This is a genomic window from Qipengyuania nanhaisediminis, from assembly GCF_900115585.1.
Classification (GTDB): domain Bacteria; phylum Pseudomonadota; class Alphaproteobacteria; order Sphingomonadales; family Sphingomonadaceae; genus Qipengyuania; species Qipengyuania nanhaisediminis.
Genome location: NZ_FOWZ01000004.1, coordinates 225,846 through 333,567, shown reverse-complemented (window position 1 = coordinate 333,567; position 107,722 = coordinate 225,846). Strand labels below are relative to the sequence as shown.

Genomic DNA, 107,722 nt, shown 5'->3' with positions numbered 1-107,722 from the left:
ACATATCCGTAGGCGGTGACGTTAAAGTCGATCAGCGCCTGAACACCTTCGGGTGCAGTCGGATAGTCTTCCAGAAACTCGCGCTTGTCCCTGTCCGGACCTTCGAGCATGGCAGCTTCGATGTCGGCTTCTGCCAATGCAGCGATAAGATAGCTTTCGAAGTTTGCTTCGGGCGTGTGGTTCACGCTTTCCAGCGCTTCGTTGACGCGGCTCTTGCGCGAGCCCTGAACGCCAGCGTCGATAAGTGCGCCAAGCAGGCCGAAGTTGCCCATGGTCGAGGCCGCTTCATATGCGACTGCATCGTCGCCGAGCGTGTCATCGACGATGGCGACGGATGTCACCGGTACGGTAGGCGCGGTATAAGGCGTACCGACATACGGGTTAGCGCATGCGGCAAGGCTAAGCAGCCCGAGGGCTGCGACAGATTTTTTCATTGATTACGTACCCCTCAAATCACCCGGCAGATAATTCCGTCCGGGCGCGTCCGTGAAAGACGACGCGAGGTATATATACGATGGATAGAGGGTCAATCCTGCAAAGCCGCAAAGTCGATACTGCCCGCTGACTGTGGCGACCTCGCCACGACCACTATTACCTATGTTTAAGCGGAGGCCGAACCGCTCCTATGCTTAGATATGATTAGCGCGCTCTGCTTTGACGTACTTGCCGCGCAGGAGGGTTTCGAACTCCTCCCAGGCCGCAGCAGCGTCGAACGCCGCTTGCGCCACCGGCTGCCTGGATTGTTGTGCCTGAACAGCCGCGCCGGACGCTGCGCCGACAAGTGCGATAGCGCCAAGCGCGGCTTTCACGCGCATCAGAATTCGACCGGGCCGTCCATTTCCTTCACCTGCCAGGGCAGGCCATGTTCATTGAGCATGTCCATGAACGGATCGGGATCCATTTCTTCCATGTTGAAGACGCCGTCGCCGTCCCACTTGCCGGTGACCATCATGGCCGATCCGATCATCGCGGGTACGCCAGTGGTATAGGAGACCGCCTGGTTGCCGGTTTCCTCATAAGCCGCCTCGTGACTGCAGATATTGTTGATGTAGAACGTCTTTTCGCCCGAGCCGTCGAGCGCTTCGCCCGTCGCGATGACGCCGATATTGGTGTTGCCCTTGGTCGTTTCCCCCAGGGTTTCGGGCTTGGGCAGGACGGCGGCGAGGAATTGCAGCGGGATGATGTCCTTGCCCTGATAACGGACCGGATCGATCCGCGTCATGCCGACGTTCTGGAGGACGGTCAGGTGCTTGATGTACTCATCGCCAAAGGTCATCCAGAAACGCGCCCGTTCCAGTTCAGGATTGAACTTGGCGAGGCTTTCAAGCTCCTCGTGGTACATCATGTACATGTTCTTGGGGCCCACGCCCTCGAAGTCGAATTCGACCTTCTTGCCCATTGCCGGGGTTTCGACGAATTCGCCGTTTTCCCAATGGCGCGCAGGCGCGGTGACTTCACGGATGTTGATTTCCGGATTGAAATTGGTGGCAAACGCCTGACCATGGTCGCCGCCATTGCAGTCGAGAATGTCGAGCTGGCGGATCGTCTTCAGCTTGTGCTTCTTCAGCCACATGGTGAAAACGCTCGTCACGCCCGGATCGAAGCCCGATCCCAGCAGCGCCATGATCCCCGCCTCCTTGAAGCGATCGTGATAGGCCCACTGCCAGTGATACTCGAACTTGGCTTCGTCCTTGGGTTCGTAATTGGCCGTGTCGAGGTAATCGACGCCAGCTTCGAGGCAAGCATCCATGATCGGCAGATCCTGATACGGAAGCGCGAGATTTACGACCAGGCTCGGCTGCACCTGCTTGATCAGGCGGACCATCGCCGGGACTTCTTCCGCGTCGATCTCATAAGTGCTGATGCCGACGCCGGTGCGCTCTTTCACGCTGGCTGCGATGGTGTCGCACTTGCTCTTGGTGCGGCTGGCGAGATGGATATCGGTGAAGATATCCTTGTTCATCGCCATCTTGTGAACGCACACGCTGCTGACGCCGCCTGCGCCGATGACCAGAACTGTCGACATGGGAAAACCTCTTAGCTGAATTCGATTCTTGCCTGCCCCCTAGCGAAATGCGCTATCGCAGCCAAATGATCCGAGACGATATGCGCAAACCGACGAGACAGGGCGTCATCGATGCCGCCGCATCGATCGCCGAAATCCTGCCGCCGAGCCCGCTGCTTCCCGTCGAGATTGGCGGTGTCGCGGTACATGTGAAAGCCGAGAGCCTCCAACCGGTGGGCGCCTTCAAGATTCGCGGCGGCTGGTGGCGACTTGCGAACCTGAGCGAGGAAGAGAAGGCACGCGGCGTCATCGCCGTATCCTCGGGTAATCACGCGCAGGGTGTCGCCTGGGCGGCACGCCGGCTCGGGATCGAGGCTGCCATCGTCATGCCGCGCAATGCGCCGCGAGTGAAGCTGGAAGCGACGCGCGCCCTTGGTGCAGAGATAGTGCTCTACGAACGTCCCGGCGAGGATCGCGACGAGGTCGCGGCCAAGCTGGTTGCGGAACGCGGCGGGACGCTGGTCCACGCTTTCGGCGATCCCTGGGTGATCGAAGGACAGGGAAGCGCAGGTATAGAGATCGAGGAGCAGCTTGGCCGGGCCCCGTCACGTCTGATCGTGTGCTGCGGTGGCGGCGGACTGGCAGCCGGCCTCGCCCTCGCCTGCCCTGAAAGCGCGATCCACGTAGTCGAGCCGCACGGGTGGGACATGGTCGGACAAGCGCTGGAGGCAGGCGAAGTGGTGCGTGTAGCCGATGATCCGCCTTCCACCATTTGCGACGCATTGCAGCCCGATGCGACAAAGCCGATCAACCTCGACGTGCTGCAAGGGCGCGCCGAGCCCGGAGTAACCGTGACCGACGAGGAAGTGCGAGAGGCGCAGCGCTTTGCCTTTTCGAAGCTCAACCTCGTCGTGGAACCCGGTGGCGCGGCAGCGCTCGCGGCGGCGCTCGCCGGCAAGGTTAAGCTGGACGAGGACACTGTCATCATGATCACCGGCGGCAACACAGACGCCGACAGCTTCGCCCAAACGCTACGCGGAGTTTGACAATCGGCGCGGCCCGCATCACCCATGCGGGCACAAAGGGAGGGAGTTCTTTCAATGCAGGCTCAAATGCTGGCACCGGCAGCGGTGCTGATCGCTTGGTCGCTTATCATGTTGCTGTGGATGGCGTTCACCCGCTTTCCGGCCATGAAGAAGAGCGGCATGGACCTCGGCAACGCCAAGCCGGGCGGCCGCGGACAGGACCTGGAAGGCGTATTGCCGGACAAGGTGCAGTGGAAATCCCACAACTACGCGCACCTGATGGAACAGCCGACCATCTTTTACCCGGCCGTCCTCATCATCGCCTTGCTGGGCGGCACCGGCGTCGATGCGCTGGTGGCGTGGATATATGTCGGCCTTCGCATCATCCATTCGGTCTGGCAGGCAACCGTGAACACGGTCTCGGTCCGCTTCCCGCTGTTCGTGCTCGCCACGATCGCGCTCGGCTATCTCGCCTCGCGGGCTGTCGCGCTTACCATGTTCGCCGTTTAAGGAGAGACCGGATGGATATCGCACACTCGCCCATCCTCCAGCCCGTAGTGGCGCTGGCGATCTGGACGATGATCATGTGGTTTTGGATGTATGGCACCCGCATTCCCGCGATGAGCCGCAATCCCAAGATCGATGCCGCCAATCTGGTTGGCTCTACGGGAGCGAGCCTGCGGGCCGAACTACCGGAAAAAGTCAGCTGGAAGGCCGACAATTACAATCACCTGCACGAAGCGCCGACCGTGTTCTACGCCATCGCGCTGGTGCTGGCGATCACCGGCTACGGTGACGGCATGAACGCGCTGCTGGCCTGGATTTATGTCGGACTCAGGGTCATGCATTCGCTGGTCCAGTCGACCAGCAACCGCGTGCTCGTGCGTTTCGTGCTATTCGCTCTGTCGAGCATCGTGCTGATGGCGATGATCTTCCACGCGGCGATCATCACTTTCGACATCCACCTGTAACGGCGAATGCGGCGGGGTAATCCTACTCCGCCGCTTCGCGTTCCGCCACTTCGAGGGTCGCTAGGAACCGCTCGGCGTCGAGCGCGGCCATGCAGCCCGTGCCGGCTGCAGTCACCGCCTGGCGATAAGTGTGATCCATCACATCGCCAGCCGCGAACACACCCGGGATAGAGGTCTTGGGCGTACCGGCTTCGACCAGCAGGTAGCCGCTGTCGTCCATGGGCAGCTTGCCCTTGAACAGTTCGGTCGAAGGCGCATGGCCGATCGCGACGAATGCGCCGTCGCAGCCGAAATCGCTGTCTTCACCGGTCTGCGTGTCGCGCAGGCGCACGTGCGAAAGCGCGCCATTGTCACCCGCCTCGAAGCTTTCGACAGTCTTGTTCCACAGCACCGAAATTTTGGGGTGGTTCAGCAGACGATCCTGCAGGATCTTTTCCGCGCGCAATTCGTCACGGCGGTGAATTAGCGTCACATCGTCGGAATGATTGGTGAGGTAGAGGGCCTCTTCGACAGCGGTGTTGCCGCCACCGATGACGGCGACTTTCTTACCGCGATAGAAGAACCCGTCGCAGGTCGCACAGGCCGAAACGCCCTTGCCGCCCAATTCCTGTTCACCCGGAACGCCGAGCCATTTGGCCTGTGCCCCGGTGGCGATCACCAAGACGTCGCCGATATATTCGTCGCCGCTGTCGCCCACGGCACGGAAGGGGGAGCCGTTTTCGAGATCGACCTCGACGATCGTATCCCACATCATGCGCGTGCCGACATGTTCGGCCTGCGCCTTCATTTCTTCCATCAGCCAGGGGCCCTGCACCACGTCACGAAAGCCGGGATAATTCTCGACATCGGTCGTGATCGTCAGCTGACCGCCGGGCTGGAGGCCCTGCACCACGATCGGCTCCATCATCGCACGCGCGCCGTAGATGGCTGCGGAATAGCCGGCCGGGCCGGAACCGATGATGAGCATTTTGGTGCGATGGGTAGCCATGAAACTGTCTCTAAATCGTCTGAATTGAAGCGAAGGCGCTATATGGGGATTGGTCGGGCGAGAGTCACGCCAGATAGGCGCTGCGCAGCCTCTCGCGAAGGAGTTCATCCACACCTAAGGCATCCTCGATGTAGCGATCGAGCGATCCGTGGTCTGCCTCCACCTCTTTCCAAAATGTCGCGAGGTAGTCTTCCTGCACGCCGAGCAGTGCCTTGACCGCATTATCGTCGAGCTTGCGACCCAGCCGTGCCTCTATCCCCGGCACCGACTGCGCGGCCAGCACATCCATGCTTGGTGCATCGTTGGTCCGAAGGAATTCCGCCATCTGCCGATCGCGGTCGACGCCCAGAATGTGCAGCAAGAGCATGGCCGCGACACCGGTGCGATCCTTTCCGGCAAAGCAATGGACGAGGCTGGCCCCTTCCCTGTCCGCCAGGATGTTGAGATAGCGGCCGAACATCTCGGTCATCGCCGGATTGCGCGGCATGCGGGTGTAGACTGCCATCATGCGCTTGCGCGCGAACTCGGCCGTGGTCGTTTCGGCATCCACATCCATATGCGGCGGGCTGGAGCTGGTTTCGCCCTCGTAGAAAACCACTTCGCCGTCGAAGCCTTCGACACGCCGGCAGGGATTGCGCTCTCGCTCGCTTTCGCCGCGCAGGTCGATCACCGTGCGGATGTGCAGCCTGTCGATCGCTTCGAGGTCCTCGTCGCTGGCATCGACATGCTGGCCCGAACGCCACAGCAGGCCGGTCTTCACGCGCGCGCCGTCGGCAGTCTCCCACCCTCCGTAGTCGCGGAAATTATGGATGCCGTCGGTTTCGATGAAAGGATCGCGAATCATGTTTCGCGGTGTGGCAGGCACGCCCCCATCCCGCAATGCGCGCTACGGGCGAACGCGTATAGGCGCGAGTACCGCGGGTTCCTACTGCTGCTTTATTGCACCGAACAAACAGGCAGCGATCGAAGGACAGCGGGAATGGCAAAAATTATCATCGCAGACGATGACGAGATCATCGCGGACATGGCCAGCAATATATTGTTCGAAGCAGGGCATGTGTGCGGCTGGGTGCCCGACGGCGAGAAAGCGCTGGACCTGCTGCGATGGCGCCGGCCCGATCTCCTGCTGCTGGATCACGACATGCCAGGCATGACAGGCGCACAAGTGCTTCGCTCACTGCGCAGTTCTGCAGAAAATTACGATCTTCCCGTAATCATGTTCACTGGCTTGTCGGGTGCTGGAGACGAAAGTCACGCCTATTACAACGGCGCGCAGGCGTTCATCCGCAAACCGTTCAACGCCAAAATGCTGTTGCACGAGGTCAATCTGGTCCTGAAGGCGCGCGCCGAGCGGCCGCAGCATCGCAGCTTGATAGAGCATCTGGAGCAGAAGGCCGGTCGGTGGCGGGACTCACCCGAAAAGCGGGTGATGCTTTAAATCTCGCCTAACGCGCGTCTAGGTCGCGAAGGAAGTTGTTCGTCCAGTCCTGAACATTGTCGTCGCGCACAGTGGAAATCAGCGCATCGTAGCGCCTGCGTCGTTCCTCAAGCGGCATATCGAGTGCAGTCGCAATTGCGTGAGATAGATCGTCCGGGCTGTGCGGATTGACGAGCAGCGCTTCCTGCATCTGCGCTGCCGCACCGGCAAACCTCGACAGGATCAGTACGCCCGGGTCTTCGGGATCCTGCGCGGCCAGATACTCTTTCGCCACCAGGTTCATCCCATCCCTCAAAGGCGTGACGAGGCCGATCTTCGCGGCCCGGAAGAACCCGAATAGCTCGGCATGATTGTAACCGCGGTTCACGTAGCGCACAGGGACGAGGTCCACCTCGCTACGCGCGCCGTTGATCTGGCCAGCCTTCTGCTCGAGCAGGGTGCGGATCTGCTGGTAGCTTTCGACATCTTCTCGGCTCGGCGGCGCAATCTGGATGAACACAAGGTCGCGGACACGCTGAGGGAAGCGGTCGAAGAAACGACTGATGCCATCGAGGCGTTCGGGCAATCCCTTGGAATAATCGAGCCGGTCGACGCCGATCATGGCCGTGCGTCGGCGTGTCGAGCTGAGCAAGCGCTGTTCGGCCTGCCGCGCGTCACCCGTGTTTGCGAGGCTTGTGAAATGATCCCAATCGATCCCGATGGGGTAGGCCCGCGCGATCGTCGTCCAACCATCCAGCGTGATCGAGCCGGTGGCATCGTCGACCTCGGCGCCCAGTTCGGTGCGGCAGTAGTGGAGGAAGCTGTCCAGCCATTCCTGCGTCTGGAAACCAAGCAGGTCGTAGTGCAGCATCGTGCGCACCAGCCGCTCATGATAGGGTAGCGACACGAACAGGCGCGTCGGCGGCCACGGAATATGCAGGAAGAAGCCGATCCGGTTCTTGACCCCGCGAGACCGAAGCCTCTCCCCAAGGGGGATCAGGTGGTAGTCGTGGACCCAGACGATATCATCATCTTCGATCAGAGGGTGCAGCGTTTCCGCGAACCGTTCGTTGACGCGCTCGTACCCCTTGCCGGTCTCGCGCTCGTACTCGGCAAGGTCGAGACGGTAGTGGAACAGCGGCCATAGCGTCGAATTGGCATAGCCGTTGTAATATTCATCGACGTCGCGTTTCGAGAGGTCGATCGTGGCGGTAGTTACGCCATCGGTCGTTTGCGTGGAAATTTCGCCTGAATGCTCTTCCGTCTCTTCGCCGGACCAGCCGAACCAGACCCCGCTGCGATCCTTGAGCGCTGCATTCAATGCCCCGGCGAGACCACCTTGGGCTCCTGCCGCACCGCGCGCCTTGGGCACTGCCACCCGGTTGGAGACAACCACAAGACGCGCATCTTCGCTCACCTGACGTCACTCCATGGTTTCGACAACAATCCGGCTGAATTGATTATTCCAACCAGCGAGTAGGTCTGGGGGAAGTTCCCCCAAAGTTCGCCGGTCTCGTAATCGAGATCCTCGCTCAGCAGTCCCGAACGCGTCGTGTGGCTGAGCATGGCGCAGAACAGGTCGCGCGCCTCGCCGCTGCGACCTGTCAGGTGCAGCGCCTCGATCAGCCAGAATGTGCACACGTTGAAGGCGGTCTCCGGTGCGCCGAAATCGTCTTCGGCCGCATAGCGCAGCATATGGTCGCCGCGACGCAAGTCGCGCTCCACCGCCTCGAAGGTTTTCAGGAAGCGTTCGTCATCGGGCGCAAGATAGCGCAATTCCACCATCTGCAGCAGGCTCGCATCGAGATAGTCGCTTTCGAAGCTGGCGCCGTAATGTCCGCCCTCCTCGCTCCACGCGTTCTCTTCGATCTTGGCGCGGATCGCCTCGGCGCGGTCCTTCCAGTAACGAACCCTGTCGCCCTTGCCGAGGCGCGCGGCGACATTGGCGAGGCGGTCGCAAGCCGCCCAGCACATCACGGCGGAATAGGTATGGACCTCTTGCCGCGTGCGGAATTCCCAAAGGCCCGCATCGGGCTTGTCGTGCTTGGCCCAGGCGGCCTCGCCCACTTCCTCTAGATGGGCGAAGTCCGTTTCGTCCGCCATTCGTAGCAGTCGGGTATCGAAGAAGGCCTGCGCAGTGGGCATGACGATCTGGCCATAACAATCGAACTGGACCTGTTTATAGGCCGCGTTGCCGACGCGAACCGGGCCCATTCCGCGATAGCCCGCGAGGTTTTCCGCAAAGCTTTCGTGCAGTTCCGCCTCGCCCATCACCGAGTAGAGCGGCTGGATCTGCCCTCCCCGCGCCTGGTCGATGATGTTGCGCAAGTAGGCGAGATATTTCTCCAGGACATCCAGCGCTCCGAGGCGGTTGAGCGCCTGGACGGTGTAATAGCTGTCCCGAATCCAGCAGTAGCGATAGTCCCAATTGCGCTCGCTCCCCGCAGCTTCGGGGATCGAGGTTGTCAGGGCCGCGACGATGGCACCCGTTTCCTCGTGCTGGCACAGCTTGAGCGTGATCGCCGCGCGGATAGTCTCTTCCTGCCATTCAAGCGGGATGTGCAGGCCACGCACCCAGTGCTGCCAGTATTTGCGCGTATTCGCTTCCATCCGCCGGATTTCGCTGCGGATATTGCCGACAAAAGGTTCGTCAGGGCCGAGGAAGAAATGCTGGTCCGCCTCCACCCGATAGCTGCGTCCTTCGAGCACATAGCCGACGGGTGCATCGGTCGACAGACGCATGGTCTGGTCGCCGAGCCGGTAGCGAACGTGGTTGGTGCCGTTGGTGGTCGTCGCCTCGGCGCTGCCATAGCCGTGGAGCGGCGCAAGCCGTACACGAAGGCGCGGCGCGCCGGCGACGGGCCGGACGATGCGGGTGAAGGCGACCGGGCGGTACATCCTGCCCGACCCTTCGTATCGCGGCGCGAAATCGGTGATCTCCACCGCGCTGCCGTCTTCCGCTTCAAGTCGGGTGACAAGGATGGGGGTATTGCGCTTGTAATGCTGGCTGGATGATACCTGCCCTTCAAGCTCAAAACGCCAGACGCCCTGGTCCTGCCTGTCGCCATTCAACAGCGAGCAGAAAACCGGGTCGCCATCGACCCGCGGGACGCAGCCCCAGACGAAGCCAGCACGCTCGTCAACAAGGGCGCTGACCTGGCAATTGCCGATGGGAGAAAGTTCAAGAGAGCTTTGTGTCACAGTTCCAGCCATTGATGCACGGCGCCCACGCCGCTCAGGTGATAACGGGCGTTGTCGCTATCGCGCTCTCCCACGGCAATGCCAAAACCTCCGCATTCGTTTGCAGCGGCCATGCCGTCTTCATCGGTCGTGTCGTCACCCACGAACACCGGCAGCGAGCCTGCGAAGAGGTCTTCGGACAGGAATGCACGCACAGCCCCGCCCTTGTCGGCGCCCGGCCGCACGATTTCCGCAATGGACTTGCCGGTAGCGAGATGGAGGTCGTGCGCCTCGGCAACCGAGCGGGCAAAAGCGACGGCGCGCTCCTCCTTCTCCGGAGCGCCGCGGAAGTGGATCGCACCGCCGTGGCTCTTTGCCTCGTAGAGCAGGCCGTGCTCGGCCGCGAACTCGCGCAACTCGCCGACCACCGCGTCGGGCAGGCCTTCAGGGGCGCGGCCCAAGCGCGAACCGTCGGCAAACAGGCGCGATACGCCGTGCGACCCTGCCCGGCACACCGTGATATCGTCGAGATGGCTTTCCAGATCGTCGAGCGCGCGACCGGTAACGAGCGCCAGCCTGCCGTCGAGCGTGTCGCGCAACCGGTGAAGCCTGTCGACCATGTCTTGCGGGACGTCGATGGCGCCGGGTTCGGGTGCAAGTTCGACCAGCGTCCCGTCGAAATCGATAAACAGGGCGAGACGTTCCTGCGCCAGCAGGTCGTGAAACTCGGGAGGAGGCGGTAGCGAGAGGGGGCTGGCCATCGCCCCCGTGCTTAGCGTTTGGTGCCGCCGCGTCAAACGCTCACTGTTGGGGAAAGGCGGAACCGGGCGTCAGGATGAGGTCGCCGTTCTCTACGCGCCAGCCTTCGAGGCGGGAAAGGAAGTTCATCCCCAGGACGTTGGTATTGCCCAGATTAGGGGCGATGACGGCATCGAGACCCTCGGCCCTGATATTGCCGAAGGACAGGCTTTCCACCGTGGTCAGATCTGCAGTGACCGTGCCATTGGCCGTGCCCAGCATGACCGGCAATCCGCCCGGTCTCGGCTCAAGTCCTGCGGCAGCCGCAGACCTCGTGGAAAATGCCGTCAGCGTCGCGCCGGTATCCACCATCAGGCGGGTCGGCACGCCATTCACATTCGCCCGCAGCCAGTAATGACCGTCAGCCGCCATCGGGATGACCGTTTCCGCGCCCACGATCGTCTGCTCGGGCAGGCCGATCTCCGTCATCGCATCGAGCCGCGGATCGAAGCGGGCCACTTGCAGGAAGACGGTCACGAGAATGCCGACCAGCGCCAGCGTGCTGACGGAACGAACCAGCCTGCCGCCTGCAACCTTGCGGCGTAGCATCATCGAACCGATCCAGCCTGCGACCAGTGCGACAATCGTGCCGACAAGCAGTCCCGATCGCGGGATTGCGCGGATCAGTTCCGCTATTGCCGAGAGGATCGCTTCGCCTTCCATGGAACCGATATAGGGACGCTATCCCTCATCGTCCATAAACGCAGTGCCAAGTGTCACGGCGCGTTGCGATGCTCGCTTGCTTCGGCGAGTATGACGGAAAAGCGCCCCTGGTCATCGGTCCACCGCGCCATTGGCGTCCAGCCCCCTGCCAGCAACAGCAGGTTCGAGCTGCGGGGACTGAATTTGTGGCTGTTTTCGGTGTGAATCGTCTCACCGGCAGTCATGACGAAATGCTCGTCGCAGACCTCGAATTCGAGATCGCGGGTCGCTTCAAGGTGCATCTCGATCCGCGAATAGGCATCGTTCCAGATCGCACGGTGAACGAGGGCATCGACGGGGATGGTGCCTTCCAGTTCGCGATTGATCCGGCGAGCGAGATTGAGATTGAATTCGGCCGTAACTCCCTTGGCATCGTCATACGCAGCCTCGAGGACTGCGGTTTCCTTCACCAGGTCCATTCCGATCAGAAGGAGCGGGCGTTCGCCTTCGGTCCCGCCAAGCGTTGCTCGCATCGAGCGCAACAGGTCGACCGCAGTGCGCGCGACCATGTTGCCGATCGTCGATCCCGGGAAAAAGCCGAGTTTCCGCATCGGTTCCACCTCTTCCGGCAAAGTCACCGGCTTCATGAAGTCGGCCTCGACGGGATAGACCGGCAAACCGGGGAATTTTTCCGAAAGCGCGGCAGATGATTGGCGCAGGAAATCGCCCGAAATATCGAGTGGGACGTATGCCGCAGGGTCGATCGCCTTGAGCAGTAGCGGCGTTTTGACGGAACTGCCGGACCCGAATTCGACCACCGCCCGATCGCTGCCGATCATGTCCCGAAACTCGGGCCCGCGTGCTTCGAGTATCTGCGTTTCCGCGCGGGTCGGGTAATATTCCTCCAGCGTCGTAATATCTTCGAACAATTGCGATCCGGCATCATCGTAGAGCCAGCGCGCAGGGATCGCCTTTTGCGACTGTCGCAAGCCTGCCAGCACGTCGCTGCGGAACGCCTTGTCGACCCCGTCGTCGTCGCGGTCGACCAGCGCTATCCCTTGTGATGCAGTCATACGTCCCTCGCGAGCCTCAGGCCGGTAAATTGCCAGCGCTGGTGCGGATAAAAGAAATTGCGATAGCTGGCGCGCGAATGTCCGCGCACCGTGGCGCAGCTTGCCCCCTTGAGGACGAACTGGCCGCTCATGAATTTGCCATTGTATTCGCCAACCGCGCCTTCGGCCGGCTGGAAACGCGGATAGGGCAAGTAAGCCGATCGCGTGAATTGCCAGCAGTCCCCGAAGAGGCCCTCGCCTCCGACCGGCAAGGGCGGTGCAGCTTGATCGAGCTGGTTGCCGCCGCACGGATCGTGCGCGGCAAGCTCGCCCTCCTGCCCCCTGGTGATGGCTTCCCATTCGAACTCGGTAGGCAGGCGCATGCCGGCCCATGTGGCAAAGGCGTCGGCCTCGAAATAAGAAATGTGTGTCACGGGAGCATTCGGATCCCAGACCTGCGATCCGCAGTGGGTGAACGCTTCGTCCCCATTCCAGTAAAGCGGCGCCGCAATGCCGTTTTCCTTCACCCATGCCCAACCGTCGGACAGCCAGAGCGACGCGGTTTCATATCCCCCGTCGGCGATGAACTCGGCCCATTCGCCGTTCGTTACGAGACTGGAGGAAAGCTCGAAAGGTTCGAGGAGGACGCGGTGATCCGGGCCTTCATTGTCGAAAGCGAAGCCCTGTTCCTGATGGCCGATCCGCGCGATCCCACCGGGATGCGAATGCCACTCTTGCTCAAGCGTATTCGAATTAGCTTTCGGCTCTTCCTGCCACATCGCCACGCCGAGCGGGTTCTGGAATAGAGCGTGCTTGATATCGGTCAGCAGCAATTCCTGGTGCTGCTGTTCATGCGCGATTCCCAGTTCGATCAGGGGGCGCAGTTCTTCCCGTTCGAAGAGGGGCTGCATCGCCTCATCGACTTTCGCGCGCCAGTCGATGATTTCGGCCATGGTGGGACGAGAGAGCATGCCGCGCGAGAAGCGGTGAATACGCTCTCCCTCGGCCTCGTAGTAGGAATTGAAAACGAACGGCCAATTGTCGTCGAACAGGCTGTATCCCTCGAGATGGTCGCGCAGGAGAAACGTCTCCCAGAACCACGTCGTATGCGCGAGGTGCCACTTGGCGGGCGAAGCATCTTCCATCGACTGGAGGGTCGCGTCCGCTTCGGAAAGCGGTTCGACCAGCGCTTCGCTGAGCGAACGGGTCGCTGCGAAATCGTTAGCCAGCCCTGCAGGGCTAATGTCTTGTCGTGCCGCGCGAGAAGTAATCGGCGCGCTCCCCCAAATGGTTCAGTGTTCCCAATAGCTCAAATCACTGCCGGTTCCGGCAATCGCCGCCATCATGACGAAAAATCATCCGGCACGAAAGGGGGCAAACCATGATTTTTCAAGAGGCTAACCTTTGATTGTTTAGGCCCCGTTACGCTGCATCGGCCACGCGGTTCCGCCCTTTGCGCTTAGCCTCGTATAGCGCCGCATCCGCCCGCGCGAACAAGGTCAATGCTCCCTCGCCCGGTACAAGCGTCGCGTACCCCGCACTGATCGTGATTTCAGGGATGGGTGCGGAATGCGTGCCCGCCTCGATCGCCCAGCGCAAACGTTCCGCAGCATCAAAGGCAGCTTTCGCGTCGCAATCGGGCAAAAGCCACAGAAACTCCTCGCCGCCGACCCTGCCCACATGGTCGGCCCCGCGCGCCTGGCGCACGACGATTTCGGAAAGATGGCTGAGGACGCGATCTCCCACGGTGTGTCCATGGCGATCGTTGATCTGCTTGAAATGATCGATGTCGAAGATGACGATCGAATAATCGCTTTGCGACCGCTGGGCTTCTATGATGGAGCGATCCAGCGATGCCATGATCGCGCGCCTGCTGGCTAATCCGGTCAGGGCGTCCGTATTCGCTTCCTTTTGCGCTTCGGCCGCGAGTTCGAGAGCACGCTTCTTTTCCTCCTCGACTTGCCGGACGACGGCGTAGTCCTCCGTGACGTCTCTCACGACCATGAATACCCGTTCGCGTTCACCGTCAGGACCGAAATCATTGCGCGCACGCGCTCTCAACACCCGTTCTTCTCCCGTGCGCAGGACGACGTCGAACTCCACGACATAAGGCATGGGATCGATGGCGTGAGCACCCAGCGTTGTGCGCAGCTGGGACAGGCCGTCCGGCATGAGACGGGCAAGCAATTGGTGCGTCGGAGCCGTATCCCTGGGCAAGCCCGCGATATGGCACATTTCTTCCGACCAGATATGGCGTTCTTCGGGCAGCTCGACGCACCACCGGCCGATGCCAGCCAGGCCTTCCGCCACTTCAAGGTGGGCCACATTCCGCGCCAGTTGGCGGTTGCGCGATGCAAGCCGCCTGGACCGGCGTGAATTGCGGAACAGCAGCAAGCCGAGCCCCAACCCTGCCAACGCAAGCGCAATCACCGAAGAGACAAGCGCCGCCGCGACGGCAGCGCAAAACGCGACCGCCGCCGCGATTGCCAGGGGTAAATCAGTCCTGCCGATATGAGCGCCTGTATCCAAGCAATGCCTCCTGCCGCTGCGGCAGAAATGGCATGTGGATACGAAGTCCCGGTCAGGAAGGGACTAAGGGAAGCTACCTAGATAGCGGCGCTAGGCCGCGTCGGCTCTCACCTGCTCGTGCTCGGCATTGAGCGTCTCTGCGATCAGGAAAGCCAGTTCCAGCGACTGCGCGGCGTTGAGGCGCGGGTCGCAATGCGTGTGGTACCGATCCTTCAACGCTTCGTCGGTGATAGCGACAGCGCCGCCGACGCACTCTGTCACATCCTGGCCGGTCATCTCGACGTGGATGCCACCCGGATGGGTGCCCTCGGCACGGTGCACTGCGAAGAAGCCCTTCACTTCGGTCAGGATACGATCAAAGGGCCGCGTCTTGTAGCCACTGTCCGATTTCACGACATTGCCGTGCATCGGGTCGCAGCTCCAGACCACCGGATGCCCTTCGGCCTTCACTGCGCGAACGAGGCGCGGAAGGCCGTCCTCGACCTTGTCGTGACCGAAACGGCTAATCAGCGTGATGCGGCCGGGCTCGCGCGCAGGATTAAGCGTGTCGAGCAGCTTCAGCAGAGCATCCGTTTCGAGACTTGGTCCGCACTTCATGCCCAACGGATTGCCGATACCGCGCGCGAATTCGATGTGCGCGCTGCCTTCGAACCGGGTGCGGTCCCCGATCCAGACCATATGGGCGCTGGTGTCGTACCAGTCGCCCGTCAGGCTATCCTGGCGCGTCAGCGCCTGCTCGTAAGGCAGGAGCAGCGCTTCGTGGCTGGTGTAGAAGCTCGTTCCCTGCAATTGCGGAACCGTTGCCGGATCGACACCGCACGCTTCCATGAAGTCGAGCGCTTCACCAATGCGGTCAGCAAGATTGCCGAACTTGTCGGCCCACGGGCTGCGGCCCATGAAATCGAGCGTCCACTGGTGGACCTGGCGCAGGTTCGCATAGCCGCCGCCTGCGAAGGCACGCAGTAGGTTCAGCGTTGACGACGCCTGGTAGTAGGCGCGCACCATGCGCTGCGGATCGTTGGTCCGGCTTTCGGGATTGAAGTCGATCCCGTTGATATTGTCTCCGAAGTAGCTCGGCAGAGTCATGTCACCCTGCGTTTCGGTATCCGAGCTGCGCGGCTTGGCGAACTGACCCGCCATGCGCCCGACCTTCACGACGGGCTTCTTGCTGGCGAAGGTCATGACGACGGCCATCTGCAGCAGCACGCGGAAGGTATCGCGGATGTTGTTGGGATGGAATTCTGCAAAGCTTTCGGCGCAATCGCCGCCCTGGAGCAGAAAGGCCTTGCCCTCTGCCACCTCGGCAAGATCGGCCTTCAGCGCGCGCGCTTCACCAGCAAAGACGAGAGGCGGATGGCTCGACAGCGCGGTAGTCGCTTCCTCCAGCGCAGCGGCGTCTTCATAGCGCGGCAGGTGCCGTGCTTCGAAGTCCTGCCAGCTATCGGGTGCCCATTCGCGTGCCATTACAATTCCATTCTTCCATCAAATACGGTCGTCCACGCAACCGCATCCGCCCTTTTCGCGCAAGCAGCATAAACTTGGCCAGCGCAAAAGCGCGATTGCCGTGATCGGGTCTTAGCGACCCGTCGCAGCGGCTCCTGATGCGGTAGTTGCGGTAGCCAGTTCCTGCCCTTCGGGTATCACTGCCATTCGCCAGCCCGGCGTCCCGGCAAAGTATTCCTGGGCCAGAGCCAGCATAGCTTCGGGCGTGGTGCTGGAGTAGTCGTTCAGCAAACCGCGCAAGGCCATCATGCGACGCGGGTCGATAGTCGAATTCTCCAGCTCGAGCAGGAAGAAGTAGTTACCGCTCGAAATCCGCTCGTAATAATTGCGGAGCGGCTCGGTCGCGCGGGCAAGCTCGTCCTCGCTCGGTGGCGTGACGGTCAGTTCGTTCGCAATGCGATCCGCCTCGCGGAAGAAGGTCGGGACGTCGGTCGGGCGCAGCTGCGCCAGCGCCGTTACTGTGCCGCCGGTTTCCACGTCTGTCGGCCAATCAAGGCGAACCACGGGCGCATAGCTAGCCCCTGCACGTTCGCGCATTGCATCGCGAAGTCGGTTGTTGAACACCTCCGTCAGGATTGCGAGCTGGCGCGACTTGCGTATTTCCTCAGGGCCTGCACCCACCGGCCAAGCGATTACGGCTGCGGCCTGGTCGGCCTCTCCCGAATGATTGCGCACGAGCGTTTCGCCGGGAGTTGCGAAGCCGAATTGGCCCGAAGCGACATCGGCAGGCAGCGGCGCGCGCGCCGGCAGGGCGCCGAACGTGCGCCGCAGGGTCTCGATGGCGGCTTCCTTGTCATAGTCTCCGAAGATCAGGACTTCGATGGGCCCCTGCTGCAGGGCAGGCGTCCAGGTATCCCTGAATTCCGCCAGAGAAACCGCGTCGAGCATTTCAGGTGTCGGCGTAAGGAAGCGACGGTCCTGCCCATACAGGTAATATTCGAGATCACGATTGATGATACCGGCAGGGCTTGCTCCATAGCTCTGGTAAGCGAGCCGGGCAGCGGCTTTCGCGCGTTCCAGCGGGGCAGCGTCCCAGCGTGGCATGCCCAGCTTGGCAGCGAACAGGTAAAGCTGGTCGGCAAGGTCCTGTCTGCGGGTCTGCGCATTAAAAGAGAACGCGCCTTCGCCGATCGCGAAGTCGAAGCCCATCTTGCGACCCGTTGCCAGGCGGTCGAGCTCTTCCTGGCCAAGTTCGCCGAGGCCCGACTGGATCAGGGCGCCCTCACCCAGCTGGATGATTGCGGCCTCGTCTTCGTCGAACGCGCGCAAGCCGCCGCCGAAGCGAACTTTTACCGCGACACGGCCGGGTTCGTGATTGTTGGCCAGCAACAGCGCCTTGACGCCATTGGCAAACTCGACCCGCTCTACATCGCCGATGGAATGAGGAGCCCTCGCGACAACCGTTCCGGGCTCTCCGACAGGAGGGAGATCCTCGAAAGAGATACTCTGCGCAGCAAGACGGGCGTCTCCGCTGGCATCAACCTTTGCCGACAATGCAGCCGCGAGGCTTTCCTCTGTGGCCTCATCGGCAGCAGGGGTGATGTACGTCGCACGAACGACACTGCCGCTGAAAAGCTTGCGAGTTTCCTCCAGCACGTTTTCCGGCGTTGCCTTTTCGCGCATCGAGTTGAAAACCATCAGGAAGGTTTCGGGCGCGGCAATGGCTTCCCGGATATCGACCGCATTGACGAGGTCGTCGGCATAACCGGATCCGGCAAGGACAGAGCGCTGCTCAACCAGGTTTGCATAGCCGACTTCCATTTCCTGGAGCTCGCGCTCCATTTCTTCGCGCGTCGGCGGATTGGCGAGTGCGTCGGCAATAACCGAGCGAACATCGGCAAGCGCCTGCTCCCAATCTTCCGTCAGCGGAGCGAACTGGACCAGTGTCGCGTGTGTCGAGCGGCTGATCTTGGCCTCGTTCGCTTGGGCATAGAGGAAGCTTCCGCCGGACCGCGCACGCGCTTCCAGGCGGCGATTGATCAGCTGGAGGGCAAGCTGTTCGCGCAGGCGGCCTTCATTGTAGACGATTGTGTCCAGGACCTGTCGCCAGGGCTTGAAATAGCCATAAGTGAAAGCACGCGGCAGCGAAGGTTCCACGATTACCGCTACGTCGCCTACGGGATTGGCACCGCTCGCGCCTGCCGGGGGTAGCGGATCACCGAAATCCGGAGCCGGGGCAGGATCGCCCGCGACCGCCCAATCGGAGAAATACTTCTCGATGAGGCTGGCAAACAGAACCGGATCCAGATCGCCAACGACGGAAATCACCGTATTCTCGGGGCGATACCAACGGTCGTAGAAGGCCTGCACCGAAGCGCCGGTTGCACCGCGAAGGCTCTCGTCAGTGCCGATAGTAATGCGCTCGGCCAGCCGCTGACCAGCGAAGAGCGTCTGCAAGGACGCTTCGGAAACGCGCTCGTTCACGCCGCCACGTTCGCGCTTCTCTGCCAAAACGATCGGCACTTCGGTAGCGACATTGGAATCCGACAGGACAGGCGCGCGAACCATGCCGGACAGCAGCTTCATGCTCTCTTCCAGCTTCGCAGGGTCTACATTCGGGAGGTCCAGTTTGTAGACCGTATGCGTGGGGCTGGTTTCGGCATTGGTATCGCTGCCGAAAGTCGCGCCAAGTCGCTGCCAGGTCGGAATAGCCTCGGAGATGCCGAGATATTTGCTCTCGCGGAACAGCAGGTGTTCCAGCAAGTGAGCATAGCCGAGCTCGTTATCTTCTTCGTAAAGCGAACCCGCATCGATCCTGACCCGGATCGACACCTGGCCCGGCGGCACGCCGTTCTCGCGCACGCCATAGCGCAGTCCGTTCTCAAGCTCCCCGAACAGCCATTCCTCGTCGCGCGGGACGTCGCTGCCTTCGTAAATCCAGGGAACTTCCCCTTCCGCCTGGAGCGAGGACGGTACGGGCATGTCCTGCGCCGCCAGCGGCTGAACCGCGAGCAAGGAGAGTGGAAGGCAAAGCGCGATACGCCGGAAGGCGCGCGGAAAATCAGTCATGACCCATGTATAGGTACGCCGCTGGTGAAGGACCAGTGAACACGAACAAATGATAGCTTCGCTTGCCGCTGTGGGTCGGCATCACTACATGGCCCGCATGTTCATCGAAACCGAAACCACGCCGAATCCTTCCAGCCTAAAGTTCCTGCCGGGCCGCCCGGTCATGGGGCAGGGAACCCGCGAATTTGCTTCACCCGAGGCAGCTGAAGCCAGCCCTCTGGCACAGGCGATTTTCGATACGGGAGAAGTGGTGAACGTGTTCTTCGGCGGCGAATTCGTCACCGTCACGGCCGCGCCGGGCGCGAGCTGGACCGACCTCAAACCGCAGGTCCTCTCGATCCTTCTCGATCACTTCGTGTCCGAGGCCCCACTCTTCGCCGCAGGGACGGCAGGCGGCATTTCTGTGCCGGCCGAGGACGAAGACCTGCTTGTCGAGGAAAACGAAGCCGACGCCGATATCGTTGCCCAGATCAACGAATTGCTGGAAACCCGGGTGCGACCGGCAGTTGCGGGCGATGGCGGCGACATCCAGTATCGCGGGTTCCGGGACGGAGTAGTCTATCTTCAGCTTCAGGGCGCTTGCGCCGGTTGCCCTTCATCCACCGCTACGCTGAAGCATGGGATCGAAGGTCTGCTGAAACATTATGTCCCGGAGGTCGTTGAGGTTCGCGCAGCCTGAACTCCAATTTCGACACGCGAGTATCCGATGACCAAGCAGTTTCACGACACCACCCTTTCCGCCGACGCCCTTGACCAGGTATTCCGCGAGGCACGCAGCTATAATGGCTGGCTCGACAAGGAAGTGTCGGACGACCAGATCCACGCGATCTACGAATTGCTGAAGATGGCGCCGACATCGGCGAACATGCAGCCTTCGCGCATAATCTGGGTGAAATCGGAAAAGGCAAAGAAGAAGCTCGCCGATTGTGCTTCTGAAGGAAACACCGACAAGATCCTGACCGCTCCGGTCACTGCGATCATCGGATACGATATCGACTTCCACGAAGAACTTCCTTGGCTTTTCCCGCATACCGACGCGAAGAGTTGGTTCGAAGGTGACGAAGAAGGTCGCAAGGAGGGGGCGTTCCGCAATTCCTCCCTGCAGGGTGCTTACCTCATGATTGCAGCACGCGCGATCGGCCTCGATTGCGGCCCGATGTCGGGCTTCGATGCCGACGCGGTCGACAAGGCCTTCTTCGGGGACAATCCGAGACACAAGACCAACTTCATCTGCGCGATCGGTTACGGCGATGCGACCACGATTTTCGACCGCAGCCCGCGACCGGACTTCGACAAGTTCAATACGATCGCCTGACTTGAAGCGGGCGCGTGGCTGGGGCACTGCGCTTCAATGCGATTGCTTGCGATAGAGACAGCCACGGAAGCCTGCTCGGTCGCGCTCTTCGACGAAGGGCGCCCGATAGGGGGATTTCACGAAACCATCGGTCGTGGGCATGCCGAAAAGCTGGTCCCGATGATCGCACGTCTCAAGAACCGCGGGCGAGCCGACATGGTTTGCGTTTCGCTCGGTCCCGGCAGCTTTACCGGAGTGCGGATCGGCCTCGCCACGGCGCGCGCCTTGGCGATCGCGTGGAATGTGCCGGTTCGCGGCTATCCAACGCTTGCCCTCGTAGCCGCAATAGCGCGCAACCAGGGTGCGAGCGACGTCACCGTGTGCATGAACGGCGGCCATGGCGAATGGTTCGTCCAGGATTTCGGGTCCGACGGATTGCCCTTGTGCGAGCTTTCTTCCCTGACTCCGGAACACGCGGCACAGCGGGCGGCCCGCGCAACCATTGCCGGTTCGCGCGCAGGAGATCTGGCCACGATGATCGGTCATCCGGACGACAGGGTAGTGACCGCCCTCCCCGATGCTTCTTGCTTCGGTGCGCTTCCTGAAGCCTTGCTCACCGACCAGCTCTCACCCTTGTATGGACGCGGGCCAGACGCCAAACTACCGACGCGATGAACGATCTGGACAAGGCCATGGCGGTCATGGATGCCGCGTTCGATCCCTATTGGCGAGAGGCGTGGACCCGTCGACAGGTAGAAGATTCCCTGGCCCTTTCCTCCGGTTTCATGATCCTGATGGATGACGCTGGGCAGTATCCCTCTGAGGTTAGGCCCGCCGCGGGATTCGTATTGGCCCGCAAAGTCCTCGACGAAGTAGAATTACTGCTCATCGGGGTGCGACCTGAATACAGGGGGCGTGGCCTTGGCGGCAAATTGATTGCCGAGTTCTTACAGAAATCGGCGCGAATGGGAGCCGCCAACGTCTTTCTGGAAGTGAGAGCAAACAACCCGGCCGAGAAGGTCTACCGATCCGCCGGGTTTGAGCCGATAGGCAGGCGCAAAGACTATTACCGCACCACGGATGGCACGAAAATCGATGCTGTCACCTTCGGCAGAGCGCTCTAATCGGCTGCTTTTCAGCGGAATCTTGTATACACGCGACAAAAGTGGCGGTTTTGTACAATTTTGAGTAGACACCCCTTTGTCTTGGTTATAGCCCCAAGAAAAGGGAGTTTTTGCACTATGGATCAATTCGAAACCGATATGTCCGAAACGCTTATTACGTTGACGTCGGACATTGTTGCTGCCCACGTCAGCAATAACAGCGTTGCCGTAGACGACGTGCCCACGCTGATTTCGAATGTCTATGCTGCGCTTTCCGGCCTCGATGGCGGCACTGCCACTGAAGAAGTTCGCCCGGATCCGGCCGTCTCCATTCGCTCTTCGATCAAGAAAGACCACATCGTCTGCCTCGACTGCGGCAAAAAGATGAAGATGCTCAAGCGGCACCTTTCGACTGAGCACGGCATGACGCCGGACGAGTATCGCCAGCGTTGGGACCTTTCTTCCGACTATCCGATGGTTGCGCCCGATTACGCTGATACCCGTCGCGACTTGGCCAAGAAAATCGGTCTGGGCCGCAAGCCCGGTCAGAAGCGCGGTCGTCGTAAAGCGGCGTAATCCGCACTGCCTTCTTGAGAACAACGCCCCGGCCCGATAAGGGTGCGGGGCGTTTTCAGTCGGGGAGCCCCATTGCACCAGAAGATCGATCTAGAGCAGCTTTGTGCTGACAAGGGACTGCGCATTACCGAGCAGCGTCGCGTTATCGCGAAAGTGCTGTCGGAAAGCGACGATCATCCCGACGTGGAAATGCTGCACGAACGCGCCAACAAGATCGATCCGGGCATCTCCATTGCCACGGTCTATCGTACCGTTCGCCTGTTCGAAGAAGCCGGCATTCTCGACCGGCACGATTTCGGTGACGGCCGCGCTCGCTACGAAGCGGCGCCCGAAGCGCACCACGATCACCTGATCGACGTCGAAAGCGGGAAAGTCGTCGAGTTCGTCGATCCGGAACTCGAAGCCTTGCAGAAGCAGATCGCCGAAAAACTGGGCTATCGTCTCGTCGACCATCGCATGGAGCTTTATGGCGTCCGCCTCGACCGCGAAAGCTGAGCGCCGCCTGGAGCGTTACTCCAAGAAGCGGCTGGCGGCAGCGCGCGGCGAGAAGGTTCCCCTGACACCGATCGGATGGGTCCGCTTCATCCTCCGTCTAATCGGCATCGTCCTGCTTCTGCTGTTCTTCGTGCCGTTACACTATGCCTTCCGCATTTTTGCTTACGGTTCGCCCTTCCCGATGCTTTTCCTGCGCTACACGGCGCGGGTAGTCGGAGCCCGGGTCGAAGTGGTCGGCACCCCCCTTCGCCGCGATGTCTTCTTTATCGCAAACCACGTATCGTGGATCGACATCCTCGCCATGGCAGGAGCCAGCGGCACGGCTTTCGTTGCGAAGTACGAGTTGAGCCAGGTTCCCGTCATCGGCTGGCTGTGCAGCCTCAACCGGACGGTATTCGTCAAACGCGAACATCGCATGGGTGTTGCTGAACAGATCAATGCGCTGAAGGAAGCCTTGGCAGACAACTGGTCCGTCACCGTTTTCCCGGAAGGGACCGTTACCGACGGGCATTCGCTATTGCCCTTCAAGTCGAGCATGATTTCCGTTCTCGAACCGCCTCCACCGGGCGTAATGGTCCAGCCGGTTGTCGTTGATTACGGAACGAATTCGGAGGAAATCGGCTGGATCGGGGAAGAGAGCGGCTTGCACAACGCCATGCGCATCATGGCACGGCGCGGGACATTCAAGTTACGCCTCCACTATCTCGAACCTTTCAGTCCGGAAGATTACCACGGTCGCAAGGCTATTGCGGCCAAGGCACGTGAGGAGATCGAGGAGCGTCTTGTCGCGAACCTCGGAGGGCCGCTGCGCGACTACCAGCACGTGGTCGACGCAGTGCGCTACAAGCCGCCGCAGGCCGAAGCGGAAAGCTAGAGCTCGGCCTTGACCAACCAGTCGTGGAACAGCCGCACGGGCCGTTCTTCCAAAGCTGTGGGCTTGCAGACGAACCAGTAGCTATAGGGGCTTTCGACCTCGACCCCGTAGAGATCGGTCAGGCGATCATCCGCTGCGCGGCGCAAGTGATCGTCATGCATGATCGCAATGCCAAGGCCCTGTGCAGCGGCCTCGAGCATTAGCTGGCCGGAATCGAAATGGTCGATCGCCGCCGGCTCGATATCCCTGAGGCCCAGTTCGTCTTTCCAGGCGACGAAGCTTTCGGGCAAACCGTTGTGGATCAGGAAGGTCTGGCGGCTGAGCAATTCCGGATCCGGCTTGTCACCCAGCTTCGCAGCCAGTTCCTTGCTCGCGATCGCGTGCACCATGTTGAAGTCGAGCCGCACGGCGTGGAGGCCGCTGGCAGGCCCGCGCGACAGGATAATTGCCGCATCCAGCGTGTCACCCACCCGGTCTTCGAGATGGGGGCCGGTGTCGATATCGATATGGAGCAGCGGATGGCGCGCGCGCAGTTCCGCCAGGCGCGGGAAGAGCCTCTGGCTTCCGAACAGGGGCAACACGCCCAGGTGCAACCGCAGGACCGAAAGATTGTCGGACTGACTCTCCACCGCCCTCGCCAGGGCTTCCAGCTGGGGATTGACCGCTTCGTAGAAAGCATGGCCGTCGTCGGTCAGCTGCATCGCCTGCCGCGCCCGCGTGAACAGCTTCTTGCCCACGAAATCCTCGAGATTCCCGATACGCCGTGACAGCGCCGAAGGGCTTAGGCCCAATTCATCCGCTGCAGCGCGAGCAGAGCCCAGCCGCACAGTGCGAACGAATGCCTCGAGGGCACGCAAGGGAGGAAGTCTGCGGACAGCCATACTGGGTGCGGCCTATTGTGCCGCAGCGACGCTGTCGAGGACCAATGTGCAACTTAATGCAACAAAGCGATCAATCATCCTTGGCGGCATTTGAGGGCGGCTCATGCAGGCGCATGCGTTTGACGTGCGTTTCGTCACCATCAAGAATTTCAATCCGCCAGCCGCTTTCGTGTTCCAAAACCTTTCCGACCGGCGGGACCTGCTCTGCCAGCACGAATGCCAGGCCGCCGAGCGTATCGACCGCCTCTTCGACTTCGGCGAGGCGGGGATCCACTTTCTGCGCCACATCATCGAGTTCGGCACGGGCGTCGCAGTCCCACATCCCTTCACCGATCGACACGATCCATTCTTCCGGCAGTTCGTCGTGCTCGTCTTCGATTTCCCCGACGATCTCCTCGACGAGGTCTTCGATGGTGATGAGCCCGTCCGTGCCGGAAAATTCGTCGATGACGACTGCCAGGTGCATGCGCTGCGCACGCATATCCGCCAGCACGTCGAGCGCGTTGCGCGTCTGCGGGACATAGAGCGGTTGCCGCATCAGAACGGTCCAGTCGGCCGGCGGCTCCTTCTTCTCCGCCAGGAAGGGGAACACGTCCTTGATGTGAATCATGCCGATCACGTCGTCGAGCTGGCCGCGATAGACCGGCATGCGCGAATGGCCGTGCTCCGAGAAAGTCTCGACCAACTCGTCCCAGCTCGCGTCGGCGGACATGGCCACGATTTCGCCGCGCGGCACCGCGACGTCGTCGGCGTCGTGCTCGCTGAAATGCAGCAAGTTGCGCAGCATCTGGCGTTCTACGCCGGACAGGTCGCCCTTGGCATCGTCTTCGGCCGAAGAATCGCCATTCTCGCCTTCGTGTTCGTCGATAGCCTCTTCGAGCTGCGCGCGCAGGGAGCGCTCGCCGCTATCGGGGTCGAACAGTTTACGGATCGCGGGCCACAGCCCGCTGCTACTCTCCGCGTCTCCGGCGGGGGTGGAAGAATTGGCCATGGGCCGGGTGCGTACTCCTATTTGTCGCGGTCCCCATATGGGTCCGCTATACCCAATTTTGCAAGCGCTTCGATCTCGAGTTTTTCCATGGCAGCGGCTTGCTCGTCGGAATCGACGTGGTCGTGCCCTGCAAGATGCAGGAAACCGTGGATCAGCACGTGGGCTGTGTGGTCCCTCAGGCTGACGCCTTTCTCACCCGCCTCACGCTCGCACGTCCCGAATGCCAGTGCGATATCGCCAAGCATTTCGGGCGGCCCCTCCTCGCCCAGTTCGAGCAAGTCCTGACGCTCCAGCATCGGGAAAGACAGAACGTTGGTGGGCTTGTCCTTGCCTCGCCATTCCTTGTTGAGTGTGTGAACTTCATCGTCGGTAGTGAACAGGATGCTGGTTATCAGGCGGCCAGACGCAAGGGCTGGCTCGACCGAAGCCGCGGCATCGTGCACATTTTCCGACAAGGCTGCCCAATCGGTTTCACTTGGCCAGCCGTCAATTTCCAGATCCAGTTGCACCTAAGCCGCCGGCCCTTCGTAAGCCTCGACGATGCGCCCCACGATCGGATGGCGGACGACGTCCGCCGCCGTAAAGCGGATGGTGCCGAAACCATCGACGCCTTCCAGCTTGCCCACTGCATCGGCTAGACCGCTCATGCCGTCACCGCCGGGAATGTCGACCTGCCGCGGGTCGCCGCAAATGACCATGCGGCTGTTCTGGCCGAAGCGTGTGAGGAACATCTTCATCTGCTCGCGCGTGGTGTTCTGCGCTTCGTCGAGAATGACGAAGGCGTCCGCCAGCGTGCGGCCGCGCATGAAGGCGATGGGCGCGATCTCGATCTCTCCCGACGCCAACCGCCGCTCCACCTGTTCCGGCGGCATGCAGTCGTAAAGCGCGTCGTAGAGCGGGCGCAGATAGGGATCGACCTTGTCCTTCATGTCACCCGGCAGGAAGCCGAGCTTCTCGCCCGCCTCCACTGCAGGGCGCGACAGGATCAGGCGCTGCACGCTGCCATTGATGAGCTGCGCCACAGCCTGCGCAACAGCCAGATAGGTCTTGCCGGTACCCGCCGGGCCGAGCGCGAAGATGATATCGTCGCGCGTCAGCGAGCGCATGTAAGTCGCCTGCATTGCGCTGCGCGGGACGATGGTCTTGCGCCGCGTGCGGATCATGATCGGCGGGCCCTTGGGCTCTGCATCCATGATGCCGTCCAGCGTCGGTTCGTTCGACATGGAAATGAGGGATTCGATCGCTCCGGCGTCGAGTTCCTGTCCCTGCGAAAGGCGATCGTACATCTCGTTCAGGACGTCACGGGCGCGGGCCACGCTGTCTTCGGGACCTTCGATATGCAGATCATTGCCGCGTGCCGCGATGAAAACGCCGAGGCGGTTTTCGACCTGGACCAGATTGGCGTCGAATTGCCCGAACAGTGCGCCCAACAGGCTCTGGTTATCGAAGCTGATGTCGATCTGTGCGCGGCGAACTTCACGCTGCGGACTGGGCGGCGGTGTGAAAGCCTGATGGGCCTTCGGTGCGGGTTTACGAGCCATGCGCTCCTTTCGTTTCCGAGTCGGAATCTAGGCTTCCCTCCGCGAGGTGCAAGTGGCCCGGTCTCATGACCGTGGAAAGTAAGCGGCTTGTAATAAACGCCGACCGCGATCAGACTTCCGCCCCGACTCGCAGCATCGGGAGTAAGCAAATGCTTCGCCAGACCATCGCCGCCATCTCGATTTGGACCCTCGCAGCATGCTCCCCAGCGGACGCACCGCCCGATCCGGCAGAGAGCGAAGCTGCGGATGAAATGGCGACCCAAGCGGAAGCGCCCGACCCGGAAGACGACATCCGTCATTTCCTGCTGCAGGAATATCCCGATGCAGGGGCCATGCGGTATGCGCTGGCATGGAGCGATCTCGATGCCGACGGAGAGGACGAGGCGATCGTCTATCTGGCCGCCCCCTATTTCTGCGGTTCGGGCGGATGCCCGACGCTCGTCCTGACCCCTGCGGGGCCGATGTGGCGAAAGGTCGGCGACATCAGCGTCTCGCGCACGCCCGTGACCGTGCTGGATAGCAGCACGAATGGCTGGAAGGACATCACCGTCGCGGTTTCCGGCGGCGGCGGTGCGTCCGGCAATGCACTCTTGAAGTTCGACGGAGAGGCTTACCCGTCCAACCCCACGGTCGCCCCGGCCGAGATGACGGAGACCACCGGTACGGTCGTGATCACGGAAGAACCCGAGTTTACCGACCTTGAGCCGGTCGAAGCCTCAGGCGGCTGACAGAGCCGTTTCGCGAAGCGTGCCGGCGAGAGAGTTCGGACCTGCTTCCACGAGTTCGATTTCGACCAGATCGCCGATCTGCGCATCGCCTTCGAACCACACGCTCTGGAGCCAAGGCGACTTGCCCAGCCACTGCCCGAGATGCTTGCCCTTGCGCTCCACGAGGACTTCACAAATTCTCCCTACGCTCGCCTCGTTGAAGGCGAGCTGGTCGCGGTTGAGTGCGTCCTGCAGGCGGCGCAGGCGCTCGTCCATGACGTCCTTCGAAACCTGACCGTCCATCGTGGCGGCGGGGGTGCCGGGACGCGGCGAATACTTGAAGCTGAAGGCCTGCGCGTATTTGACCTCGTCCACCAGCGCGAGAGTTTCCTCGAACTCGGCATCGGTCTCGCCGGGGAAGCCGACGATGAAGTCGCCCGATAGCGCGAGGTCGGGCCGCGCAGCGCGAAAGCGGTCCAGCAGCTTGAGGTAGCTTTCCGCCGTGTGACTGCGATTCATGGCCTTGAGGACACGGTCGCTGCCTGCCTGCACCGGCAGGTGGAGGAAGGGCATGAGCTTGTCGATCTCGCCATGCGCGGCGATCAAATCGTCGTCCATGTCGGCGGGATGGCTGGTGGTGTATCGGATGCGTGCAAGGCCATCGACCTTCGCAAGGTCGCGGATCAGGCCCGCGAGGCCGACCTGGTGGCCCTTCCCGTCCTCGCCCGACCAAGCCGACACGTTCTGGCCCAGCAGCGTGATTTCCTTCGCGCCCGCATCGACCAGCTTCTTCGCTTCGGTCACGAGGTCTGCATAAGGGCGACTGATTTCCGCGCCGCGCGTATAGGGAACAACACAATAGGTGCAGAACTTGTCGCAGCCTTCCTGCACGGTGAGAAAGCTCGCCGGATTGGTGCGGCGGCGCTCTGGCAGCGCGGCAAACTTGGCGATGGCGGGCATATCGGTATCGGTCGCCCGTTCGCCCTTCACTGCCTTTTCCAGCATTTCGGGCAGGCGGTGATAGGCCTGCGGGCCGACGACCATGCTGACCGCCGGAGAGCGCCTCATGATCTCTTCGCCCTCGGCCTGAGCGACGCAGCCCGCCACCGCGATCATCGGGGCCTTGGTCTGCGTCTTGCCCTTGGTCAGACGGCCGATGTCCGAATAGACCTTCTCCGCCGCCTTTTCGCGGATGTGGCAGGTGTTGAGTACGACGAGGTCGGCATCCTCGCCTTCGGGCGCAGGCATGATGCCCTGCTCGCCCAGCATTTCGGCCATACGCTCGCCGTCATAGACGTTCATCTGGCAGCCGAAGCTCTTGACCCTGTAGGTCTTGGGGGAATTGGTCGGTTTCATGGGAATGGGCGCTTTAGCCGCTGTGGAGCGCCTGTTCAATCTCTCGCGAGTGTTGCTGCGCGTTGAAGGTCCTTCTCGCGACCAAACTGGTGGAGAATGGACACGAGCTCATCCGCTTGCGGCACGAAGAGCTCGCAATCCGCGAGAGTAACGGAGCGGCGAGTTCGAGGGTTCACATCGAGCCACCTCCCCTCCACCTGGACCTTGAGGCCCGTCATGAATTCCACATCGAGCGCAGGTTCCGACCACCTTCCGAACATCGCCGAACTGAACATCGGCTTGTTCGCGTCCGGATCATTCTTGAGAGGCAGCTTGTGGTAGAGGTGCTCTAGGTCGGAATGTGAGACGATCACATCTATGTCGGCGATCCGTCCGGGCTCTCCGCCCAAAAGTTGCACGGCCGCGCTGCCGATAATCCACCAGGGGTCTCGCGCGTCGCCGATTGCGTCGGCCAACCGCGCGAGACTTTCCTGAAACGGTTCAGCCAACAGTCGCCTTCACGATCTTGCCCGGGTTTGCCGGCGGCTCGCCCTTGGGCAGTGCGTCGATGTGTTCCATGCCGCTCTCGACCTGGCCCCAGACGGTGTACTGGCCGTCGAGGAATTCGGCATCGTCGAAGCAAATGAAGAACTGGCTGTTGGCGCTGTCGGGCACCTGGGTGCGGGCCATCGAGCAAGTGCCGCGGGTGTGCGGTTCGCTGTTGAATTCGGCCTTGAGGTCGGGCTTGTCGCTGCCGCCCATGCCGGTGCCGGTCGGATCGCCGCCCTGCGCCATGAAGCCGGGGATCACGCGGTGGAAGACCACGCCGTCGTAGAAGCCTTCGCCTGCCAGCGTCGTGATGCGCTCTACGTGCCCGGGCGCGAGGTCGGGACGCAGCTTGATCACCACGTCCTTGTTTTCGCCGTCGCCGGTGTCGAGGGTGAAGGTCAGCTTGTCGGCCATTGGTATTGTCTCCTGTAAATCGGTTGGCGCCTACATAGGCGTTCACAGCCTCATGTCACCCTCTGCTTGCTTTATGAGGCCCACTGCCTAGAGGTTGCGCCCAATGGCGGAGCACGAGCGCCCCCTTGACGATGACGACGTGATCCTGGCCGGCGAGGAGCAGGAGGAAGGCGCACGTCCGGACGACCGCATCGACGACGAGCGCATGGACGAGGAGAACACGCTCAAGCGCGAGTTCGTCTCCTCGGTCGAGGACGCGCTGGAAGCGGGCGAGACCGGTGCGGTCTACGACCTCGTCGAACCGCTTCACCCCGCCGACGTCGCCGACCTTCTCGAACTGTTCGACAAGGACGACCGCGCCACCCTTGCCGCGGCCATCACCGACCTGATGACCAGCGAAGTCGTTGCCGAGCTCAACGATTACGTCCGCGAAGAGATGATGGAAGCGCTGCCCGCCGATGCGGTGGCGCAGATCGCGGAACAGCTGGAAACCGACGATGCCGTCCAGCTGATCGAGGATCTGGACGAAGACGACCAGCGCGCCATCCTCGCCGAGCTGGAACCGGAAGACCGGATCGCCATCCAGTCGGCCCTGTCCTATCCCGAAGAGACCGCGGGCCGCCTGATGAACCGCGAGTTTGTGGCGGTTCCTGAGCACATCACCGTCGGCGACCTGATCGATTACCTGCGCGACGGGCGCGAATTGCCGGAGGACTTCTTCGAGGTCTTCATCGTCGACCAGCGCCACCACCCCGTCGGCACCTGCAACCTCTCCTGGATCCTGCGCACGCCGCGCAGCATCGCGCTGGGCGATGTGATGAAGCGCGACCAGACGCTGATCCCGGCCATGCTCGACCAGGAAGAGGTCGCGCTGATGTTCCAGAAGTACGGCCTCATCTCCGCCGCCGTGGTGGACGAGGACGGGCGCCTGGTCGGCCAGATGACGGTCGACGACATCGTCCACATTATCGCCGAGGAAGCGGGCGAGGACGCCCTGCTGATGTCGGGTGCGGGCGAAGGCGACATCAACGAGCCGATCCGCGAGGCATACTCCAGCCGCGTGCGCTGGCTGGTCGCCAACCTCGGCACCGCGCTGATCGCATCGCTCATCATCGCCGCGTTCGGTGCCGCTATCGAGAAGCTGGTCGCCCTCGCCGTACTGATGCCCATCGTCGCCAGCATCGGCGGCAATGCGGGCACGCAGACCATGGCCGTGACCGTGCGCGCCATCGCGATGAACCAGCTGACGCGCAGCAATACGCGGCGCATCCTGACGCGCGAGTTGCGGGTTGCCCTGCTCAACGGGGTTACCATCGCGGTACTTATCGGCGCGGCGACAGCGGTCATCTTCACGCCCCTGCTGGGCGCGGTCATTGCGCTCGCCATGATCATCAACGTGGTGACCGCAGGGCTTGCCGGCGTGCTGGTCCCGGTCGCGTTCGACCGGCTCGACCAGGACCCTGCAGTGGCGTCCAGCGTCTTCGTGACCATGATCACGGATTCGATGGGCTTCTTCGCCTTTCTCGGCCTTGCCGTGGCGTTGCAGGTCGTCTGATCTCCTACAGAGTGGAACGGGTGGAACACGGTCCTGGGAGAAAAAATCCTCGGGGCCCAAACCACCCCCGAAGTGGCGCGATTGCGTGCATGAGGGGCGAAGAGCGCTGTCCATGACGCATGCCTGCACCAGCTGCCCGATTGTAGGAAAGCCTGTTCCCGGCATTGCGCATCGGCCCGTGCAGACTACATCGGTCCCATGCCGCTAAACCTGACCAAGATCGCTTTCGGTGCGCAAAGCTATGGCGACATCGAAAGCTGGTATGCGCAGCGGCGCAGCCCGAACCTGACCACCCGCTATCGCCCGACGAAGTGGGAACAGTGCATCGGCGGATCACTCTACTGGATCCACCAGCACTCTATCGTGGCGCGCAGCGAAATCCTCGGCTTCAGCGAAACGAAAGACGGTCGCTGGTCGATCGATCTCAAGCCCGAGCTGGTGCGCGTCATGCCCCGCCCCAAGCGCGCCCATCAGGGCTGGCGCTATCTCAAGGGCGATCCGCCGCGCGATCTCGAGGATGGCGAGGACATCGGCGACGCTCTGCCGGGTAAACTCGCCGGCAAGCTGGAGCGCCTCGGCCTGATCTAGCCCGGTTTCCCAAAGACTTAGACAAGCCTTTCCGGAACCGGCTGCAATCCGCGCCGTTGTGACGTCACCGACTGATTAAACATGGCGCGCCGTCGGTCTGCGCTATCGGAGAGTGACTATGAAGAAATTCCTGACAATGCTCGCGTTCGGAAGCTCGGCCATCCTTCTTTCGGCCTGCAACACGATCGACGGCATCGGCGAAGACGTCGAATCCGCAACCGATTGTGCCGACGGCGTAGAAGGCAACTGCTGAGCCGCACCAAGCCGATCGGCTTACGAAAGAGGCGCTGCCCCAAGCGGGCGGCGCCTTTTTCTTTGCCGATTGCTTTTGCCTGCCCTCGCCCTCGGGAAAGCGGGCGCACGGTGCGATGAAATGCGGAACATTGCAAAGGACTTGCCCGTTGGTTTGGCAAAGGAGACATTCACATGCCCGAACGCCAATCCATGCACCCCGACAATGACCTCATCGACGAGATCACGAAGTACGACACCCCGTCGCAGCAGAGCCGGTCCGGCGGCGAAGTGAACCGCCAGGTCGGCACCCGCGGCGAACTCAATCGCGCCTTCGATCCCGATAACCGCGAGCCGGAAGTCGGTTCGGATAATCCGGCACAGGACGCGCAAAAGGGCGAGAAGACCCTTCATGCGATGCAGGACAGCCGTTCCAGCTGACGCTGTAATCAGGCTGACAGAAACGCCCTGCAGATTCGCTCTGTGGGGCGTTTCTCTGTGAACACCTGGATCGCGCCGTTTGACCGCGCGAAGGCTTTGCTTCACCCAGTTTGTAGGGGCGCCCCGATTGATTTCGGTTCAGGGGGACGTGGCATCAGCAGCGAGAAATCTCACAGAGGCGCAAACTTGCTGCGCTTCATCGTCCCGTCGGCCATCGGCGCGGCATTTTTTCTCTTCCCGGTCCCACAAGATGGTGGGGTCAAGGTCCCGATGGCCATCCTCACGGACTGGGTTTTAGCCGTTGCGGCACCGGTCCTCCCTATCGCAGTCGTTATCCTGTGCATCGTTTCGGCATTGGCAACCATTGCCTACGCCATGACGCAACCCGGCCCTTCGGAGAGCGCCACAGAACAAATTCTTCGTCCTGGGATCGCGTGGACGCTCTTGCGCGTGGCAGGCGCGGTCAGTGCTGTGGTGATCTTCTGGGAGATCGGACCGGTATGGATATGGGGCGAAGATACGGGCGTGACGGTACTCAACGACCTCTTCGTTCCTGCGCTCGTGACCATCGGTATTGCCTGCATCATTCTGCCGTTCATCACCGAATTCGGACTGATGGATTTCTTCGGTGTCCTTGTGGAACGTCCGTTCAAGGCGCTATTCAAAGTACCCGGGCGCAGCGCAATCGATGCGATAGCGTCATGGCTTGGCGGAAGTTCGGTTGGCGTCATCGTGACGATCCAGCAGTACGAATCTGGTCAGTATTCCGCCCGCGAAGCAGCGATCATCGCCACCAACTTTTCCATCGTGTCGATCGCGTTCTGCTACGTGATCGTCGCATTCCTGCAATTGGAAGATTACTTTCTGCCGTTCTATGGCGTCCTGACGCTTACCGGCATTGTCTGCGCCATCATCATGGCGCGCATCCCGCCGCTTAGCAGAAAAGCCGACAGCTATCTGATCGACGGCTTTTCCATGGACCGCGAAGTGACGCAGGCGCCGTCCTTTGCAATCGCACTGGACGCAGCTGTGAGCAAGGCTTCGAGCGCCCCGCCCTCTTCCAAAATTGCCAAGGGTGTCGCGGCTAACATCCTCGACATCTGGCTGGGTCTTATTCCGGCCGGGATGTTCATCGCGTTGGTGGGGACGATAATCGTCCAATATACCGACTTTTTCGTCATTCTGAGCCAGCCCTTCGTGTGGCTGCTGACCGCCTTGCAGGTAGCCTATCCGGCCGAAGCAGCACCGGCCATGATCGTCGGATTTGTCGACCTGTTCCTGCCTGCCATCGCCGCTGCTGAAATACCCTCCATGTCGACGCGCTTCGTGGTCGCCGTGGTCTCAGTCGGACAACTGATCTTCATGTCCGAGGTCGGCATACTGATGCTGAAATCGTCGCTGCCGCTGAACCTTGTCGATCTCGTTGTGATCTTCCTGCTGCGGACCTTGATTTTGTTACCGATGGCAGTCTTGAGCGCCGCGCTGATCTTCTGACGATTCTCAGAACGCTGCGTTTATTTCTGTTTCAAGCGCGCAGATTGGGGATCTGCGGCCTTTTCTGCTATGATTGCACCGATCCAGAGTCGCACAAAAACGAAGGTCGCTTCCATTTATCGAAGAGGAGGCAATCGTCATGCGTGCTGTCAATATTCTGGCATTCGGCGTCGCTGCTGCAGGTCTTGCAGTCGCCGCAACGGGTGCACCACCATCTGGCAAAGGCGGAAAAGGCGGCGACGATTCCGGCCCCGCCTACGAAGTCCCGACAACCGTATTCGTAGAGCGACAACGACGGACACCACCAAGGTTGGTCGTGGCCGGCAATGACAGTTCCAAAAGTCAGCCGGTCTATCAATATGAAAACTATGCAGCCTACCTGCACGATGCCGTACTGGTATCGGAAGGGCACGGACGCGCGCTGATAACCGACCGCTCCGACAACCCCCTGCCGATGATCTTGGTAGAATTCTGGTTCGACACGGATGGAAAGATCACCGACACAAATCATGTGCCGCTGGTTTCGCGGCCCGACTGGGGTTGTGAGGCCCTGTCTTCCGATGGCACGCGCGCACTCTATTACGACAGGGATGCAAGCGAGGTACGTGTGATCGACCTGGCCGATGGTGATATCACGACCCTTGTCGTGTCGGATCCATCCCAATCCTTCGGCTCTTCATGCGATTACAAATCCGACGATCCGCTCAATCTCAACGGAGTTTTGCATGCCGTGGTCAGGGATTCGAGCGGCGCGCGCATAGATCGTATCGATATGGCGGCAGGTTCAACGAGCACGGTGTACGGACCGACCTCAGCCGATCTGCGCGATTTTTCGATCCACTACGAGGGTTCGAACATCGCTCTGGTGGCCATTTCCGAAGATTATACGATCAGGTTCGGTTCGAACTTCTCGCAAGCCGGAGCAGCGCCGGTCTCGATCGAGAGCGGCACCGAGGCGGACTTCTATTGCGAAGGGACGCGGCTGCTGTTCAAGGGACGGATTAGGAACAAGCGCTACACACTGGTGTATGACACGACTACCGAGGGAACGGCCACCTATGACGACGATTCCGAGTGGACCCCGAGAACACTCTGCTAGCGGTTCGGGCGTTCACCCAGCCGCTGCCGTCTTTTCCGCCACCCTTCTCAGCGCGTTGACGTAAGACTCCGGCGGCTGTGCACCGGGCACCATGAAGCGACCCTCCAAGATCATCGCGGGCACGCCGCTGATGTTCATGTCCCATGCGGCGCGTTCTTCGGCGCGTGTCTTGTGGGCGACCTGCTCGTCGTCGAGCGCGGCTGACGCGGCGTCGCGGTCGAGCCCGACACTTTCCGCCACATCCAGCAGCACTTCGCGCTCGCCGATCCGCTGGCGGGCATTGAAATGCGCCTTGAACAGCGCGAGCTTGAGTTCGGTCTGCTTTGCCGCGCCGTGCTCCTCGCCCGTCCAGGTCAGCAGCTTGTGCGCCTCGAACGTGTTCCACATCATCGCATCGGGCGCAGGGTCCGGCCCCTCGTAATCGAGCGATACGCCAGCCGCATCGGCAGCCTGCCGCATCTGGCCCTGAACTTCCTTCGACTGCTCGATCGTGCGCCCGTACTTGCGCGCGATATGCGTGGTGCGCTCCTCGCCCTCTTCCGGCATATCGGGATTGAGCTCGAATGCGTGCCAGCGCACGTCCGCCTCGATCTCGCCCTCCAGTTGCTCCAGCGCTTGCGAAAGGTTCCCCCAGCCGACGAGGCACCAGGGGCACATCACGTCGGACCAGATATCGATCGTCATCTTGCGGGGTTGGGTCATGTGTGAATCCACCAATCCATAAGGTGATGGGCGATGGCATGGGGCGGCGGTGCGCGGAACGGACCGTCGCCTGCCAGCGAGGCTTTCACCTCGTCGCGCGAGTACCAGTTGATTTCCGCCATCTCGGTCTCGTCGATGGTCAGTGCGTCGTCATCGGCATGGCTGTGGCAGCCGATCATCAGCTGGCTGGGAAACGGCCACGGCTGGCTGGCGACATAGGTTACGTCGCGCACGCGTACGCCGCTTTCCTCGAAGACCTCGCGCGCGACGCCTTCCTCGATGCTTTCGCCCGGTTCGACAAAGCCTGCTAGTGCCGAAAAGCTGCCTTCCGGCCAGCCCAGTCCGCGGCCGAGCATCAGCTTGCCGTCACATTCGACCAGCATGATCGTGACCGGGTCCGTGCGCGGGAAATGGCTTGCCCCGCAGGCCGTGCAATCGCGCTGCCAGCCGCCCTTGGCCAGCTTCGTATCGCCACCGCACTGGGCGCAGAACCGGTGGCGTGCGTGCCAGTCGACGATGCTGCGTGCGCCGCCGTAGAGCGCGAGGTCGTCGGGCTGCAGATTGGCCATCAGCGACCAGAGCTGCGGGTTCGCCATGCGCGGACTTGCATCGCCGCGCGGCGGGACGGCGGCAAAGCAGGCCTTGCCCTCGTCGAGACCGAGGAACACTAGCTCCGCATCCTCCGGTGCATCCGCCAGCGTGCCCCAGGAAAGGCGCCCGGCATCGTCCATCGACGGCATCAGCCCGTCGAGCGCGAGCAGCCGCGCCTTCCAGTTCATGTAGCCGGCCAGCCGCTCCGGATCGGCGCGGACGTGGTCGGCGCGATCCAGGCGCGAGCCGGTAAAGGAAAGCACGCCGCTTACGCGCCCATCATGGCTGCAAGGTCGGCCTGTACGGCATTGGGGAAGCCTTCGTGGATCGGATAGGCCTCGGACGGCATGTACTGGGTGTAGATGCTTGCCCGCAGCTTCGCCGGGTAATTGACGAAAGCCACCGTTCCGGCAGCGCCGCCCCAGCCGAACGAGCCGTCAGTGACGCGGCCGCCCGCGCCGAAGCCCTGCCCCTCGACCCAGGTGCCCTTCGTGACGGCGGTTTCCGGCAGCAGGTTCGAGGTGCCGAGCTTGACCGCAGCCTCGCTCATCACGCGCTTGCCGTCGATTTCGCCATAGCCGAGCAGCATCTTGAGGAAGCGGTCGTAATCGCGCGGACTGGAAACCAGCCCTGCCCCGCCGAACGGGAATGCCGGATCGTCGAGATAGATCGACGCGCCTGCGGGATCCAGCGGCAGCGGCGTACCGCCCATGATGCCGTAATTGGTAGTGAGGCGCGGCACTTCGCTCTTCGGAACGCGGAAGAACGTGCTGTTCATGCCGGCGGGCTCGAAAATCTGGGTGCGCAGATATTCGTCGAAGCTCATGCCGCTGGCGACTTCGATCACGCGACCTAGGAGGTCGAGGCTGACCGAATAGCTCCACTTGCTGCCCGGCTGCAGGACCAGCGGAAGCTGGGCGAGATTGTTGGCGAACTTGTCGAGGCCGCGGATCGCTTCCTCGCGGCCGAGGCCCGGGATCGGCAGGCGCGTCACCTGGCCGGGCACGACGCCGTATTTCACATATTGTTCGCGGATCGGGCCCTTCTGGATGATCGAATAGCCAAGACCCGCCGTATGCGTCAGCAGGTGGCGGATCGTGATCGGGCGCTCTGCCGGGACGAGATCGGTGACCGAGCCGTCATAGGTCTTCTGCACCATCATCTTGGAGAATGCGGGCAGCGTTTCGGCGAGCGGCTGGTCGAGGCCGAGCTTGCCCTCATCGATGAGCATCATGGTCGCCATGCCGGTGACCGGCTTCGTCATCGAATAGATGCGATAGAGGCTGTCCATGCCGGCAGGCGTTGCGCCGCCGATCGCCAGCGTGCCTTGCGCAATGAGCAGGGGATCACGGTCACCCCAGCCCAGCGCGGCCGCCATGTTGGCGACCTTGCCTTCGGACACGTATTTGTCGACCAGCTTGGAGACCATAGGCCAGTCCGCCGCCTTGCTGTGCGCCAGCGCCATGCTGCCGCCAGGCAGGCCCGACATGGCTGCACCGGCGGTCAACCAAGCCCCGCCCCTCAGCAGCGAACGGCGCGAAAGCTGGGCATCGTCGAAATTGCGGTAGGCCATGGGAATCCTCTCGAAGTTCTTTTCGCGCCTTTTGTGCGGAAGCGATGCTGAACGGTCAATTGCGAATTGAAACTCTTGAATTGCGTCAGTGTCCTACCCATATAGGACACATGCTGAACCTTCTTTCATTCCTGTTTGGAATCGTCTCGCTCGTCATCGTCATCCCGGCCACCATCCCCTTGCTGGGTTGGGCCAACTGGCTGGCACTGCCGCTGATCGTAATCGGCATCATCGTCGGCCAGCTCTCGTCGAGCAATTCGGGCCGCAACTTCAACATTATCGTGCTGCTGATCGCGGCCCTGCGCCTGACGCTGGGCGGCGGCATCATCTAGGCAAGCGCCAGCCGCGCTGCCTTTGCAAATAGCGTCGGCAACCCGGCTTCGTCGAGCCTGTCGAGCGGCCACCATTCCCCTTCTTCCAGAGGGTCGGAGGTCGCTTGCGTCTCGCACACCGCCAGTTCCAGCGCGAAATGCGTGAAGGTGTGCCGGACGAGCCCCAGATCGTGCCACGGGCCGCCGGTCGGAGCATTCTTGTGACCGTCGCCCTTCGCCGACCATCCGTCATCGGGAAGCGCGCGCATCCCGGCCAGCATTCCCGTTCCCTCACGCCTTACGAGCCAGACGTGATCTTCTCTCGTGATCCAGAAAGTCTGCCCCTGCCGCACCGGCTTGGCCTTCTTCGGTGCCTTGACCGGATAGCGCGCCGGGTCGCCGTTTTTCCGGCCCTCACACGACACCGATAATGGACACAGCAGGCACTTCGGATCGCGCGACGTGCAGATAGTCGCACCGAGATCCATCATCGCCTGGGCGAAATCACCCGCACGCAGTTCAGGTGTGATCTCGTCGGTGCGTTCGCGAATGACCTTGCGGGACGACGGCAACGGCTCCTCGATCGCGAAGAGCCGTGACACCACTCTCTCGACATTAGCATCCACGACTACTGCGCGCTGCCCGAACGCGATCGCGGCGACGGCGGCAGCCGTGTAGGCGCCGAGGCCGGGCAGATCGCGCAACTCTTTCTCGGAGCTCGGGAAGCCGCCCATAGCGGCGACGGCGCGCGATGCCTTCACGAGGTTTCTCGCACGGGAATAATAGCCAAGCCCTGCCCACGCCGCCATGACGTCTTCTTCCGGAGCGGCGGCCAAATCTTCGACGGTCGGCCAGCGCTCGGTGAAAGCTTGGAAATAGGGCTTCACCGCGGCAACCGTAGTCTGTTGCAACATCACTTCGGAAAGCCAGACCCGATAGGGGTCGGTCGGCGGCGCACCAGGCCGCGCTCGCCACGGCAGGTCGCGGGCGTGCGTGTCATACCATGCGAGAAGTGTGTCGGAGATGCTGGCGGCCACGCGAAGCCTATGGCATGAGCGCGGGCCTAATGGAAAGCGACAAGCCCAAATCCCCGAACAAGCCGGTCCAGCCGAAGAAACCGTCCGGCAAGGGCAAGGCGGGAAAGCCGTACGAACGGCCGCGGGGCGGCCAGGCCAAGGCTATCTCCGACCTCATGCCGCAGATCGGGCGGCCCGCTTTCCGGCGCTTCGGCTTCGTCCAATCGTCTATCGTGAGCCGCTGGCCGGAGATTGTCGGCGATACGCATTCGCAGGTCTGCACGCCCGAAATGATCCGTTTCCCGCCGGGCGAGAAATCTGAAGGCATTCTCGAACTGGTCGTCAAACCTGCCCATGCCCCGCTGATCCAGCAAGTGCTGCCCGAGATCATCGAGCGGGTGAACCGGTTCTTCGGGTACAAGGCGGTGGCGCGAATCAAGCTTCGGCAAGGTGCGGTTAAGCCTCCGGAGGCGAAGCAGAAGGCGAAAGCCCCACCTTCGCTCAAGCCGATACCGATGGAACTCGGCGACAGTTTGCGCGATATCGGGGATCCGGAATTGCGCGCCGTGCTGGAATCGCTGGCGCGCGGGCTCGGATCGCAGGATGAAGACGGAACACAGTGACGTGAAACCCTTTGCAAAATTCGCCGTGAGCGCCGTTGTCGCCGCGGCCTCGTTTATCTCCCTCCCCGCAACCGGCCAGGATCTTCCGACCAACAAGCCGCGCGGAAACTGGAATACCGTCATCAACGAAGTCGACGGCGGCCACGTCCTCGGCAATCCGGACGCCGAAGCGCGGCTGGTCGAGTTCATGAGCTACACCTGCTCGCACTGCGCCGAATTCACGAAGACCGGGGAAAGCGCGATCAAGCTACTCTACGTGCCGAGCGGCAAGGTGTCCTACGAAGTGCGGCACCTGATCCGCGATCCGGTCGATCTGACGGCTGCCCTTGCGGCGCAATGCGGCGCGCCTGACAAGTTCTTCGCCAACCACACTGCCTTGCTGATGAAGTACCCAGACTGGATGGCGAAAGCCCGAAGCATGACGCAGGCGCAAATGGCGCGGTGGAATTTCGGCAGCTTCGCCGCCCGCTCGCAAGCGATTGCCAGCGACCTTGACTTCTACGAGATCATGGAAACCCGCGGATATTCGCGCATCCAGCTGGACGACTGCCTCAAGGATGAAACCAGGGCACGGGCCATTGCAGCACAGAGCCAGGCAGATGCCGCAAAGTACGGGCTACGCGGTACGCCGACCTTCATCATGGGCGGCAAGACGCTCGATGCGCATGACTGGCCCCGCCTCCAGCCCTATCTCGACGCCCTGTACGACAAGTAATTCCGCAACTTCGCAGTTGCATTTGTCGGGGATAGCTCTGTGGACACCGCCTCTACGGCGCTTCACCCGGCACAAACCCTGGCTTAGCCTACCTGCCCACCAGAGAGGATTCCGATGAAAACCAGTTTGCGCCTAGCCGTTCTCGCACCATTCGCCCTTACGCTTGCAGCGTGCGGCGATACAACGGACGAGGCCGGCACCGGTTCGCTCGAAGGTGAAGCGATTGCCGCAATCCCCGCTCCCGAGGGCACGAGCTGGCTCGAAGTAGCCAGCAAGACCGACAATGGCGGCTTCGTGATCGGCAATCCCGATGCGCCGCTGAAGCTGGTGGAATTCGCCAGCCACACCTGCGGCGCCTGCGCCTACTTCGCGGAAAACGGCTCGGCACCCCTGCAGCAGGATTATGTCGACACCGGCGTGGTGAGCTATGAAATCCGCCCGCTGCTGCGCGATCCAATCGATGTGACGATCTCGACCCTGGCCCAATGCGGCGCTCCGGAAAGCTTCCACGCCCTGTCGGACCAGGCATGGGCCTCGCTCGCTTCCTTCTACGAGAACCTGGAAGCCAATCCGTCTGCCTACGAAGCGGCAATGCAGGCAGCGCCCGAACAGCGCTTCCTCCTGCTTGCTCAGGCCGCAGGACTGGTCGACTTCTTTGCCGCACGCGGTCTCTCCGCCGACCAGGCCCGCACCTGCCTGACCAACGCCGAGGGAATCGAGGCCATCGCGACCGCATCGCGCACGGCAGCGGAGGAACTCAATGTAACCGGCACGCCCACCTTCTTCCTCAACGGCCAGCGGCTCGACGGGAACCAGTGGGCGCAGGTCGAACCAATCCTACAACGCGCCGGCGCCAGGTAAAGCCGGGGCTAGAGGGGGGAAACGGCGACGATGCTCATAAAACAGCTCAGACTGAGCGGTTTCAAGAGCTTCGTCGAGCCGTCCACCCTGCGCATCGAACCCGGCCTGACCGGCGTGGTCGGCCCGAACGGGTGCGGTAAATCCAACCTCCTCGAAGCGATCCGCTGGGTGATGGGCGAAAACTCGCCCAAGTCGATGCGCTCGGGCGGGATGGAAGACGTCATCTTCGCCGGCACCGTCACGCGCCCGCCGCGCGACTTTGCCGAAGTCCAGCTTTCCGCCGAAAGCGATGATGGCGACGAGCTCGAGGTCATCCGCCGCATCGAACGCGGGGCTGGCAGCGCGTATCGCGTCAACGGCAAGGACGTGCGCGCCAAGGACGTCGCCCTCACCTTCGCCGATGCCGCTACCGGTGCGCACTCCCCTGCCCTCGTCAGCCAGGGCAAGATCGCGCAGGTCATTGCGGCAAAGCCCGTCGAACGCCGCCAGATGCTGGAAGAAGCGGCCGGGATTGCCGGCCTCCATGTCCGCCGCAAGGATGCGGAGAGCAAGCTGCGCTCCACCGAAACCAACCTCGCGCGGCTCGAAGACCTGATGGCCGGGCTCGACAGCCAGATCGCCTCGCTACGGCGGCAGGCAAAGCAGGCGGAACGCTACAAGAAACTCTCCGACCAGATCAAAACCGCAGAGGCGCGGCTGGTGTTCGCCCGCTGGCGCGATGCTGCCGCTGCTGCGGAGGAGGCCAAGAAGGCCGCTGCCGCAGCCGACGCGCGGGTGACAGAAGCGCAGAAGGCTGCCGATGAAGCGCAAAAGGCACAGCGCGCGGCTGCCGAGGCTTTGGCCGAAGCGCGGGAGGAACAGGCCGACCGCCGCGACGATGCGAGTGCGCACGGCCACCGCATGGCCGCCCTCACCAGCCAGCTCGAGGCTGCCGAACAGCGCCTTGCCGACCTCGACCGCCAGAAACAGCGGCTTGAAGAAGATCGCGGCGATGCCGACCGCATGACCAAGGATGCGGCAGAGGCGCTCGCGCGACTGGAGAAGGAACTCGCGAACAGCGAGAGGGACCTCGCCGCCAACGAAGATCGCCGCCCGTCTCTCGTCGCGCAGAGCGAAGATGCCGAACGCGCCAGCCGCACCGCGGAACTCGCCCTTGCCAAGGCCACCGCCGACAATGCGGGTGTCGAGGCCGAATGGCGCGTTGTCGAAGCCGAAATCTCTCAGGCCCGCATGCGTCTCGAACGGGTCGAGGCGGAAGGCCGCCGCATGGCCGAGCAGCGCCAGGCTCTTGCCGGAGAAGATGTCGATGGCGCGCTTGAAAGCGCCAAGGCCGCCGCCGAAGAGGCTGCCAGATCCTTGGCAGACAGGCGTGCGGCGATCGAAACCATGCAGGCCCGGAAGAGCGAGCTGCAGGCGGCGCGCGACGAAGCATCGAGCGCGCTCTCTTCCGCCAAGGCCGAACTGTCCGGCATCCAGCGCGAACACGATGCGCTCCTCCGCGACCGCGAAGCACGCGAGCGCGCAGCCGCCAAGCGATCGGGCCGCAAGCAGGCCATCGACGGCGTGCGCGCGGCCAAGGGCTATGAACGGGCGGCAGCAGCCGCTCTTGGCCGCGATGGCAAGGCGCTGCTTGGCCTGCCGGACGAAGGGGCGGAAGGGCGCTATTGGACCGGCGCGGACGCCCCGCAAGCGGTAGCAGACAGCCTCGCTGACCACCTCGACCAGTGTCCCGACGAATTGCGCGCGCGGCTCGCGCTCGTCCATGTCGCGGATGGCGACGACGGGCGCACGCTCGCCCCCGGCGAAAGCCTCGTCACGCGTGATGGCCACCTCCGCAGGTGGGACGGCCTTGTCGTTCGAGGCGAAGGCGCAGCAGAGGCAGCCCGGCTGGAAGCGGACAATCGCTTTGCCGAGCTGGCGCAGCAGCTGCCCGCACTGCAATCGGCGGTTTCGACCGCGCAGGATGATGAAGCCCGCGCGAGCGAAGAATTGGGTACACTGCAACGGGACCTGATAGCCGCCGATCGCGAACTCGCCGCGACTGCCGATGCAGAGCGGCAAGCGCTGCGCGCGCTCGACCAGGCGGAGGCTGCACGCGAACGCATTGCCGCTCGGCTGGAAGAGCTGGAACGCGCCGAAAGCGAACACAGCGAATTACTAGCCGCTGCACAGTCGGAGCTGGAGGCAGCGCAGGCCAAGCAAGCCGCGCTTCCGGATCCCGAAGCCGGTCGCGCCTCACTCGATGCTGCGCGGGCGAAAAACGAGGCCGCGCGCTCCACCCTGCAGGCGCGCGCGGCCGAGCTTGCCGCGCATGACCAGTCGCTGGCCGTTGCACGCGAACGCACGGCCGCGCAGCGCAGCGACATGGCCAACTGGCAGGCTCGTTCGGGTGAAGCCACACGCCGCCTTTCGGACATGGCCCGCCGGTTCGAAGAGATTGAGGAAGAGCGCGCGGTCTTCGCCGCCAAGCCCGAAGGGCTGATGCGCGAGATCGAACAGGGCGACCAGGTCCGCGAACGGCTCGGCACCGAATTGGCCAAAGCGGAAGCCGCCGTCGCCGAGGCGAACGAGCGCGCAGCCGAGGCCGACCGCGCCTTTGCTTCCGCCAACGAGGCGCTGGCGGCTGCCCGCGAGAACCGTGCCGGCCTGTCCGAACGGGCAGAGAACCAGGATGGTCGCAGGATCGAGATGGCACGCATTTCGGGCGAACGCTTCCAGTCGCCCCCGCCCCTCCTGCCGGCGAAGTTCGAGTTCGAGGAAACCGAGGTCAAGTCGGCGGACCAGGAAGGCGAGGAGATGGACCGCCTCACCGCGAGCCGCGAACGGATCGGGCCGGTGAACCTCGTCGCGGCCGAAGAGCTCGAAAAGATCGAGAGCGAGCACGGTTCGAACGCGGCCGAGCAGGAAGAGCTGCGTGAAGCCGTCAATCGCCTGCGCGGTTCCATCGGCAGCCTCAATCGCGAAGGGCGCGAGCGGCTACGCGAGGCGTTCGAGCAGGTGAATGACCATTTTAAGCGTCTTTTCACGCGCCTGTTCGAAGGCGGGGAAGCGCATCTTGCGCTGATCGACAGCGACGATCCGCTCGAAGCGGGTCTCGAGATTTTCGCCCAGCCGCCGGGCAAGCGGCTCCAGTCGCTCACCCTGCTATCCGGCGGGGAACAGGCGCTGACCGCCACCGCGCTAATTTTCGCGCTGTTCCTGACCAATCCCGCCCCGATCTGCGTGCTCGACGAGGTCGACGCTCCGCTCGACGATGCCAATATCGACCGCTTCTGCGACCTGCTCGACGCGATGGTGCGCGAAACGAACACGCGTTACCTGATCGTCACGCACAACGCCGTGACGATGAGCCGGATGCACCGCCTTTTCGGTGTCACTATGATCGAGAAAGGCATCAGCCGCCTCGTCAGCGTCGACCTCGGCGGAGCGGAAGAACTTCTGGCCGCAGAATAGTGTGTCGGATATCCCCGCTGCGTGATGCCGCGGGGGGATCGAGAATGGTGCAACGGACAGGTGATGGCAGTGCGGGCGATGTCGACTACGGCGACATCGGAGGAACCTATGCCCAATTCCGCCAGCCGGACCCGATAATCGAAGCGCAAATCCACCGCGCGCTTGGCGATGCAAAGACCGTCTTGAATGTCGGCGCAGGAGCCGGGTCCTACAAGCCGACCGATCGACAGGTCACGGCGGTCGAACCGTCGCGTTCCATGCGGGCACAGCGTCCTGCACATCTGGTCGAAGCGATCGATGCCACGGCGGAGGACCTACCCTTTCCCGACAAATCCTTCGATGCCTCAATGGCGAGCGTTACCGTCCACCAGTGGAGCGATCTCGAGAAAGGCCTGTCGGAAATGCGAAGGGTCACGATCGGCCCGGTCGTCCTGCTGGTGTGCGATCCGGAACTGATGCACGATTACTGGCTGAGCGATTACATTCCCGAAGTGCGCGCCGTCGAAGCAGGGCGCTTCCCGCAGATTTCGAGGATTGTGGATGCCTTGGGAGGCAAGGTCGAAGTCGAGCCGGTCCCCGTCCCTCTCGAGTGCAGCGACGGTTTCAACGAAGCCTATTACGGGCGGCCCGAACGCTTCCTCGATCCTGCCGCACGACTCGCCTGCTCAAGCTGGAGCCTGGTGAGCGAAGAGGCGGTCGACCGGTTCGTCACAGCCCTTTCCCGCGATCTGGAAAGCGGTGATTGGGACCGGAAATACGGACACTTGCGGCAGCAGGCTTTCTTCGACGGCCCGCTGCGGCTGGTTATCGGAAGGTCTGGTTGACGTTAGGCTGCCGCTTCCAGGGCGGCCCGCAATTCGTCACGAACCGCCTTCAGGCGCGGGAGGAAAGAGGTTGCGCCTGCGCCGCGATCGGATGCCCCGGCTTCCTGCGCCGCAGTCTGCTGGTCCGGCACGCCGCGCAGCGCCGCTTTTGCACCCTTCAGCGTATAGCCTTCCTCGTTCACAAGCCCGTTGATCCGTTCGACCAGCACAACGTCTTCGGCGCGGTAATAGCGGCGCCCGCCACTGCGTTTCAGGGGCTTGAGACTGGGGAACTGCTGCTCCCAATAGCGCAGGACATGGGTCTTGATGCCCGTCGCGCGCGCTACTTCACCGATGGTGCGCAGCGCACCTTCTTCCTTGTGATCGTCGAATTCGGCCATGCGATCCCCTTAGCAGTTAGCCGTTGGCGACGCGATCCTTCAGCAGCTGGCTTGCCCGGAAAGTCATGACGCGGCGCGGCGTGATCGGCACTTCTACGCCGGTTTTTGGGTTACGGCCAATACGCTCTTTCTTGTCGCGAAGGACGAAGCTGCCGAAACCGGAAATCTTGACGTTTTCACCCTGGATCAGGGCCTGCGACATCTTGTCGAGCACCTGTTCCACCAGATCTAGCGACTCGGCCCTGCTGAGCCCCATCTTCCGATTGATAGTTTCTGCCAGATCGGCGCGGGTGAGGGTTCCTACCGAGCGCATCATGTCCATTTCTCTCTCCCCAGACGCGACCCTGGGTCCGATTTAGAAATGGCAACATACTGTATTCGGTAGTGTTTTACAACCGAATGTGTCCTTTGTTTATATGCTCACATCCGGGCGAGCGAAGCGCCCCAGGTGAAGCCGCCGCCCATGGCCTCGAACATGACCAGATCGCCCTGCTTGATACGCCCGTCGCGGCGCGCGACATCGAATGCCAGGGGAACCGAAGCAGCCGATGTATTGGCGTGCTTGTCTACCGTCACGATCACCTTTTCGGCCGGCAAATTCAACTTGCGGGCTGTCGCATCGAGGATGCGGGCATTGGCCTGATGCGGCACGACCCAGTCGATATCCTCTGCAGAAATGCCCGTGTTTCCAATCACTTCGCGCAGGACATCGGCAAGATTGACCACGGCGTGACGGAAGACTTCTCGACCCTTCATCCGTAGTTTGCCGACTTCGCCGGTGGTCGAAGGACCGCCATCGACATAGAGCAGTTCGCAATGCGCACCGTCGGCATGCAGCTTGGTCGAAAGGATGCCCGGGCCGTCTTCGGCGACATCCCGTGTTTCGAGGACCACGGCCCCGGCACCATCGCCGAAAAGGACGCAGGTCGTGCGGTCTTCCCAGTCGAGAATGCGGCTGAAAGTCTCTGCACCGATCACCAGCGCCTTGGTTGCCATGCCGGTGCGCAGCATCGAGTCGGCGGTGGCCAGAGCGTAGAGGAAGCCCGAGCACACGGCCTGCACGTCGAAGGCCACGCCCCCGCCGCAGCCCAGTGCATGCTGAACCTGTGTGGCGGTTGCCGGGAAGGTATGATCGGGTGTCGCGGTTGCCAGAACAATCAGGCCGATCTCGCTCGCATCGACGCCTGCGTTTTCAAGGGCGTTGCGGGCGGCTTGGGTCGCCAGGGTAGACGTCGTCTCGCCCTCGCCCGCGATATAGCGCTGGCGAATGCCGGTGCGTTCCACGATCCATTCGTCGCTGGTGTCTACGCGCTCGGCCATTTCGGCATTGGTCACACAGTTGGCGGGAAGCGCGCTGCCGCTGCCGGTGATGACCGAACGGATCATTTCGCGGCGAATCCTTCGCTGCCCACCTCGCCAAGATCCTTGCGGATGCGGTTGAGGATGTCGTCTTCGAGCAAGCGTGCGGCGACTTCCACGGCATTGGCAACGCCGGTGGCGTCCGCGCTGCCGTGACTTTTCACGACCACGCCGTTGAGGCCGAGGAAGACCGCGCCGTTATGGTTGTTCGGGTCGAGGTGGTGCTTGAGCAATTCGGTCGCCGGACGCGACACGAGGAAGCCGACCTTTGAGCGGATCGAGCTGGTGAAAGCGCGGCGCAGCAGGTCGGTCACGAAACGCGCCGTACCCTCGATCGCCTTCAGCGCGATATTACCGGAAAACCCGTCGCACACGACCACGTCGCATTCGCCGCGATTGATCTTGTCCGCTTCGACATAGCCTTCGAACTCCATGTCGAGACCGGTGGCCCCGCGCAGGATTTCGGCTGCGTTCTGGATGTCCTCGGTGCCCTTCGTCTCTTCGGTGCCGATATTCAGCAGGCGGGTACGCGGGCGTTCGCGACCGGTCACGATGCGCGAATAGGCCGCGCCCATGATGGCAAACTGGACGAGGTTGCGCGCGTCGCATTCGCGGTTCGCGCCAAGGTCGAGCATGATGACGTCGTTATCGCCAAGCGTCGGCAAAAGCGCTGCAAGGGCGGGCCGGTCGAGGCCGGGCATAGTGCGCAGGGCAAGCTTGCTTATTGCCATCAGCGCGCCCGTATTGCCGGCAGAGACAGCAGCGCCGGCCTCGCCGCGCTTTACCGCGTCTACGGCCAGGCCCATGCTGGTGTTCTTTGCACGGCGCAGGGCTTTGGAGGGCTTTTCGTCGCCCTCGATCACATCGTCGCAATGCAGGATTTCGGAAGCGCCCGACATTCCCGGATGATCGGCCAGCGCTTTCTTGATGCGCTCTTCATCGCCGACCAGCAGGAACTTGAATCGATCGTGGCGGCGCCGCGCCATCGCGGCACCGTCGATCATGGTGCGCACGCCTTCGTCGCCGCCCATCGCGTCAATAGCGATACGCGGCAAACTCATGACGATCTCCGGCTTACGGTGACGGTCTTAGAGACCGACGGCGATGACTTCGCGCCCGTTGTAGAAACCGCAGTGCGGGCAAAGATTGTGCGGACGCTTGAGTTCACCGCAGTTCGAGCACTCGTGATGAGCTTCGACCTTGAGCGAATCGTGCGCACGACGGTTGCCGCGGCGGTGGGGCGATACTTTCCTCTTGGGGACGGCCATGGCGGCACCTGTTCCTCAAACAATTACAATCAATTTCGGTGGCCGCCCTAGTGGAAGGTCCGGCAACGCACAAGTGCGCTTAAACCCGAAACTTCCCGACCATGACGGTGAAGGCGCGCGCTATAGCGATTTTTCGCCTCAGTGCAAGCGCTGTGCGTTAGTCATGCCTGCACATTGCATGGTCCGGCCCTTGCCTATAGCCCGAGATGGGGTTCGCGAGAGAAATCACAAGGGAGGGATCGTATGGGCCTGTTTCTACCCGTCACTCTGACGGCGGCGGCTGCCGCAGCGCTTATCAACCTGTGGCTGGCGGTGCGCGTCGGCCAGATGCGCGGCGCGACCAAGACAATTCACGGCGACGACGGGGGTGGCCCGCTGACCCGCCGCATGCGCGCGCAGCTTAACTTCGTGGAGAACACGCCGTTCGTGCTCGTCCTCATCGCTGCGATCGAGATCAGCGGCAAGGGCGCGCCGTGGCTCGCATGGGTTGCCGGCATCTACATGCTGGGCCGCGTCGCGCACGGCATGGGCATGGACGCCGAAACCGGCACCAAGCCGCGCATGATCGGCACGCTCATCACTATGCTGACCTTGCTGGGACTCGCAGTGATGGCCACTCTGATCGCGATGCGCGTGATCTAGGGACTTGGCGGGCCGGGCGCGCGTCCGGTCCGCTTCTTACGCTAGCGCCGCGTCGCTGACGAAGGCGTTGGTCTTGCGCTCCTGACCGAAAGTGCTGGTCGGGCCGTGGCCCGGGATGAACGTCACGTCGTCGCCCAGCGGCCAGAGTTTCTTCGTGATCGCGTCGATAAGGTCCTGATGGTTGCCCATCGGGAAATCGGTGCGTCCGATGCTGCCCTGGAACAGGACGTCGCCCACGATGGCGAACTTGCTCGGCCGGTTGAAGAAGACCACGTGGCCGGGCGTGTGGCCGGGGCAATGGATGACTTCGAGTTCGAGTTCGCCTACGGTCACGGTGTCCCCGTCCTCAAGCCAGCGATCCGGTTCGAAAACCTGGCTGTTCATGCCGTAGCGCGCGCCGTCTTCCTCCAGCCGGCTGATCCAGAAGCGGTCGGCCTCCTGCGGCCCTTCGATCGGCAGTCCGAGCTCCTTGGCAAGCACGCCCGCTTCGCCGCAATGGTCCATATGGCCGTGCGTGATCAGGATCTTTTCCAATTCCACCCCGGTCTTGGCGACCGCGGCCTTGAGCTTGTCGAGATCCCCGCCCGGATCGATCAGGGCACCCTTGTTCGTCTTGGTGCACCAGATCAGTGAGCAATTCTGCTTGAGCGGCGTTACCGGTACGATACCGGCTTTCATCGGGGGCTGGTTGGGCGCGTCAGTCATGACGGCGAGATGGCTGTAGCGGACACCGAATGCAAGTCAGAGCACCTGCCAGTCGCTCAAACCCTGCCTCCCTTCCAAACCACACGCCCGATTACCTCGACCTCGTCGCGGGCGAGTTCGATAGGTGCATAGGCGTCATTCGCGCTGATCAGGGTGATGCGCCCAGGCGCGCTGGCCTGCACCTGTTTGACGTGCAGCACGTCGCCGATGCGCACGACATGGATGCCCTCGCCCGCGCGCTTGTTGCGGTCGACGAAAATCTCGTCGCCGCTGCGAAGGGTCGGCTCCATGCTGTCGCCTTCCACGCGGATCGCGGAAAGATCGGCGCCCTCCAGACCCATCTCTCGTAGCCAGCGGCGCGAAAAGCGGAAGCTATCGAAGGATATTTCCTCTGCCGAAACCGCGCCAGGTCCCGCCGAAGCGTCGAGAGCAAGTCGGGGTACGGCCAGAAAGTCGTCCGATTCGCGCGGCCGCGCAAGGTCCGGATCCGCCCCCAACTCCACTTCGCCGACACCGAAGAATTCCGCCAGCTTGCGCCGGTCCTGTTCCTCCAGCCTGCGCGGGCTGCCCTTGCGCACGAATTGCTGCAAGTAACTGGGATTACGCCCCAACATCGACGAAAGGGCCGACAGGCTTGCCCGGTTCGATTCCGCCAGTTCGACCAGTCGCGCCCGGTCCGCGCTGAGTTTTTCAGCCATCCTTAACTCCTTGCCAACTCTCGTGATTGGCACAAATCCGCGCTTCCCGAAGAACTCGCGAGAGAAAATTCCTATAGCATAGGATTTTTCCTAGACAAGTAGGATTTCGGCTGGAACGAATAGGGAACACGACGAACGATTCGTCAATCCGGACAGCCAAAGGGGAGCACCGCACATGCTGATTCGATCCATCGAGAAGTTCCTTCGCACCCACGAGATGCCGCCGACGAAGTTTGGCCGGCTTGCGGCACACGATCCCCGCTTCGTCCTGGACCTCAGGATTGGACGCGAACCGCGGAGCGGGACCGAAGCGCGCATTCGCGGTTTCATGATGGGTTTCGAGGCCGGGCGCGGAGAAGCTTGTTCACAGGAGGCGACGCATGTCGGTTGAATGCAAACCTCCCCGCACGAAACCCGTGCGTCCGCGCCGCAGTTCGGGCGACCGCCTGCGAGACGTCCTGATCGCGCTTGGCGAGCACCAGGGGCAAGTCCTGACGCACACGGAGAAAGCGTGGGCGAGCATTACCTTCGCAGGCACACGGCACAGCCTCTCCATCCTCTTTGCTGGCGAGGATGCGGTGGAAGCGGGCGAGCGGTTCATCGCCGCCCTGCCCGATCATGAATTCATGCTCGCCGGACAGCTGGTTGCCGATGCCGGGGTGAGCGAGGTCGACCACCGCATCATGCCCGACCCGCGACTGGTGGTTCAGTGCGAGCTGCTCCTGCTCGAAGACGCCTGATCAGTAACCGGCGGCAAGGTCCATCTGCGGAGCGACCGGTTCGCCCTTGTGCCACCGTTCGAGATTCTCGACGAACCTGTCGGCGCTGCGCTGGAACATCTTGGTCTGCGCGCGGCCCGACAGGTGCATCGTGACCTGCGCATTTTCGAGATCCCACAGCGGATGATCTTCGGGCAGCGGCTCGGGATCGGTCACGTCGAGCAAGGCGGCTTCGATTTTCTTTGCCTGCAATGCCTCGACCAGCGCATCTTGTTCCACCACGTCGCCGCGCGCGATGTTCACGAGCACGGCATTGGGGCGCATGGCCGCGAGTTCCGATGCGCCGATCATGCCCTTGGTTTCGTCGGTGGACGGCACTGCCAGGATTACCCAATCGAACTCGCCAAGCTTCTCGCGCCATTCGCCGGGGCGCAGGTTCCCTTCCCCGCCCGAGCGGCGAACGGGCACCACCGTCATGTCGAACGCCTCGAGCCGGGTCTTGATAAGCCCGCCGATCGCGCCGAGACCAACCAGGAGCACGCGCTCCCCCGAAAGCTCGCGCTTGCCGGGGCTGTCGAGCAGCCAGTCGTGCCGCTCCTGCGCACGCACCACCTCGCGGTACCCCTTGGCATGGGCGAGCATCAGCATGACAACATATTCGGCGATGGTGATGGCGTTGATGCCGACGCCGTTCGTAACCGTGACCCCGCGCTCCTGCAGGAGGTCCAGCGGCATGAAATCCAGGCCGGCGTAGATCGAGTTCAGCCATTTGAGATTGGTCGCGGCCTTCGCGATCTCGATCATCGGCTCCTTGTCGTTGAGGTCGAACCAGCCGATCTCGGCCTCGGGCGCCATTTCCAGCGCCTGTTCCTTGGTCATGAACCATAGCGGCTCGACCCAATCGGGCAGGCGCGGCTCCACCAACGGGCGAATCAGGGCGGACATCACGGCTTTTGTCATCGGGGGACTCTCCTCTTGCCGATAAGTCCCTAACCGCAACTTAGCCCAGCTTCCACTCCCAGCCGAGCGGATCGCCGTCCATCACCTCGACACCCTTGGCGGCGAGGCTGGCGCGGATGGCATCGGAAGTCGCATAATCCTTCGCAACCTTGGCTTCTTTGCGGCGGATGAGTTCCGCTTCGATTTCGGCTTCGGTGATTTCGGCCGAGGCGGGACGGATGCGAAGGTCTTCGCGAGAGAGATCGAACAGGTCGAGACCGAGCACGCGGTCCATATCCTCGATCACGGCGCGCTTCACCCCGCCGTCGACCTTCTTGACTGCCAACGCTTCTTCAAGCGCCACCAGCGCGACGGAGGTGTTGAGATCATCGGAGATCGCGCTCGCAAATTTCTCACGCATCGGTGCGAACTTCTGGTGCGAGGGGTCGCCAGCCGCTTCGTCCTTCAGCCGCTCCACAGCCATCACGATCCGTTTGAGGCGGGTGAGCGCCGCGCCCAGCCCTTCCCAGCTGAACTCCAGTTCGCTGCGGTAATGCGCCTGCAGGCACATCATGCGGTAGGCGAGCGGGTGGTAGCCCTTGTCAACCAGCAGTTGCAGGCGCAGGAACTCGCCCGAGCTCTTCGACATCTTGCCGCTGCGCTCGACGAGGAAGTTGTTGTGCATCCAGATGCGCGCGCCGCTGTTCTCGGCATTGTCGAGACCGTTCGTGCAGCAATAGGCCTGGTTCTGCGCGATCTCGTTCGGGTGGTGGATCTCTCGGTGGTCGATCCCGCCGGTGTGAATGTCGAAGGGGAAGCCAAGCAGTGCCTCACCCATAACCGAGCATTCGAGGTGCCAGCCGGGCGCGCCCTTGCCCCAGGGGCTGTCCCATTCCATCTGCCGCGTCTCGCCCTCGGGTGTCTTCCGCCAGATGGCGAAGTCGGCGGCATTTCGCTTGCCCTCCACGGCGTTGATCCGGCCTTCGCCTTCCTCCGTAACCGCACGGGCGAGGCGGCCGTAATCGTCGACGGTCGAGACATCGAAATAGAGGCCGCTGTCGAGTTCGTAGCAGTGCTTGTCCGCGATCCGCTTGCCCCACTCGATCATCGGCTCGACATATTCGGTGGCGCGCGGGTGCTGCTTGCCGGTGATGTTCAGCCGGGCAAGGTCGCGCTCGAAATCTTCCTGGTAGAATTTGGCGATATCCCAGGCGGACTTGCCTGCCTTGGCCGCCATCTTCTCCATCTTGTCCTCGCCCTCGTCCGCATCGGAGGTGAGGTGGCCGACATCGGTGATGTTGATCACATGGGTGAGGTCATAGCCCTTCCAGCGCAGCACGCGGCCCAGCGTGTCGGAGAACACGTAGGCGCGCATATTGCCGATGTGCTGGTAATTGTAGACCGTCGGGCCACAGGAATAGACGCGCGCCTCGCCCGGGTGGACGGGGGTGAAAGTCTCGATCTCGCGGGTGAGCGAGTTGAACAGCTTGAGCGGCGTTTCGGTCATGCGCAGGCCATTAGGTCGCGGCGCGCTTACTGCCAACCCTCCCAGCGCACGGATTCTTCCAGCGGCGCACGTTTCACATCGAACCGGTTCACCGGAGCATCCGGATCGCGATACCCGATAGCCATGCCGCAGAAGAAGATGTGGTCTTCGGGAATGTCGACCATCTCGCGCACCTGCGGACTGTAGGCGGCCCATGCTTCCTGCGCGCAGCTATCGAGCCCTTCCTCGCGCAGCAGCAGCATGATGGTCTGCAGCCACATGCCGATATCGCTCCACTGCGGCGGGCCCATGTATTTGGGCGTGTGGACCAGCATCAGCACCGGCGCACCGAAGGCGCGGAAGTTGTTGGCGAACCACATGAGGCGCTTGGCCTTGTCCTCGCGGCTGATATCGAGCGCCGCGTACATATCCTCGCCCACGCCGAAGCGGCGCTCCTCGTAGGCCCCGTCGAGGTCCTTGGGATAGATATCGTATTCGGGCTTCAGCGCCGCGCGCCCCTTGGGAAATTCCTGCGCCACCCGGTCGAACAGCGCCTGCATCGGCTCGCCGGTGAGGATGACGGCATTCCACGGCTGGACATTGCCGCCCGACGGTGATCGCTGCGCCTTTTCGAGAATGCGGGCGAGCGTTTCGCGGTCGACCGGCTGGTCGGTGAAAGCGCGGACGGAGCGGCGGGACTGGACGGCTTCGGTGGGGGTCATGAGAAAAATGCCGCGATCATGAGAACAACGCCGCTGGCTATGCCGATCATGCTGAGAACCCTTACGTTCTTCGCGGTCGCGTGAGCCGGTGGAGGATATGCCTCCAATTGCCGGCGCTCCTCGAAGTAAGCTTCGTCAGCGCCTTCTTTCAATTCGCGAAGCCGCCCCTGCCAACCCTCGACGCTATGGACATCCTTTTCCGGTCGGCGGAAGCCCGACAGGGAGCCGAAGATCATCAGAATCCCGAGGAAAAACAGGCTCCAATCCATCTATTTTTCCACCTCGAACAATCCCGCAAGCTGCTCGATAATCGTGCCGCCGAGCTGTTCCACGTCCATGATTGTCACCGAGCGCTTGTAGTAGCGGGTCACGTCATGGCCGATGCCGATGGCGGCGAGCTGGACGGGGCTCTGCTTCTCGATCCACTCGATCACCTTCCTGAGGTGCCCTTCGAGATAACCCGCCTGGTTGACGCTCAGCGTGCTGTCGTCGACCGGCGCACCGTCGCTGATGACCATGAGGATGCGGCGGTCTTCGGGACGGGCCAGCAGGCGATTGTGCGCCCAGAGCAGCGCCTCGCCGTCGATGTTTTCCTTCAGCAGCCCCTCGCGCATCATCAGGCCGAGATTGCGGCGCGCGCGGCGCCAGGGCTCATCGGCCTTCTTGTAGATGATGTGCCTGAGGTCGTTGAGGCGCCCCGGATCGGCAGGGCGGCCATCAGCGAGCCATGCCTCGCGGCTCTGTCCGCCTTTCCACGCACGGGTGGTGAAGCCGAGGATTTCGGTCTTCACGCCGCAGCGTTCGAGCGTGCGCGCCATGATGTCGGCGCTGATTGCGGCAATGGAAATAGGCCGCCCGCGCATCGAGCCCGAATTGTCGATCAGAAGGGTGACGACGGTGTCCTTGAACTCGGTATCGCGCTCCATCTTATAGGACAGCGCATGGCCGGGGCTGACGACCACGCGGGTGAGGCGAGCGGCATCGAGCAAGCCTTCTTCCTGGTCGAAATCCCAGCTGCGATTCTGTTGCGCCATAAGGCGGCGCTGGAGGCGGTTCGCAAGGCGGGTAACGATGCCCTGCAAGCCCGCAAGCTGGCTGTCGAGATAGGCGCGGAGGCGATCCAGTTCCTCGTGATCGCACAGCTCGGGCGCCTCGATCACCTCGTCGAACTTGTCGGTATAGGCGCGGTAGTCGAAATCTTCGGGCAGATCGGTCCACGGGCGGTTCGGGCGGACGGGCTGCATGCCCTCGCCCTCTTCGTCCGAGGGATCACCGTCGGACATTTCCTGTTCGCCCTCGACGTCCTGGTCGGCATCGCCATCGGCCTCGCCGTCGGTGACTTCGCCGCGCGCGTCGGTTTCCTGCGGCTGGGCCTCGCCCTCGTCTTCCTCGTCGGTATCCTGGTCTTCTTCGGGCGTATCGCCCTCGTCCTCGTCACCGTCCTCGCGGCCCTCGTCTTCGGGCATATCGGGCAGAGTGAGTTCGAGATGCCGGAGCATTTCGATGGTCAGGTCCTGGAAGGCGCGCTGGTCGTCGAGTGCACCAGCAAGATCGTCCATATCGCTGCCGATCTTCGACAGGATATCCTTGCGCACCATGTCGACGCCTGCTTTCGCGCGTTCGGGGATCGCTTCGCCCGTCAGCGCCTCGCGCAGCATCAGCGAGAGCGCGGTCGGCAGCGGCACTTCGTTTGCCGCATCGGCGCGCGCGATCGGATCGCTCGCCGTGCGGAGTTCGACCGCGGCGTCCAGATTGTCGCGAATGCCGGAATAACGCGTGCTGCCGATCGCCTCGTAGCGCACCTGCTCGATCGCATCGTAGCACGCGCGGGCAATCGGTTCGGGAGGCGCGCCGCGATTGTGCAGCGCTTCGTTATGATGGCGCAGGCGCAGCGCGAAGCTATCGGCGAAGCCGCGTGCCTCGGTCGCCTGGTCCTTGGGCAAGGTGCGACCGGGAAGCGGAACGCGGAAGTTCTTGCCCGACTGGCTCGGACTGTCCGCGCTCCACGCAACCTCGACCTCCGGCTCCTGCGCCAGGGCGCGGGCGGTGCCGGTCAATGCCTGCTTGAAGCGGTCGAGGGGTGTCTGGTCGGTCACGTAGGCCTAGTTAGGACGTCGGGATGCTTTGGCCAGTCTTTTCCCAGTCCTTGATGAAGCCTTCCAGCCCCTTGTCGGTCAGGACGTGCTTGAACAGGCCCTTGATCACGGCAGGCGGCATGGTGGCGACATCGGCACCGATCCGCGCGCTCTGCAGTACGTGGACGGGGTTGCGGATCGAAGCGACGAGGATTTCGGTGTCGAAGCCATAGTTGGAATAGATCTGCGCGATATCGGCGATCAGTTCCATGCCGTCGAAGCCGTTGTCGTCATGACGGCCCACGAAGGGCGATACGAAGGTCGCGCCGGCCTTCGCCGCGAGCAGCGCCTGGTTTGCCGAGAAGCACAGCGTCACATTGACCATGGTGCCGTCGCTGGTCAGCTTCTTGCAGGTCTTGAGCCCGTCGATCGTCAGCGGAACCTTGATGCAGACATTGTCCGCGATCCGGCGCAGGGTTTCCGCTTCCTTCATCATGGTTTCGTGGTCGAGCGCGACGACTTCGGCGCTGACCGGACCATCGGTTAGGCCGCAGATTTCCTTGGTCACTTCCATGAAATCGCGACCCGACTTGGCAATCAGCGAGGGATTGGTCGTCACCCCGTCGAGCAGGCCGGTGTCGGCCATTTCCTTGATGTCGGCGATGTCGGCAGTGTCGACGAAGAATTTCATGGGAGTGCGCTCCGCAAAAAGGCGAGAAAAGGTGTTACCCGCTGCAAGGCGATTGCGGGCTATGAGTCAAGGCTTGGCCGCCGCGGCTCACGCGTTGCCCACCACGAAACAGGCCGCTGCGACCAGCGCGCCGGTCCAGCGGTTGGCGCGGAAACGGTCGAGCGGGTTGTCAGGATCTTCGCCATCGAGGGTGGCGACTTGCCATGCGAGGTGCGCGGCAGCGGGTAGCAAGGCCAGCAGCGCAATCCAGTCGGCCCGGTAGAGCCAGAATGCGAGTGCCCAAAGGGCAACGGCCCCGGCATAAAACAGCGTCACTCCCCCGCGCACCCTGCCACCCAGGCGCAGCGCGGACGAGCGGATGCCGACAAGCGCGTCGTCTTCACGGTCCTGCATGGCGTAGATCGTATCGTATCCGATCACCCACAGCGCGGCGCCTGCATACATGGCAGCGAGCGCGTCGAGATTGTCCGCGCGGAAATGGGTGAAGCCGACCAGCAGCCCCCAGGTGAAGACCATGCCGAGCCACGCCTGCGGCCACCAGGTGATCCGTTTCATGAAGGGATAGGCCGCGACCAGCGCGAGGCTTGCCAGCGCGACCATCTGCGCCAGCGGCTCCAGTTGCAACAGGACGACAAGCCCGACGAGGCTCAGCGTGACCAGCCAGCCCCATGCAAGTTTCTTCGACACACGCCCGCTCGCCACCGGGCGGCTGGCGGTGCGCGCCACTTGCCGGTCGAGCTTGGCATCGACGATGTCGTTGTAGACGCAGCCCGCGCCGCGCATGGCGATGCTGCCGAGCAGCAGCCACCCGAGCAGCGCGAACTGCCAGCCTGCGCCTGCCAGCCACACGCCCCATGCGCAGGGCCAGAACAGCAGCCACCAGCCGATTGGCCGGTCGAACCGCGCCAGCATCGCAAGATCGCGCGGCAATTGCGGCAGGAGCTCGACCAGACCGCGATGTTCGCTGTCGGGGACGATCTGCTGGGTTGCGGGGCTGTCGTTCATCGCTTGCTTCCTAATGCGCGAGACGCCAACAGGCTAGCCATGCCTGCAACACCCGCCTGGCCGCCCAAGAGCGCTCCCCGCCTGTTTGTCGAAACCGAGCTTTCGAACCATACGACCGTTCAGATAGAGGGCAATCAGGCGCACTACCTGACCAAGGTCATGCGGGTATCCCCCGGCGATGCGGTGATCCTGTGCGACGACGTGACCGGGGAATGGGCCGCCGAAGTGGTCGAAGCGGGCAAGCGTCATGTGACCCTGCAGCCGACCCATCACCAGCGCCCCCGCGAGCCGGTACCGGATTTCTGGCTGTGCCCTGCGCTGCTGAAGAAAGACCGCTTCGACCTGGTGCTCGAAAAAGCGACCGAGCTCGGCGTCGACCGGATCGCGCCGGTCGTCACGCGGCGCTGCGTTGCAGACAAGCTCAACCTCGATCGCGCATCCGCCATCGTCACCGAAGCAGCCGAACAATGTGCCCGCACCGCCCTGCCCAAGGTGGCAGAGCCGGTGAAGCTCGACGCCCTCCTGCGCGACTGGCCCGAAGACCGCCTCCTGTTCTTCGCCGACGAGGAAGGCGGCGAACCGGTGGCCGACGCCTTCTGCTATGCGGACGGTCCGGCAGCGCTGCTCACCGGGCCCGAAGGCGGCTTCGACGATGCGGAGCGAGAGGCGATCCGCGCCCACCCCAATGCCCGCCCGATCGGTCTCGGTCCGCGCATCTTGCGCGGCGAAACCGCTGCCATTGCAGGAATAGCCGTGTGGATGGCAGAGGCAGGCGACTGGATCGACGAGGAATAATTCCTTTGCGCAGCGGGATTGGGTTTTCTAACGCCACCCAATGAGCACGCGCGACACCTCCGCCAAGGAAGACCCGATCATCGAATCGCGCGACCAATTGGTCGCCCCGATGCAGGCTGGCGAAAAGCCCAAGGCCGACTGGCGCATTGGGACCGAGCACGAAAAGCTGGTGTTCCGCCGCGACGATTTCCGCGCGCCTTCCTATGACGAACCCGGCGGCATTCGCGATATCCTGATGTCCTTGCGCCAGTTCGGCTGGGAGCCGGTGGAGGAAGGCGGCAAGGTCATCGCCATGCGCGGCGAAGATGGCACAGTCAGCCTCGAACCCGCAGGCCAGCTTGAGCTATCCGGCGCGCCGCTGGAAAACCTGCACCAGACCTGCGCCGAAACCGGACGGCACCTCGACCAGGTGAAGCGCGTAGGCGAAGATTGCGGTGTGGGCTTCCTCGGCCTCGGCATGTGGCCGGACAAGACCCGCGAACAGCTGCCGATCATGCCCAAGGGCCGCTACGAGATCATGATGCGCCACATGCCGCGCGTCGGCAGCCTCGGCCTCGACATGATGCTGCGAACCTGCACGATCCAGGTGAACCTCGACTATTCCTCCGAAGCGGACATGGTGCAGAAATTCCGCACCGGTCTTGCGCTCCAGCCGCTGGCAACGGCCCTGTTTGCCAATTCGCCTTTCACGGAAGGGAAACCTAACGGTTACCTGTCCTATCGCAGCCACATCTGGTCCGACACCGATCCGCATCGCACCGGCATGCTGCCCTTCGTGTTCGAGGACGGCTTCGGCTACGAACGCTGGGTCGACTACATGCTCGACGTGCCGATGTATTTCGTCTTCCGCGACGGAAAATACCTCGATGCTGCGGGCCTTAGCTTCCGCGATTTTCTCGAAGGCAAGCTGTCCATCCTGCCGGGTGAAAAGCCGACGCAGAGCGACTGGTGGGATCACCTTTCCACCGCCTTCCCCGAAGTGCGTCTGAAAAGCTTCCTCGAGATGCGCGGGGCGGATGGCGGCCCGTGGAGCCGCATCTGCGCCCTTCCCGCGTTCTGGGTCGGCCTGCTCTACGACCAGGGCGCGCTCGATGCGGCGTGGGACCTCGTCAAGGACTGGACGATGGAAGAGCGCGAAAACCTGCGGAACGCGGTGCCGAAGCTTGCGCTCGATGCGCCGATCCCCGGTGGCGGAAAGCTGCGCGACATGGCGAAAGAGGTGCTCGCCGTGGCCCGATCGGGCCTTGCTGCACGCGGCAGGCTGAATACTTCGGGCGACAACGAAACCGGCTTCCTCGAAACGCTCGACGAGATTGTCGCCAGCGGCAAGGTGCCGGCCCAGGTCCTGCTCGATCGCTATCACAGCGAATGGGGCGGCGACATAAAGCGGGTCTACAAGTACAGCTTCTGAGAGAGGATACGGCGATGATCCAGATTAACGGCACAATCCGATTGGCCGAAGGTATCGACAGCAGCACGCTGGACGCCATCATCACCATGGTCCGCGCAAGCCGCGCCGAGGACGGCTGCCTCGATTACACTTTCGCGCGCGACCTCGCCGATCCCAACACGCTCGTCCTGTTCGAGCGGTGGCGCGACAAGGCGGCGCTCGATGCGCATGGCAAATCGGCGCACATGGCGGCGTTCCAGGAAGTCATGGCGAATAATCCGCCCGTCTCGCGCGACCTGCGGATTTACGAAACCGACGACGGCCAGCCGCTCGGCTGACCTACTCGGCGGGCTGTGCGGATGCCGCAGGGCGCGGCGTGAATTTCGCGAATAGCCTCGTAAGCGGCGCGGTGATCAGGCCGTTGCGCCCCATCCACGCATAATAGTCGCGGTACTTCTGGTCCTCGGCCAGCAGGTGCGCTTCTTCCGTGCGCGCACGCCAATAGTAGATGCCGTTCACGCACAGCAGGAAGAAAGTGTTGCGGATCGCATCCACCGGGCTCTGGTTGACGACGAGGAACGGCATCACGCTGCACCACCAGAACAGGTTCTTGGACAGGTATGCGGGATGCCGGGTGAAGCGGTACGGGCCATTGGTCAGGACACCGCGGTAAGTGAGGTTGGAAAACCGGATACCGAAGGCGAAGGTCGCCCACGCATAGATCGCAGTCAGGAAGACCAGCAATCCGGCCCACAGCCACAGGATTACCTCGTTTCCGGCCAGCCAGTAATGCCACTGCTCGACATTGTGTTCGTAGCTCATGACCTGCCCGTTGCCGAGGATGCCCCACACGAACGGCGGATAGCAGATCAGGGCCGCCAGCCAGCCGCCGAGGAAGGGGTTGCCCGACCGGATATGCGCATCCAGCGGACGCAGGGTCACGATATACCCGACCGCGCCCACCATCACATCGATCAAGAACAGCAGGTTGATCAGCACTACCGCGAAGACCACGGGATTGGAGAGAAACTCGTATAGGTCGGCGTTCACCACATTGGCGAAATTGACGGGCACGATCGAAATCATGAAAGCGCCGAAGAACGCCTTGATGATCCACGCACGCCAGTGCTTCAGCACCTCTGCGCGGTCCCAGTCGTCGCGCATGAACAGCATGGCGCCGAAATGCCATGCATGGTCGCGCGGGTTCTTCATCACGCGGTCGAGCCACAGGACATAGGGCACCGACAGCACCACCATCGCAGCGCCCATCACCGCCAGCACCTTTAGCGCGTAGATGTAGTTACCGGCCCAGTACCAGCGACACAGGCAATAAAGCGCGACCAGGATCGCCCAGGTCGCCCACAGCCCCGCGATCTTGGTCAGCGAGGTCTCGAGATCGGGCTTGCGGCGTTTCGCGAGCGACCAGTCGATCCCGGTCGAGGGGCGTAGGTGCACCTTGTCGACGAAGATCGACCACGCAACCATGGGCACGGTGATGAAGACCAAGCCCGCGATCGCCGCATTGGGCCCAACCATCGGTTCACGAGGACCCGGCAGGTCCCAGAATTCGGCAATTCCAGCCCAATCGCGCGCGATCCACACCCACAAGAGCAAAGCAGCAAGCCCCACCAGCCCGACGGCTGGCGAGACATCGCTTGCTGGACGCGTGTCCGGGACAGGTGCGTTCGTGGCCATTGCCGCACCCTATAGCGCGGCAATGGTAAACGGCACGAAAACTATCGCGTGCTTAGCGGAACGCGGTGATCGTACCGCTGTCGTCGAGGACGTAGAGCGTTTCGTTTGCGACCACCGGCGGCAGGCTGATCGCCTCGTCCAGTTCGGTGAACATGGTGGCAGAACCTTCACCGGTGCTGATGCGCCAGATTTCGCCATTGGAATTCACCGCCCACAGCTGGCCGCCGGCAAGAACCGGACCCTGCCAGAAGATCGGGTTCTTCTTCTTTTCCTCGTTCTCGTAACGCGGCATTTGCGTCAGCCAGCGGACCTTGCCGCTGCTGCGCTGGATCGAGATCAGGCGCGCATCGTCGGTCAGGGCGAAGATCCACTCGCCGGCGATCGCCGGGGTCGAAATGCCGGCGACGTTGAGTTCCCACAGGCGCTGGCCCGTGACGAGCTCGTAGGCGGCCATGCGGCCACCCTGGCCAAGCGCGTAGACGCGGCCATTGTCGATGATGGGATCGGCGTCGATGTCCGACAACGCACCGACCTGCGTGGAGATCGAGGTACGCGCCAGCGCGTCCGCCCACAGGCTGCGCCCGTTTTCATAGCGATAGGCGATCAGTTCGCCCGAAGTGTATCCGGCCACCACCGTGCCCTGCCCTGCGGCGGGCGCCGCCACGCCGAACACGCCGGCCATGGTCGTCGAACCCGATTCGTCCCACTGCAGGCTGCCGTCCGCCGCGTTGAGCGCGTAAAGCAGATTGTCCTGCGTCATCACGAAGACGTTATCGAAGGCGAGGGTCGGAGAACCGCGCAGCGGACCGCCCGGCTTCACCTTCCACTGTTCGGCACCGGTCTGCGCGTCGAGAGCGAAGACATTGCCCGCACCATCCGTGCCGTAGACCTTGCCAGCGCTGTAGCTGACGCCGCCGCCGAAGGCCGAGGGGCGCGTGTCGTCGCTCAATTGCGACTGGTAGGTCCACTGACGCGCGCCGCTTCGCGCGTCGAAAGCAGATACGCGGCCATCGGTGCCCATGGCGAACAGCTTGCCGCCGCCGATGACGGGCGCAGCACCCAGGCGCTGGCGATTGTCTGCTCCGGCGACATCCACGCCAAATGCGCGGGTCGGCGTCTGCGAAAGGGCGAGGTGACCGTAGCTCTTGCTGGCGGTGCCGCCTGCCTGGCCCCATTCCGCATTGGCCTGCGCCGGGGGCAGGACCACCGAAACGCCGGCCAGCGAGGGATCGACCTTCGCGCCTGTCTCGATACGCGAAAGGATCGGTTCACGGTCGCCTAGGGTCGGGGTGGTCTTCTTGTCGTCGGATCCCCCGAACAGGCCGCCGCTGCAGGCACCCAGGCCCAGGGCCATGGTTGCGGCAATCATGCCGCGCGTGATCGATTTGACTTTGGTCTGGCTCATCTTGGGTCCGTCTATGATCAATTATTCGCTGGTTGCGTCGGATTGATTGTCGACACGCTGGCTGTCGAGCAGTTCCTCGACATCGTCCACGGCATCGACGCCGAGCACGCCAGCCATGTTGAGCACGCGTGCACGGGTACCTTCCGGCGTCGCATCGTCGCGGGCAATCTGCCCGAACAACGCACCGGCTTCCGCGCGCTTGCCCTGCTTGAGGTAGGCATGTGCCACGAGTTCGCCGGCAGTCGCAAAGAACGGCTCGCCCGGCGTCGCCAGCGGCTGGAGCTTGGCGACGACCTCAGCCGGGGCCATCGAGTCGAATTGCACGGTGACCTGTCGGATCAGCGCGATGTCCCGCAGCGTTTCCGGCGCACCTTCGTTGGCGGCGACTTCCCCGAACAGCTTGGCCGCTTCTTCGGCATTGCCCTCTTCCGCCAACAGGCCAGCGCGCAACATCTTGGCGCTGATTGCCGGAGTGCCTTCGCCTTCCACGCCGTCGAGCCGTTCAAGGGCGGCCGCCGTATTGCCCGCTTCGAGCTGGTCGAGTGCGACCACGAGCGCTTCCGATTGGCTTTCGGTGGCTGCTTCGTTGCGATTGTCCCACCACAGGTAACCGCCGAATGCCGCAAGTCCGACGATCAGGACGCCGAGCAGCGGCTTGCCATAGGTCCCCATGAAGCTTTCCATGTCGCCCTGGCGGACGGCATCGTCGACCTCGCGCAGCAGGGCTTCCTGTTCGGCAGCCTCGGCGCGGGATTTCTTTTCTTCGCGGGTGAGTTCGGTCTTGGGTTTGCGGGCCACTGCGGCTCGGTCTCCGTTAAAGGCAAATCTGTGGCCGGGTCTTTAGGCATAGCGCGATAAGAGGGCAATGCCTGTCCATCCGGGGAGCAAGCCTGTCCCCCGACGGGTGAACGCGCGATGAAACGTCGCGTCTTGTCCTAGAACTCCCGGCGCATGGCGCTGGAATAGAGGCGGCGATAGGTCGCAACCATCTTGTCACGGTCAAACTCGGCACGCGCCTTGGCCTGGTTGGCGGCACCGATCCGCTCTGCGCGGGCGAAATCGCGGGCCATGTCGCGCAAATAGGCCGATAGCGCGCCCTCGTCGCCCGCTGGTGTAATGAACTCGCGGTTCTCTTCTGCCACGATGTCCTTGATATCGCCGACATCGGGCGCGACGACAGGAAGGCCAGCCGCCATCGCTTCGACCACGGACAGGGGAAACTGTTCTGAATCGCTCGACAGGGCGAAAATATCGAACAGCCCGATGACTCGCGCCGGGTCCTTGACCGCGCCGGTCAGGTGGACACGGTCATGCAATTCCAGCCGGTCGATCTCGGCCTCGATCGCATCGCGTTCGCTTCCTTCGCCGATAATGACCAAGTGCCAGTCATCCTCCATCGAAGCGAATGCCCGGACCAGCCGGGGCAGGTTCTTCACTGTCCTCAGGCCCGCCAGGGTGCCGACCCAATGCTCTCCCTTGTGCTTGATCAGGCGCAGGGTGTCGGGCTTGGGCCGCATGGCGAAAGCCTTGGTGTCGATGCCGTTCGGGATCCGCTTCACACGACCGAGCGGTTGCTGCCATTCGACGAGTGCGATCTCCTCCAGCGTCTCTGACGGCACAACGAGGCCCGAGGACTTGCCGAGCGCGACCCGGCGATACCAGGTGCGGCTGCGCTTTCGTTTTTTCAGTTCGCTTTCATCGAAGCCGTCTTCGTGATGGATCAGCGGCGGCAGGTCGAGCGCTTCGGAAAACATCGTGTGCGCCATCACCGCGTCCATCGCGCCCCAATTATAGGTGAGCACGAGGTCGTATGGTTTCATGGCCTTGGCGATCTTCATCAGTCGCCCGGGCAGCGGCGTGCCCTTGAGGCTTGGGAAATCCGGCGGCAGCGTGACGCGAATACCCTTGGCGATCCCATCCGCCGCGTCCAGGCGGTCGGGTTCCGCCGACACGATCGTGTGGGCCAGCCTGCTCCCGAAAGCGTTGATCAGCTCAACCGTCCGGCGCTCCTTGCCGCCCGCAGCGAAAGTCGATTGCAGGTGCAGGACACGCGGCACGCCGCCGCCGGATTTCGCGCTCATTTGACGCTGGCGAGAAGGGAATCGATGGCCGTGCGCACTTCCGGCTCATCCAGAGTGGGTGCATGTCCGGCATCTTCCACGACGACGACATCGGCATTGGGCGCGCGCTTCTGCATTTCGGCGAAGGCATCGGCGCTCAGCAGCGCGGATAGTCCGCCGCGCACCAGCAGCAGCGGATTGCTCGCCAGCGCCTCGAAGCCAGGCCACAGGTCGGGCGGGACCGCATTTTCGTCGGCATCGTTGAACGGATCCGCAATCTTCATGTCGTAATCGAAAGCGATGCGGCCATTGCTGCACACGGTCATCCCGCGCTTGGCCATCGCGATCCAGTCTTCCGTATCGAACGACGGATGCGATTCCCCGTGCACTTCCTCCAGCGCGCGCGCTGCGTGCATCCAGGTCGGGAAGCTGCGGCCCTGCCCCAGATAAGTGCGAATCTTGTCGATGCCCGCCGGATCGACCACTGGGCCGATATCGTTGAGCAATGCGGCTGCGATGCGGTGCGGCATGGCCTGCGCAATCAGCATGGTCATGAGCCCGCCCATCGACGTGCCGATCGAAACAAACTTCTCGATGCCTTCCTGTTCGAGCAGCGCCAGGACGTCGCCGATATAATTCGGCACGGCATAGGTCGCGCTATCTTCGGCGTAGTCGCTTTTTCCGCGCCCGCGCATGTCGGGCACGATCACCCGCCAGCCCTGCTCGGCGATATGCGCCGCGACGCCTTCGAAATCCTTGCTGTTGCGGGTCAGGCCGTGAAGGCACAGCACCGGAGGGCGATCGTTCGCCTCTCCATAATCGCGGAAATAGAGGGTCAGGCCCTCGGCGCTTTGCCAGCTACGCTCGCTGTATTCAGTGCTCATAGAAAGCGCGGTAGCGCCTAGCGCGGCAAATTTCGAGCCATGACTTGCGTGCAGTGTCCCGGGACCACATCTCCAAGGCGATGCCAGACGCCCCACAACCTGCCGCCTACCGTCCCGACACGCCTATCCTGGCCCTCGCCGACTGGCTTGGCGATCCGGTCGAAGCGGCCGATTTTCCAGAAACGAGATTGCAGTTTCGCAACGATCGCTGGGCGGCAGCGGTTGGCCTAGCGGACCTAGACGACGATAAATGGGCACGTCATTTCGGGCGCTTCGCCCCCTTGCCCGACAACCTGCCCCAGCCGCTGGCCCTGCGCTACCACGGGCACCAGTTCCGTGTGTACAATCCCGAACTTGGCGACGGGCGCGGCTTCCTGTTCGCCCAGCTGCGCGACGGGCAGGACAGGCTGCTCGATCTCGGCACCAAGGGATCGGGCCAGACCCCGTGGAGCCGCGCCGGCGACGGCCGCCTGACCCTGAAGGGCGCGGTGCGAGAAATCCTTGCCACTGAAATGCTCGAAGCACTGGGCGTGAATACGTCGAAGACCTTCAGCGTGGTCGAGACCGGAGAGCAACTCCAGCGCAATGACGAACCCTCGCCCACCCGCTCGGCGGTCATGACGCGGTTGAGCCACGGGCACATTCGCATTGGCACTTTCCAGCGCCTGCTAGCCCTGGAAGAGAAAGAGCACATGGAAGAGCTGGTCGCGTACTGCCTGGCGCAGTTTCCCGGCCCTCCTCCGCCAGAGGACGCGCCCGGACGCGACGAACCAGCCGTGCGCCTGATGCACCAGGTGGTCGAGCGGCTGGCCGATCTGGCCGCCGCCTGGATGGTCGCAGGCTTCGTCCACGGCGTGCTCAACACCGACAACATGAACGTCACGGGCGAGAGTTTCGACTACGGCCCCTGGCGCTTCCTGCCGCAATGGAAGCCGGGCTTCACCGCGGCCTATTTCGACCACTCCGGCCTTTATGCCTTCGGTCGCCAGCCCGAGGCTTTGCACTGGAATTGCGGTCAGTTGGCGATTGCGCTGAGGCTGGTCTGCGACGCCCCGCCCCTGATCGCGGCGATGGAGCGCTTCGGTCCGCTCTACATGGATGCGGTCGCGCGGCGCTGGTGCTGGCGTCTTGGCGTCGTGCCCAAGGGCGGTGACGACGACGCGCGACTGGTCGGCACTTGCGAAGCCTTGATGGCCGAGAGCGAGGCGCAGCCGGATGAATTCTTTTTCCGGCACCGGGGTGGCAGGAATGCGCAAGACGATCTCGCTCCCGCGCTGGCTGGCTACGAGCCCGTCGCGGATACGCATGAATACTGGTCGGGCGAAGCGCCGCAGTCGATGCTGATCGAGGAGGTCGAAGCCATCTGGGCCGCGATCGACCGAAGCGACGACTGGTCACCGCTCCATGCGAAGATCGACGCACTTCGCCGCATGGGCCGTGCCCATGGTCCGGCACCCGCCCTGCCCGACGAGCGCTAGGGCAGCACACTTGATTTGACGCGCAGGCGCGCCTGTCACATAGGCGGCGCGAGAAGCTCGCTTGAGCGAGAGGAAGGGACGATACGTGTCGCAAGCCGAAATGATTTCCACCGAACCGGCCACCGGCAAACTGCTCTGGAAGGGCGAAGCCGGGAATGTCGAGCAGGCTATCGACGTAGCGCTTAAGGCCAAGACGGACTGGGCTCGCCAGCCCGTCGGCCAGCGTATCGAACTGGTCCGCCGCTTCGCCAACGAAGTGCGCAAGCAGGCCGATCCCTTCGCCGAGCTTATCGCACGCGAGACGGGCAAGCCCCTGTGGGAAGCCAAGACCGAAGTGCAGGCCGTTATCGGCAAGGTCGAAATCTCGGTCACGGCCTATGCCGAACGCACCGGCCAGAAGAAGCTCGACAGCGCGCTGCAGGGTACGGCAGCCCTGCGTCACAAGCCGCATGGCGTGATGGCTGTCCTCGGCCCCTACAATTTCCCCGCCCACCTTCCCAACGGCCACATCGTCCCGGCACTCATCGCGGGCAATGTCGTCATCTTCAAGCCGAGCGAGAAGACCCCGGCCGTAGGCGAATTCCTGGTCAAATGCTTCAACGCCTCGGACATTCCGGAAGGCGTGGTCCAATGCCTCCACGGCGGTGCCGAGGAAGGCAAGGCGCTGGTCGAACACGCCATGGTCGACGGCGTCCTGTTCACCGGATCGGCGCGCGCAGGCATTGCGATCAACCGCAAGCTGGCCAGCAACCCGGCCAAGATCGTCGCACTGGAAATGGGCGGCAACAACCCCATCGTCATGCTCGATACCCCCAAGATCGACGATGCCGCGGCGACAATCATCCAGTCGGCCTTCACCACGGCCGGCCAGCGTTGCACGGCGGCGCGCCGCCTGATCGTGGTCGACAGCATTTACGACAAGATCGTGCCTGCGGTGAAGCAGCTGGCGGAAAAGCTGATCGTCGGCGAACCCTTTGCCGATCCGCAGCCCTTCATGGGCAGCGTCATCGACAACCAGACGGCGGATCTGCTGTCCGAAAGCTTCGTTGCGCTCATCAGCCGTGGCGGCAAGCCGGTGATGCATATGAAGCGTCCCGACGAACAGCTACCTTTCCTTTCGCCATCGATCATCGACGCCACCGAAATGAGCGATCGCCCGGATATCGAGCTCTTCGGACCCTTGCTGCAGGTCATCCGCGTCAAGGATTTCGACGCAGCAATGGCAGAAGCCAACAACACGCGCTACGGCCTCTCCGCCTCGCTGATGGGCGGCAAGCCCGAAGATTTCGAGCGGTTCTGGTTCGAAGCGCGCGCGGGCATCCTCAACTGGAACCGCCCGACCAACGGTGCGTCGTCTGCCGCCCCGTTCGGCGGTGTGGGCCTGTCGGGCAACCATCGTCCGGCCGCCTTCTATGCAGCGGATTACTGCGCCTATCCGGTCGCCAGCACCGAAATGGACCAGCCGCGTGCCAGCATCGGGATCGGCCTCAAGGAAGGCTGATCCCGGCCGGGCTCAGCGTTTGCTGGTGACCAGGTCGATTTCGGTGACCTTGCCCGGCAAGTCGCGGGCATAGATGACCATCGCACTCTGCCCGTCGATGGCGGACAGCACGTTCTCGCCGCCCTTGAGGGCGTGTTCGACCGTGTAACCGGCATCGGCTGCGCGGGTCGCATAGAACGCCAGCACATCGCTCTTCGGAACGCCGGTGCGGAAGGTGACGGCACGAACGGCGCAATTACCCTCGTCACTGCCAGCCGCCTCGATCGTGTTGCCGCGCGGATAGATCGGGAATTCGGCAGGGAGCTTAGCCGACCATGAGGCCGAGTAGCTGACCTTCTCAAAGCAATTGGTATTGCCCGGTCCCTGCAGCGCGCGTGCCGTCTGGACCATGGCGGGCGTGTCCGCTGCCCCTTCGCCAAGGCGTTTGGCCGTCGGGAGCGCGTCCATGTTGGCGCTGCCGCCGACCATCTGGACCGCGCGGCTGCGCGCGTCCTCGATCGCCCTCTCGGAGGTGTCGATCTTGGGGATGTTCTGGTTGCCCGTGCCGGACAATGCGGCGCCTTCTTCGCTGCTGTTCGCAAGGTCGGGATCGGTCGCGAGATTTTCGTTGAGCGCACCCTCGCTGGCGGCATTCATGTCGTCGCCGTCCTCGGCATCTCCATTGCCGCCCGAACAGGCGGCGAGCATCGCGATGGGGGCAGCAAGGGCAATCAGGCGCAGCTTCATTTCTGGCATCTCCGGCACATTTCCGGTCCGATATGCCTTTCCCGCGCCGAATTGACCATACGCTGCACGCAGATGGCTCAATGCGGGACAATGTCTCGCCCACGCATAAAGGGCGCCGCCCGCCCCTCTGGTGAGGGTGCGGACGACGCCCGACACGACCCGAAGGTCGCGCTATCAGCCGCGGGTGGGCACGGCCTCAAGCTCTTGTTCGATTATCCGCAGCGGGTGCTCGACCGGTCGATCGAGCGACCGAGCAGCGCGCCTGCGGCACCGCCGATGATTGCACCGAGGGTACGGTCACCGCCGCGACCGGCCACTTCATGGCCGATCAGTGCGCCTACGCCTGCACCGATCAGGAGGCCGGTCGTGCCGTTCTCGCGCTCGCAATAGTAACGTCCGTCGCGGCCGCGCCAGATGCGAGTGTCGCGATAGACCGGCTGTCCGTAATCGCGGTCGTAGCCCATGTAATAGGGGCGCGGTGCGCGATAACCGCGATAGTCGTCATGATGTCCGCGATGGCCGCGCTTCCAGTTCTTGTGCTTGCGCTTCTTGCCATGCTCGTAAGTCATGTCGCCGGCGATCGATGCCGCGACGCTATGCGCCTGCGGTGCGGCATGGGCCGGTACTGCGGCAGATGCCGGAGCAGCGAGGGTGAGGCCGGTGGCCGCGAGGGCCAGCGAAGCAGTCTTGAGAAGGGTAGCCATAGTTCAAATCCTTGGTCGTATTCGACTCGGGGTGCGTCGATGGCGTTCAGAATTACGCCTCGCTTCCTGAATGAATTGCAACATCGCCGTCAGTTTTGTTCAGTTTCGACGAGTTGAGGCTTAACGAGCGACGAATTGATGCTTGCAGCCGGATTGAACCGCGCCTAGGCGGCAGCGGTTCATGGACACGACAGAATCCGACCAGCGCCGTTCGGGCCTTACCTCCGCGCTGGGTGCCTATGTGATATGGGGATTCCTGCCGCTGTACCTGCTGCTCGTCAGAGAGGTTCCGGCCTTCGAATTCGTCGGCTGGCGAATCTTGTGGACGCTCCCGCTGTGCCTCGTGATCGTGGCTGTGAGGAAGCAGCTGCCGCAATTGCGGGCTGCCCTTGCGACGCCGAAAGTCATGATGCTCTTGCTGACCAGCGCCACGCTGATCGCGATCAACTGGGTCGTCTATGTCTGGGCTATCCAGCAAGGCAATGTCTACGCGGCCAGCCTGGGCTATTACATCAATCCGCTCGTCAATGTGCTGCTCGGCACGCTTCTCCTGGGAGAGCGCTTGAGCCGCGCGCAGTGGGCGGCGGTCGCCTTGGCGGGGATCGGCGTTTCCATGCTGCTGGCCGGAGCGCTGACCACGCTATGGATCAGCCTTACCCTGGCGCTGAGTTTTGGCACCTACGGCCTAATCCGCAAGCAGGTGGACGTGGGCGCCCTGCCCGGTCTCACCATCGAATCCCTCTTGCTGAGCCTGCCCGCAGCAGGTGTCGCGATCTACTATGCCGGATTGCCCGCGGGGTCCTCTTTCACACAATCCTTCGGGCTCGGCGCGGCGATCATGCTGGGCGGCGCGCTGACCGCATTCCCGCTCCTGCTGTTCGCCATCGCTGCGCGCAAACTGCCCTATTCCACGCTGGGCTTCATCCAGTTCCTCGCGCCCAGCATCGTCTTCGTACTGGGCCTCACGGTATTCGGCGAAGAGCTAAAATGGGCGCAGGCCGCTTGCTTCGCCTGCATCTGGATAGCAGCGGCAATATTCGTCTGGGACCTTTGGAGCCGCTCTAGGACGCCAGTCGCCAGCTAAGCGTTTCGCCGGCATGGAAGGGGACGATACGCGCCTCTCCGCCATCGACTTCGTCCGGGACTTCGACAGACACCTTTTCCAGCGTGACCGTCTCTTCATTGACGGGGAGGGAATAGAAAGCCGGACCATTCAGGCTGGCAAAGGCTTCGAACCGGTCGAGCGCGTGCTCTTCGTCGAAAACCGTGACATAGCTTTCCAGCGCGAAAGGCGCGTTGAATATTCCCGCACAGCCGCAATCCGATTCCTTCGCATGGCGATGGTGCGGCGCGCTGTCGGTCCCGAGGAAATACTTGGCGGAACCGCCGGTTGCAGCCTTGCGCAAGGCAAGCCGATGCTCTTCCCGCTTGGCTACCGGCAGGCAGAACATATGCGGCCTGATACCGCCGACCAGAATGGCGTTGCGGTTAATGTGGAGGTGCTGCGGCGTAATCGTCGCCGCGATGTTCGGGCCCGATCCATCCACGAACTCGACCGCCTGCCGCGTAGTGATGTGTTCGAAGATGACCTTGAGTTCCGGAAGGCGCTGCACCAGCGGGGCAAGGACCCGGTCGATAAAAACAGCTTCACGGTCGAAGATATCGATTTCGGCGTGAGTGACTTCGCCGTGGACGCACAGCGGCATCCCGATTTCCGCCATCTTCTCGAGGACGTGCTCGATATTGGCCACGTCGGTCACGCCGTGGGCCGAATTGGTAGTGGCACCTGCCGGGTAGAGCTTGGCAGCGGTCAGCACGCCTTCGACATAGCCCGTAGCCAGATCCGCCGGGACGGTTTCGTCCGTGAGATAGGCGGTCATAAGCGGCGTAAAGTCGACACCTGCGGGAACCGCCGCATTGATCCGGTCGCGGTATTCTCTCGCCAGCGCGCTGGTGGTGACCGGCGGCGAGAGGTTGGGCATGACGATCGCGCGTGCGAACTGGCGCGCGGTATGCGGCACGACCGCTTCCATGGTGGCACCGTCGCGGAAATGAAGGTGCCAGTCGTCAGGGCGGCGGATGGTGAGAGTCTGGGGCATGATCGCGCTTCCCTTAGCCCTGCTTTTGCTGATCTGCCAGCCATGCCCGCGCATCCTCTTCACCTTGCTCCCATGTCCGGGTGACCTTGTCGGCATTGGCGAAGTCGATCTTGTCGGCAGCGACTTCACGGCTCGGCTGTACGTATGTCTTGCGCTCCTCATCGGGGAAGCGGGCATAGCGGCTCGAAAGCAGCGTCAGCGTGCGGCCTTCGTCCGGCTGGGGCGGCGGCGCCTTGTCCAGCATCCCGCCATCGAGCACGCGATCCCCTTCCCACTGCGGGACATCGAAAACGGGAGGGATGGTAGCCGCCGCGCAGATAAGATCGGCAAGAGCACCGTCGCGGGCCGCCTGGCGCGCATCGACGCATAAGGACGTGAGGCCTGCACGGCGCGGCCATTCCAGCTGCGGTGTAGAGCGCACCGCCTGATCCAGCTTGTAGAGAATGCCGTAGACGACCGCCGCTGCCATGGGCGGAAGGCCGGCGGGCGGACAGGAGAGATAGACCTGGAACTGCGGACCTTCCGCTATCCGCTCTATCGCTTCGGCATCCAGCGTGGTTTCGACCACGGCGCGGTAAATTTCCTCATGGGGAGTGAAGTTCGATCGCTTGCGCGCATAGTTGGCCTCGTTGATCCGGAACGCCTCGGTCATGAGCATCAGGAGGTCGCGTTCCCGGCCGCTGATCCAGGTCGCTGCGCTCAAGGCTCCACCCGAGACGCCGCTAACCCTCGCGGGATCAAGCGCCAGCGCATCGCCCGCTTCGGCCAGGAAACCGCCATGCCAGAAGCAGCGAATACCGCCTCCGGAAAAGACCAATTGTTCGAATTCGAAGTCCACGACATTGCCTATGGCCAGCATCGGCCTATCTGTCACGCATGACAGCAAGCCGCCTTTTCGACCGCGCCGTGATCCGCCTTGCCCCGACCGACGGAGAGGAGGACGTCGCAGCGTTCCTCCAGGGCTTGCTGACCAATGACGTGTCGGGCGCCTTGCCGGTATACGCAGCGCTCCTGACGCCTCAGGGCAAGATGCTGTTCGACATGTTCGTCTGGCCGGCAGCCGACGGCGAGATCCTGCTCGATTGCGAGAAAGACCAAGCGGAAAGCCTTGCCAAGCGTCTTTCCCTCTATCGCCTGCGCCGCAAGATCGACATCGGTGTCGATGAAAGCCTTGGCGTCCATTGGCAGAAAGAGCCGGGAGACGGCGGCGCGGCCGACCCGCGGCTGGCGTCACTGGGTCAACGCTGGCTGGCACCCGTATCAGACGAGGACGAGCCCGCCGACGACGCGTATCTTGCGCACCGGCTCGGCCTGGGTGTGCCCGAAGGATATGGCGAGATGGGCGACATCCTGTGGCTGGAAACCAATGCCGTGGAACTGCACGGCGTGGCTTTCGACAAGGGATGCTACATCGGCCAGGAAAACACCGCCCGGATGAATTGGCGCAGCAAGGTCAACCGCCGCCTGATGGTGGTCCCGCTCGCCGCATCCGATGAAAAGCGGCGCAAGGCAGCCTATGCCGAACTCGGGCTGGCGGTCGACCATCTGCGCGTCGCAGACGTCGACCCTGCGACTGCCCCCGTCTGGCTTGAGCATGCCTTCGTCGAAGATTGATGGTTACACTTGTAGTCGCTCGTTAGCCTCGCCCCGTTCCGAATTGCGATGGACCGAGAGAGTTCGATGATTAGATCTTTGGCTTGCCTCGCGGCGATGGCTCTAACCCCCCTGACGGCGAACGCTCAGGAAATGGCCGATGTGCCGATTGACGCCGGTATGCGTGCAGACGTCGTTAAAGCCTTGGGTGACGCACTAGAGAAGAACTACGTCTTCCCGGACAAGGGGACTGAAACCGGCCAAACTCTGGAAAGGCTTCTCGACAGCGGCAAATATGACCGCTTCGAAACCGCCAACGCTTTTGCTGAGGCGCTGCGCAGCGACCTGCGCGAAGCAGGCGACGACCGCCATCTGCAGCTGCGTTACGATCCGGAATTCGTGCCGCAGGGCGACCATACCGACGGACCTCCGAGTGCCGAGGAAGTCGCCGAAACCTATCGTCAGATGGCTCTTCATGGTTTCGGCGTCGCCCGGACCGCCATGCTGCCGGGCAATATCGGTTATATCGACCTGCGTTTCTTCGGCCCTCCCGAAGCGGTCGCCGGTGCCTACGAATCCGCCATTCAACTCGTATCCGGTAGCCAGGCGTTGATTATCGACCTGCGCTCCAATGGCGGCGGAGATCCGGCTGCGGTGGCGCAATTCGCCAGCCACCTCTTTGCCAAAGGCGATGTCCGGCACCTCAACAGCATTTACGACCGGACCGAGGACCGGACGCGCGAATTCTGGACCGACCAGAGTGTCGAAACGCGCTACACGGGGCTGGTCTATGTCCTGACTTCGAGCCGGACGTTTTCGGGCGGAGAGGAGCTGGCCTACGATATCCAGACGCAGAAACGCGGGACGCTGTTTGGCGAAACCACGGGCGGCGGGGCCAATCCCGGCGGGCCTGTAGCGCTGGCGCATGGCTTTACCGCCTTCATTCCCACCGGCCGTGCGATCAATCCGGTAACCGGCACGAATTGGGAGCATGTCGGTGTGAAGCCCGAAGTCAGCGTCCCCGCCGAAGAGGCCCTGAGCACGGCATTCAGCGCTGCGATCGAGGCCTTGCGTACCCAAGCCGAGGGAGAGCGGAGCCAGCTGCTTGGCCGGATTGGCGAGCAACTGGCGAATGGGGAGCTGCTCCTACCGCAATGGAAGGACCCGCGCCGGCGCGACTAGCCAGCGTCGCTTGCAGTTTCCAGGCTGCGGACCAGCATCCGTTCGGCACGGTCCCGTGCCGCAGTCGAAGGCAATCCCAAGGAGCGGGAAAGGGCGGTGCCGATCAGGGCATCGCCCATCGCCATCAGCACGAGCGCCAGTGTTTCTTCGTGGACGTGCGTCGCATCGCCATGATCGGCCTCGTAAGGGGCAATCTCGTCTACCAGATTGTGGATCGTCTCGACGATCGGGGTCAGCGCGTCCTCGTTGCCGGTCAGGATCATCCAGCTGGCGAGCGCGCCTGCGCCCTCCTTGTCGAATGCGTCGAAGGCCAGGTCCACGACTTCGCGCGGGCTGCCAAGGCCTGCCCTGCTTGCGCGGACGGCATCGGCGATGGTGGAACACACCGTTTCCGCCAGATGGGCAGCAAGCGCCTTCTGCAGACCGGCTGCAGAGCCGAAATGGTGCAGCAGGTTCGCATGCGTGCGGCCGATCCGCGCGGCGACAGCCTTGAGCGTCACCGATTGCGGTCCGGTTTCAATCAGCAGGGCGCGCGCAGCCTCGAGGGCAGCGAGGCGCGATTCTTCGGGCGAAAGTCGTTTGCGGGTGGCCATTGGGTCATACCGGTAAACCATTGTGGCGGACAGGGGAAGCCGCCCGCGAACCTTATTGACATCTATGTCAGTAGGCACTACTTACACTGATGTAAGTTAACCACGGAGCAGGACATGAACGCCCCCCTCCCCATCGATACCGCGACTGCCAAGACCGCGCCGACGCCGGCCGATCTGACCATCACTGTGCGTGACGAGCGCTTCAACCGCGGAACCAACCCGCGCCGCTGGTGGGCCGGAGAACCCTTCGGCACGGCATGGCACAATGCGCTGTCGGCCACCTTCCCGCGCGGTGAGGCTTTCTTCATCGAGGCGGTCAAGGCTCACCGCGAGGGTGCAGACCCAAAGCTCGAGGCCGAAATCCGCGCTTTCGTGAAGCAGGAAATCAATCACACCCGGGAACACATCGCGTTCAACAAGCTGGCCGAAAACGCCGGATACGACATCAAGGCGATCGACCAGCGCGTTGCCGAACTGCTTGCCCTGACCAAGGACCGTCCGGCCATCGCCAACCTCGCCGTCACCATGGCGCTGGAACATTATACGGCAATGATGGCGGCGGAATTCCTCGCCAACCCCGCCCATTTCAAGGACGCCGATCCGGAAGTGCGCGACATGTGGCGCTGGCACGCGGCCGAGGAAATCGAACATAAGGGCGTCGCCTACGACACTTGGAACCATGCGACCAAGGACTGGACGCCGTTCCGCCGCTGGAAGGTGCGCAGCCTCGTCATGTTGACCGTCACTGCCCGCTTCTTCAAGAACCGCTGGGTCGATTCGCTCAACCTGCTGGAGCAGGACGGTATCACCGGCTGGAAGGCCAAGTGGGGTCTGTTCAAGTACCTCACCGTGTCGCCCGGCGTCGTGCGCCGCATCTTCCCGGCGTGGCTGAGCTATTTCAAGCCCGGCTTCCACCCATGGGATCACGACGATCGCGAATTGATCGGACTGTACGAGGGCGAATTCGAAGACGCCCTTCTCCCGGCCGAATAACCCGAGCCATCGGGTCGAAAGAAAGGCCCCGCGAGCGATCGCGGGGCCTTTTTGGTGTCAGGCCGCTTGGAGCGTGTCGCCTTCGTCAGCTGCGAGTTCGAGCCGGTACATGACGCAATCGACGTCCTCGCCCCTACCGCAGCTGTGGCGCGGCGCAGTCTGCCCGGTCGGACGGAAGCCGAGCTTTCTCAGCACCTTGCCCGAAGCGGGATTGTCGACGAAGTGGCCAGCGGTAATCCGATCGTGGCCGAGCAGTTTCGCGACTTCCAGCGCACCGCGCGCTGCCTCGGTAGCGTATCCCCGGCCCCAGAAGGGGCGAGCGATCCAGTAGCCAAGTTCAACCTCGTCGCCGCTTGCATCGATGCCGATGCAGCCGATGAGGTCGGAGCCATTGTCACCGGGCTTGGTAATCAGGAAGACCGGATAATGCGGGTCCTGCTTTCGCATGACGAATTCGCGGGCATGTTGGGGGAGATACGGCCACGGCGCGCGGGCAAGATTGCGGACGACACCCTGGTCGGCGATCCCGCCAAACAGTGCCTCGGCATCTTCGGGCCATGCAGGCCGCAACAGCAGCCTCTCGGTGATATGGAACATGCGTTTACTCCCCGTCAGGTCCACGCTCCGGGCTCCTAGGCCGGACGCGTGACAATTGCGTGATGGCGAAAGGCAATTTTCGCCCATGCGGTTTTGAAGAGGGAGAAACGACAAGAGGGAGACGGGTCGGCCCCATCTCCCTCTTCGTCTGCCGGATCGTTAGCCCGGCTGGGACCGTCCCGTGTGGACGATCCCGTTATCGGATTGTCCGGTTATTCTGCGGCTTCTGCCATTTGGTCGACCGATACGTATTTGCGGCCGAGCTTGCCCGAGTGGAATCGGACGACGCCGTCGGTAAGCGCGAACAGCGTGTGGTCCTTGCCCATGCCGACGTTGACGGCCGGGTAGAACTTCGTGCCGCGCTGACGCACGATAATGTTGCCGGCGACGACGTTTTCGCTGCCGAACTTCTTCACACCAAGACGACGACCGGCTGAGTCGCGACCGTTACGCGATGAACCGCCTGCTTTTTTATGTGCCATGGTCCGGGTTCCTTACTTCTTGGATTCGGTCTTCTTGGCTGCTGCCTTCTTGGCAGGAGCCTTCTTGGCGGGAGCCGCCTTGGTAGCAGCAGCCTTCTTGGGCGCTGCCTTCTTGGCCTTGGGCGCAGCCTTCTCTTCGGAAGAGTCCTTCGTCGGAGCAGCCTTCTTTTCTTCGGCCTTCTTCGGCGCAGCCTTCTTGGCGCCGCCGGTGCCCACGTCGGTGATGCGCAGCAGCGTCATCATCTGGCGGTGCCCGTTCTTGCGACGATAGTTGTGGCGGCGACGCTTCTTGAAAACGACGACCTTCTCGCTCTTCGCCTGGGCGATGATTTCAGCCGAAACGGTTACCTTGCCGGCATCCGAAAGCGTGTCGCCTTCGCCTGCAAGCAGGACGTCACCCAGCGTGATGGTATCACCGGCTTCGCCAGCCAGCTTCTCAACCGCGATCTTGTCTCCGGCGGCAACCCGGTATTGCTTGCCGCCCGTGCGCACTACTGCGAACATGGTCGTTATCTCTCGTTCAAATTGCTGTGCCGCATCCTTGCGAATCTACGGCGCACCCGTCGACCCACCTAGGGCGGGCCCGGAAAGAAGCGTGCCGTTAGGCGAATCCCGCCATCAAGTCAACGCTGGCATCCGGCATTTTTTGCCTTTCACGCTGGCGCGCGTCCTGCCGCATGCTATGTGAGCGCGATGCTGCGAATTGCAAGTTTCTCTACCGTTCTCATTCTCACCCTCAGCGGCTGTGCCGCCTCAAGCGGGGATTATCCATCCCTGGCTATCAGGGATGTGGAGCGGGGCGAAGGCAGTTTCGCCTCGCCCGAGCGCAAGTCGATCGAGGTTCCCGAAGTGGAAACCGATCTTGAAGGGGATCTCGACGTCGTGCTGCCGGCACTCGTCGCCGCTGCAGAAGAGGCACACGCAGAATTCATGCGGCTTGCGCCCACGGCCCAGCGTACGGTCGCTGCGGCAGCGGGCACTGCGACAGGTTCGCCAGCCTGGGCCAGCGCACAGGTAGCGCTCGCCGAGCTCGAATCGGCACGCAGCGTGGCGGCGGTGCCGCTTGGCGATATCGATACGCTTTACACTGCGCGCCGTGTGGCTGCGGAGGACGTGACCGCGATAGAGAGCGCTCGCGGCCGTATCGTGGAGCTGATCAGCGAAGAAGACCGCACGCTCGCGCAGCTACGCGAACGTGCGGACTAGAACGGCAGGTTGAAAACGCGGGAGGCCAACTAGGCCAGCGCCTCCCGCGCTCCCCTCTCCTATCGCACGATCGATGCGATGGTGACTGCGATGATGCCCCAGCTGAAGACGATTGCCGGCAGGATCAGGACCTGGACGGCCGCATCGCGCATCGGGAGGCGCCCGGTGTGCGTGGCGATACCTTGCGAGCGGAACCGGCTCCAGTTCATCTGCTTCGACTTCGTTTCGGGTGCGAGGCGCGTCCAGATCATCGGGACACCGAAACCGGCTACGATGAAGAATGCGAAAATGGCCATCGGGATGGCGAGTCCTGCCGTCGGAAGGCCCGTCGCCATAACGGCCAGGAAACCGAGATAGAGGCCGACGGTCGCGACATAGAGGCCTTTCGGCAGTTCGAAGGTCCGGTCGACCTCGTGATGCTTGACGGGGGCTTCGACGATGCGGGCCTGTTCGGCAACGAGTTCGCGGCTGAAGTGCTTAACCATTGTGCGTCTCCTGTGTTGGAGACTTGATGCCGCTCACGGCCGACCGATTCCTTGATCGAGATCAATTCGGCGAGATTATTTCCAGCGCGCGAGGTCGCGCCGGTCTTGGTCACGCGGTTCGATCCAGTGCCAGCCATCGTCGCGGCGCTCCCGCTTCCAGAACCAGGATGCGGATTTGAGGTGGTCCATGAGGAAATCCACCGCATCGAAGGCCTCGCGGCGGTGGGCGGCTGCTGCGGCCACCAGCACAATCGGCTGCCCCGGCGTCATGACGCCCACGCGGTGCCAGGCCAATACTCCGGCAAGAGCGAACTTTTCAGACGCAGCTTGCGCAAGCTCTTCCATCCCCGGAATTGTGAGCGGCTCGTAGTGGGTGAGCTCCAGCGCCTTTACGTCGTCGTCGCTGCGGACCTTGCCAATGAAGGACGCAGTGCCGCCCGCGTCGGGATAGGATGCGTTGAAGGCTGCCAGCGCTTCGCCGATGGACATCCCGCGATCAAGCAGCCGCACGTCACGCGGTGTCGACAGGGAAAGCCTAGCCACCGCTCACCGGCGGGAGGAGTGCAACCTCGTCTCCGTCCTCTGCCATTAGTGCAGTCTTGTCGGCCAGGACGCGGCCCTCGCACGCGATGTTGACGCGTTCTTCGCGGAGTTGCGCGGCGACTTGAGGGCTCACGGTTTGCAGCAGGCGATCCCAATCGAGCGTGCCCTCGACCAGCATGTCGTCCTGCCCTGCCAGATCCCGTAAAGGTCCGAGAAAAAGGATCCGGACGCTCACTTTGCAGCCTCGAGATAATGCCCGGTCACGCCCGGTGCTTTGCCAAGATAGTCTACGATTCCGTCGAGCGCAGCGCCCTCGCCTGCCGCGACGTTGACGCGGAGCGGCGTATACTTGCGCGCCAGCATGGCTGCGGCGGCGCGGCGCCATTCGGTGTGGGTATGGTCGGCTGAGGGCATCGTCACGACGACGTCCTGCCCGCCAGACAGCGCCCGCTCGATCGGATCGAGCCAGTTCTGGTGAAACAGGCCCGCCGCGGCGAGCGGTTCTTCCGGCAGGCCCTCGACCTCGATCCGCTTCATCAGCGACGCTCGCGGTGCAGCGTGATCCCGATCTTTTCGCCCGCTTCGGCAATCGCCAGCTTGACGATCTTTACCGTCACAGCCTCGACGCGCTTGTCCTGCAGGAACAGCGTTTCGCAAACATGGTCGGCGACCGCCTCGATCAGCTTGAAGTGAACGCCCTCGGGCAAAGCTTCCGAAGCGGCGAACTTGAGATCCATGTAGTTCTTGGAATCATCGAGCGAGGTATCCGCATCGTAATGTGGCAGCGGCTTCATCCGGACCTGGATCGTGAAGCGCAGCGGCTGCGGCTTGCCCGTTTCCTCCGAATAGATACCGGTGAGGACGTCATGTTCGAAGTCTGCAACTTCGAGGATCAGCGAATCGTTCATGGGTCCCCCTAACCCGGATTGGACCAGCGTGCGAAAATCGCCGTGGGCAAATGCCGTCCGTCCTCGCCGGTTTCGCGCACCGCCAGATCGCCATGCTCTATCTTGCCCGGGAGATCGGCAAACACCTCTTCGAGCAGCCCGCCGAGCGCGAGGCTGCTCATCCGCACGGCATAAACGGTCAGGAACAGGAAACGGCTGTTTTCATCGAGCAGCTTGCGGCAATCGGAAACCAGTTCCGGCAGGCCCTCATCCAGGCGCCACGTCTCATTCTTGGGACCGCGGCCGAACTTCGGCGGATCGAGGATGATGCCGTCGTAGCGATTGCCCCGCCGGACCTCGCGCGCGGCGAATTTCATCGCATCGTCGACCAGCCAGCGGATCGGGCGATCCTCCATGCCGGAGAGCGCAGCGTTCTCCCGCGCCTGCGCGACCGACTTCTTGCTGGCATCGACATGCGTCACCCGCCCGTGGCGGCTCAGAGCAAGCGACCCGACGCCGGTATAACCGAACAGATTCATGGTCTCCGCATCGGTGCGCCCGTCGAGTTGCTCACGCATCCAGTCCCACACCGGTGCCATGTCGGGGAAGAACTGCAGGTGCCGGAACGGCGTCGGCTGAGCGGTAAAGCGGACCTCGTCGTAACCGAGGGTCCAGCCCGCTTCCGGCAGGCTGCCGTCGAGATGCCAGCGACCGCCGCCGTCCTCGTCGGCGCCGGGAATGAACTCCCCATCGGCCTGCCAGTCGTCGCTGCGCGGCGACCACATGGCCTGCGGTTCAGGACGGATGAAGCTGTAATCGCCGAAGCTCTCAAGCTTGCGGCCATGTCCACTGTCGAGCAGGCGATAGGCGTCCCAGCCCTCGCCGACCATCAGCATCGGATCGCGCACGAGTTCGGCCATCAGGCCGCGTGCTCCATGATGTGGGCGCGCACCGCCTCATAGGTGCCGGGCAGTTCGACATAGCTTTCCTCGCGCGCGAAGAGATCGCCGACGCGCGGGGGAAGTTGGGGACGCAGGCCGGTTGCCCGTTCGACGGCGTCGGGGAACTTGGCCGGATGAGCCGTCGCCAGCGTCACCACAGGTACCGTGGGATCGATCCCGGCGGTGCGGGCGGCGTGGAGGCCGATGGCGGTATGCGGGTCGAGCATTTCGTCGCACTGCTCGAACGCCCAGCGCATGGCCTGTGCCATGTCATCGGCATCCGCACGTGCGCTCGCAAACAATGCGGCTGCGCCCTCGCGCTGGGCGTTGGTCAGGCGCATGGCCTTTTCCGCATCGAAACCGGCCATCTGCTCGGCCATGGCAAGACCATCGCGCCCGCCGACGTCGAACAGGAGGCGCTCGAAGTTGGAGCTGACCTGTATGTCCATGCTGGGCGCTGCGGTCGCGGTGACGGTGCCGGTCGAATAGTCGCCGTCCGCCAGCGCGCGATGCAGGATGTCGTTCACATTGGTGGCGACGAGCAGCTTTTCGATGGGCAGCCCCATCCGCGCCGCCACATGACCTGCAAAGACGTCGCCGAAATTGCCGGTCGGCACGCTGAAAGCAACCTTGCGTTCGGGCCCGCCCAATTGCAGCGCAGAGATGAAGTAATAGACCACCTGCGCCATCAGCCTGGCCCAGTTGATCGAATTGACCGCACCGATCCGATGCTTTGCCGTGACGTCAGCATCCGCGAAGATGCGCTTCACCATCGCCTGCGCATCATCGAAGCTGCCATCGATGGCGATATTGTGGACGTTGGGCGCGCGCACCGTGGTCATCTGGCGGCGCTGGACGTCGCTGACCCGGCCCTTGGGGTGCAGCATGAAAATCTCGACATTGTCGAGACCCGCAACGGCATCGATGGCCGCACTGCCGGTATCGCCGCTGGTCGCACCGACGATCGTCAGGCTGCCCTCTTCGCGGGCGAGGAACTCTTCGAACAGCAGGCCCAGCATCTGCAGCGCCACATCCTTGAACGCGAGCGTGGGACCATGGAACAGCTCAAGCACCCAATGCTGCTCGTCCAGCTGCACCAGCGGTGTCACGGCCTTGTGAGCGAAGCGACCATAGGCCTTGGCCGTTAGCTCGCGCAGACGCTCGGGCGTCAGGCAGTCGCCGACGAAGGGCTCCATCACACGAGCGGCGACTTCGGCGTAAGGCAGACCGCGCATGTCCGCGATCTGGTCCTGAGTGAACTGCGGCCATTCTTCAGGCACGTAAAGGCCGCCGTCGCTGGCGAGGCCGGCCAGTGTGACGCCTGCAAAATCGAGCGTCGGAGCGCTGCCGCGGGTGGAGACGTATTTCATCGTGAGAAGGCGGTTAGCGAGGTGCCGCGCACCGGGCAAGCAAGCGGCTCTTTAATCGTCTTTAGCCCGCGTGCCACGCCGACGCAGGGCGAGGATGTAGATCACCAGAGCCGTAAGCGCGAAAAAGAACCACTGGCCTGCATAGGCGAGGTGGTTGTTGGGGAGGTTGCGCGGATCGGGGCTGGCGAGAGGTTCGAGGCCTGCCAGGCCTTCTGCAGACACCACACGTCCGCCTGGGGCGATCGTGCCGCGCACTTCGCCGCCTTCCCATTCGACCGGCTGAGGGCTGCGCGAAAAACCGAGATCGACGATAATGGTCCGGCCATCTGCCAGGAAGCAGCTCGCCCTGTGCGCCATGCCTTTTGCACCGCGGCTATTGGTGCCAGCCACAGTCGTGGTGTTCGTCACATCCTCGCAGGAAACTGTGGTCCTGCGGTAAAGCACATCCTCGATGCCTGCCGCATCGTCCGGGTAGGCGACTTCAGACGACATGCGCAGCGATTGCTCGGCCTGCGCGATGAGCGCTTCCTTCTCGTCCATCCGGCCCAACTGCCAGAAGCCGAGCGCGATCATCACGGCAATGGCTGCGGCCACAATGATCGTGGGGATGACGGGAATGCGGGTGGTCATGATGTTACTGTCTCGATCGAAAGCGAAAGGGGCAGCCGCGGCAATGCCGGGCTGCCCCTTTCAATATCCGGCAAGCCGGAAGGCATTAGTGGAATTCGGCTCCCCAGCCGCCCCAGACGTAGACGACGGCGAAGAGGAACAGCCACACGACGTCGACGAAGTGCCAGTACCACGCAGCCGCTTCGAAACCGAAGTGCTGGCGGGGCGTGAAGTGGCCCTTGTAGGTACGCACGAGGCAGACGATCAGGAAGATCGTGCCGACGAGCACGTGGAAGCCGTGGAAGCCGGTCGCCATGTAGAAGGCCGAGCTGTAGGTGTTGCCGCCGAACGCGAACGGAGCGACGCCGTACTCGTACGCCTGGATCATGGTAAAGACGGCGCCCAGGATGATCGTGAGCCACAGCCCCTTCTTCAGGCCATCGCGATCACCGTGGATCAGCGAGTGGTGCGCCCAGGTTACCGTGGTGCCCGAGCAAAGCAGGATCATGGTGTTGAGCAGCGGAAGGCTGAAGGGATTGATGACCTCTTCGATCGCCGCCGGAGGCCAGACGCCGCCCACCACTTCGGAGATTTCCGAGGGGAACAGGGCGAAATCGAACCAGCTCCAGAACCAGCCGACGAAGAACATCACTTCCGAAGCGATGAACAGGATCATGCCGTAACGCATGTGCAGCTGGACGACCGGCGTGTGATCGCCGCGCTCTGCTTCCTTCACGATATTGCTGAACCACGCGAAGAACGTGGCGATCAGGCCGGCGATGCCGAGACCGAGCACGAGGTGCGCGCTGGCCATTTCGTGCATGTAGAGCACCATGCCGCTGGTGAAGGTAAGCGCCGACAAAGAGCCGATCAGCGGCCAGATGTCGGGTTCGAGGATATGATATTCGTGATTGACGTTGCCAGCCATTATACTCGCGTCCTGTATTCGCGTTATCGCGCTGCCCTTAAAGCGCCATGGCGCGCGGGTCTAGGGTCTACTCTGCAGAATCTATCGCGCGGTGGAAAGTATAGGAAAGCGTGATCTGCTCGACACCTTCCATGTTGGGATCGTCCAGCGCCTTGGGATCGACGAAATACAGCACCGGCATGCGGACTTCCTCACCGGGCTGGAGCGTCTGCTCGGTAAAGCAGAAGCACTGGATCTTGTTGAAATATGCGCCCGCCTGCACCGGCATGACGTTGAACGTCGCCGTGCCGGTGATCGGCTGGTCGGAGTTGTTCTTCGCGACGTAGATAGCCATGTCGCGCTGGCCGATGGTCACGGTATCGGTCGGTTGTTCCGGCCTGAAGCTCCATCCGAGACCGGGTGCGACCGACCCGTCGAAACGTATCGAAATCTGCTTCCCGCCGGCGGCCTGGCCCATGCGTTCGGCGAGATTCGCTTCGCTTTCGGTGGCGCGCTGTGTCGTTCCGCCGAAGCCTGTGACCTGGCAGAACAGTTCGTAAAGCGGCACCGCAGCATAACCGAGGCCGAGCATGGCGGCAGCGCCGAGCAGGGCCAGCATCGCGGTACGGGTCTTGCGAGTCTCCAGCGTTGCGGCAGTCACCTTATCCTCACATCCTCACGATCGTGATCATGTAGAAAAGCACGGCAAGAAAAAGAAGGATCCCGCCAAGGACGAGATTCCGGCTTTTCTGGCGGCGCTTGAATTCGGCTTCTTCTTCGGGGGTCATAGGGCGGCTCCGTATTGGGCGGCGATGCGATCCACGACCAGCACCGCGAAAAGGGCGAAGAGGTACAGAACGCTATACCCGAAAAGGCGCTTTTCCGGGAGCATCTTGTCGCCTTCTGCCGGCTCGCGAAAGGCGACCGGGAACGACAGCGCAAGGAACACGAGAGAGAGGACGGAGGCCGAAATCCCGTAGATCGCGCCGGTTCCGCCGATCAGCCATGGCGCAATGGCGATGGGCAGCAGGATAACGGAATAAGCCAGGATCTGGCGACGCGTCGATTTGGCCCCCTTCACCACCGGCATCATCGGAATGCCGACCTTCGCATAATCGCTCTGCACGAACAGCGCGAGCGCCCAGAAATGCGGCGGCGTCCAGGTGAAGATAATCGCGAAAAGCAGCACCGGCATCAGGGTGATGTCGCCGGTGACGGCCACCCAACCGATCAACGGCGGGAAGGCCCCTGCCCCGCCTCCGATGACGATATTCTGCGGCGTGCGCGGCTTCAGCCAGATGGTGTAGATCACCGCATAATAGACGATGGACAGCGCCAGGATGGCCGCCGACAGCCAGTTTACCGCCAGGCCCATGATGACCACGGAGGCGGCGGATATCAGGATGCCGAAGTCGCGGGCGTCGGTCCGCTGCATCTTGCCGGTCGGCAGGGGACGCTGCGAAGTGCGCTTCATCTCCGCGTCGATATCCGCTTCCCACCACTGGTTGAGAGCGGCCGCTCCGCCCGCGCCGAGCGCGATACACAGGATGGCGGTGAAACCGATCACCGGATTAATCGTCCCGGGCGCAGCCAGCAGGCCGCACAGGCCCGTGAAGATGACGAGGCTCATCACGCGCGGCTTGGTCAGCGCGTAAAAGTCGCGCCAGTCCGCCGGGAGCTGGGTTGTGGGGGCTGCTTCGGTCATGGGATTCGCTGGCGCCGCCTATACCCTGTTAGGAGGCGCTGTCCAAGCCGTCTCGGGAAGGCGGATCGCCTCCTGCGCCCTCATAGCCTTGCGAGCCATTCGAGCAGGATGCGATTGACCTCCTCCGGCCGTTCCTGCTGCGTCCAGTGGCCGACATTGTCGAGGATGTGGCCTTCGATTTTCGGAGCGAAGAATTTCATCATGCCGACGGGATCTGTCACGGCGCCGAACAGGAAGGTCGCCGGGTCGCGCGTACCGCCGATGAAGAGCGCAGGCTGTTCGATGCGCTTACCCTTCCAGCCCTGCAACCATTCGAAATCCCGCTCGTGATTGCGATATCGGTTGAGCGGACCGCGAAAGCCTGATGACTTGAACTCGGCCTCGTAGAAATCGAGGTCATCGTCGGTAAGCCAGGGGACGGGTTCCGGATCGGGAAGCCCTTCGAGGAAGGTCGCGCCATAGGGCTTGTCCCAATAGCTGCCCGGGGGCACGTCGCCGCTGATCGAGTACATCATCCGGTGCACCCAGTCGCGCGGGTCCTTCTCGGCTTCCGCTTCGGCCACGCCCTCGGCCTGGAAGTACTCCTGGTAGAAATACTTTCCCTGCGAGGTGAAGTGCTCGTGAAACACCTCGGTAAAGGGGCGCTGGGGTACTCCTGCAAACGGTACCGACAGCCCGGCGACGGCGCGGAAGTGTTCCGGATGGGTGAGCGCGGTGTTCCACACGATGGGCGCGCCCCAATCGTGCCCGATCAGGATCGCGGGCTGGCTCGGCTGCAAGGCCATTTTCAGGCCCACCAAATCCCCTACGATACGTTCGAGCGCGTAGGCTTCGATCGGATGCGGCTTGTCCGATCCCCCATAGCCGCGCACATCGATCGCACAGGCTGTAAAGCCTGCCTCCGCGATCGGTCCGATCTGATGCCGCCAGCTGTACCAGCTTTCCGGAAAACCGTGCACCATGATGACGAGAGGACCTTCGCCCTCGAGCGCACATCGCAGGCTCAGCTCTCCGACGTCGATCATCCGCATTTCAGGCATTCGGGCTTTTCCTTCGCGCAAAACAAAACGGCCGATCCCTCATGGGACCGGCCGCTTCGTCATGTCCAGCTATAGCTACGATCAGGCCGTTGCAGGCTTGGCGTCGCCAATGTGGTCGTGGTGGTCGTGATGCTCTTCGATCACCGGAAGTTCGCTGAACTGGTGGAACGGCGGCGGGCTCGACAGGCTCCATTCGAGCGTCGTCGCGCCTTCGCCCCAATAGTTCGCTTCGGCCTTCTTGCCGGCCACGAAGGCATAAACGATGTTCACGAAGAACAGGACCATCGATGCTGCCATGATCATGTAGCCGAAGGTGCTGATCTCGTTCCAGTAGGTGTAGGCGTCCGCATAGTCCGGATAGCGGCGCGGCATGCCCTGCCAGCCCAGGAAGTGCTGCGGGAAGAAGATCACGTTCACGCCGATGAAGAAGCCCCAGAAGTGGAGATGCGAAAGCAGTTCGGAGTGCATCCGGCCGCTCATCTTCGGGAACCAGTAGTAGAAACCGGCGAACATCGAGAACACGGCGCCCATCGACAGCACGTAGTGGAAGTGGGCAACCACGAAGTAGGTGTCGTGCACCACGTCGTCCACGCCGCCATTGGCGAGATAGACGCCGGTCACGCCGCCCACGGTGAATAGGAAGATGAAGCCCAGCGCCCAGACCATCGGCGACTTGAACTCGATCGAGCCGCCCCACATCGTGGCGATCCAGCTGAAGATCTTCACGCCGGTCGGGACCGCGATGACCATGGTCGCTGCGGTGAAGTACATCTTCGTGTTCACGTCGAGGCCGACGGTGTACATGTGGTGGGCCCACACGACGAAGCCGACGACGCCGATCGCGACCATGGCGTAGGCCATGCCGAGGTAGCCGAAGACCGGCTTGCGGCTGAAGGTTGCAACGATCTGCGAGATCATGCCGAAGCCCGGCAGGATCATGATGTACACTTCGGGGTGACCGAAGAACCAGAACAGGTGCTGGTAAAGGATCGGATCGCCGCCGCCTGCAGGATCGAAGAAGGTCGTGCCGAAGTTACGGTCGGTAATCAGCATGGTGATTGCCGCCGCAAGAACCGGCAGGGCCAGCAGCAGCAGGAAGGCAGTGACCAGCACCGACCATACGAACAGCGGCATCTTGTGCAGGGTCATGCCCGGCGCACGCATGTTGAAGATGGTGGTGATGAAGTTGGTGGCACCCAGGATCGAGCCTGCGCCTGCAAGGTGCAGCGAGAAGATCGCGAAGTCGACTGCCGGACCGGTGGAGCCGGAGGTCGAAAGCGGTGCGTAAACGGTCCAGCCCACACCCGCACCCGGCCCGATACCGCCGGGAACGAAGAGCGAGAAGAGCAGCGACAGGAAGCCTGCCACGGTCAGCCAGAACGAGATGTTGTTCATGCGCGGGAACGCCATGTCGGGCGCGCCGATCATGAGCGGCACGAACCAGTTGCCGAAGCCGCCGATCATTGCAGGCATGACCATGAAGAAGACCATGATCAGGCCGTGCGCGGTAATGAACACGTTCCACATGTGCAGTGCACTGTCGATGTCGGCAGCGCCACCCATCAGCTGCGCCCAATACTGGAGGTACTGGATGCCGGGTTCGGCGAGTTCTGCGCGCATGATGCCCGAGATCGCGCCACCGACGATGCCCGCGATAATCGCGAAGATCAGGTAGAGCGTACCGATGTCCTTGTGGTTCGTGGACATGAACCAGCGCGCGAAGAAGCCGGGCTTGTGGTCGGCATCATGCGCGTGGTGGTCGTCGTGGGCCTGGAAGCTGTCGGCGGTAGTGGCCATCTTGCTATACTCTCGAATGCGTTATCGTCAGCGGACTGGAATCTAAAAGCGTAATCAGGTGGTCGGGTTCTCGACCGGGAATTCGCCGGCACCGGCAGCACCTTCGACAGTGCTTTCCGGTTCCTGTCCCGGAGCGAGCTCCGCGTCGAGATCACCGGTTTCCTCTGCGCCAGCGATCGTGCCGCCCTGTGCGAGGACCCACTGGTTGTACTGCTCCAGCGGAAGCGCCTCAACCGTGATGGGCATGTAGGCGTGACGGGCGCCGCACAGTTCGGAGCACTGGCCGTAATAAACGCCCGGCTTCTCGACCATCAGGATCTTCTCGTTGAGACGACCCGGAACGGCGTCGAGCTTGAACCACAGGCTCGGCACGGCGAAGGAGTGGATCACGTCGGCAGCGGTGATCTGCATGCGGATCGGAACGCCGACCGGAACGACCATGCGGTTGTCGACGGCAAGCTGCTTGGGTTCGCCACGCGCTTCTGCTTCCGCGTCGTCGAGCATGTTCGAAATGATCTCGAACTCGCCATTGTCGGGATAGGTATAGCCCCAATACCACTGGTAGCCGGTCGCCTTGATGGTGATGGCATCCTTCGGGATCGGCTCGTACTGCTTGGCGATCAGCGTGATCGAGGGGATCGCGATGGCAAGCAGGATGAGGGCCGGAACAACCGTCCAGATGACTTCGATCAGCGTGTTGTGGCTGGTCTTCGAAGGCGTCGGGTTCGCCGAGCGGCGGAAACGGAAAATCGTGTAGAGCATCAGCACGAGCACGAAGAGGCTGATCGCGACCATGACCCAGATCAGGCCGATGTGCAGGCCGTAAGCAAATTCGCCGGTTTCCGAGAACTGCTGCTGGATATCGAGGCCTGCGTCCACCGGCATGCCGATACCTTCGGTCGGCTTCATCGGCGTGTAGGCTCCGCTACCTTCCGTAACGGCACCCGGATAGGCAACGTCCGCTGCCTCTGCCGGATCGACAGATTCGAGCTGTTCGGTGGCGGTAGCTTCTGCAGCATCCTGCGCAATCGCTGCCTGCGATCCGAAGACCAGGGCGAACGCCATTACCAGGCTGGCGACAATCCGGTGGAAACCGAGGAATTTCATCGTCTTGGCACTCTTTCGTGTCATGTCATCGTCCGGGCAAATCCCACGTTGCATATGCCGAAACTCAACTAACGGCGCAGGGGCAAGCGACCCTGCAACAAGGGCCCGGTTGGGCCGCCCTATAGATAGACATGGCGCACGCCTCAAGCGTTGGGGGCAGAAAAATGTGCATCCTGCATTGCCTCTTGCGCAATCGGGCCGGACGCGCTTTGAGCCACGGTGACATGACAGAAGATGAAATCCTCTCCGAATTCCGCGCCAGCGAAGCCCTGCTCGAAGGCCATTTCAAGCTCTCCAGCGGCAAGCACAGCGGCCATTACCTGCAATGCGCGCGGGTGCTGATGAACCCCGACCGGGCCGGCAGGCTGGCGCTGGCGCTGGCGCAGAAGATCCCGCGCGAGATCCGCAACGAGATCGACGTCGTGGTCAGCCCCGCGATGGGCGGCATCATTATCGGGCAGGAAATGGGACGTGCGCTGGGCAAGGACGCAATGTTCCTGGAACGGCCCGAAGGCGAATTCCACCTGCGCCGCGGCTTCCGGATCGAGCCGGGTGCCAAGGTGCTGATGGTGGAGGACGTCGTTACCACAGGTCTTTCCAGCCGGGAGGCTATTGCCGCCGTGGGCCGCGAGGGCGGCGAAGTGATCGCCGAGGTATCGCTGGTCGATCGCAGCAACGGCTCTGCCGATCTGGGCGTGCCGTTCTTCCCGCTGATCGATATCAACTTCCCGACCTATGACGAGGAAGATTTGCCCGAAGAACTCGCCGCCATCGAAGTAACGAAACCGGGTAGCCGCGCGGCATGACCCGCCCGCTCCGCCTCGGCGTGAACATCGATCACGTCGCCACCATCCGCAATGCGCGCGGCGGCGACCATCCCGATCCGGTGCGCGCGGCGGAGATCGTGGCGCGCGTCGGCGGAGACGGGATCACCGCGCATCTGCGCGAAGACCGGCGCCACATCCGCGATGCCGACCTGAGGCGAATCCAGGAGGCAACTGACCTCCCGCTAAACCTGGAAATGGCAGCGACCGAGGAAATGCTCGAGATCGCCTTGGCCCACAAGCCGCATGCCGCCTGCATCGTCCCGGAAAAGCGCGAGGAGCGCACCACCGAGGGTGGCTTAGACGCCGCTGGCCAGCACAATACGCTGGCGCCCATCGTGTGGAAACTTAAAGACAACGGCATCCGCGTGTCATTGTTCATAGAGGCGGACGAGCGCCAGCTCGACGCCGCGCTCAAGCTCGGCGTTCCGGTCGTGGAATTCCACACCGGCGAATATGCCCATGCCCATCTCGACGGCGACAGCGACAAGCTGGCCCGCGAACTGAAGCGGATTTCCGACATGGCCGCCCTTGCTGCCAAGAACGGCATCGAACCGCACGCAGGTCACGGCCTCACTTACGAGAACGTCCAGCCGATCGCCGCCATTCCCCAGATCGCCGAACTCAACATCGGACATTACCTGGTGGGCGAGGCCGTTTTCGTCGGGCTCGAAAGCGCGGTACGCCATATGCGCGAACTGATGGACGAAGCCCGGTGAGCAAGGCCGCGCTGTCCGGCAAGGAACAGCTTTGGGCGCTCGCAGGCGTCATCCCTTTCCTCTTGAGCATCGGATTGCTGGCCTTCGCGGTCTCGCAGCAGACTGCGCTCGCATTTGCGATCGGCTGGCCGATCATCCAGGTGATCGGCTATGCTGGCGCGTTTAAGCGCTCAAAGGGCGAAATCGACCACCCCCTGGTCAAGAGCCAGGTCTTCATTCACTGGATGATGCTGATCATCCTCACCGTCATGATTTCGAGGGCAGCATGATCATCGGAATGGGCTCCGACCTGTGCAATATCGAGCGGATCCAGAATTCGCTCGACCGCTATGGCGAACGATTCGAACTGCGCGTCTTCACCGAGATAGAACGAGCCAAGGCCCGCAAGCGCCCCTTCACCATCGCCGGCACCTACGCGAAGCGCTTTGCCGCAAAGGAAGCTTTCTCCAAAGCGGTCGGGACCGGCTTTCGTCGCGGGGTCTTCATGAAACATATCGGCGTGGTGAACGCCCCTTCTGGCGCCCCTACACTGGCGCTGGAGGGCGGCGCTGCACAAAGGCTTGCCGAAATGGTCCCGCACGGCCATGAGCCGCGCATTCATCTCACCCTCACCGACGACCATCCATGGGCACAGGCCTTCGTCATCATCGAGGCCCATCCCGCTTGAGTATCGACACACCGGCCGTGACAAAATCCGACAAGCAAGACGAGAAGGTAAACTGGTTCGCGGAAATCCGCGGCCTGGCGCTGATGCTGCTCGCCGTCTTCGCGTTCCACAGCTTCATTGCGAAGCCGTTCTATATCCCGTCAGAATCGATGCTGCCTAACCTGCTGGTCGGCGACCGGCTGGTCGTGAGCAAATATCCCTATGGCTGGAACTGGTCATCGGTCAGTTTCCACCTCGCGCCGCGCGGCGACTGGCGGGTTGCCGGATCGACGCCCGAATACGGGGATATCGTCATTCCGGTCCACCCGGAGCGCGACGAGGATTATATCAAGCGCGTCGTCGCGCTGCCCGGCGATACGATCGCGGTGGTCAATGGCCGTATCGAATTGAACGGCCAGCCCGTCCCGCAGGAAGTCGAGCCCGCGCGTGACCTGCCGGTCGATGCGAACTCCACCTGCTGGGGCTTCGGCGATCCGAGCTTTCTGGTGACCGACGATGATGGCAAGCCGGTCTGCCGCGTGCCGGTCCTGCGCGAAACGCTGCCGAACGGGGCGAACTACCTTGTCATCGACCACACGCGCACGCAGCTCGACAATTTCGGCCCGATGACCATTCCAGAAGGCGAAGTCTTCGTGATGGGCGACAATCGCGATCATTCTTCCGACAGCCGCGAACTCAATTCCTCGCGCGGACTCCTCGGCCCGGTGCCGCTGGAAAACATCGGCGGGCGTGCGGAATTCATCACCTTCTCGCTCGACGGCACGACCTCGCTCAATCCTGTGACCTGGTTTACCAGCTTGCGCGAAAACCGTTCCTGGACCACTCTGCGACCTGCCATAGCGCAGGAGCCCGAAGGATAAATGCCTGAAAACAAAGCCGCGCACCCCGGCCTGGCGGCAGAAGACGACAATCCGGGTGCTAGCCCCACACGCATAGGCGACCCGCGCATCCGGTTCGAGGCGGCCCGCGCATTGACTTGGGGCCTCGTCATTGGCCTGATCGCGCTTGCGGTCCATTTGTCGCAATCGCTGCTCGTCATTTTCGGTGCGATGGTCTTCGCAGCCCTGATCGATGGCGGCTCGCGCCTGCTGGGTCGCGCCCTGCCCATCGGCCGCAACTGGCGCGTGGCCATCGTCCTGCTGCTGGCAACGGCCTTCCTGGTCTGGCTCGTCTACTTCGCAGGCTCGCAGATTTCGCAGCAGGCGGCCGAATTCCCCTCGATCATCGAAATGCAGTTGGAGCGTTTCCTGGAATACCTGCGCGGCAAGGGCTTCGCCGTGCGAACAGAAGACATCCAGTCGATGTTGGGCAATCTCATGAGCGGCGTCGGGACCGTGACCCGCGCAATCGGCGGCCTTTTCGGTGGCGTCACGACGCTGCTCCTGATTATCATCATCGGCGTCTATTTCGCGATCGATCCGCGCATCTACGAGCGCGGCGTCGCCTGGATGGTCCCGGCGAGCAAGCGCGAGGCGTTCTACGACACCCTCAGCTACCAGGCCTATACGATGCGCAGGCTGCTCGCCGGACGGTTGGTCGGCATGATCGCTGAGGGTATCTTCACCTGGGCCCTGCTCGCCCTCTACGGGGTGCCGATGGCGGCCCTGCTCGGCCTGCTGACGGGCCTACTGGCCTTTATCCCGAACATCGGCGCGATCATCTCCGGCGTGCTGATGGTGCTTGTCGGCTTTTCCGGCGGGGTCGACATGGGTCTTTATACGATCTTCGTATATTTCCTCGTCCAGAACTTCGACGGCTATATCCTGGTGCCCATGATCGCCAAGAAGACGGTCGACCTTGCGCCCGGCCTTGTCCTTTCGGCCCAGCTGATCTTCGGGGTGCTCTTCGGCATCCTCGGCCTCGCGCTCGCCGACCCGATGCTGGCGATGATCAAGGTCGCGCTGGAACGCCGATCAGAGCGGTTGGGCAAGCTTGACGCGGATGCAGAGATGACGGAGGCAGACGCCTGAAATGGCACGCAAATTCCTCTATTTCGTAGCGATCATCATCGCGATCATCATCGTGGGCGCAATTGCGCTTGCGATCTATGGGCGCGAGGCGACGGAGATCGCTTTCGTGCCGCGCGGTGAATTCGTCGAGCAGGAAGCGCTCGCCGCCAACGCCTATGAAGATCCCGCCATGTGGTATTCGCGGCCCGGCATCGGGACCGACGATCCGGCGCGCTACCAGCCAGCCGTCGCGCAGCTGGCACCCGATCCTGCCACCCGCACGCCCTCGCCCGAAGCTCCCGCCGCCGAACAGAGCATTGACGGCCCCGCGCCTTTCGCCACCATCGGCTCGGAGCGGGGCGAAGCTGCGGACGCCAGCGAGACGCCCTCCTTCGCAGTCTTTTTCGTACCGCCCACCAGCTACACCAAGGGCGCGCTGGGCGAATGGAACGCGCCGCTCGACGATGCCGAGACCGACCGGCTCGCTCGCGTATTCCTGAGGGGCCTCGCAAGTCCCTTCAATCGCGCCGAGGAGATCTGGGCACCCAAGTACAGGCAGGCCGCCGTGGGCGCCTTCCTGACCGAGCAGGACGAGGCGACGCGCGCGATCGATGCCGCCTATGCCGACATTGCGCAGGCGTTCGACTATTTCGTTGAAAGCGTGGATGCCGACAAGCCGATCGTCCTTGCAGGCCACAGCCAGGGCTCCGTCCATATCCTGCGCCTTCTGCGCGAGAAGGTAGCCGACACGCCGCTGCGTGACCGCATCGCCGCGGTCTATGCGCCGGGTTGGCCGATATCGGTCGAGCACGACCTGCCGTCCCTGCCCTATCCGGCCTGCGCCACGGGTGAACAAGCGAGCTGCATCGTCTCGTTCATCAGCTTCACCGACGATGGCGATCCGGGGCAGTTGCTGCAGCGTTACAGTGCACTACCCGGGCTGGATGGCAGTCCGCGTGGCCAGGACGACAGCGTCCTGTGCGTCAATCCGCTGACCGGGATGACCGGCGGATCTGCTCCTGCGTCCGACAACCTCGGCACGCTCAAGCCAAGCGCGGATATGAGTTCCGCCGAGCTGGTTCCGGGAGCCGTTCCTGCGCGCTGCGACGAAGCGGGCATCCTGCGTATCGGGGATGCGCCCGATCTCGGCCCTGGCGTGCTGCCGGGCGGCAATTACCACGTCTACGACATCCCGCTGTTCTGGAAGAATCTGCAGGAAGACGTCCTCAACCGGGTGCGGACATGGACGACGCGGCAATCGTAACCGACAACCGGCTCGAATTCGGCGACCTGCTGCCTGACGGCGGGGTTCTGCTCGCGCTCGATCTCGGCACCAAGACCATCGGCGTTGCGACGTGCGATGCCGGATGGCGCTTTGCCACGGCGGGCAAGACCTTGCCGCGCGGCAAGTTCACCCAGGATTGCGGCAAGCTTCGCGAGATCGTGAAGGAGCGCGCGGTGCAAGGCGTGGTCATCGGCCTGCCCCGGAACATGGACGGCAAGGAGGGCCCCCGCGCCCAGGCCAGCCGGGCTTATGCACGGAACATTGCTACCGCGCTGGACTTACCCGTGCTGCTGTGGGACGAACGCTGGTCGACCGCGAGTGCGGAGGCCGCGATGATCGGACAGGACATGAGCCGGGCAAAGCGCGCCGAACGTATCGATGCCCATGCGGCAGCGGTCATCCTGCAAGGCGCCATAGACGCGCTGGCGGGAGGGGGTTTTTAGGGAGAGGGTCGCAAATGCTGGGATTGTTCGACGTGTTCGACGTCTACGAAGGTAATACGAAAATCAGGGCGAGCCGACGTGGCAGGATACTACGCCTCCTTGCCTTCGCCTTCATCGCCCTGCTCTTCGTCCTGACAATCCGGACACTCTGGTAGGAAGCTCCTAGAGCGCAGCTCTTCGCGAAGCGGCTTCGGCCGCGAGCATTATGCTGCCGCTCTGCTCTGCCTGCCGCCACAGCGCATCCCGGCCAGCCTTGTCCAGCAGCCCGCTTCTCGCCTCGTAGCTGGCGAGGCGCATGCGGTCGCTGGGGTGCGCCTTGCCGACCCACTCAGCGAAATCCAGCGCTTCTTCGGTTCCGATTCCGATGGCGCAGCGCAGGAAGCACTCGGTCGAAGTGGGGTTGAGAATGCCCGTAACGGCATCGTTCTCGAGATCGAAGCCGTACTGGTCATACCAGCCCTTGGCAGGGTCGACGTGCATGATGTTGAGCGAGACGGAAAGGCTTTCCGGCGGAAGTTGCGCGTGCACGTCGCGGTGGGCGCGGTAGAGCATCAGCTTGCCTTCGGTAAGGGCGGACCGCTCGACAAACCGCAGGCCTGCATTCTCGCCCTTATATCCCGCCACGCTTTCGTAGTCGTATTCGTAGTAATCGCTCAGATAGCCCGGCCCGAAATAGCCTGCCGTCAAAAAGCTGAAATTGTGGTCGTGCGGAATTCCGTAGACGAATGTCTTCGCGCCGCTGGCCTTGAAGCAGGCCTCGTCTTCACTGGGCCAGATATTCGCACGCAGAAAGAAGCTGCCCATGTTCGGTGACAGGACGATTGCCTGCGGCCCGTAGCCGCTTTCGTGGCCGCCTTCGCGGTGGTTCTGCTTGAGCTGTTCGATCAGCAGGTCGCCGAGGAAATTGCGGTCGTTGGCGAGCCGCCTCAAAGCAAGTGCGGCATTCGAGAGGTTGCACTCGTCTTCGGGATCGAAGCCTCCCGACAGCATTTCGATGCTTTCTCCAAGAGCGTGCGAGTGAGTGTCGGCCACATCTATTACGCGGGGCATTCGGCAAGCTCCTGTGAGGCGAGCTGGGGATAGGTTTCGAGCAGCTGCGCCCGCAGCGCCCCCGCCGTTGCAGCGAGTGGATCGACGGGGTCGCTGGCCATCCGGCTGAGCGCGGCGAACCCAACTCCACTGTCGAGCGCGAGGCATTCGCGCAGAGCCTGCCAGCGGGCGTGGTCGCTGCCCTCGCGGGTGAGCCGGGCAAGGACCGGTGCCGCATCGCGCCGACCCATGCGCCCGAGCAAGGCCGCCTTCATTTCAAGACCGCTCTCGTGGCGCGAGCCGCTCGCCCGGTGCAGCAGGCGACCATCGTCCAGCGCATATTCGCAAGCGTCGCAAGGCACCTCGTCGGTCCTTGACAGACGCAGGACCACCATCCTGCCATGAACCCTCAGGATAGATTTGGTGTATTTCCGCCCGGCGAAATGCATCACTTCGCCTGCGGTGATCCGGCGGGTATCGCAATCGATCGCCGCCCTTTCCCGCTGCTCTTCGAGCAATTCGAGAAAGCGGATGTCGGCGCTGCCCGCCAACACGGTCTCGTGCCGCTCACCGCCTGCAAAACAGGCGGACTTCGCTTCGGCACCGTCCAGCTCAGTGTACATCAGCAGCGTCAGTGCCGCACTGCCGGACTGGGCGAGCTGGAGCACGCTGAGACCATCGGAATGCTGGTGACGGATTGGCACCTGGCCCGTCGGGTTTTCCGCAAGGCAGGCCAGCATCGGCTGCATCAGTGCCGACACCAGGTCCTGCGCGTGTGGGCCTTCTCCGAAGAGTGACGCCAAGTTCGGGCACTGGTCCAGCGGCGCGCCTTCCCCGTAGGCCTCAAGCTCGCCAAGCGCTTGAGATCCCTGCCCGCTGCGCCAGTCGTCGCGCACTCGTTCGAGCGCCAGCTGCGCGTTGCGCTGCGAGGCGGGATCACCTCGCAGCGCGCGCAATTTCGGATCGATCCTCATTGCGTAGAACCCGGCTTCAGAGAAAGGCTTCGGGATCTACGGTCTCGTAGACGTAGACCATGATCACGACCACGCGATCGTCCACGGTCGGACCGCCATGGGCGGAAAGGCTGCCGAAGAGACCGGTGACCGTGTCGAGACCCGGCAGGCTGGAAATATCGATCTTGGGAAGATCCATTGTGTGCTGCCTGTTGCGCGGAGCCGGACGCCAATGTCCTGCTTTCGCCGCGCAGGAACTGGCTGGCGCTTCGGCGCGCCGGGATCGAATTAAAAGGCTGTAACTTGCGGGAACCCGGCGCTATCGCCGCGTGAAACCATGACCGAGACCGCCAAATTCGATCCGCGCGCCGCCACACCCGTCCTCACCAGCAGGGGGCATTCGGGGTGGCTGGGCCTGACCTATTCCGACCACGGTGAAGATTGGGTTGAACTCACCCTCCCCTGGCGTACCGACCTGCTCGGTGAAGATGGCCAGCGGGTGCTTGCCTCGGGCCCGATCATGAGCCTCATGGACATGGCGAGCGGCCTCGCAATCTGGAAAACGATGGACCGCTTCGAACCCATTGCGACGCTCGATCTGAGGGTCGATTACGTGCGCCCGGCGCGCGAAGGTGCGTCGGTCTTCGGCCGCTCGCAATGTTATCGCCTCACCCGCAGCGCCGCTTTTGTCAGGGGCCTTGCCCATGATGGCGACGTCGATGATCCCGTGGCCCACATCCAGGGGGTTTTCATGAAAATCGGCGGAGCCGACACGCGGGAGGTGCCAAATGGCTGAGCACCCCGACATCAGTGTCCTCACTCCCTACGCCCGTTCCCTCGGCATCAAGCTGGCGGAATGGGACGGCGATACGCCGGTCATGCGCGTCGATTTCGTCGAAGCGGTCGAAGGGCGGCCCGAGCATTATCACGGGGGCGCAACCGGCGGCTTGCTCGAGACCGCAGGCTACGCGGCTCTGCGCGCTTTATTGGCGCAAAAGGATCGCGAGGCGGTGCTCAAGCCGATCAATATCACCGTCCAATATCTGTCTGCGGGAAAGAGCCGCGAGACTTACGCAAGCGGCCGCGTCACGAAGCTTGGTCGCCGCAGCGCAAACATCACGGTCGAGGCGTGGCAGGATAATCCCGACCGCCCCATCGCGACCGCAGTCATGAACGTGCTGATGGCCGAGCCAGCGAAGGACTAGTTCGCCTCGAGCGCGCCGCGACGCTCCAATTCTTCGCGAACGGCCTCATAACGCTGTTCTTCGGCCCTGCGCCGCGCTTCCTCTATCGCTTCTTCGGATACCGAAACGCCTTCGTCGCCAATGCGGATATCGACCGGGATGCCGTCTATTTCAGTCGAGAAAACCGCTTCGCCGTCGCGGATGCGCAGGCGCGAGTTACCGTCGCCGATGGGAATGTCTTCCAGATCGGGCACATCGAGCGGTTCGACCGGACCGCCGGGGTCCTCGTTCGAACGCGGACCGGGGCGATCGGGCGCCGCGCTAGCGCCGAGCGCCTGCGTCATGAAATCGCGCCAGATCTGTGCCGGAAGCCCGCCACCCGAAATACCGTCGAGCGGGGAATTGTCATCATTCCCGATCCAGACGCCGACCACGAGGTCTCCTGCATAGCCCACAAACAGGGCATCGCGGTTCTCCTGGCTGGTGCCGGTCTTGCCGAAATTCGGTCCGGACAACATCGCGCGTCGCCCGGTGCCTTCATTGATCACGGCGCGCAGCATGTCCTCGATCTCGGCATGTGTCGAACCGCTCAAGCTGTCGTTGCCGTCCCACAGGCGCTGGAACCACCCCTTCTCTTCCTTGGCGAAAGCGTGCGGCGTTATCGGGAAAGAGTTTGCGGCGATGCCCGCATAGGCTGCGGTCAGTTCGAGCAGGTTCATGCTGGTCGAACCAAGCGCAATACTAGGGTCGCCTCGCGTGAAATCTCCCGTGATGCCGAAGTCTCGGACAGTCTCGATGACCTTTTCCGAGCCGACTTCATTGAAGAGGCGCAGCGTCGCGACATTGCTGGACTGCGCCAGGGCATCGCGCAGGGTGATGGTTGGCGAATAGCGGCCGTTGGCATTGCGCGGGCGATAGCTGCCCTCGGTGATTTCGGTATTGTCGATGGTGTCGTCGGGGCTCCACCCGTCGCGAAGCGCGGCGAGGTAGACGAAGGTCTTGATCGTGGAGCCTGGCTGCCGTTCTGCCTGCGTGGCACGGTTGAAGGGCGATTTCGTATAGTCCTTGCCGCCGATCATCGCCACGACCTCGCCATTCGTGCGCATGGCGACAAGTGCCACTTGCGCATTCCCGAGAGGCGCACGGCTCGTCACGTTACGAGCGATGTTCTGGAGCCGACTGTCCAGCGTCGTGGTGAGCGTCTGGCGCGAATACCCAGTTTCGGTCAGCTCGCGCGCTTCGGGCAAGGCCCAGTCAGCGAAATAGGTGCCGGTGGGAAGATCGCTCTTCATGCGCACATCGAGTGCGGGAGACTTCATCGCGCGCGCCTGCGCATCGGTGATGTAACCCGCTGCAACCATCGACTGGATGACCAGCCGCATGCGCTTCTCTGCACGCTCGTAATGGCGAGTGGGCGCATAGGCGCTGGGAGCCTGCAGCAGTCCTGCCAGCATGGCCGCCTGGTTGGGGCGCAGGTTTTCCGGCTGGCGATAGAAATAATGGAGGCTCGCCGCTCTCAGCCCGTACACATTGTCGCCGAAATAGGCGTTCGACAGGTAGCGTTCGAGGATCTCGTCCTTGGTCAGCCAGCTTTCCAGCCAGAATGCGATCAATGCCTCGCGAGCCTTGCGGGTCAGCGTTCGCTCGGGAGTCAGGAAGGTGAACTTGGCGAGCTGCTGTGTAATAGTGCTGCCCCCGCCGGTGCCAGTCACCGCAGCACGGGCGATCCCGCGCGGGTCGACGCCCCAATGGCTGTAGAAACGACGGTCCTCGATCGCGAGGAAGGCCTGGATCACATGGGGTGGCAGTCGGTCGACATCGACTGGCTCGTCCGTAATCGCCCCATTGCGGGCGATCGGCGTCCCGTCCGCCGCCAGCAGGGTGATCTGCGGCGGCGCGATCGGTTCAAGGGACTTTCCCAGCGGCGCCGTGATCGCCAGCCAGCCGACAAGGACGATGAACAGCGCCAGCACGCCGGCAATGGCCCGGACGAACCACCAGCGTTTGCGGCGGCCGCGCCAGTAATCGCGTTGCCACGGCCGCAGGCGTTTCTGCTCCTGCCGGGCGAGCGCATCGTCGAGGTCGTCCCAACGTGCATCCCAGGCATCGTCGTCGAAACCGTCGTGCAGCGAATAGAAGCCGCGATGCGATGACATCGCCGGTTCGCCGCGCCGTCTGCGAAAGATGGAATCGAGTACGCCCATGACCTACTGTGCTACACAAATAACACAGTCATTCATAGGGGGCTCAACCTTAACTCTTGCCGACCACGCTTTCGGGCAGGTCTTCGCCGAAGACGCGCTGGTAGTATTCGGCCACCAGCATGCGTTCTTCCTCGTCGCACTTGTTGAGGAAGGAGAGACGGAAGGCAAAGCCCACGTCCTTGAAGATGGCGTAGTTCTGCGCCCAGGTGATCACCGTGCGCGGGCTCATCACGGTCGAGATATCGCCGTTGATGAAACCCTGGCGCGACAGGTCGGCGACCTTGATCATGTCGGCGAGGATCTTGGGATCGATGTCGGGGTTCTTCGCCTCGACAATCTTCTGCTCGGTCTCGGCGGGCAGGTAGTTGAGACCAACCACGATGTTCCAGCGGTCCATCTGTCCCTGGTTGATCGCCTGCGTGCCGTGATAAAGCCCACTGGTATCGCCTAGGCCGACGGTGTTGGCGGTCGCGAAAAGGCGGAAGTGCTTGTCGGGGCGGATCACGCGGTTCTGGTCGAGCAGGGTCAGCTTGCCCTGCTGTTCGAGCACGCGCTGGATCACGAACATCACGTCCGGACGGCCCGCGTCGTATTCGTCGAAGACCAGCGCAACCGGGTGCTGGAGCGCCCAAGGCAGCAGGCCTTCGCGGAATTCGGTGACCTGCAAGCCGTCGCGCAGCACGATGGCATCGCGGCCGACAAGGTCGATACGGCTGATATGCGCATCGAGGTTGATACGGATACACGGCCAGTTGAGACGCGCGGCGACCTGTTCGATGTGGGTCGACTTGCCGGTGCCGTGATAGCCCTGGACCATCACGCGGCGGTCGTGCGCAAAGCCGGCCAGGATCGCGAGCGTCGTGTCCGGATCGAACACATAGTTTTCGTCGAGATCGGGCGTACGCTCGTCAGGCTTGGAAAAGGCCGGGACTTTCCAGTCGATATCGATGCCGAATGTCTCGCGGACATCCACCTCGGTATCGGGAGCGGAAAGGACGGTTTTGGCAGCCGCGTCGAAGGTCTTGTCGGTCATCTCGTTCATCGCTTGGGCGACGTAGGCATTTATCTCCGCTGCGCCAAGCCTATATTGGCCAGCAATGCCCCAAGACCCGCTTTCAGAACGCATTCGCATGAAGCTCGTCGAGCGGGTGCGCGGCGTGTTCAACGATGTCGAAGGCGGGGAACAGCCGGTCCCGGTTTCGGACGATGCCCTGTTCGAGAAAGACACGCCGATACGCATGGTACACGCGGACATCGTGGGCATGATGGTCGGCGGGATACGCGGCCTGCTCTTGCAGATGCTCCATCCGCACGCGCTTCAGGGCGTGCTCGACCATTCCAACTTCCGCTCCGACATGCATGGCCGGCTGCGGCGCACCGCGCGGTTCATCGCGGTCACGACCTTCGGCCATCGCGACGACGCACAGGCCGCGATCGAGCGGGTCAATCGGATTCATGCTGCAGTTGGCGGTACCGTGCCCGACGGTTCGCCCTATTCCGCCAGCGATCCGCGAATACTCGCCTGGGTGCACGTCGCTGAAGCGACTAGTTTCCTCGCAGCATACCTGCGCCACGTGAGGCCGGATATGCCGGGCAGCGAGCAGGACGAGTATTACCGGCAGTTCGCCGTTATCGCCCGTGCGCTGGGTGCCGATCCGGTCCCGCTCGACAGGCGGGAGGCAGAGCAGATATTCCGCGAGCTGCGCAGTGATCTCGCAACATCGCCCAAGGCGCGCGAGATTGCCGACTTGGTCCTCACGCAACGTCCGCAAGGGGCCCCGCCGGCCGTCCAGTCCATGCTCGGTGCGGAAGCGGTGGCGCTTCTGCCGCCCTTCGCACGCTCCATGCTCGGGCTAGAGCGGCCTGGTATAGGCGCCTTCCCGGCTCGAGCGGCGACCTGGGGCGTAGGCAAGACGCTGCGTTGGGCCTTCCGCCAGAATTGACGCGCAATCGCCAAGTCGCGGTGCTACTCTCGATGCTGAGAGGAGAGCCGCAATGTATATCCAGGGATTCCTGATTGCCGTGCCCGAAGGCAATAAGAACGCCTATCGCGAACAAGCTGAAAAGGCCGCTGCAAAGTTCCACGAATACGGTGTCACCGAGATAGTCGAAGCCTGGGAAGAAGATATCAGCGACGGCAAGGTGACCGATTTTCGCAAGGCGACGAAAGCCGAAAAGGGTGAGAAAATCGTCTTCAGCTGGATGATCTGGCCCGACAAGGCCACCGCCGATGCCGCGCACGCGAAGATGGAAAACGACTCCTTCTGGGAGGAGGAAATGGGTGAAATGGCCTTCGACGGCATGCGCATGATGTGGGGCGGCTTTACACCGATCCTCACGAGCGGGAGGGATTGATGGCCGACTATACCTTCTTCACCAACCCGATGAGCAGGGGCCAGATCGCCCGCTGGGCGCTGCACGAGGTCGGCGCGGATTACGAGACGGAGCTGGTCGAATGGGCCGCGAAGTCTGAAGCTTTTCTCAAGGCCAACCCGCTCGGCAAGGTCCCGACGCTCGTCCACCATCATGGCGATCACATCCACACGGTCACCGAAGCGGCAGCGATCTGTCATTACCTCGCCGAAATGCATCCCGAGGCGGGGCTATTGCCCGAGCCGCACGAGAAAGCCGCCTATTTCCGCCGGTTGTTCTTTGCTTCCGGGCCGGTCGAACAGGCCATCATGGCCAACAGCATGGGCTGGGGCGTCGACGATCCGCAGAAGCAGGGCATGCTCGGCTTCGGCAGCTACGAGCGGGCGATGGACACGTTCGAGACGCTCATGGCGGACCGAGACTATGTCTGCGGAGATCGCTTCACCATGGCCGATGTCTATGTCGGCAGCCAGGTCGACTGGGGGATGCAATTCGGCACAATCCCAAAGCGGCCCGTATTCGAGGCCTATGCGCAGCGATTGCGCGAACGGTCGGCCTATCAGGAGGCGAAGGCGATCGACATGAAACTTGTCGAAGGGTCTAGCCAGTGAACGAGCTTTCTATCACCCGCTATATCGATGCTCCCCCGGCCAAAGTCTGGGACATATTAGCCAACCGGCAAGAGGAATGGTGGTGCCCCAAGCCGTGGAGCATCGAGATGATCGCTCAGGAGCGGCACGCAGGCGGTCGCAGCGCCATGATGATGCGCGGACCCAATGGCGAGGAAATGCCGCAGGAAGGCATTTTCCTCGAATGGTCGGAAGGCAAGCGCTTTGTAACCACCGATGCTGTCAATTCGGACTTCCAGCCCGCCGGACCGTTCATGGTCGGCATTTGGGAGATCGAGCCGGAGCGAACGGGCACGCGCTATATCGCCCGCGCCCGGCACTGGACCGAAGATGCTATGAAGCAGCACGAGGAAATGGGTTTCGAGGAAGGCTGGGGCGCGTGCGCGGACCAATTGAAAGCCCTCGCCGAAGCAGATTGATCAGGCGATCGCCCTGCTCTTGCGCAGTGTCTGGTATGCTTCGACGACCTTGTTGAGCCGCGTCTCGTATCCGCGATCACCGCCGTTCCGGTCTGGGTGGTAGCGCCGGACGAGTTCCGAATACCGCCGCCGCAGGACCTTTCTATCCACGTCGAGGCCGAGCCCCATGGTGTCGAGCGCCGCAGCTTCCTCGCGGCTGAACCGGCCGTCCATCGCCATTTCCGCCTGGCGCCGTGCCTTGCTCTTGATCCCGTTTGCCCGCGCGGAGATCGCTTCGAGCGGATCGTCATAGTCCGCCCAGCGCGGCATTCCGTCCACGCCGGCAGTCGGCCTGAAGCTGGGACTTTCGGTTCGCCAACCGCTGGCCGGACCCTGCGCGTCGAGGATTTCCTCCGCCGTCATGCCTTCGAACCAATCGTAACCGGCGTTGAATTCACGCACGTGCTCAAGGCACATCCAGCGCCATCTGCCGGGTCCGTCAAAGCCATGCCCGGCTCCGCCCGGCGCGCGAAACTCCCCTGCCTCCCTGCAAGTCGGGTGTTCGCACACTCTTCCGGTGTCTTCGTATCTTCCGTGAAACTTTGTCTGGCGCATTCGTTCTAGGATGGGGAGCGAATCCCTGTATGGAAAGAGGCGAAAAGGAGAAACGATCGCATGGCAGGCCCTGTTCAACAGGAGATGGAACGGCTTTTGACCGACGCTTTCGCCCCGACACGCCTCGAAGTGATCAACGACAGCGCCAAGCACCACGGCCATACAGGCGACGACGGCAGCGGCGAATCCCACTTCACTGTCGTGATCGAAGCGCCCGCCTTTTCCGACAAGAGCCGCGTCGAACGCCAGCGCATGGTGAACAAGGCGCTGGGCGACATTCCGGGCGAGCGCGTCCACGCCCTATCCATCCAGGCATCTGCACCGACAAGTTAAGGGGAGCCGCAATGAGCCAGATCGACCTTACGCTTCAGCCGACGACCCACGATCTCGGCCAGTTCGAGGTCCGACGAGTTCTCCCCGCCAAGAAACGCAGCATGGTCGGCCCATTCATTTTCGTCGACCAGTTCGGGCCTGCTCAGCTCGACCTCGGCAGCGGCATGGACGTGCGCCCTCACCCGCACATCAACCTTGCGACAGTCACCTGGCTGTTCGAAGGCGCGATCGACCATCGCGACAGCCTGGGTAGCTTTTCGACCATCCGCCCTGGGCAGGTGAACCTGATGACCGCTGGCAGGGGCATCGTCCACTCCGAGCGCTCCCCGGAAGAAGAGAGGAAGGCCGGACCCAAGCTCTACGGGATGCAGACCTGGCTTGCGCTGCCCGATGGCCGCGAGGAGATCGATCCCGCATTCGAAGAACGCAATGACCTGCCGATCGTCGAAGACGGCCGCGCCAAGGCTATCGTCATCATGGGCGAATTGTGGGGCGAACGCGCACCGACGACGACCTATGCGGAAACGATCTACGCCGAGATCGTGCTCGAGGCGGGCGGTGCGATACCGATCGAAGAAGATGCCGACGAACGGGCCCTCATGCTGGTCGGCGGCGAGGCGAGCGTGGATGGACACCCGCTGGAAAAATATACGCTCAACGTCCTCCAGCCGGGACGCGACATGACGCTCGAAAGCAAG

Annotated in this window: 126 protein-coding genes (2 of these 126 only partly in view); 54 read left to right on the top strand and 72 right to left on the bottom strand. The window is 62.7% G+C overall.

All coding sequences use genetic code 11. The annotated features are described in order from the left end of the window. The 3 genes from BM173_RS13035 to BM173_RS13025 form a co-directional block, all read right to left on the bottom strand. On the bottom strand, nucleotides 1–434 hold the 5' portion of the coding sequence (locus BM173_RS13035) for a hypothetical protein (protein WP_090482610.1). Its footprint begins 262 nt before the window's first position; 434 of the gene's 696 nt are visible here — the first part of the coding sequence; the start codon lies at nucleotides 432–434; its stop codon lies off the left edge, out of view. Between the two features lie 195 nt (nucleotides 435–629). Beyond that, entirely contained in the window at nucleotides 630–815 is a 186-nt protein-coding gene (locus BM173_RS13030) for a hypothetical protein (protein WP_090482607.1), read from the bottom strand. Further along, nucleotides 815–2,026 (bottom strand): saccharopine dehydrogenase family protein, encoded by a 1,212-nt coding sequence (locus BM173_RS13025; protein ID WP_090482604.1) that lies wholly within the window; start codon nucleotides 2,024–2,026, stop codon nucleotides 815–817. The genes BM173_RS13030 and BM173_RS13025 overlap by 1 nt, the downstream gene beginning before the upstream one ends. Before the next feature lie 65 nt (nucleotides 2,027–2,091). Here BM173_RS13025 and BM173_RS13020 point away from each other — a divergent pair, with 65 nt between their 5' ends. Genes BM173_RS13020 through BM173_RS13010 form a run of 3 tightly spaced genes read left to right on the top strand, consistent with a single transcriptional unit; the run spans nucleotide 2,092 to nucleotide 4,001 of the window. Next, on the top strand, nucleotides 2,092–3,051 hold the full coding sequence (locus tag BM173_RS13020; RefSeq protein WP_090482833.1) for a threonine ammonia-lyase: 960 nt from the start codon (nucleotides 2,092–2,094) through the stop codon (nucleotides 3,049–3,051). 54 nt (nucleotides 3,052–3,105) lie between these two features. After that, nucleotides 3,106–3,540: an MAPEG family protein gene (locus BM173_RS13015; protein ID WP_090482601.1), complete on the top strand. Its 435-nt coding sequence runs from the start codon at nucleotides 3,106–3,108 to the stop codon at nucleotides 3,538–3,540. Between the two features lie 11 nt (nucleotides 3,541–3,551). After that, a complete protein-coding gene (locus BM173_RS13010; protein ID WP_090482598.1) occupies nucleotides 3,552–4,001 on the top strand; it encodes an MAPEG family protein in 450 nt (149 codons plus the stop codon). A gap of 22 nt (nucleotides 4,002–4,023) precedes the next feature. Here BM173_RS13010 and trxB read toward each other — a convergent pair whose 3' ends face one another. Together trxB and BM173_RS13000 are read right to left on the bottom strand one after the other, a co-directional pair. After that, nucleotides 4,024–4,989, bottom strand: a complete 966-nt coding sequence (gene trxB, locus BM173_RS13005; protein WP_090482595.1) for a thioredoxin-disulfide reductase — start codon at nucleotides 4,987–4,989, stop codon at nucleotides 4,024–4,026. Between the two features lie 64 nt (nucleotides 4,990–5,053). After that, nucleotides 5,054–5,833, bottom strand: coding sequence for a tyrosine-protein phosphatase (locus tag BM173_RS13000; RefSeq protein ID WP_090482592.1), 780 nt, complete (start codon nucleotides 5,831–5,833; stop codon nucleotides 5,054–5,056). A gap of 135 nt (nucleotides 5,834–5,968) precedes the next feature. Here BM173_RS13000 and BM173_RS12995 point away from each other — a divergent pair, with 135 nt between their 5' ends. Further along, nucleotides 5,969–6,427: a response regulator gene (locus tag BM173_RS12995; RefSeq protein WP_090482588.1), complete on the top strand. Its 459-nt coding sequence runs from the start codon at nucleotides 5,969–5,971 to the stop codon at nucleotides 6,425–6,427. A gap of 7 nt (nucleotides 6,428–6,434) precedes the next feature. Here BM173_RS12995 and BM173_RS12990 read toward each other — a convergent pair whose 3' ends face one another. The 9 genes from BM173_RS12990 to BM173_RS12950 all read right to left on the bottom strand — a co-directional run bounded on the left by BM173_RS12990 (nucleotide 6,435) and on the right by BM173_RS12950 (nucleotide 19,119). Beyond that, entirely contained in the window at nucleotides 6,435–7,823 is a 1,389-nt protein-coding gene (locus BM173_RS12990) for an alpha,alpha-trehalose-phosphate synthase (UDP-forming) (RefSeq protein ID WP_090482585.1), read from the bottom strand. Beyond that, nucleotides 7,820–9,619 carry a glycoside hydrolase family 15 protein gene (locus BM173_RS12985; protein WP_090482581.1) on the bottom strand — a complete coding sequence of 600 codons (1,800 nt, stop codon included), beginning with the start codon at nucleotides 9,617–9,619 and terminating at the stop codon, nucleotides 7,820–7,822. Before BM173_RS12985 ends, BM173_RS12990 begins: the two co-directional genes overlap by 4 nt. After that, complete coding sequence (gene otsB, locus BM173_RS12980; RefSeq protein WP_090482579.1) at nucleotides 9,604–10,347, bottom strand: trehalose-phosphatase; 744 nt, start codon at nucleotides 10,345–10,347, stop codon at nucleotides 9,604–9,606. Before otsB ends, BM173_RS12985 begins: the two co-directional genes overlap by 16 nt. 40 nt (nucleotides 10,348–10,387) lie before the next feature. Next, complete coding sequence (locus tag BM173_RS12975; RefSeq protein WP_090482575.1) at nucleotides 10,388–11,047, bottom strand: retropepsin-like aspartic protease family protein; 660 nt, start codon at nucleotides 11,045–11,047, stop codon at nucleotides 10,388–10,390. A 53-nt stretch (nucleotides 11,048–11,100) separates the two neighbouring features. Then, nucleotides 11,101–12,099: an L-histidine N(alpha)-methyltransferase gene (egtD, locus tag BM173_RS12970; protein ID WP_090482571.1), complete on the bottom strand. Its 999-nt coding sequence runs from the start codon at nucleotides 12,097–12,099 to the stop codon at nucleotides 11,101–11,103. Then, entirely contained in the window at nucleotides 12,096–13,322 is a 1,227-nt protein-coding gene (egtB, locus tag BM173_RS12965) for an ergothioneine biosynthesis protein EgtB (protein WP_245755900.1), read from the bottom strand. Before egtB ends, egtD begins: the two co-directional genes overlap by 4 nt. 178 nt (nucleotides 13,323–13,500) lie before the next feature. After that, complete coding sequence (locus tag BM173_RS12960; RefSeq protein WP_090482564.1) at nucleotides 13,501–14,607, bottom strand: GGDEF domain-containing protein; 1,107 nt, start codon at nucleotides 14,605–14,607, stop codon at nucleotides 13,501–13,503. Between the two features lie 90 nt (nucleotides 14,608–14,697). Continuing rightward, on the bottom strand, nucleotides 14,698–16,071 hold the full coding sequence (locus BM173_RS12955; RefSeq protein ID WP_090482562.1) for a class II 3-deoxy-7-phosphoheptulonate synthase: 1,374 nt from the start codon (nucleotides 16,069–16,071) through the stop codon (nucleotides 14,698–14,700). 111 nt (nucleotides 16,072–16,182) lie between these two features. Next, complete coding sequence (locus BM173_RS12950; protein WP_090482558.1) at nucleotides 16,183–19,119, bottom strand: M16 family metallopeptidase; 2,937 nt, start codon at nucleotides 19,117–19,119, stop codon at nucleotides 16,183–16,185. A 97-nt stretch (nucleotides 19,120–19,216) separates the two neighbouring features. Here BM173_RS12950 and BM173_RS12945 point away from each other — a divergent pair, with 97 nt between their 5' ends. The 7 genes from BM173_RS12945 to BM173_RS12915 all read left to right on the top strand — a co-directional run bounded on the left by BM173_RS12945 (nucleotide 19,217) and on the right by BM173_RS12915 (nucleotide 23,461). Then, the gene (locus tag BM173_RS12945; RefSeq protein WP_090482829.1) at nucleotides 19,217–19,798 is read left to right on the top strand and encodes a NifU family protein; all 582 of its coding nucleotides are present in this window, start codon (nucleotides 19,217–19,219) and stop codon (nucleotides 19,796–19,798) included. Nucleotides 19,799–19,825: 27 nt separating this feature from the next. Then, on the top strand, nucleotides 19,826–20,434 hold the full coding sequence (locus tag BM173_RS12940; RefSeq protein WP_090482554.1) for a malonic semialdehyde reductase: 609 nt from the start codon (nucleotides 19,826–19,828) through the stop codon (nucleotides 20,432–20,434). A gap of 36 nt (nucleotides 20,435–20,470) precedes the next feature. Next, nucleotides 20,471–21,088 carry a tRNA (adenosine(37)-N6)-threonylcarbamoyltransferase complex dimerization subunit type 1 TsaB gene (tsaB, locus tag BM173_RS12935; protein ID WP_090482551.1) on the top strand — a complete coding sequence of 206 codons (618 nt, stop codon included), beginning with the start codon at nucleotides 20,471–20,473 and terminating at the stop codon, nucleotides 21,086–21,088. Beyond that, on the top strand, nucleotides 21,085–21,537 hold the full coding sequence (locus tag BM173_RS12930) for a GNAT family N-acetyltransferase (RefSeq protein ID WP_090482548.1): 453 nt from the start codon (nucleotides 21,085–21,087) through the stop codon (nucleotides 21,535–21,537). Before tsaB ends, BM173_RS12930 begins: the two co-directional genes overlap by 4 nt. A 117-nt stretch (nucleotides 21,538–21,654) precedes the next feature. After that, a complete protein-coding gene (locus BM173_RS12925; protein WP_090482545.1) occupies nucleotides 21,655–22,092 on the top strand; it encodes a Ros/MucR family transcriptional regulator in 438 nt (145 codons plus the stop codon). A gap of 72 nt (nucleotides 22,093–22,164) precedes the next feature. Next, complete coding sequence (locus tag BM173_RS12920; RefSeq protein WP_090482542.1) at nucleotides 22,165–22,587, top strand: Fur family transcriptional regulator; 423 nt, start codon at nucleotides 22,165–22,167, stop codon at nucleotides 22,585–22,587. Then, complete coding sequence (locus BM173_RS12915; RefSeq protein WP_090482539.1) at nucleotides 22,559–23,461, top strand: lysophospholipid acyltransferase family protein; 903 nt, start codon at nucleotides 22,559–22,561, stop codon at nucleotides 23,459–23,461. Before BM173_RS12920 ends, BM173_RS12915 begins: the two co-directional genes overlap by 29 nt. Here BM173_RS12915 and BM173_RS12910 read toward each other — a convergent pair. The 4 genes from BM173_RS12910 to BM173_RS12895 all read right to left on the bottom strand — a co-directional run bounded on the left by BM173_RS12910 (nucleotide 23,458) and on the right by BM173_RS12895 (nucleotide 26,874). Beyond that, nucleotides 23,458–24,342: a LysR substrate-binding domain-containing protein gene (locus BM173_RS12910; protein WP_090482536.1), complete on the bottom strand. Its 885-nt coding sequence runs from the start codon at nucleotides 24,340–24,342 to the stop codon at nucleotides 23,458–23,460. The two genes, BM173_RS12915 and BM173_RS12910, sit on opposite strands and share 4 nt — an antisense overlap. Nucleotides 24,343–24,412: 70 nt before the next feature. Next, nucleotides 24,413–25,333 (bottom strand): hemolysin family protein, encoded by a 921-nt coding sequence (locus BM173_RS12905; RefSeq protein WP_090482533.1) that lies wholly within the window; start codon nucleotides 25,331–25,333, stop codon nucleotides 24,413–24,415. A gap of 17 nt (nucleotides 25,334–25,350) precedes the next feature. Further along, nucleotides 25,351–25,842, bottom strand: coding sequence for an rRNA maturation RNase YbeY (gene ybeY, locus BM173_RS12900; RefSeq protein ID WP_177201910.1), 492 nt, complete (start codon nucleotides 25,840–25,842; stop codon nucleotides 25,351–25,353). Then, nucleotides 25,843–26,874, bottom strand: coding sequence for a PhoH family protein (locus BM173_RS12895; protein WP_090482530.1), 1,032 nt, complete (start codon nucleotides 26,872–26,874; stop codon nucleotides 25,843–25,845). It lies immediately after the preceding gene. A 149-nt stretch (nucleotides 26,875–27,023) separates the two neighbouring features. Here BM173_RS12895 and BM173_RS12890 point away from each other — a divergent pair, with 149 nt between their 5' ends. Then, nucleotides 27,024–27,602: a hypothetical protein gene (locus BM173_RS12890; RefSeq protein WP_090482527.1), complete on the top strand. Its 579-nt coding sequence runs from the start codon at nucleotides 27,024–27,026 to the stop codon at nucleotides 27,600–27,602. Here BM173_RS12890 and miaB read toward each other — a convergent pair. From miaB to BM173_RS12875, 3 genes are read right to left on the bottom strand one after another with little or no spacing between them, the layout of a single operon-like run. Continuing rightward, nucleotides 27,591–28,937 carry a tRNA (N6-isopentenyl adenosine(37)-C2)-methylthiotransferase MiaB gene (miaB, locus tag BM173_RS12885; RefSeq protein WP_090482523.1) on the bottom strand — a complete coding sequence of 449 codons (1,347 nt, stop codon included), beginning with the start codon at nucleotides 28,935–28,937 and terminating at the stop codon, nucleotides 27,591–27,593. The two genes, BM173_RS12890 and miaB, sit on opposite strands and share 12 nt — an antisense overlap. 35 nt (nucleotides 28,938–28,972) lie before the next feature. Beyond that, the gene (locus tag BM173_RS12880; protein ID WP_143089648.1) at nucleotides 28,973–29,425 is read right to left on the bottom strand and encodes a hypothetical protein; all 453 of its coding nucleotides are present in this window, start codon (nucleotides 29,423–29,425) and stop codon (nucleotides 28,973–28,975) included. Continuing rightward, nucleotides 29,418–29,879, bottom strand: coding sequence for a peptidylprolyl isomerase (locus tag BM173_RS12875; RefSeq protein ID WP_090482517.1), 462 nt, complete (start codon nucleotides 29,877–29,879; stop codon nucleotides 29,418–29,420). The genes BM173_RS12880 and BM173_RS12875 overlap by 8 nt, the downstream gene beginning before the upstream one ends. 103 nt (nucleotides 29,880–29,982) lie before the next feature. On the opposite strand from BM173_RS12875, the gene mgtE reads away from it, so the two are divergent. From mgtE to BM173_RS12850, 6 genes are all read left to right on the top strand, one after another. Further along, nucleotides 29,983–31,434: a magnesium transporter gene (gene mgtE, locus BM173_RS12870; protein ID WP_090482514.1), complete on the top strand. Its 1,452-nt coding sequence runs from the start codon at nucleotides 29,983–29,985 to the stop codon at nucleotides 31,432–31,434. Between the two features lie 198 nt (nucleotides 31,435–31,632). Then, the gene (locus tag BM173_RS12865; RefSeq protein ID WP_090482511.1) at nucleotides 31,633–32,022 is read left to right on the top strand and encodes a DUF1489 family protein; all 390 of its coding nucleotides are present in this window, start codon (nucleotides 31,633–31,635) and stop codon (nucleotides 32,020–32,022) included. A gap of 118 nt (nucleotides 32,023–32,140) precedes the next feature. After that, on the top strand, nucleotides 32,141–32,275 hold the full coding sequence (locus BM173_RS14475; RefSeq protein WP_100260903.1) for an entericidin EcnA/B family protein: 135 nt from the start codon (nucleotides 32,141–32,143) through the stop codon (nucleotides 32,273–32,275). Nucleotides 32,276–32,448: 173 nt separating this feature from the next. Further along, a complete protein-coding gene (locus BM173_RS12860; protein WP_177201909.1) occupies nucleotides 32,449–32,694 on the top strand; it encodes a hypothetical protein in 246 nt (81 codons plus the stop codon). Between the two features lie 57 nt (nucleotides 32,695–32,751). Then, nucleotides 32,752–34,188 (top strand): YjiH family protein, encoded by a 1,437-nt coding sequence (locus BM173_RS12855; RefSeq protein ID WP_143089647.1) that lies wholly within the window; start codon nucleotides 32,752–32,754, stop codon nucleotides 34,186–34,188. Nucleotides 34,189–34,327: 139 nt separating this feature from the next. Further along, nucleotides 34,328–35,287, top strand: a complete 960-nt coding sequence (locus tag BM173_RS12850; protein WP_143089646.1) for a hypothetical protein — start codon at nucleotides 34,328–34,330, stop codon at nucleotides 35,285–35,287. Between the two features lie 12 nt (nucleotides 35,288–35,299). On the opposite strand, the gene BM173_RS12845 is transcribed toward BM173_RS12850, so the two are convergent. The 3 genes from BM173_RS12845 to BM173_RS12835 all read right to left on the bottom strand — a co-directional run bounded on the left by BM173_RS12845 (nucleotide 35,300) and on the right by BM173_RS12835 (nucleotide 38,153). Further along, nucleotides 35,300–35,989 carry a DsbA family oxidoreductase gene (locus BM173_RS12845; RefSeq protein WP_090482502.1) on the bottom strand — a complete coding sequence of 230 codons (690 nt, stop codon included), beginning with the start codon at nucleotides 35,987–35,989 and terminating at the stop codon, nucleotides 35,300–35,302. After that, a complete protein-coding gene (gene nudC, locus BM173_RS12840; RefSeq protein ID WP_245755899.1) occupies nucleotides 35,986–36,768 on the bottom strand; it encodes an NAD(+) diphosphatase in 783 nt (260 codons plus the stop codon). The genes BM173_RS12845 and nudC overlap by 4 nt, the downstream gene beginning before the upstream one ends. An 80-nt stretch (nucleotides 36,769–36,848) precedes the next feature. Next, nucleotides 36,849–38,153, bottom strand: coding sequence for a serine hydrolase domain-containing protein (locus tag BM173_RS12835; RefSeq protein ID WP_090482496.1), 1,305 nt, complete (start codon nucleotides 38,151–38,153; stop codon nucleotides 36,849–36,851). 110 nt (nucleotides 38,154–38,263) lie between these two features. Here BM173_RS12835 and BM173_RS12830 point away from each other — a divergent pair, with 110 nt between their 5' ends. After that, nucleotides 38,264–38,485 (top strand): hypothetical protein, encoded by a 222-nt coding sequence (locus BM173_RS12830; RefSeq protein ID WP_090482492.1) that lies wholly within the window; start codon nucleotides 38,264–38,266, stop codon nucleotides 38,483–38,485. Here BM173_RS12830 and mutY read toward each other — a convergent pair. Next, nucleotides 38,482–39,501: an A/G-specific adenine glycosylase gene (gene mutY, locus BM173_RS12825; RefSeq protein WP_090482489.1), complete on the bottom strand. Its 1,020-nt coding sequence runs from the start codon at nucleotides 39,499–39,501 to the stop codon at nucleotides 38,482–38,484. The two genes, BM173_RS12830 and mutY, sit on opposite strands and share 4 nt — an antisense overlap. Before the next feature lie 14 nt (nucleotides 39,502–39,515). Between mutY and BM173_RS12820 the strand changes: the two genes are divergently transcribed. The 5 genes from BM173_RS12820 to BM173_RS12800 all read left to right on the top strand — a co-directional run bounded on the left by BM173_RS12820 (nucleotide 39,516) and on the right by BM173_RS12800 (nucleotide 45,956). Then, a complete protein-coding gene (locus tag BM173_RS12820; RefSeq protein ID WP_090482486.1) occupies nucleotides 39,516–40,103 on the top strand; it encodes a DUF721 domain-containing protein in 588 nt (195 codons plus the stop codon). Continuing rightward, the gene (locus BM173_RS12815; RefSeq protein ID WP_090482483.1) at nucleotides 40,084–40,818 is read left to right on the top strand and encodes a DsbA family protein; all 735 of its coding nucleotides are present in this window, start codon (nucleotides 40,084–40,086) and stop codon (nucleotides 40,816–40,818) included. Before BM173_RS12820 ends, BM173_RS12815 begins: the two co-directional genes overlap by 20 nt. Nucleotides 40,819–40,932: 114 nt before the next feature. Continuing rightward, on the top strand, nucleotides 40,933–41,679 hold the full coding sequence (locus BM173_RS12810; protein ID WP_090482480.1) for a thioredoxin domain-containing protein: 747 nt from the start codon (nucleotides 40,933–40,935) through the stop codon (nucleotides 41,677–41,679). Nucleotides 41,680–41,709: 30 nt separating this feature from the next. Then, nucleotides 41,710–45,132, top strand: coding sequence for a chromosome segregation protein SMC (smc, locus tag BM173_RS12805; RefSeq protein WP_090482475.1), 3,423 nt, complete (start codon nucleotides 41,710–41,712; stop codon nucleotides 45,130–45,132). Nucleotides 45,133–45,176: 44 nt separating this feature from the next. Continuing rightward, a complete protein-coding gene (locus BM173_RS12800; RefSeq protein ID WP_090482470.1) occupies nucleotides 45,177–45,956 on the top strand; it encodes a class I SAM-dependent methyltransferase in 780 nt (259 codons plus the stop codon). Between the two features lie 2 nt (nucleotides 45,957–45,958). Here BM173_RS12800 and BM173_RS12795 read toward each other — a convergent pair whose 3' ends face one another. From BM173_RS12795 to rpmF, 5 genes are all read right to left on the bottom strand, one after another. After that, nucleotides 45,959–46,336 (bottom strand): MerR family transcriptional regulator, encoded by a 378-nt coding sequence (locus BM173_RS12795; RefSeq protein WP_090482467.1) that lies wholly within the window; start codon nucleotides 46,334–46,336, stop codon nucleotides 45,959–45,961. Between the two features lie 16 nt (nucleotides 46,337–46,352). After that, on the bottom strand, nucleotides 46,353–46,652 hold the full coding sequence (locus tag BM173_RS12790; protein ID WP_090482821.1) for an integration host factor subunit alpha: 300 nt from the start codon (nucleotides 46,650–46,652) through the stop codon (nucleotides 46,353–46,355). 104 nt (nucleotides 46,653–46,756) lie between these two features. Further along, on the bottom strand, nucleotides 46,757–47,722 hold the full coding sequence (locus tag BM173_RS12785) for a beta-ketoacyl-ACP synthase III (RefSeq protein ID WP_090482464.1): 966 nt from the start codon (nucleotides 47,720–47,722) through the stop codon (nucleotides 46,757–46,759). After that, nucleotides 47,719–48,756: a phosphate acyltransferase PlsX gene (gene plsX / locus BM173_RS12780; RefSeq protein WP_090482460.1), complete on the bottom strand. Its 1,038-nt coding sequence runs from the start codon at nucleotides 48,754–48,756 to the stop codon at nucleotides 47,719–47,721. The genes BM173_RS12785 and plsX overlap by 4 nt, the downstream gene beginning before the upstream one ends. A gap of 27 nt (nucleotides 48,757–48,783) precedes the next feature. Continuing rightward, on the bottom strand, nucleotides 48,784–48,963 hold the full coding sequence (rpmF, locus tag BM173_RS12775; RefSeq protein ID WP_090482457.1) for a 50S ribosomal protein L32: 180 nt from the start codon (nucleotides 48,961–48,963) through the stop codon (nucleotides 48,784–48,786). 243 nt (nucleotides 48,964–49,206) lie between these two features. Between rpmF and BM173_RS12770 the strand changes: the two genes are divergently transcribed. Next, on the top strand, nucleotides 49,207–49,605 hold the full coding sequence (locus BM173_RS12770; protein WP_177201907.1) for an MAPEG family protein: 399 nt from the start codon (nucleotides 49,207–49,209) through the stop codon (nucleotides 49,603–49,605). Between the two features lie 36 nt (nucleotides 49,606–49,641). On the opposite strand, the gene BM173_RS12765 is transcribed toward BM173_RS12770, so the two are convergent. Together BM173_RS12765 and BM173_RS12760 are read right to left on the bottom strand one after the other, a co-directional pair. After that, nucleotides 49,642–50,283, bottom strand: a complete 642-nt coding sequence (locus BM173_RS12765; RefSeq protein WP_090482815.1) for an MBL fold metallo-hydrolase — start codon at nucleotides 50,281–50,283, stop codon at nucleotides 49,642–49,644. Between the two features lie 83 nt (nucleotides 50,284–50,366). Beyond that, nucleotides 50,367–51,008, bottom strand: coding sequence for a S24 family peptidase (locus BM173_RS12760; RefSeq protein WP_090482454.1), 642 nt, complete (start codon nucleotides 51,006–51,008; stop codon nucleotides 50,367–50,369). Nucleotides 51,009–51,183: 175 nt separating this feature from the next. Between BM173_RS12760 and BM173_RS12755 the strand changes: the two genes are divergently transcribed. Continuing rightward, nucleotides 51,184–51,399 carry a hypothetical protein gene (locus BM173_RS12755; RefSeq protein ID WP_090482450.1) on the top strand — a complete coding sequence of 72 codons (216 nt, stop codon included), beginning with the start codon at nucleotides 51,184–51,186 and terminating at the stop codon, nucleotides 51,397–51,399. Continuing rightward, nucleotides 51,389–51,748 carry a hypothetical protein gene (locus BM173_RS12750; RefSeq protein WP_245755891.1) on the top strand — a complete coding sequence of 120 codons (360 nt, stop codon included), beginning with the start codon at nucleotides 51,389–51,391 and terminating at the stop codon, nucleotides 51,746–51,748. Before BM173_RS12755 ends, BM173_RS12750 begins: the two co-directional genes overlap by 11 nt. Here the strand turns inward: BM173_RS12750 and BM173_RS12745 are convergent, their stop codons facing one another. The 7 genes from BM173_RS12745 to ubiA form a co-directional block, all read right to left on the bottom strand. Next, a complete protein-coding gene (locus tag BM173_RS12745; protein ID WP_090482447.1) occupies nucleotides 51,749–52,687 on the bottom strand; it encodes a D-2-hydroxyacid dehydrogenase in 939 nt (312 codons plus the stop codon). Nucleotides 52,688–52,727: 40 nt separating this feature from the next. Further along, on the bottom strand, nucleotides 52,728–54,173 hold the full coding sequence (gene cysS / locus BM173_RS12740) for a cysteine--tRNA ligase (protein WP_090482444.1): 1,446 nt from the start codon (nucleotides 54,171–54,173) through the stop codon (nucleotides 52,728–52,730). A gap of 26 nt (nucleotides 54,174–54,199) precedes the next feature. Beyond that, nucleotides 54,200–54,874 carry a nitroreductase gene (locus tag BM173_RS12735; RefSeq protein ID WP_090482441.1) on the bottom strand — a complete coding sequence of 225 codons (675 nt, stop codon included), beginning with the start codon at nucleotides 54,872–54,874 and terminating at the stop codon, nucleotides 54,200–54,202. After that, nucleotides 54,871–55,143, bottom strand: a complete 273-nt coding sequence (locus BM173_RS12730; RefSeq protein WP_090482438.1) for a hypothetical protein — start codon at nucleotides 55,141–55,143, stop codon at nucleotides 54,871–54,873. The genes BM173_RS12735 and BM173_RS12730 overlap by 4 nt, the downstream gene beginning before the upstream one ends. Next, nucleotides 55,144–56,970, bottom strand: coding sequence for a cobaltochelatase subunit CobT (gene cobT, locus BM173_RS12725; RefSeq protein WP_090482435.1), 1,827 nt, complete (start codon nucleotides 56,968–56,970; stop codon nucleotides 55,144–55,146). A gap of 10 nt (nucleotides 56,971–56,980) precedes the next feature. Then, complete coding sequence (fsa, locus tag BM173_RS12720; RefSeq protein WP_090482431.1) at nucleotides 56,981–57,640, bottom strand: fructose-6-phosphate aldolase; 660 nt, start codon at nucleotides 57,638–57,640, stop codon at nucleotides 56,981–56,983. A gap of 87 nt (nucleotides 57,641–57,727) precedes the next feature. Next, nucleotides 57,728–58,645 (bottom strand): 4-hydroxybenzoate octaprenyltransferase, encoded by a 918-nt coding sequence (gene ubiA / locus BM173_RS12715; protein ID WP_090482428.1) that lies wholly within the window; start codon nucleotides 58,643–58,645, stop codon nucleotides 57,728–57,730. A gap of 39 nt (nucleotides 58,646–58,684) precedes the next feature. Between ubiA and BM173_RS12710 the strand changes: the two genes are divergently transcribed. The 3 genes from BM173_RS12710 to BM173_RS12700 are packed head-to-tail and all read left to right on the top strand — an operon-like array spanning nucleotide 58,685 to nucleotide 61,168. Continuing rightward, nucleotides 58,685–59,440 carry a 16S rRNA (uracil(1498)-N(3))-methyltransferase gene (locus tag BM173_RS12710; RefSeq protein WP_090482425.1) on the top strand — a complete coding sequence of 252 codons (756 nt, stop codon included), beginning with the start codon at nucleotides 58,685–58,687 and terminating at the stop codon, nucleotides 59,438–59,440. Between the two features lie 40 nt (nucleotides 59,441–59,480). Next, nucleotides 59,481–60,851: a glutamate--cysteine ligase gene (locus BM173_RS12705; protein WP_090482422.1), complete on the top strand. Its 1,371-nt coding sequence runs from the start codon at nucleotides 59,481–59,483 to the stop codon at nucleotides 60,849–60,851. A gap of 14 nt (nucleotides 60,852–60,865) precedes the next feature. Next, on the top strand, nucleotides 60,866–61,168 hold the full coding sequence (locus BM173_RS12700) for a putative quinol monooxygenase (RefSeq protein ID WP_090482419.1): 303 nt from the start codon (nucleotides 60,866–60,868) through the stop codon (nucleotides 61,166–61,168). 1 nt (nucleotide 61,169) lies between these two features. Here the strand turns inward: BM173_RS12700 and BM173_RS12695 are convergent, their stop codons facing one another. The 5 genes from BM173_RS12695 to BM173_RS12675 form a co-directional block, all read right to left on the bottom strand. After that, a complete protein-coding gene (locus BM173_RS12695) occupies nucleotides 61,170–62,525 on the bottom strand; it encodes a methyltransferase family protein (protein WP_090482416.1) in 1,356 nt (451 codons plus the stop codon). 52 nt (nucleotides 62,526–62,577) lie between these two features. After that, nucleotides 62,578–63,930: a PQQ-binding-like beta-propeller repeat protein gene (locus BM173_RS12690; protein ID WP_090482808.1), complete on the bottom strand. Its 1,353-nt coding sequence runs from the start codon at nucleotides 63,928–63,930 to the stop codon at nucleotides 62,578–62,580. Between the two features lie 21 nt (nucleotides 63,931–63,951). Further along, entirely contained in the window at nucleotides 63,952–64,728 is a 777-nt protein-coding gene (locus BM173_RS12685; RefSeq protein WP_090482413.1) for a tetratricopeptide repeat protein, read from the bottom strand. Nucleotides 64,729–64,865: 137 nt separating this feature from the next. Beyond that, nucleotides 64,866–66,011 carry a glycosyltransferase gene (locus BM173_RS12680; protein ID WP_090482410.1) on the bottom strand — a complete coding sequence of 382 codons (1,146 nt, stop codon included), beginning with the start codon at nucleotides 66,009–66,011 and terminating at the stop codon, nucleotides 64,866–64,868. Further along, entirely contained in the window at nucleotides 66,008–66,874 is an 867-nt protein-coding gene (locus tag BM173_RS12675; RefSeq protein WP_090482407.1) for an alpha/beta fold hydrolase, read from the bottom strand. The genes BM173_RS12680 and BM173_RS12675 overlap by 4 nt, the downstream gene beginning before the upstream one ends. 80 nt (nucleotides 66,875–66,954) lie before the next feature. On the opposite strand from BM173_RS12675, the gene BM173_RS12670 reads away from it, so the two are divergent. Together BM173_RS12670 and astD are read left to right on the top strand one after the other, a co-directional pair. Then, entirely contained in the window at nucleotides 66,955–68,352 is a 1,398-nt protein-coding gene (locus BM173_RS12670) for a protein adenylyltransferase SelO family protein (RefSeq protein WP_090482405.1), read from the top strand. Nucleotides 68,353–68,452: 100 nt separating this feature from the next. Continuing rightward, a complete protein-coding gene (astD, locus tag BM173_RS12665; RefSeq protein ID WP_090482401.1) occupies nucleotides 68,453–69,853 on the top strand; it encodes a succinylglutamate-semialdehyde dehydrogenase in 1,401 nt (466 codons plus the stop codon). A 12-nt stretch (nucleotides 69,854–69,865) separates the two neighbouring features. Here astD and BM173_RS12660 read toward each other — a convergent pair whose 3' ends face one another. Together BM173_RS12660 and BM173_RS12655 are read right to left on the bottom strand one after the other, a co-directional pair. After that, nucleotides 69,866–70,579 carry a hypothetical protein gene (locus BM173_RS12660; protein WP_090482398.1) on the bottom strand — a complete coding sequence of 238 codons (714 nt, stop codon included), beginning with the start codon at nucleotides 70,577–70,579 and terminating at the stop codon, nucleotides 69,866–69,868. A gap of 212 nt (nucleotides 70,580–70,791) precedes the next feature. Then, a complete protein-coding gene (locus tag BM173_RS12655; RefSeq protein WP_090482395.1) occupies nucleotides 70,792–71,283 on the bottom strand; it encodes a glycine zipper 2TM domain-containing protein in 492 nt (163 codons plus the stop codon). 181 nt (nucleotides 71,284–71,464) lie between these two features. Here BM173_RS12655 and rarD point away from each other — a divergent pair, with 181 nt between their 5' ends. Further along, entirely contained in the window at nucleotides 71,465–72,367 is a 903-nt protein-coding gene (gene rarD, locus BM173_RS12650) for an EamA family transporter RarD (RefSeq protein ID WP_090482392.1), read from the top strand. Here rarD and pyrC read toward each other — a convergent pair. Both pyrC and BM173_RS12640 read right to left on the bottom strand, forming a co-directional pair. Next, a complete protein-coding gene (gene pyrC / locus BM173_RS12645) occupies nucleotides 72,345–73,382 on the bottom strand; it encodes a dihydroorotase (protein WP_090482805.1) in 1,038 nt (345 codons plus the stop codon). The two genes, rarD and pyrC, sit on opposite strands and share 23 nt — an antisense overlap. Nucleotides 73,383–73,395: 13 nt before the next feature. Further along, nucleotides 73,396–74,256 (bottom strand): patatin-like phospholipase family protein, encoded by an 861-nt coding sequence (locus BM173_RS12640; protein WP_245755890.1) that lies wholly within the window; start codon nucleotides 74,254–74,256, stop codon nucleotides 73,396–73,398. A 2-nt stretch (nucleotides 74,257–74,258) separates the two neighbouring features. On the opposite strand from BM173_RS12640, the gene ygfZ reads away from it, so the two are divergent. Both ygfZ and BM173_RS12630 read left to right on the top strand, forming a co-directional pair. Further along, nucleotides 74,259–74,996, top strand: coding sequence for a CAF17-like 4Fe-4S cluster assembly/insertion protein YgfZ (gene ygfZ, locus BM173_RS12635; RefSeq protein WP_090482386.1), 738 nt, complete (start codon nucleotides 74,259–74,261; stop codon nucleotides 74,994–74,996). A 96-nt stretch (nucleotides 74,997–75,092) separates the two neighbouring features. Beyond that, the gene (locus tag BM173_RS12630) at nucleotides 75,093–76,157 is read left to right on the top strand and encodes a S41 family peptidase (RefSeq protein WP_245755889.1); all 1,065 of its coding nucleotides are present in this window, start codon (nucleotides 75,093–75,095) and stop codon (nucleotides 76,155–76,157) included. On the opposite strand, the gene BM173_RS12625 is transcribed toward BM173_RS12630, so the two are convergent. After that, entirely contained in the window at nucleotides 76,154–76,750 is a 597-nt protein-coding gene (locus BM173_RS12625; RefSeq protein ID WP_090482380.1) for a TetR/AcrR family transcriptional regulator, read from the bottom strand. The two genes, BM173_RS12630 and BM173_RS12625, sit on opposite strands and share 4 nt — an antisense overlap. A gap of 114 nt (nucleotides 76,751–76,864) precedes the next feature. Here BM173_RS12625 and BM173_RS12620 point away from each other — a divergent pair, with 114 nt between their 5' ends. Next, nucleotides 76,865–77,743, top strand: coding sequence for a metal-dependent hydrolase (locus BM173_RS12620; RefSeq protein WP_177201906.1), 879 nt, complete (start codon nucleotides 76,865–76,867; stop codon nucleotides 77,741–77,743). A 57-nt stretch (nucleotides 77,744–77,800) separates the two neighbouring features. Here the strand turns inward: BM173_RS12620 and BM173_RS12615 are convergent, their stop codons facing one another. The 3 genes from BM173_RS12615 to rplU form a co-directional block, all read right to left on the bottom strand. Beyond that, on the bottom strand, nucleotides 77,801–78,340 hold the full coding sequence (locus BM173_RS12615; protein WP_090482377.1) for a GNAT family N-acetyltransferase: 540 nt from the start codon (nucleotides 78,338–78,340) through the stop codon (nucleotides 77,801–77,803). Nucleotides 78,341–78,552: 212 nt separating this feature from the next. Next, the gene (rpmA, locus tag BM173_RS12610; RefSeq protein WP_006833595.1) at nucleotides 78,553–78,822 is read right to left on the bottom strand and encodes a 50S ribosomal protein L27; all 270 of its coding nucleotides are present in this window, start codon (nucleotides 78,820–78,822) and stop codon (nucleotides 78,553–78,555) included. 12 nt (nucleotides 78,823–78,834) lie between these two features. Then, nucleotides 78,835–79,326: a 50S ribosomal protein L21 gene (gene rplU, locus BM173_RS12605; RefSeq protein WP_090482374.1), complete on the bottom strand. Its 492-nt coding sequence runs from the start codon at nucleotides 79,324–79,326 to the stop codon at nucleotides 78,835–78,837. Between the two features lie 189 nt (nucleotides 79,327–79,515). Here rplU and BM173_RS12600 point away from each other — a divergent pair, with 189 nt between their 5' ends. Further along, entirely contained in the window at nucleotides 79,516–80,028 is a 513-nt protein-coding gene (locus BM173_RS12600; RefSeq protein ID WP_143089645.1) for a hypothetical protein, read from the top strand. A gap of 59 nt (nucleotides 80,029–80,087) precedes the next feature. Here the strand turns inward: BM173_RS12600 and BM173_RS12595 are convergent, their stop codons facing one another. The 14 genes from BM173_RS12595 to coxB form a co-directional block, all read right to left on the bottom strand. Beyond that, nucleotides 80,088–80,513 (bottom strand): hypothetical protein, encoded by a 426-nt coding sequence (locus BM173_RS12595; RefSeq protein WP_090482368.1) that lies wholly within the window; start codon nucleotides 80,511–80,513, stop codon nucleotides 80,088–80,090. Between the two features lie 75 nt (nucleotides 80,514–80,588). Beyond that, complete coding sequence (locus BM173_RS12590; protein ID WP_245755888.1) at nucleotides 80,589–81,056, bottom strand: molybdenum cofactor biosynthesis protein MoaE; 468 nt, start codon at nucleotides 81,054–81,056, stop codon at nucleotides 80,589–80,591. Next, nucleotides 81,049–81,291, bottom strand: a complete 243-nt coding sequence (locus BM173_RS12585) for a MoaD/ThiS family protein (RefSeq protein WP_090482365.1) — start codon at nucleotides 81,289–81,291, stop codon at nucleotides 81,049–81,051. Before BM173_RS12585 ends, BM173_RS12590 begins: the two co-directional genes overlap by 8 nt. Further along, complete coding sequence (locus tag BM173_RS12580) at nucleotides 81,288–81,593, bottom strand: Rossmann fold domain-containing protein (RefSeq protein WP_090482362.1); 306 nt, start codon at nucleotides 81,591–81,593, stop codon at nucleotides 81,288–81,290. Before BM173_RS12580 ends, BM173_RS12585 begins: the two co-directional genes overlap by 4 nt. Then, nucleotides 81,593–81,964 (bottom strand): dihydroneopterin aldolase, encoded by a 372-nt coding sequence (locus tag BM173_RS12575; RefSeq protein ID WP_090482359.1) that lies wholly within the window; start codon nucleotides 81,962–81,964, stop codon nucleotides 81,593–81,595. The genes BM173_RS12580 and BM173_RS12575 overlap by 1 nt, the downstream gene beginning before the upstream one ends. Before the next feature lie 8 nt (nucleotides 81,965–81,972). Continuing rightward, entirely contained in the window at nucleotides 81,973–82,863 is an 891-nt protein-coding gene (locus BM173_RS12570) for a class I SAM-dependent methyltransferase (RefSeq protein WP_090482356.1), read from the bottom strand. Next, nucleotides 82,863–84,254, bottom strand: coding sequence for a threonine synthase (gene thrC, locus BM173_RS12565; RefSeq protein WP_090482353.1), 1,392 nt, complete (start codon nucleotides 84,252–84,254; stop codon nucleotides 82,863–82,865). Before thrC ends, BM173_RS12570 begins: the two co-directional genes overlap by 1 nt. A 51-nt stretch (nucleotides 84,255–84,305) precedes the next feature. Further along, nucleotides 84,306–84,884 (bottom strand): SURF1 family protein, encoded by a 579-nt coding sequence (locus tag BM173_RS12560; RefSeq protein WP_090482350.1) that lies wholly within the window; start codon nucleotides 84,882–84,884, stop codon nucleotides 84,306–84,308. An 85-nt stretch (nucleotides 84,885–84,969) separates the two neighbouring features. After that, nucleotides 84,970–85,791, bottom strand: coding sequence for a cytochrome c oxidase subunit 3 (locus tag BM173_RS12555; protein WP_090482347.1), 822 nt, complete (start codon nucleotides 85,789–85,791; stop codon nucleotides 84,970–84,972). Between the two features lie 67 nt (nucleotides 85,792–85,858). Further along, the gene (locus tag BM173_RS12550; protein ID WP_090482344.1) at nucleotides 85,859–86,431 is read right to left on the bottom strand and encodes a cytochrome c oxidase assembly protein; all 573 of its coding nucleotides are present in this window, start codon (nucleotides 86,429–86,431) and stop codon (nucleotides 85,859–85,861) included. A gap of 123 nt (nucleotides 86,432–86,554) precedes the next feature. After that, nucleotides 86,555–87,475 (bottom strand): heme o synthase, encoded by a 921-nt coding sequence (locus BM173_RS12545; protein WP_090482342.1) that lies wholly within the window; start codon nucleotides 87,473–87,475, stop codon nucleotides 86,555–86,557. Between the two features lie 80 nt (nucleotides 87,476–87,555). Next, nucleotides 87,556–88,515, bottom strand: a complete 960-nt coding sequence (locus BM173_RS12540) for an alpha/beta fold hydrolase (protein WP_177201904.1) — start codon at nucleotides 88,513–88,515, stop codon at nucleotides 87,556–87,558. A gap of 81 nt (nucleotides 88,516–88,596) precedes the next feature. Further along, complete coding sequence (gene ctaD, locus BM173_RS12535) at nucleotides 88,597–90,312, bottom strand: cytochrome c oxidase subunit I (RefSeq protein ID WP_090482336.1); 1,716 nt, start codon at nucleotides 90,310–90,312, stop codon at nucleotides 88,597–88,599. A 54-nt stretch (nucleotides 90,313–90,366) separates the two neighbouring features. Beyond that, on the bottom strand, nucleotides 90,367–91,443 hold the full coding sequence (gene coxB, locus BM173_RS12530) for a cytochrome c oxidase subunit II (protein ID WP_245755887.1): 1,077 nt from the start codon (nucleotides 91,441–91,443) through the stop codon (nucleotides 90,367–90,369). 200 nt (nucleotides 91,444–91,643) lie between these two features. Between coxB and pyrE the strand changes: the two genes are divergently transcribed. From pyrE to BM173_RS14630, 9 genes are read left to right on the top strand one after another with little or no spacing between them, the layout of a single operon-like run. Next, a complete protein-coding gene (gene pyrE, locus BM173_RS12525; protein ID WP_090482333.1) occupies nucleotides 91,644–92,225 on the top strand; it encodes an orotate phosphoribosyltransferase in 582 nt (193 codons plus the stop codon). Further along, complete coding sequence (locus BM173_RS12520) at nucleotides 92,222–92,962, top strand: pyridoxine 5'-phosphate synthase (protein WP_090482331.1); 741 nt, start codon at nucleotides 92,222–92,224, stop codon at nucleotides 92,960–92,962. Before pyrE ends, BM173_RS12520 begins: the two co-directional genes overlap by 4 nt. Beyond that, on the top strand, nucleotides 92,959–93,231 hold the full coding sequence (locus BM173_RS12515; RefSeq protein WP_090482328.1) for a hypothetical protein: 273 nt from the start codon (nucleotides 92,959–92,961) through the stop codon (nucleotides 93,229–93,231). The genes BM173_RS12520 and BM173_RS12515 overlap by 4 nt, the downstream gene beginning before the upstream one ends. Then, nucleotides 93,228–93,629 carry a holo-ACP synthase gene (acpS, locus tag BM173_RS12510; RefSeq protein WP_090482326.1) on the top strand — a complete coding sequence of 134 codons (402 nt, stop codon included), beginning with the start codon at nucleotides 93,228–93,230 and terminating at the stop codon, nucleotides 93,627–93,629. Before BM173_RS12515 ends, acpS begins: the two co-directional genes overlap by 4 nt. Continuing rightward, entirely contained in the window at nucleotides 93,587–94,489 is a 903-nt protein-coding gene (gene lepB, locus BM173_RS12505) for a signal peptidase I (RefSeq protein WP_090482321.1), read from the top strand. Before acpS ends, lepB begins: the two co-directional genes overlap by 43 nt. Then, the gene (locus tag BM173_RS12500) at nucleotides 94,490–95,599 is read left to right on the top strand and encodes an AI-2E family transporter (protein WP_090482319.1); all 1,110 of its coding nucleotides are present in this window, start codon (nucleotides 94,490–94,492) and stop codon (nucleotides 95,597–95,599) included. A 1-nt stretch (nucleotide 95,600) separates the two neighbouring features. Then, nucleotides 95,601–96,842: a DUF3089 domain-containing protein gene (locus BM173_RS12495; protein WP_090482316.1), complete on the top strand. Its 1,242-nt coding sequence runs from the start codon at nucleotides 95,601–95,603 to the stop codon at nucleotides 96,840–96,842. After that, the gene (ruvX, locus tag BM173_RS12490; protein WP_090482313.1) at nucleotides 96,821–97,306 is read left to right on the top strand and encodes a Holliday junction resolvase RuvX; all 486 of its coding nucleotides are present in this window, start codon (nucleotides 96,821–96,823) and stop codon (nucleotides 97,304–97,306) included. The genes BM173_RS12495 and ruvX overlap by 22 nt, the downstream gene beginning before the upstream one ends. 14 nt (nucleotides 97,307–97,320) lie before the next feature. Beyond that, nucleotides 97,321–97,461, top strand: coding sequence for a hypothetical protein (locus tag BM173_RS14630; RefSeq protein WP_177201903.1), 141 nt, complete (start codon nucleotides 97,321–97,323; stop codon nucleotides 97,459–97,461). A gap of 7 nt (nucleotides 97,462–97,468) precedes the next feature. Here BM173_RS14630 and BM173_RS12485 read toward each other — a convergent pair whose 3' ends face one another. Genes BM173_RS12485 through BM173_RS14625 form a run of 3 tightly spaced genes read right to left on the bottom strand, consistent with a single transcriptional unit; the run spans nucleotide 97,469 to nucleotide 99,487 of the window. Continuing rightward, nucleotides 97,469–98,338, bottom strand: coding sequence for a transposase (locus BM173_RS12485; RefSeq protein WP_143089644.1), 870 nt, complete (start codon nucleotides 98,336–98,338; stop codon nucleotides 97,469–97,471). 5 nt (nucleotides 98,339–98,343) lie between these two features. Then, entirely contained in the window at nucleotides 98,344–99,309 is a 966-nt protein-coding gene (locus BM173_RS12480; protein WP_090482307.1) for a hypothetical protein, read from the bottom strand. Nucleotides 99,310–99,325: 16 nt separating this feature from the next. Beyond that, complete coding sequence (locus BM173_RS14625; protein ID WP_177201902.1) at nucleotides 99,326–99,487, bottom strand: hypothetical protein; 162 nt, start codon at nucleotides 99,485–99,487, stop codon at nucleotides 99,326–99,328. Between the two features lie 138 nt (nucleotides 99,488–99,625). On the opposite strand from BM173_RS14625, the gene BM173_RS12475 reads away from it, so the two are divergent. Together BM173_RS12475 and BM173_RS12470 are read left to right on the top strand one after the other, a co-directional pair. Continuing rightward, a complete protein-coding gene (locus BM173_RS12475; protein ID WP_090482304.1) occupies nucleotides 99,626–100,084 on the top strand; it encodes a PaaI family thioesterase in 459 nt (152 codons plus the stop codon). Continuing rightward, complete coding sequence (locus BM173_RS12470; RefSeq protein WP_090482301.1) at nucleotides 100,077–100,493, top strand: PaaI family thioesterase; 417 nt, start codon at nucleotides 100,077–100,079, stop codon at nucleotides 100,491–100,493. Before BM173_RS12475 ends, BM173_RS12470 begins: the two co-directional genes overlap by 8 nt. Here the strand turns inward: BM173_RS12470 and BM173_RS12465 are convergent. Both BM173_RS12465 and BM173_RS12460 read right to left on the bottom strand, forming a co-directional pair. Beyond that, nucleotides 100,490–102,628 carry a transglycosylase domain-containing protein gene (locus tag BM173_RS12465; protein WP_245755885.1) on the bottom strand — a complete coding sequence of 713 codons (2,139 nt, stop codon included), beginning with the start codon at nucleotides 102,626–102,628 and terminating at the stop codon, nucleotides 100,490–100,492. The two genes, BM173_RS12470 and BM173_RS12465, sit on opposite strands and share 4 nt — an antisense overlap. Before the next feature lie 97 nt (nucleotides 102,629–102,725). After that, nucleotides 102,726–103,718 (bottom strand): AAA family ATPase, encoded by a 993-nt coding sequence (locus BM173_RS12460; RefSeq protein ID WP_177201901.1) that lies wholly within the window; start codon nucleotides 103,716–103,718, stop codon nucleotides 102,726–102,728. Nucleotides 103,719–103,773: 55 nt separating this feature from the next. Here BM173_RS12460 and BM173_RS12455 point away from each other — a divergent pair, with 55 nt between their 5' ends. Genes BM173_RS12455 through BM173_RS12440 form a run of 4 tightly spaced genes read left to right on the top strand, consistent with a single transcriptional unit; the run spans nucleotide 103,774 to nucleotide 106,097 of the window. After that, entirely contained in the window at nucleotides 103,774–104,619 is an 846-nt protein-coding gene (locus BM173_RS12455; protein WP_090482295.1) for an oxygenase MpaB family protein, read from the top strand. A 52-nt stretch (nucleotides 104,620–104,671) separates the two neighbouring features. Next, on the top strand, nucleotides 104,672–105,031 hold the full coding sequence (locus tag BM173_RS12450) for a DUF1428 domain-containing protein (protein WP_090482292.1): 360 nt from the start codon (nucleotides 104,672–104,674) through the stop codon (nucleotides 105,029–105,031). Further along, nucleotides 105,031–105,660 (top strand): glutathione S-transferase family protein, encoded by a 630-nt coding sequence (locus BM173_RS12445; protein WP_090482290.1) that lies wholly within the window; start codon nucleotides 105,031–105,033, stop codon nucleotides 105,658–105,660. The genes BM173_RS12450 and BM173_RS12445 overlap by 1 nt, the downstream gene beginning before the upstream one ends. Further along, nucleotides 105,657–106,097, top strand: a complete 441-nt coding sequence (locus BM173_RS12440; protein WP_090482287.1) for an SRPBCC family protein — start codon at nucleotides 105,657–105,659, stop codon at nucleotides 106,095–106,097. Before BM173_RS12445 ends, BM173_RS12440 begins: the two co-directional genes overlap by 4 nt. Here the strand turns inward: BM173_RS12440 and BM173_RS12435 are convergent, their stop codons facing one another. Beyond that, nucleotides 106,098–106,691, bottom strand: coding sequence for a J domain-containing protein (locus BM173_RS12435; protein ID WP_090482284.1), 594 nt, complete (start codon nucleotides 106,689–106,691; stop codon nucleotides 106,098–106,100). A 60-nt stretch (nucleotides 106,692–106,751) separates the two neighbouring features. On the opposite strand from BM173_RS12435, the gene BM173_RS12430 reads away from it, so the two are divergent. Both BM173_RS12430 and BM173_RS12425 read left to right on the top strand, forming a co-directional pair. Then, nucleotides 106,752–107,024 carry a BolA family protein gene (locus BM173_RS12430; RefSeq protein WP_090482281.1) on the top strand — a complete coding sequence of 91 codons (273 nt, stop codon included), beginning with the start codon at nucleotides 106,752–106,754 and terminating at the stop codon, nucleotides 107,022–107,024. A gap of 11 nt (nucleotides 107,025–107,035) precedes the next feature. Continuing rightward, nucleotides 107,036–107,722 carry the 5' portion of a pirin family protein gene (locus BM173_RS12425; protein WP_090482277.1) on the top strand. 204 nt of this gene lie beyond the right edge of the window, so the window shows 687 of its 891 coding nt (coding positions 1–687); the start codon lies at nucleotides 107,036–107,038; the stop codon falls past the right edge of the window.

Bases quoted from the DNA above. Each gene is read 5' to 3' on its own strand.
- BM173_RS12895 (WP_090482530.1), bottom strand. From the start codon at position 26,874: ATGGCTCGTAAACCCGCACCGAAGGCCCATCAGGCTTTCACACCGCCG.
- BM173_RS12595 (WP_090482368.1), bottom strand. From the start codon at position 80,513: ATGGTTAAGCACTTCAGCCGCGAACTCGTTGCCGAACAGGCCCGCATC.
- BM173_RS12630 (WP_245755889.1), top strand. From the start codon at position 75,093: ATGGCTCTAACCCCCCTGACGGCGAACGCTCAGGAAATGGCCGATGTG.
- BM173_RS12985 (WP_090482581.1), bottom strand. From the start codon at position 9,619: ATGGCTGGAACTGTGACACAAAGCTCTCTTGAACTTTCTCCCATCGGC.
- BM173_RS12815 (WP_090482483.1), top strand. From the start codon at position 40,084: ATGAAGACGGAACACAGTGACGTGAAACCCTTTGCAAAATTCGCCGTG.
- BM173_RS12540 (WP_177201904.1), bottom strand. From the start codon at position 88,515: ATGCCTGAAATGCGGATGATCGACGTCGGAGAGCTGAGCCTGCGATGT.
- BM173_RS12745 (WP_090482447.1), bottom strand. From the start codon at position 52,687: ATGACAAAAGCCGTGATGTCCGCCCTGATTCGCCCGTTGGTGGAGCCG.
- ruvX (WP_090482313.1), top strand. From the start codon at position 96,821: ATGGACGACGCGGCAATCGTAACCGACAACCGGCTCGAATTCGGCGAC.
- BM173_RS12915 (WP_090482539.1), top strand. From the start codon at position 22,559: ATGGCGTCCGCCTCGACCGCGAAAGCTGAGCGCCGCCTGGAGCGTTAC.
- BM173_RS12480 (WP_090482307.1), bottom strand. From the start codon at position 99,309: ATGAGGATCGATCCGAAATTGCGCGCGCTGCGAGGTGATCCCGCCTCG.
- BM173_RS12620 (WP_177201906.1), top strand. From the start codon at position 76,865: ATGAACGCCCCCCTCCCCATCGATACCGCGACTGCCAAGACCGCGCCG.
- BM173_RS12770 (WP_177201907.1), top strand. From the start codon at position 49,207: ATGGGCCTGTTTCTACCCGTCACTCTGACGGCGGCGGCTGCCGCAGCG.
- BM173_RS12700 (WP_090482419.1), top strand. From the start codon at position 60,866: ATGATCCAGATTAACGGCACAATCCGATTGGCCGAAGGTATCGACAGC.
- BM173_RS12765 (WP_090482815.1), bottom strand. From the start codon at position 50,283: ATGAAAGCCGGTATCGTACCGGTAACGCCGCTCAAGCAGAATTGCTCA.
- BM173_RS13030 (WP_090482607.1), bottom strand. From the start codon at position 815: ATGCGCGTGAAAGCCGCGCTTGGCGCTATCGCACTTGTCGGCGCAGCG.
- BM173_RS12925 (WP_090482545.1), top strand. From the start codon at position 21,655: ATGGATCAATTCGAAACCGATATGTCCGAAACGCTTATTACGTTGACG.
- smc (WP_090482475.1), top strand. From the start codon at position 41,710: ATGCTCATAAAACAGCTCAGACTGAGCGGTTTCAAGAGCTTCGTCGAG.
- BM173_RS13010 (WP_090482598.1), top strand. From the start codon at position 3,552: ATGGATATCGCACACTCGCCCATCCTCCAGCCCGTAGTGGCGCTGGCG.
- BM173_RS12675 (WP_090482407.1), bottom strand. From the start codon at position 66,874: ATGAGCACTGAATACAGCGAGCGTAGCTGGCAAAGCGCCGAGGGCCTG.
- BM173_RS12975 (WP_090482575.1), bottom strand. From the start codon at position 11,047: ATGGAAGGCGAAGCGATCCTCTCGGCAATAGCGGAACTGATCCGCGCA.
- BM173_RS12945 (WP_090482829.1), top strand. From the start codon at position 19,217: ATGTTCATCGAAACCGAAACCACGCCGAATCCTTCCAGCCTAAAGTTC.
- BM173_RS12930 (WP_090482548.1), top strand. From the start codon at position 21,085: ATGAACGATCTGGACAAGGCCATGGCGGTCATGGATGCCGCGTTCGAT.
- ctaD (WP_090482336.1), bottom strand. From the start codon at position 90,312: ATGGCCACTACCGCCGACAGCTTCCAGGCCCACGACGACCACCACGCG.
- coxB (WP_245755887.1), bottom strand. From the start codon at position 91,443: ATGACACGAAAGAGTGCCAAGACGATGAAATTCCTCGGTTTCCACCGG.
- BM173_RS12580 (WP_090482362.1), bottom strand. From the start codon at position 81,593: ATGAAGCGGATCGAGGTCGAGGGCCTGCCGGAAGAACCGCTCGCCGCG.
- acpS (WP_090482326.1), top strand. From the start codon at position 93,228: ATGATCATCGGAATGGGCTCCGACCTGTGCAATATCGAGCGGATCCAG.
- BM173_RS13020 (WP_090482833.1), top strand. From the start codon at position 2,092: ATGATCCGAGACGATATGCGCAAACCGACGAGACAGGGCGTCATCGAT.
- BM173_RS12750 (WP_245755891.1), top strand. From the start codon at position 51,389: ATGTCGGTTGAATGCAAACCTCCCCGCACGAAACCCGTGCGTCCGCGC.
- otsB (WP_090482579.1), bottom strand. From the start codon at position 10,347: ATGGCCAGCCCCCTCTCGCTACCGCCTCCTCCCGAGTTTCACGACCTG.
- BM173_RS12865 (WP_090482511.1), top strand. From the start codon at position 31,633: ATGCCGCTAAACCTGACCAAGATCGCTTTCGGTGCGCAAAGCTATGGC.
- BM173_RS12950 (WP_090482558.1), bottom strand. From the start codon at position 19,119: ATGACTGATTTTCCGCGCGCCTTCCGGCGTATCGCGCTTTGCCTTCCA.
- BM173_RS12560 (WP_090482350.1), bottom strand. From the start codon at position 84,884: ATGACCACCCGCATTCCCGTCATCCCCACGATCATTGTGGCCGCAGCC.
- BM173_RS12600 (WP_143089645.1), top strand. From the start codon at position 79,516: ATGCTGCGAATTGCAAGTTTCTCTACCGTTCTCATTCTCACCCTCAGC.
- BM173_RS12455 (WP_090482295.1), top strand. From the start codon at position 103,774: ATGCCCCAAGACCCGCTTTCAGAACGCATTCGCATGAAGCTCGTCGAG.
- BM173_RS12905 (WP_090482533.1), bottom strand. From the start codon at position 25,333: ATGGCCAATTCTTCCACCCCCGCCGGAGACGCGGAGAGTAGCAGCGGG.
- BM173_RS13025 (WP_090482604.1), bottom strand. From the start codon at position 2,026: ATGTCGACAGTTCTGGTCATCGGCGCAGGCGGCGTCAGCAGCGTGTGC.
- BM173_RS14625 (WP_177201902.1), bottom strand. From the start codon at position 99,487: ATGGATCTTCCCAAGATCGATATTTCCAGCCTGCCGGGTCTCGACACG.
- BM173_RS12890 (WP_090482527.1), top strand. From the start codon at position 27,024: ATGCTTCGCCAGACCATCGCCGCCATCTCGATTTGGACCCTCGCAGCA.
- BM173_RS12495 (WP_090482316.1), top strand. From the start codon at position 95,601: ATGGCACGCAAATTCCTCTATTTCGTAGCGATCATCATCGCGATCATC.
- astD (WP_090482401.1), top strand. From the start codon at position 68,453: ATGATTTCCACCGAACCGGCCACCGGCAAACTGCTCTGGAAGGGCGAA.
- BM173_RS13015 (WP_090482601.1), top strand. From the start codon at position 3,106: ATGCAGGCTCAAATGCTGGCACCGGCAGCGGTGCTGATCGCTTGGTCG.
- mgtE (WP_090482514.1), top strand. From the start codon at position 29,983: ATGGCGGAGCACGAGCGCCCCCTTGACGATGACGACGTGATCCTGGCC.
- BM173_RS12520 (WP_090482331.1), top strand. From the start codon at position 92,222: ATGACCCGCCCGCTCCGCCTCGGCGTGAACATCGATCACGTCGCCACC.
- BM173_RS12435 (WP_090482284.1), bottom strand. From the start codon at position 106,691: ATGCGCCAGACAAAGTTTCACGGAAGATACGAAGACACCGGAAGAGTG.
- BM173_RS12450 (WP_090482292.1), top strand. From the start codon at position 104,672: ATGTATATCCAGGGATTCCTGATTGCCGTGCCCGAAGGCAATAAGAAC.
- egtD (WP_090482571.1), bottom strand. From the start codon at position 12,099: ATGACTGCATCACAAGGGATAGCGCTGGTCGACCGCGACGACGACGGG.
- BM173_RS12545 (WP_090482342.1), bottom strand. From the start codon at position 87,475: ATGACCGAAGCAGCCCCCACAACCCAGCTCCCGGCGGACTGGCGCGAC.
- BM173_RS13000 (WP_090482592.1), bottom strand. From the start codon at position 5,833: ATGATTCGCGATCCTTTCATCGAAACCGACGGCATCCATAATTTCCGC.
- BM173_RS12465 (WP_245755885.1), bottom strand. From the start codon at position 102,628: ATGTCATCGCATCGCGGCTTCTATTCGCTGCACGACGGTTTCGACGAC.
- rarD (WP_090482392.1), top strand. From the start codon at position 71,465: ATGGACACGACAGAATCCGACCAGCGCCGTTCGGGCCTTACCTCCGCG.
- BM173_RS12830 (WP_090482492.1), top strand. From the start codon at position 38,264: ATGCTGAACCTTCTTTCATTCCTGTTTGGAATCGTCTCGCTCGTCATC.
- BM173_RS12430 (WP_090482281.1), top strand. From the start codon at position 106,752: ATGGCAGGCCCTGTTCAACAGGAGATGGAACGGCTTTTGACCGACGCT.
- BM173_RS12875 (WP_090482517.1), bottom strand. From the start codon at position 29,879: ATGGCCGACAAGCTGACCTTCACCCTCGACACCGGCGACGGCGAAAAC.
- BM173_RS12575 (WP_090482359.1), bottom strand. From the start codon at position 81,964: ATGAACGATTCGCTGATCCTCGAAGTTGCAGACTTCGAACATGACGTC.
- BM173_RS12995 (WP_090482588.1), top strand. From the start codon at position 5,969: ATGGCAAAAATTATCATCGCAGACGATGACGAGATCATCGCGGACATG.
- plsX (WP_090482460.1), bottom strand. From the start codon at position 48,756: ATGAGTTTGCCGCGTATCGCTATTGACGCGATGGGCGGCGACGAAGGC.
- BM173_RS12460 (WP_177201901.1), bottom strand. From the start codon at position 103,718: ATGAACGAGATGACCGACAAGACCTTCGACGCGGCTGCCAAAACCGTC.
- BM173_RS12470 (WP_090482301.1), top strand. From the start codon at position 100,077: ATGGCTGAGCACCCCGACATCAGTGTCCTCACTCCCTACGCCCGTTCC.
- BM173_RS12555 (WP_090482347.1), bottom strand. From the start codon at position 85,791: ATGGCTGGCAACGTCAATCACGAATATCATATCCTCGAACCCGACATC.
- ygfZ (WP_090482386.1), top strand. From the start codon at position 74,259: ATGACAGCAAGCCGCCTTTTCGACCGCGCCGTGATCCGCCTTGCCCCG.
- BM173_RS12760 (WP_090482454.1), bottom strand. From the start codon at position 51,008: ATGGCTGAAAAACTCAGCGCGGACCGGGCGCGACTGGTCGAACTGGCG.
- rplU (WP_090482374.1), bottom strand. From the start codon at position 79,326: ATGTTCGCAGTAGTGCGCACGGGCGGCAAGCAATACCGGGTTGCCGCC.
- BM173_RS12625 (WP_090482380.1), bottom strand. From the start codon at position 76,750: ATGGCCACCCGCAAACGACTTTCGCCCGAAGAATCGCGCCTCGCTGCC.
- pyrC (WP_090482805.1), bottom strand. From the start codon at position 73,382: ATGCCCCAGACTCTCACCATCCGCCGCCCTGACGACTGGCACCTTCAT.
- BM173_RS12705 (WP_090482422.1), top strand. From the start codon at position 59,481: ATGAGCACGCGCGACACCTCCGCCAAGGAAGACCCGATCATCGAATCG.
- BM173_RS12790 (WP_090482821.1), bottom strand. From the start codon at position 46,652: ATGATGCGCTCGGTAGGAACCCTCACCCGCGCCGATCTGGCAGAAACT.
- thrC (WP_090482353.1), bottom strand. From the start codon at position 84,254: ATGAAATACGTCTCCACCCGCGGCAGCGCTCCGACGCTCGATTTTGCA.
- pyrE (WP_090482333.1), top strand. From the start codon at position 91,644: ATGACAGAAGATGAAATCCTCTCCGAATTCCGCGCCAGCGAAGCCCTG.
- rpmA (WP_006833595.1), bottom strand. From the start codon at position 78,822: ATGGCACATAAAAAAGCAGGCGGTTCATCGCGTAACGGTCGCGACTCA.
- BM173_RS12860 (WP_177201909.1), top strand. From the start codon at position 32,449: ATGCCCGAACGCCAATCCATGCACCCCGACAATGACCTCATCGACGAG.
- BM173_RS12800 (WP_090482470.1), top strand. From the start codon at position 45,177: ATGGTGCAACGGACAGGTGATGGCAGTGCGGGCGATGTCGACTACGGC.
- BM173_RS12445 (WP_090482290.1), top strand. From the start codon at position 105,031: ATGGCCGACTATACCTTCTTCACCAACCCGATGAGCAGGGGCCAGATC.
- rpmF (WP_090482457.1), bottom strand. From the start codon at position 48,963: ATGGCCGTCCCCAAGAGGAAAGTATCGCCCCACCGCCGCGGCAACCGT.
- BM173_RS12835 (WP_090482496.1), bottom strand. From the start codon at position 38,153: ATGGCCTACCGCAATTTCGACGATGCCCAGCTTTCGCGCCGTTCGCTG.
- BM173_RS12785 (WP_090482464.1), bottom strand. From the start codon at position 47,722: ATGATCCGTTCGGTCATCACCGGCAGCGGCAGCGCGCTTCCCGCCAAC.
- trxB (WP_090482595.1), bottom strand. From the start codon at position 4,989: ATGGCTACCCATCGCACCAAAATGCTCATCATCGGTTCCGGCCCGGCC.
- BM173_RS12615 (WP_090482377.1), bottom strand. From the start codon at position 78,340: ATGTTCCATATCACCGAGAGGCTGCTGTTGCGGCCTGCATGGCCCGAA.
- BM173_RS12680 (WP_090482410.1), bottom strand. From the start codon at position 66,011: ATGAGCGCGAAATCCGGCGGCGGCGTGCCGCGTGTCCTGCACCTGCAA.
- BM173_RS12910 (WP_090482536.1), bottom strand. From the start codon at position 24,342: ATGGCTGTCCGCAGACTTCCTCCCTTGCGTGCCCTCGAGGCATTCGTT.
- BM173_RS14630 (WP_177201903.1), top strand. From the start codon at position 97,321: ATGCTGGGATTGTTCGACGTGTTCGACGTCTACGAAGGTAATACGAAA.
- BM173_RS12710 (WP_090482425.1), top strand. From the start codon at position 58,685: ATGCCTGCAACACCCGCCTGGCCGCCCAAGAGCGCTCCCCGCCTGTTT.
- BM173_RS12850 (WP_143089646.1), top strand. From the start codon at position 34,328: ATGCGTGCTGTCAATATTCTGGCATTCGGCGTCGCTGCTGCAGGTCTT.
- BM173_RS12695 (WP_090482416.1), bottom strand. From the start codon at position 62,525: ATGGCCACGAACGCACCTGTCCCGGACACGCGTCCAGCAAGCGATGTC.
- BM173_RS12940 (WP_090482554.1), top strand. From the start codon at position 19,826: ATGACCAAGCAGTTTCACGACACCACCCTTTCCGCCGACGCCCTTGAC.
- cysS (WP_090482444.1), bottom strand. From the start codon at position 54,173: ATGACCGAAACGCCGCTCAAGCTGTTCAACTCGCTCACCCGCGAGATC.
- BM173_RS12690 (WP_090482808.1), bottom strand. From the start codon at position 63,930: ATGAGCCAGACCAAAGTCAAATCGATCACGCGCGGCATGATTGCCGCA.
- ubiA (WP_090482428.1), bottom strand. From the start codon at position 58,645: ATGAACGACAGCCCCGCAACCCAGCAGATCGTCCCCGACAGCGAACAT.
- BM173_RS12955 (WP_090482562.1), bottom strand. From the start codon at position 16,071: ATGGCACGCGAATGGGCACCCGATAGCTGGCAGGACTTCGAAGCACGG.
- fsa (WP_090482431.1), bottom strand. From the start codon at position 57,640: ATGAAATTCTTCGTCGACACTGCCGACATCGCCGACATCAAGGAAATG.
- BM173_RS12755 (WP_090482450.1), top strand. From the start codon at position 51,184: ATGCTGATTCGATCCATCGAGAAGTTCCTTCGCACCCACGAGATGCCG.
- nudC (WP_245755899.1), bottom strand. From the start codon at position 36,768: ATGAACTGGAAGGCGCGGCTGCTCGCGCTCGACGGGCTGATGCCGTCG.
- BM173_RS12795 (WP_090482467.1), bottom strand. From the start codon at position 46,336: ATGGCCGAATTCGACGATCACAAGGAAGAAGGTGCGCTGCGCACCATC.
- BM173_RS12810 (WP_090482480.1), top strand. From the start codon at position 40,933: ATGAAAACCAGTTTGCGCCTAGCCGTTCTCGCACCATTCGCCCTTACG.
- BM173_RS12670 (WP_090482405.1), top strand. From the start codon at position 66,955: ATGCCAGACGCCCCACAACCTGCCGCCTACCGTCCCGACACGCCTATC.
- BM173_RS12820 (WP_090482486.1), top strand. From the start codon at position 39,516: ATGAGCGCGGGCCTAATGGAAAGCGACAAGCCCAAATCCCCGAACAAG.
- lepB (WP_090482321.1), top strand. From the start codon at position 93,587: ATGGGCACAGGCCTTCGTCATCATCGAGGCCCATCCCGCTTGAGTATC.
- BM173_RS12730 (WP_090482438.1), bottom strand. From the start codon at position 55,143: ATGGATTGGAGCCTGTTTTTCCTCGGGATTCTGATGATCTTCGGCTCC.
- BM173_RS12735 (WP_090482441.1), bottom strand. From the start codon at position 54,874: ATGACCCCCACCGAAGCCGTCCAGTCCCGCCGCTCCGTCCGCGCTTTC.
- miaB (WP_090482523.1), bottom strand. From the start codon at position 28,937: ATGAAACCGACCAATTCCCCCAAGACCTACAGGGTCAAGAGCTTCGGC.
- BM173_RS12655 (WP_090482395.1), bottom strand. From the start codon at position 71,283: ATGGCTACCCTTCTCAAGACTGCTTCGCTGGCCCTCGCGGCCACCGGC.
- BM173_RS12570 (WP_090482356.1), bottom strand. From the start codon at position 82,863: ATGGCCGAACTCGTGCGCGATCCGATGCTGATGGTCGGCGAGGGCTGG.
- tsaB (WP_090482551.1), top strand. From the start codon at position 20,471: ATGCGATTGCTTGCGATAGAGACAGCCACGGAAGCCTGCTCGGTCGCG.
- BM173_RS12845 (WP_090482502.1), bottom strand. From the start codon at position 35,989: ATGACCCAACCCCGCAAGATGACGATCGATATCTGGTCCGACGTGATG.
- BM173_RS12660 (WP_090482398.1), bottom strand. From the start codon at position 70,579: ATGAAGCTGCGCCTGATTGCCCTTGCTGCCCCCATCGCGATGCTCGCC.
- BM173_RS12500 (WP_090482319.1), top strand. From the start codon at position 94,490: ATGCCTGAAAACAAAGCCGCGCACCCCGGCCTGGCGGCAGAAGACGAC.
- BM173_RS14475 (WP_100260903.1), top strand. From the start codon at position 32,141: ATGAAGAAATTCCTGACAATGCTCGCGTTCGGAAGCTCGGCCATCCTT.
- BM173_RS12475 (WP_090482304.1), top strand. From the start codon at position 99,626: ATGACCGAGACCGCCAAATTCGATCCGCGCGCCGCCACACCCGTCCTC.